100 protein-coding genes and 6 pseudogenes (1 of these 106 running past the window's edge) are annotated in these 115343 nt (G+C 69.6%); 48 read left to right on the forward strand and 58 right to left on the reverse strand.

Features of this window, described 5'->3' with window-relative positions:
* Positions 1 to 460, forward strand: a 460-nt coding sequence (locus ACWD6N_RS14100; protein WP_450004821.1) for an imine reductase family protein, incomplete at its 5' end; no start/stop codon positions are given.
* Here the strand turns inward: ACWD6N_RS14100 and ACWD6N_RS14105 are convergent.
* The 7 genes and pseudogenes from ACWD6N_RS14105 to ACWD6N_RS14135 form a co-directional block, all read right to left on the reverse strand.
* Positions 425 to 1324, reverse strand: a complete 900-nt coding sequence (locus ACWD6N_RS14105; RefSeq protein ID WP_450004822.1) for an NAD-dependent epimerase/dehydratase family protein — start codon at positions 1322 to 1324, stop codon at positions 425 to 427. The genes ACWD6N_RS14100 and ACWD6N_RS14105 overlap by 36 nt on opposite strands.
* Positions 1325 to 1409: 85 nt before the next feature.
* Positions 1410 to 2639 carry a TIGR02679 family protein gene (locus tag ACWD6N_RS14110; RefSeq protein WP_450004823.1) on the reverse strand — a complete coding sequence of 410 codons (1230 nt, stop codon included), beginning with the start codon at positions 2637 to 2639 and terminating at the stop codon, positions 1410 to 1412.
* Positions 2636 to 6685, reverse strand: coding sequence for a TIGR02680 family protein (locus ACWD6N_RS14115; RefSeq protein ID WP_450004824.1), 4050 nt, complete (start codon positions 6683 to 6685; stop codon positions 2636 to 2638). Before ACWD6N_RS14115 ends, ACWD6N_RS14110 begins: the two co-directional genes overlap by 4 nt.
* On the reverse strand, positions 6682 to 7905 hold the full coding sequence (locus ACWD6N_RS14120; RefSeq protein ID WP_450004825.1) for a TIGR02678 family protein: 1224 nt from the start codon (positions 7903 to 7905) through the stop codon (positions 6682 to 6684). Before ACWD6N_RS14120 ends, ACWD6N_RS14115 begins: the two co-directional genes overlap by 4 nt.
* Positions 7902 to 9482 (reverse strand): TIGR02677 family protein, encoded by a 1581-nt coding sequence (locus ACWD6N_RS14125; protein ID WP_450004826.1) that lies wholly within the window; start codon positions 9480 to 9482, stop codon positions 7902 to 7904. The genes ACWD6N_RS14120 and ACWD6N_RS14125 overlap by 4 nt, the downstream gene beginning before the upstream one ends.
* 121 nt (positions 9483 to 9603) lie before the next feature.
* A complete protein-coding gene (locus tag ACWD6N_RS14130; protein ID WP_450004827.1) occupies positions 9604 to 9855 on the reverse strand; it encodes a hypothetical protein in 252 nt (83 codons plus the stop codon).
* Positions 9852 to 10132 (reverse strand): annotated as a pseudogene (locus ACWD6N_RS14135) (DivIVA domain-containing protein). The gene ACWD6N_RS14130 and the pseudogene ACWD6N_RS14135 overlap by 4 nt, the downstream one beginning before the upstream one ends.
* 94 nt (positions 10133 to 10226) lie before the next feature.
* Here ACWD6N_RS14135 and ACWD6N_RS14140 point away from each other — a divergent pair.
* A complete protein-coding gene (locus ACWD6N_RS14140) occupies positions 10227 to 10550 on the forward strand; it encodes a hypothetical protein (RefSeq protein WP_450004914.1) in 324 nt (107 codons plus the stop codon).
* Positions 10466 to 10747 (forward strand): Scr1 family TA system antitoxin-like transcriptional regulator, encoded by a 282-nt coding sequence (locus tag ACWD6N_RS14145; RefSeq protein WP_450004911.1) that lies wholly within the window; start codon positions 10466 to 10468, stop codon positions 10745 to 10747. Before ACWD6N_RS14140 ends, ACWD6N_RS14145 begins: the two co-directional genes overlap by 85 nt.
* Here ACWD6N_RS14145 and ACWD6N_RS14150 read toward each other — a convergent pair.
* The 14 genes and pseudogenes from ACWD6N_RS14150 to ACWD6N_RS14215 all read right to left on the reverse strand — a co-directional run.
* Positions 10647 to 11144, reverse strand: a pseudogene (locus ACWD6N_RS14150) (IS6 family transposase); the annotation flags it as partial. The gene ACWD6N_RS14145 and the pseudogene ACWD6N_RS14150 sit on opposite strands and share 101 nt — an antisense overlap.
* 277 nt (positions 11145 to 11421) lie before the next feature.
* Positions 11422 to 12315, reverse strand: a complete 894-nt coding sequence (locus ACWD6N_RS14155; protein ID WP_450004828.1) for a triose-phosphate isomerase — start codon at positions 12313 to 12315, stop codon at positions 11422 to 11424.
* 28 nt (positions 12316 to 12343) lie between these two features.
* Positions 12344 to 13270 (reverse strand): ribokinase, encoded by a 927-nt coding sequence (gene rbsK / locus ACWD6N_RS14160; protein ID WP_450004829.1) that lies wholly within the window; start codon positions 13268 to 13270, stop codon positions 12344 to 12346.
* A gap of 12 nt (positions 13271 to 13282) precedes the next feature.
* Complete coding sequence (locus ACWD6N_RS14165; RefSeq protein ID WP_328414918.1) at positions 13283 to 13753, reverse strand: ribose-5-phosphate isomerase; 471 nt, start codon at positions 13751 to 13753, stop codon at positions 13283 to 13285.
* 59 nt (positions 13754 to 13812) lie between these two features.
* Entirely contained in the window at positions 13813 to 15570 is a 1758-nt protein-coding gene (locus ACWD6N_RS14170) for a dihydroxyacetone kinase family protein (RefSeq protein ID WP_450004830.1), read from the reverse strand.
* 53 nt (positions 15571 to 15623) lie between these two features.
* Complete coding sequence (gene eltD / locus ACWD6N_RS14175; protein WP_450004831.1) at positions 15624 to 16724, reverse strand: erythritol/L-threitol dehyrogenase; 1101 nt, start codon at positions 16722 to 16724, stop codon at positions 15624 to 15626.
* Positions 16721 to 18547, reverse strand: a complete 1827-nt coding sequence (locus ACWD6N_RS14180) for a dihydroxyacetone kinase family protein (protein WP_450004832.1) — start codon at positions 18545 to 18547, stop codon at positions 16721 to 16723. The genes eltD and ACWD6N_RS14180 overlap by 4 nt, the downstream gene beginning before the upstream one ends.
* A gap of 52 nt (positions 18548 to 18599) precedes the next feature.
* Entirely contained in the window at positions 18600 to 19451 is an 852-nt protein-coding gene (locus ACWD6N_RS14185) for a DeoR/GlpR family DNA-binding transcription regulator (RefSeq protein ID WP_450004833.1), read from the reverse strand.
* A 129-nt stretch (positions 19452 to 19580) separates the two neighbouring features.
* On the reverse strand, positions 19581 to 20555 hold the full coding sequence (locus ACWD6N_RS14190; protein WP_450004834.1) for a substrate-binding domain-containing protein: 975 nt from the start codon (positions 20553 to 20555) through the stop codon (positions 19581 to 19583).
* 65 nt (positions 20556 to 20620) lie between these two features.
* Complete coding sequence (locus ACWD6N_RS14195) at positions 20621 to 21742, reverse strand: ABC transporter permease (RefSeq protein WP_450004835.1); 1122 nt, start codon at positions 21740 to 21742, stop codon at positions 20621 to 20623.
* Positions 21739 to 23283, reverse strand: a complete 1545-nt coding sequence (locus ACWD6N_RS14200; RefSeq protein ID WP_450004836.1) for a sugar ABC transporter ATP-binding protein — start codon at positions 23281 to 23283, stop codon at positions 21739 to 21741. Before ACWD6N_RS14200 ends, ACWD6N_RS14195 begins: the two co-directional genes overlap by 4 nt.
* A gap of 44 nt (positions 23284 to 23327) precedes the next feature.
* Entirely contained in the window at positions 23328 to 23978 is a 651-nt protein-coding gene (locus ACWD6N_RS14205) for a DUF2291 family protein (protein WP_450004837.1), read from the reverse strand.
* A 749-nt stretch (positions 23979 to 24727) separates the two neighbouring features.
* Positions 24728 to 25421, reverse strand: a pseudogene (locus tag ACWD6N_RS14210) (IS6 family transposase).
* Positions 25422 to 25447: 26 nt separating this feature from the next.
* Entirely contained in the window at positions 25448 to 26257 is an 810-nt protein-coding gene (locus tag ACWD6N_RS14215) for a low temperature requirement protein A (protein WP_450004838.1), read from the reverse strand.
* A gap of 133 nt (positions 26258 to 26390) precedes the next feature.
* Here ACWD6N_RS14215 and ACWD6N_RS14220 point away from each other — a divergent pair, with 133 nt between their 5' ends.
* Together ACWD6N_RS14220 and ACWD6N_RS14225 are read left to right on the forward strand one after the other, a co-directional pair.
* Positions 26391 to 26705, forward strand: coding sequence for a Scr1 family TA system antitoxin-like transcriptional regulator (locus ACWD6N_RS14220; RefSeq protein WP_450004839.1), 315 nt, complete (start codon positions 26391 to 26393; stop codon positions 26703 to 26705).
* A pseudogene (locus tag ACWD6N_RS14225) lies at positions 26698 to 26902 on the forward strand (DUF397 domain-containing protein). Before ACWD6N_RS14220 ends, ACWD6N_RS14225 begins: the two are co-directional and overlap by 8 nt.
* 39 nt (positions 26903 to 26941) lie before the next feature.
* On the opposite strand, the gene ACWD6N_RS14230 reads toward ACWD6N_RS14225, so the two are convergent.
* The gene (locus ACWD6N_RS14230) at positions 26942 to 27484 is read right to left on the reverse strand and encodes a Fic family protein (protein ID WP_450004840.1); all 543 of its coding nucleotides are present in this window, start codon (positions 27482 to 27484) and stop codon (positions 26942 to 26944) included.
* Between the two features lie 1048 nt (positions 27485 to 28532).
* Here ACWD6N_RS14230 and ACWD6N_RS14235 point away from each other — a divergent pair.
* The gene (locus ACWD6N_RS14235) at positions 28533 to 29027 is read left to right on the forward strand and encodes a hypothetical protein (protein ID WP_387322016.1); all 495 of its coding nucleotides are present in this window, start codon (positions 28533 to 28535) and stop codon (positions 29025 to 29027) included.
* 167 nt (positions 29028 to 29194) lie between these two features.
* Positions 29195 to 30064 carry an NAD(P)-dependent oxidoreductase gene (locus tag ACWD6N_RS14240; RefSeq protein WP_450004841.1) on the forward strand — a complete coding sequence of 290 codons (870 nt, stop codon included), beginning with the start codon at positions 29195 to 29197 and terminating at the stop codon, positions 30062 to 30064.
* Positions 30065 to 30142: 78 nt separating this feature from the next.
* On the opposite strand, the gene ACWD6N_RS14245 is transcribed toward ACWD6N_RS14240, so the two are convergent.
* Positions 30143 to 30493: a hypothetical protein gene (locus ACWD6N_RS14245; RefSeq protein WP_354967410.1), complete on the reverse strand. Its 351-nt coding sequence runs from the start codon at positions 30491 to 30493 to the stop codon at positions 30143 to 30145.
* A gap of 99 nt (positions 30494 to 30592) precedes the next feature.
* On the reverse strand, positions 30593 to 32545 hold the full coding sequence (locus ACWD6N_RS14250) for a beta-propeller domain-containing protein (protein WP_450004842.1): 1953 nt from the start codon (positions 32543 to 32545) through the stop codon (positions 30593 to 30595).
* Positions 32546 to 32774: 229 nt separating this feature from the next.
* Between ACWD6N_RS14250 and ACWD6N_RS14255 the strand changes: the two genes are divergently transcribed.
* Together ACWD6N_RS14255 and ACWD6N_RS14260 are read left to right on the forward strand one after the other, a co-directional pair.
* Positions 32775 to 33374 carry a TetR/AcrR family transcriptional regulator gene (locus ACWD6N_RS14255; protein WP_450004843.1) on the forward strand — a complete coding sequence of 200 codons (600 nt, stop codon included), beginning with the start codon at positions 32775 to 32777 and terminating at the stop codon, positions 33372 to 33374.
* The gene (locus ACWD6N_RS14260; protein WP_450004844.1) at positions 33371 to 34999 is read left to right on the forward strand and encodes an isovaleryl-CoA dehydrogenase; all 1629 of its coding nucleotides are present in this window, start codon (positions 33371 to 33373) and stop codon (positions 34997 to 34999) included. The genes ACWD6N_RS14255 and ACWD6N_RS14260 overlap by 4 nt, the downstream gene beginning before the upstream one ends.
* Before the next feature lie 111 nt (positions 35000 to 35110).
* Here ACWD6N_RS14260 and ACWD6N_RS14265 read toward each other — a convergent pair whose 3' ends face one another.
* From ACWD6N_RS14265 to ACWD6N_RS14275, 3 genes and pseudogenes are all read right to left on the reverse strand, one after another.
* A complete protein-coding gene (locus ACWD6N_RS14265; protein WP_387322006.1) occupies positions 35111 to 36301 on the reverse strand; it encodes an MFS transporter in 1191 nt (396 codons plus the stop codon).
* Between the two features lie 100 nt (positions 36302 to 36401).
* Complete coding sequence (locus tag ACWD6N_RS14270) at positions 36402 to 37577, reverse strand: RNA-guided endonuclease InsQ/TnpB family protein (protein ID WP_450004845.1); 1176 nt, start codon at positions 37575 to 37577, stop codon at positions 36402 to 36404.
* 19 nt (positions 37578 to 37596) lie between these two features.
* Positions 37597 to 38061, reverse strand: a pseudogene (locus ACWD6N_RS14275) (aldehyde dehydrogenase family protein); the annotation flags it as partial.
* A 4-nt stretch (positions 38062 to 38065) separates the two neighbouring features.
* Here ACWD6N_RS14275 and ACWD6N_RS14280 point away from each other — a divergent pair.
* Complete coding sequence (locus tag ACWD6N_RS14280; protein ID WP_387322002.1) at positions 38066 to 38572, forward strand: hypothetical protein; 507 nt, start codon at positions 38066 to 38068, stop codon at positions 38570 to 38572.
* Positions 38573 to 38662: 90 nt separating this feature from the next.
* Here ACWD6N_RS14280 and qcrB read toward each other — a convergent pair whose 3' ends face one another.
* The 9 genes from qcrB to coxB are packed head-to-tail and all read right to left on the reverse strand — an operon-like array spanning position 38663 to position 47388.
* Positions 38663 to 40426 (reverse strand): cytochrome bc1 complex cytochrome b subunit, encoded by a 1764-nt coding sequence (gene qcrB, locus ACWD6N_RS14285; RefSeq protein ID WP_450004846.1) that lies wholly within the window; start codon positions 40424 to 40426, stop codon positions 38663 to 38665.
* Positions 40423 to 41286: a QcrA and Rieske domain-containing protein gene (locus ACWD6N_RS14290; protein ID WP_450004847.1), complete on the reverse strand. Its 864-nt coding sequence runs from the start codon at positions 41284 to 41286 to the stop codon at positions 40423 to 40425. The genes qcrB and ACWD6N_RS14290 overlap by 4 nt, the downstream gene beginning before the upstream one ends.
* Complete coding sequence (qcrC, locus tag ACWD6N_RS14295) at positions 41283 to 42083, reverse strand: cytochrome bc1 complex diheme cytochrome c subunit (protein ID WP_450004848.1); 801 nt, start codon at positions 42081 to 42083, stop codon at positions 41283 to 41285. Before qcrC ends, ACWD6N_RS14290 begins: the two co-directional genes overlap by 4 nt.
* A gap of 3 nt (positions 42084 to 42086) precedes the next feature.
* Positions 42087 to 42479 carry a c-type cytochrome gene (locus tag ACWD6N_RS14300; RefSeq protein ID WP_450004849.1) on the reverse strand — a complete coding sequence of 131 codons (393 nt, stop codon included), beginning with the start codon at positions 42477 to 42479 and terminating at the stop codon, positions 42087 to 42089.
* Entirely contained in the window at positions 42476 to 43390 is a 915-nt protein-coding gene (locus ACWD6N_RS14305) for a cytochrome c oxidase assembly protein (RefSeq protein ID WP_450004850.1), read from the reverse strand. Before ACWD6N_RS14305 ends, ACWD6N_RS14300 begins: the two co-directional genes overlap by 4 nt.
* Positions 43378 to 43782 (reverse strand): hypothetical protein, encoded by a 405-nt coding sequence (locus ACWD6N_RS14310; protein WP_354967398.1) that lies wholly within the window; start codon positions 43780 to 43782, stop codon positions 43378 to 43380. Before ACWD6N_RS14310 ends, ACWD6N_RS14305 begins: the two co-directional genes overlap by 13 nt.
* Positions 43779 to 44405, reverse strand: coding sequence for a cytochrome c oxidase subunit 3 (locus ACWD6N_RS14315; protein ID WP_354967397.1), 627 nt, complete (start codon positions 44403 to 44405; stop codon positions 43779 to 43781). The genes ACWD6N_RS14310 and ACWD6N_RS14315 overlap by 4 nt, the downstream gene beginning before the upstream one ends.
* Positions 44402 to 46327 carry a cytochrome c oxidase subunit I gene (ctaD, locus tag ACWD6N_RS14320; protein WP_450004851.1) on the reverse strand — a complete coding sequence of 642 codons (1926 nt, stop codon included), beginning with the start codon at positions 46325 to 46327 and terminating at the stop codon, positions 44402 to 44404. Before ctaD ends, ACWD6N_RS14315 begins: the two co-directional genes overlap by 4 nt.
* A gap of 17 nt (positions 46328 to 46344) precedes the next feature.
* Positions 46345 to 47388, reverse strand: a complete 1044-nt coding sequence (gene coxB, locus ACWD6N_RS14325) for a cytochrome c oxidase subunit II (protein ID WP_450004852.1) — start codon at positions 47386 to 47388, stop codon at positions 46345 to 46347.
* 136 nt (positions 47389 to 47524) lie between these two features.
* On the opposite strand from coxB, the gene ccsA reads away from it, so the two are divergent.
* From ccsA to ACWD6N_RS14355, 6 genes are read left to right on the forward strand one after another with little or no spacing between them, the layout of a single operon-like run.
* On the forward strand, positions 47525 to 48277 hold the full coding sequence (ccsA, locus tag ACWD6N_RS14330) for a cytochrome c biogenesis protein CcsA (protein ID WP_450004853.1): 753 nt from the start codon (positions 47525 to 47527) through the stop codon (positions 48275 to 48277).
* Positions 48274 to 48684, forward strand: a complete 411-nt coding sequence (locus ACWD6N_RS14335) for a cytochrome c maturation protein CcmE (protein ID WP_450004854.1) — start codon at positions 48274 to 48276, stop codon at positions 48682 to 48684. The genes ccsA and ACWD6N_RS14335 overlap by 4 nt, the downstream gene beginning before the upstream one ends.
* Positions 48674 to 50605, forward strand: coding sequence for a heme lyase CcmF/NrfE family subunit (locus ACWD6N_RS14340; protein ID WP_450004855.1), 1932 nt, complete (start codon positions 48674 to 48676; stop codon positions 50603 to 50605). Before ACWD6N_RS14335 ends, ACWD6N_RS14340 begins: the two co-directional genes overlap by 11 nt.
* A complete protein-coding gene (locus tag ACWD6N_RS14345) occupies positions 50605 to 51156 on the forward strand; it encodes a TlpA family protein disulfide reductase (protein ID WP_354967391.1) in 552 nt (183 codons plus the stop codon). The genes ACWD6N_RS14340 and ACWD6N_RS14345 overlap by 1 nt, the downstream gene beginning before the upstream one ends.
* On the forward strand, positions 51153 to 52049 hold the full coding sequence (locus tag ACWD6N_RS14350; protein WP_354967390.1) for a cytochrome c-type biogenesis protein CcmH: 897 nt from the start codon (positions 51153 to 51155) through the stop codon (positions 52047 to 52049). Before ACWD6N_RS14345 ends, ACWD6N_RS14350 begins: the two co-directional genes overlap by 4 nt.
* Positions 52050 to 52076: 27 nt before the next feature.
* The gene (locus tag ACWD6N_RS14355) at positions 52077 to 52442 is read left to right on the forward strand and encodes a hypothetical protein (RefSeq protein WP_450004856.1); all 366 of its coding nucleotides are present in this window, start codon (positions 52077 to 52079) and stop codon (positions 52440 to 52442) included.
* On the opposite strand, the gene ACWD6N_RS14360 is transcribed toward ACWD6N_RS14355, so the two are convergent.
* The gene (locus tag ACWD6N_RS14360; RefSeq protein WP_450004857.1) at positions 52328 to 53818 is read right to left on the reverse strand and encodes a CoA-acylating methylmalonate-semialdehyde dehydrogenase; all 1491 of its coding nucleotides are present in this window, start codon (positions 53816 to 53818) and stop codon (positions 52328 to 52330) included. The two genes, ACWD6N_RS14355 and ACWD6N_RS14360, sit on opposite strands and share 115 nt — an antisense overlap.
* Positions 53815 to 55119, reverse strand: a complete 1305-nt coding sequence (locus ACWD6N_RS14365; RefSeq protein WP_450004858.1) for an aspartate aminotransferase family protein — start codon at positions 55117 to 55119, stop codon at positions 53815 to 53817. The genes ACWD6N_RS14360 and ACWD6N_RS14365 overlap by 4 nt, the downstream gene beginning before the upstream one ends.
* A 128-nt stretch (positions 55120 to 55247) precedes the next feature.
* On the opposite strand from ACWD6N_RS14365, the gene ACWD6N_RS14370 reads away from it, so the two are divergent.
* The 4 genes from ACWD6N_RS14370 (at position 55248) to hydA (ending at position 60903) form a co-directional block, all read left to right on the forward strand.
* On the forward strand, positions 55248 to 56852 hold the full coding sequence (locus ACWD6N_RS14370) for a PucR family transcriptional regulator (protein WP_450004859.1): 1605 nt from the start codon (positions 55248 to 55250) through the stop codon (positions 56850 to 56852).
* Positions 56853 to 57092: 240 nt separating this feature from the next.
* Entirely contained in the window at positions 57093 to 58649 is a 1557-nt protein-coding gene (locus tag ACWD6N_RS14375) for an NCS1 family nucleobase:cation symporter-1 (protein WP_450004860.1), read from the forward strand.
* Positions 58646 to 59488 (forward strand): nitrilase-related carbon-nitrogen hydrolase, encoded by an 843-nt coding sequence (locus ACWD6N_RS14380; protein WP_450004861.1) that lies wholly within the window; start codon positions 58646 to 58648, stop codon positions 59486 to 59488. Before ACWD6N_RS14375 ends, ACWD6N_RS14380 begins: the two co-directional genes overlap by 4 nt.
* Positions 59485 to 60903 (forward strand): dihydropyrimidinase, encoded by a 1419-nt coding sequence (hydA, locus tag ACWD6N_RS14385; RefSeq protein WP_450004862.1) that lies wholly within the window; start codon positions 59485 to 59487, stop codon positions 60901 to 60903. Before ACWD6N_RS14380 ends, hydA begins: the two co-directional genes overlap by 4 nt.
* A 26-nt stretch (positions 60904 to 60929) precedes the next feature.
* Here hydA and ACWD6N_RS14390 read toward each other — a convergent pair whose 3' ends face one another.
* Together ACWD6N_RS14390 and ACWD6N_RS14395 are read right to left on the reverse strand one after the other, a co-directional pair.
* A complete protein-coding gene (locus ACWD6N_RS14390) occupies positions 60930 to 61913 on the reverse strand; it encodes an RNA-guided endonuclease InsQ/TnpB family protein (protein WP_450004912.1) in 984 nt (327 codons plus the stop codon).
* A 3-nt stretch (positions 61914 to 61916) separates the two neighbouring features.
* Entirely contained in the window at positions 61917 to 62096 is a 180-nt protein-coding gene (locus ACWD6N_RS14395) for a hypothetical protein (protein WP_450004863.1), read from the reverse strand.
* Between the two features lie 22 nt (positions 62097 to 62118).
* Here ACWD6N_RS14395 and tnpA point away from each other — a divergent pair.
* The 4 genes and pseudogenes from tnpA to ACWD6N_RS14415 form a co-directional block, all read left to right on the forward strand.
* Positions 62119 to 62542 (forward strand): annotated as a pseudogene (gene tnpA, locus ACWD6N_RS14400) (IS200/IS605 family transposase); the annotation flags it as partial.
* Positions 62543 to 62615: 73 nt separating this feature from the next.
* Complete coding sequence (locus ACWD6N_RS14405) at positions 62616 to 63608, forward strand: TIGR03842 family LLM class F420-dependent oxidoreductase (RefSeq protein WP_450004864.1); 993 nt, start codon at positions 62616 to 62618, stop codon at positions 63606 to 63608.
* A 132-nt stretch (positions 63609 to 63740) separates the two neighbouring features.
* On the forward strand, positions 63741 to 63986 hold the full coding sequence (locus tag ACWD6N_RS14410; protein WP_354967380.1) for a hypothetical protein: 246 nt from the start codon (positions 63741 to 63743) through the stop codon (positions 63984 to 63986).
* A 154-nt stretch (positions 63987 to 64140) separates the two neighbouring features.
* Positions 64141 to 65286 (forward strand): hypothetical protein, encoded by a 1146-nt coding sequence (locus tag ACWD6N_RS14415; RefSeq protein ID WP_450004865.1) that lies wholly within the window; start codon positions 64141 to 64143, stop codon positions 65284 to 65286.
* Positions 65287 to 65396: 110 nt separating this feature from the next.
* On the opposite strand, the gene ACWD6N_RS14420 is transcribed toward ACWD6N_RS14415, so the two are convergent.
* On the reverse strand, positions 65397 to 65846 hold the full coding sequence (locus tag ACWD6N_RS14420; protein ID WP_450004866.1) for a VOC family protein: 450 nt from the start codon (positions 65844 to 65846) through the stop codon (positions 65397 to 65399).
* Between the two features lie 126 nt (positions 65847 to 65972).
* On the opposite strand from ACWD6N_RS14420, the gene ACWD6N_RS14425 reads away from it, so the two are divergent.
* On the forward strand, positions 65973 to 66407 hold the full coding sequence (locus ACWD6N_RS14425) for a TIGR03668 family PPOX class F420-dependent oxidoreductase (protein ID WP_450004867.1): 435 nt from the start codon (positions 65973 to 65975) through the stop codon (positions 66405 to 66407).
* A gap of 15 nt (positions 66408 to 66422) precedes the next feature.
* On the opposite strand, the gene ACWD6N_RS14430 is transcribed toward ACWD6N_RS14425, so the two are convergent.
* From ACWD6N_RS14430 to ACWD6N_RS14440, 3 genes are read right to left on the reverse strand one after another with little or no spacing between them, the layout of a single operon-like run.
* Positions 66423 to 67334, reverse strand: coding sequence for a TIGR03619 family F420-dependent LLM class oxidoreductase (locus tag ACWD6N_RS14430; protein ID WP_450004868.1), 912 nt, complete (start codon positions 67332 to 67334; stop codon positions 66423 to 66425).
* A gap of 41 nt (positions 67335 to 67375) precedes the next feature.
* Complete coding sequence (locus tag ACWD6N_RS14435) at positions 67376 to 67768, reverse strand: DUF2267 domain-containing protein (protein WP_450004869.1); 393 nt, start codon at positions 67766 to 67768, stop codon at positions 67376 to 67378.
* Between the two features lie 48 nt (positions 67769 to 67816).
* Entirely contained in the window at positions 67817 to 68233 is a 417-nt protein-coding gene (locus ACWD6N_RS14440) for a DUF2267 domain-containing protein (protein WP_450004870.1), read from the reverse strand.
* 200 nt (positions 68234 to 68433) lie between these two features.
* On the opposite strand from ACWD6N_RS14440, the gene ACWD6N_RS14445 reads away from it, so the two are divergent.
* The gene (locus ACWD6N_RS14445; RefSeq protein ID WP_450004871.1) at positions 68434 to 68613 is read left to right on the forward strand and encodes a hypothetical protein; all 180 of its coding nucleotides are present in this window, start codon (positions 68434 to 68436) and stop codon (positions 68611 to 68613) included.
* Between the two features lie 6 nt (positions 68614 to 68619).
* On the opposite strand, the gene ACWD6N_RS14450 is transcribed toward ACWD6N_RS14445, so the two are convergent.
* Complete coding sequence (locus tag ACWD6N_RS14450) at positions 68620 to 68952, reverse strand: hypothetical protein (protein ID WP_450004872.1); 333 nt, start codon at positions 68950 to 68952, stop codon at positions 68620 to 68622.
* 254 nt (positions 68953 to 69206) lie between these two features.
* Between ACWD6N_RS14450 and ACWD6N_RS14455 the strand changes: the two genes are divergently transcribed.
* Entirely contained in the window at positions 69207 to 69686 is a 480-nt protein-coding gene (locus ACWD6N_RS14455) for a hypothetical protein (protein ID WP_450004873.1), read from the forward strand.
* A gap of 87 nt (positions 69687 to 69773) precedes the next feature.
* Here ACWD6N_RS14455 and ACWD6N_RS14460 read toward each other — a convergent pair whose 3' ends face one another.
* The 3 genes from ACWD6N_RS14460 to ACWD6N_RS14470 all read right to left on the reverse strand — a co-directional run bounded on the left by ACWD6N_RS14460 (position 69774) and on the right by ACWD6N_RS14470 (position 71262).
* Positions 69774 to 70616, reverse strand: coding sequence for a hypothetical protein (locus ACWD6N_RS14460; RefSeq protein ID WP_450004874.1), 843 nt, complete (start codon positions 70614 to 70616; stop codon positions 69774 to 69776).
* A 95-nt stretch (positions 70617 to 70711) separates the two neighbouring features.
* Positions 70712 to 70963 carry a hypothetical protein gene (locus ACWD6N_RS14465; RefSeq protein WP_450004875.1) on the reverse strand — a complete coding sequence of 84 codons (252 nt, stop codon included), beginning with the start codon at positions 70961 to 70963 and terminating at the stop codon, positions 70712 to 70714.
* Positions 70960 to 71262, reverse strand: a complete 303-nt coding sequence (locus tag ACWD6N_RS14470) for a DivIVA domain-containing protein (RefSeq protein ID WP_450004876.1) — start codon at positions 71260 to 71262, stop codon at positions 70960 to 70962. Before ACWD6N_RS14470 ends, ACWD6N_RS14465 begins: the two co-directional genes overlap by 4 nt.
* Positions 71263 to 71561: 299 nt before the next feature.
* Here ACWD6N_RS14470 and ACWD6N_RS14475 point away from each other — a divergent pair, with 299 nt between their 5' ends.
* A complete protein-coding gene (locus tag ACWD6N_RS14475; RefSeq protein ID WP_450004878.1) occupies positions 71562 to 72452 on the forward strand; it encodes a helix-turn-helix domain-containing protein in 891 nt (296 codons plus the stop codon).
* Entirely contained in the window at positions 72445 to 72642 is a 198-nt protein-coding gene (locus ACWD6N_RS14480) for a DUF397 domain-containing protein (RefSeq protein ID WP_450004879.1), read from the forward strand. Before ACWD6N_RS14475 ends, ACWD6N_RS14480 begins: the two co-directional genes overlap by 8 nt.
* A 127-nt stretch (positions 72643 to 72769) precedes the next feature.
* On the opposite strand, the gene ACWD6N_RS14485 is transcribed toward ACWD6N_RS14480, so the two are convergent.
* Genes ACWD6N_RS14485 through ACWD6N_RS14495 form a run of 3 tightly spaced genes read right to left on the reverse strand, consistent with a single transcriptional unit; the run spans position 72770 to position 82707 of the window.
* Positions 72770 to 74044 carry a protein kinase domain-containing protein gene (locus ACWD6N_RS14485; RefSeq protein ID WP_450004880.1) on the reverse strand — a complete coding sequence of 425 codons (1275 nt, stop codon included), beginning with the start codon at positions 74042 to 74044 and terminating at the stop codon, positions 72770 to 72772.
* Between the two features lie 51 nt (positions 74045 to 74095).
* Complete coding sequence (locus tag ACWD6N_RS14490; RefSeq protein WP_450004881.1) at positions 74096 to 76279, reverse strand: UvrD-helicase domain-containing protein; 2184 nt, start codon at positions 76277 to 76279, stop codon at positions 74096 to 74098.
* The gene (locus tag ACWD6N_RS14495) at positions 76276 to 82707 is read right to left on the reverse strand and encodes a DEAD/DEAH box helicase (RefSeq protein ID WP_450004882.1); all 6432 of its coding nucleotides are present in this window, start codon (positions 82705 to 82707) and stop codon (positions 76276 to 76278) included. The genes ACWD6N_RS14490 and ACWD6N_RS14495 overlap by 4 nt, the downstream gene beginning before the upstream one ends.
* Before the next feature lie 223 nt (positions 82708 to 82930).
* On the opposite strand from ACWD6N_RS14495, the gene ACWD6N_RS14500 reads away from it, so the two are divergent.
* Positions 82931 to 86752, forward strand: a complete 3822-nt coding sequence (locus ACWD6N_RS14500; RefSeq protein WP_450004883.1) for a GTPase — start codon at positions 82931 to 82933, stop codon at positions 86750 to 86752.
* A gap of 2 nt (positions 86753 to 86754) precedes the next feature.
* A complete protein-coding gene (locus tag ACWD6N_RS14505) occupies positions 86755 to 88365 on the forward strand; it encodes a hypothetical protein (RefSeq protein WP_450004884.1) in 1611 nt (536 codons plus the stop codon).
* A 150-nt stretch (positions 88366 to 88515) separates the two neighbouring features.
* On the opposite strand, the gene ACWD6N_RS14510 is transcribed toward ACWD6N_RS14505, so the two are convergent.
* Positions 88516 to 88914: a hypothetical protein gene (locus tag ACWD6N_RS14510; RefSeq protein ID WP_450004885.1), complete on the reverse strand. Its 399-nt coding sequence runs from the start codon at positions 88912 to 88914 to the stop codon at positions 88516 to 88518.
* A 116-nt stretch (positions 88915 to 89030) separates the two neighbouring features.
* Here ACWD6N_RS14510 and ACWD6N_RS14515 point away from each other — a divergent pair, with 116 nt between their 5' ends.
* The 9 genes from ACWD6N_RS14515 to ACWD6N_RS14555 all read left to right on the forward strand — a co-directional run bounded on the left by ACWD6N_RS14515 (position 89031) and on the right by ACWD6N_RS14555 (position 96191).
* Complete coding sequence (locus tag ACWD6N_RS14515) at positions 89031 to 89303, forward strand: hypothetical protein (RefSeq protein WP_450004886.1); 273 nt, start codon at positions 89031 to 89033, stop codon at positions 89301 to 89303.
* Positions 89296 to 89907 carry a DUF6879 family protein gene (locus ACWD6N_RS14520; RefSeq protein ID WP_450004887.1) on the forward strand — a complete coding sequence of 204 codons (612 nt, stop codon included), beginning with the start codon at positions 89296 to 89298 and terminating at the stop codon, positions 89905 to 89907. Before ACWD6N_RS14515 ends, ACWD6N_RS14520 begins: the two co-directional genes overlap by 8 nt.
* Before the next feature lie 48 nt (positions 89908 to 89955).
* Entirely contained in the window at positions 89956 to 91677 is a 1722-nt protein-coding gene (locus ACWD6N_RS14525) for an ATP-binding protein (RefSeq protein ID WP_450004888.1), read from the forward strand.
* A 35-nt stretch (positions 91678 to 91712) separates the two neighbouring features.
* Complete coding sequence (locus ACWD6N_RS14530) at positions 91713 to 92309, forward strand: tetratricopeptide repeat protein (RefSeq protein WP_450004913.1); 597 nt, start codon at positions 91713 to 91715, stop codon at positions 92307 to 92309.
* Positions 92310 to 92415: 106 nt separating this feature from the next.
* A complete protein-coding gene (locus tag ACWD6N_RS14535) occupies positions 92416 to 93822 on the forward strand; it encodes a hypothetical protein (protein ID WP_450004889.1) in 1407 nt (468 codons plus the stop codon).
* A gap of 194 nt (positions 93823 to 94016) precedes the next feature.
* Positions 94017 to 94598, forward strand: coding sequence for a hypothetical protein (locus ACWD6N_RS14540; protein ID WP_450004890.1), 582 nt, complete (start codon positions 94017 to 94019; stop codon positions 94596 to 94598).
* Positions 94599 to 94677: 79 nt separating this feature from the next.
* On the forward strand, positions 94678 to 94902 hold the full coding sequence (locus ACWD6N_RS14545) for a hypothetical protein (RefSeq protein WP_450004891.1): 225 nt from the start codon (positions 94678 to 94680) through the stop codon (positions 94900 to 94902).
* A gap of 217 nt (positions 94903 to 95119) precedes the next feature.
* On the forward strand, positions 95120 to 96001 hold the full coding sequence (locus ACWD6N_RS14550) for a helix-turn-helix domain-containing protein (protein WP_450004892.1): 882 nt from the start codon (positions 95120 to 95122) through the stop codon (positions 95999 to 96001).
* A complete protein-coding gene (locus ACWD6N_RS14555; protein ID WP_450004893.1) occupies positions 95994 to 96191 on the forward strand; it encodes a DUF397 domain-containing protein in 198 nt (65 codons plus the stop codon). The genes ACWD6N_RS14550 and ACWD6N_RS14555 overlap by 8 nt, the downstream gene beginning before the upstream one ends.
* Before the next feature lie 63 nt (positions 96192 to 96254).
* Here the strand turns inward: ACWD6N_RS14555 and ACWD6N_RS14560 are convergent, their stop codons facing one another.
* The 5 genes from ACWD6N_RS14560 to ACWD6N_RS14580 all read right to left on the reverse strand — a co-directional run bounded on the left by ACWD6N_RS14560 (position 96255) and on the right by ACWD6N_RS14580 (position 107630).
* A complete protein-coding gene (locus ACWD6N_RS14560) occupies positions 96255 to 96650 on the reverse strand; it encodes a hypothetical protein (RefSeq protein ID WP_450004894.1) in 396 nt (131 codons plus the stop codon).
* Between the two features lie 83 nt (positions 96651 to 96733).
* On the reverse strand, positions 96734 to 101647 hold the full coding sequence (locus ACWD6N_RS14565) for a class I SAM-dependent DNA methyltransferase (protein WP_450004895.1): 4914 nt from the start codon (positions 101645 to 101647) through the stop codon (positions 96734 to 96736).
* The gene (locus ACWD6N_RS14570; RefSeq protein ID WP_450004896.1) at positions 101644 to 104445 is read right to left on the reverse strand and encodes a helicase-related protein; all 2802 of its coding nucleotides are present in this window, start codon (positions 104443 to 104445) and stop codon (positions 101644 to 101646) included. Before ACWD6N_RS14570 ends, ACWD6N_RS14565 begins: the two co-directional genes overlap by 4 nt.
* A gap of 13 nt (positions 104446 to 104458) precedes the next feature.
* Entirely contained in the window at positions 104459 to 105523 is a 1065-nt protein-coding gene (locus ACWD6N_RS14575; protein ID WP_450004897.1) for a serine/threonine-protein kinase, read from the reverse strand.
* 184 nt (positions 105524 to 105707) lie between these two features.
* Positions 105708 to 107630: an N-6 DNA methylase gene (locus ACWD6N_RS14580; protein ID WP_450004898.1), complete on the reverse strand. Its 1923-nt coding sequence runs from the start codon at positions 107628 to 107630 to the stop codon at positions 105708 to 105710.
* An 84-nt stretch (positions 107631 to 107714) separates the two neighbouring features.
* Between ACWD6N_RS14580 and ACWD6N_RS14585 the strand changes: the two genes are divergently transcribed.
* The 7 genes from ACWD6N_RS14585 to ACWD6N_RS14615 all read left to right on the forward strand — a co-directional run bounded on the left by ACWD6N_RS14585 (position 107715) and on the right by ACWD6N_RS14615 (position 113838).
* The gene (locus ACWD6N_RS14585) at positions 107715 to 108239 is read left to right on the forward strand and encodes a DUF4352 domain-containing protein (RefSeq protein ID WP_450004899.1); all 525 of its coding nucleotides are present in this window, start codon (positions 107715 to 107717) and stop codon (positions 108237 to 108239) included.
* Between the two features lie 83 nt (positions 108240 to 108322).
* Positions 108323 to 109066: a hypothetical protein gene (locus ACWD6N_RS14590; RefSeq protein WP_450004900.1), complete on the forward strand. Its 744-nt coding sequence runs from the start codon at positions 108323 to 108325 to the stop codon at positions 109064 to 109066.
* Between the two features lie 27 nt (positions 109067 to 109093).
* The gene (locus ACWD6N_RS14595; protein ID WP_450004901.1) at positions 109094 to 109912 is read left to right on the forward strand and encodes an RNase H family protein; all 819 of its coding nucleotides are present in this window, start codon (positions 109094 to 109096) and stop codon (positions 109910 to 109912) included.
* 94 nt (positions 109913 to 110006) lie between these two features.
* Entirely contained in the window at positions 110007 to 112460 is a 2454-nt protein-coding gene (locus tag ACWD6N_RS14600) for an AAA family ATPase (RefSeq protein WP_450004902.1), read from the forward strand.
* Entirely contained in the window at positions 112457 to 112846 is a 390-nt protein-coding gene (locus ACWD6N_RS14605) for a hypothetical protein (protein WP_450004903.1), read from the forward strand. Before ACWD6N_RS14600 ends, ACWD6N_RS14605 begins: the two co-directional genes overlap by 4 nt.
* 31 nt (positions 112847 to 112877) lie before the next feature.
* Positions 112878 to 113276: a DUF4190 domain-containing protein gene (locus tag ACWD6N_RS14610; RefSeq protein WP_450004904.1), complete on the forward strand. Its 399-nt coding sequence runs from the start codon at positions 112878 to 112880 to the stop codon at positions 113274 to 113276.
* A gap of 142 nt (positions 113277 to 113418) precedes the next feature.
* The gene (locus tag ACWD6N_RS14615) at positions 113419 to 113838 is read left to right on the forward strand and encodes a PPOX class F420-dependent oxidoreductase (RefSeq protein ID WP_450004905.1); all 420 of its coding nucleotides are present in this window, start codon (positions 113419 to 113421) and stop codon (positions 113836 to 113838) included.
* A gap of 50 nt (positions 113839 to 113888) precedes the next feature.
* Here the strand turns inward: ACWD6N_RS14615 and ACWD6N_RS14620 are convergent, their stop codons facing one another.
* Entirely contained in the window at positions 113889 to 114773 is an 885-nt protein-coding gene (locus tag ACWD6N_RS14620) for a bile acid:sodium symporter family protein (RefSeq protein WP_450004906.1), read from the reverse strand.
* A gap of 146 nt (positions 114774 to 114919) precedes the next feature.
* On the opposite strand from ACWD6N_RS14620, the gene ACWD6N_RS14625 reads away from it, so the two are divergent.
* Positions 114920 to 115343 carry the beginning of a glycoside hydrolase family 18 protein gene (locus ACWD6N_RS14625; protein ID WP_450004907.1) on the forward strand. 920 nt of this gene lie beyond the right edge of the window, so 424 of the gene's 1344 nt are visible here — the first part of the coding sequence; its start codon is at positions 114920 to 114922; its stop codon lies beyond the right edge, outside the window.

Consider the following 115343-nt stretch of genomic DNA (forward strand, 5'->3'; position numbering starts at 1 on the left):
CTATCCACCCATCATGCAAGACGAGCATCGAGGGGAGGGAGCGGCGTTACCTCCCGGCCCTAAACGGCCGGGTTTCCACGCCGCGATCCTGATGAGCGGCGTCGCCCACGCCTTCGCACTGGCCCGGGCCGAACAGATCAGCCCGACCGCGCTCGCCCCGTACGCCAAGGGCATCGGGGGCCTGCTGCCGGACCTCATCGACGACATGGCCCGCCGGCTGGGCGCCGACGACCATGCCGCCGACGTCTCCGCCATCGCCTCCACCGCCGCCAGCATGGCCCACATCATCGACGCCGCCGAGGAGCACCGAATCGACGCGGACGTGCTACGGGCGGCCCGCGCGGCGGCCCTGCGGGCGATCAGCGCCGGGCACGGCGCCGACGACTTCTCCCGGATGACCCAGGCCTACGCCGAGGTAGAGGCGTCAGCGGCCCGCGGTGTCCACGTGGTCTCGCCATGAGTGCCGCGGCTCGTAGCCCAGCACCCGTCGCGCCTTGTCGATGCTGAGCAGCGTCTCGTGCTCGCCGAGCTCCTTGCGGATCTCGACACCCGGGTAGACCTCGGCCATCAGGCTGGCGCTGGACCTGCTCATGACCGTGTCGGCGTTGGCGATGATGAAGACCTCGGCGCCCGGCTGGTCGTGGGCGAGGGCCCGCTCGACCGCCTGGGCGCCGTCGCGGGCGTCGATGTAGCCCCACAGGTTCCACCGGCGCAGCGCCGGGTCCGCGTCGAACGAGGGGAACGGCGCGTAGTCCTCGACGTCCATGACGTTGGAGAACCGCAGGCCCACCATAACCAGCTCGGGGTCCCACCGGCATAAGTGCCGGGCCATCTCCTCCTCGAGCGCCTTGTTCAGCGAGTACGTGGACTCCGGTCGCGGCGCGTACTCCTCGTCGACCGGCGCGTACGGCGGCGGGGTGTCGAACGGCAGCCCCAGCACCGTCTCGCTCGACGCCCACACCACCCGCTTGATCCCTGCAGCCCTGGCTGCGGCGAACACGTTGTACGTCGCCGCCGAGTTGTTCGCGAAGGTGGTCGCGTTCGACATCAGGCCGGGGGCCGGGACCGCTGCCAGGTGCACGATCGCGTCGACGCCGCCGGCGTGCTCGTCGGCGCCGCCGGTGAACGCCTCCACCACCTGCCCGTAGTCGGTGAGGTCGACGAGGAGGAACTCGCCGTTGACGTCGCGGGGGTCGCGTCCGCCCGCGCGGTCGACGGCGAGCACGTCGACGCCTATGGCGCGCAGGTGCGCGACCACGGCGCGACCGAGTTTGCCGGTGGCCCCGGTGACGACGACGCGCCTGGGAAGTGTGGGATCGCTCATGCTGACATCTTCTCCGGCGGCGCGACGCGCCCCACCGGCGGGTGCGACCCTGGGTGTCAGCGGCCACGCACTCACCTGACCGCAGTCACACGGCCCGTTCGACACCAGCCCGTGCGGCCATGTCGACGAGCAGGGACTCGAGCACGACCTCCTCGAGCAGTGCGACGTCGTGTCCGCGGACGACCTCAGCCAGCCGTGGGTCCCACGGCGTGTCGTCGATCCGGCCAGCGACCGGGCCGACACCCGGTGCGGCATCGAGATAGTCCTCAGCCTGTAACAGCCACGGCCGCGCGCCCGTCTTGGTCATCACGTGCGCGGCGATCCGCAGACCCTCACCGTCGATGTCTCCGTGATAGTGCAGCTCCGCCCCGGTCGCGGCGATACCGCGCAACAGCACCACGGCCGCCGTGCTCGGCCACCCGGCGCCGCAGACCAGCGGCGGACACGCAGCACCGAAGTGCCGCAGAGCGACCGTCAACACTGCCGGGTTCTCGACGACGAACACCGGCCCGTCCAGCCGACTGACGGGGTAATGCTTCAGCTGCGCCAGGGTGACCACTGTGGCCTGACCGGCGTCAGCCCATGCCCGCAGTCCGCTGGCGAGCGGATCGTCGCCGGGTGGTCGCAGCCCGGCGACCAAGACGGTGGTGGAAAGCTCGTCGCAGGCGACGCCCGCATGTTCCCAGAGCCGTCGGCGGTGCTCGGCGTCGGCTGGCGGTTCTTCGTCGTGCAGGGCTGCCAGGGCACGGAGCACCAGCTTGCCGAGTCGACCATCGTCGTCGAGGGCATGCGAGTCGCCGATGAGCCGTGCGGCCAGCACCGGCAGCGGTTCCCCCAACACCGGCAATGCCGCGAGGACATGAAACACCTGATCCAGCAGGGCGCGGGTGACGAGCGCGTCGCCGGAAACGAGGCCGCCGGCGCGTACGCCGTCGAGCCAGGGCTGCAGTGCCGGTTCGGCGGCGACGACGGGGTGCTCACGCGCCCAGCGCCACAACTCGGCCCGGTCGGCTGCCTGCCGGCGCCGGTCACCCGCCCGGTCGGCGATCGGCCCACCGATCGCCTCCACCACACCTCGGGTGTCCAGCCCGCCGGTGGCGGCACGCAGGATCGCGTCCAGTCCCCGCAGCGCGACCGTGACCTCCGGATCGGGGGTGTACGCGAGGCCGAGCAGATCTGCCAGGGCGGCTCGCTCGGCCGGACGCAGCCCGCGCAGGTGCACGCGACTCACCGTTCCGTCGGTGGCCGCCAGTCGACGGCGTGCCTCCGCCCACAGCGGCGCGAGTTCCGGGCGGTCGAATCGAGCAGCCGTCATGTCACGTCTGCCGCCACGACGTCGCGGCCGGTCCAGACGAAACGGGCGGTGGTGACGGCGTCATCGCCGTCCTCCGCGCCGGCGATCAGTTGGTGGATGGCGATGCCGTCCACCTCGGCGTAGGTGCACCACTCCTGATCGGAGGTCAGCAGCAGGTCGAGGTCGAGGGCGCTCAACACGGCCATCAACTGTCCACGGTTGGTTTGGTCGACGCCGACGAAGACCTCGTCGAGCAGGATGAGCCGGGGCGCCGAGGGTGCGGCCCGGTAGTGCGCGCCGGCCGCGGCGAACAGCGGCAGGTGCAGCACGATGGCCTTCTCGCCACCCGATTTGGCGCCGTGCTGGCGTCGAGTAACCGCAGACCAGTCGCCAGCGGCGGAACGGACCTGCACCACGAACCGGTGCCACCGTCGGTAGTCGAGAACCTCGCCGAGCTGCTGTTCCCACCCGTCGGTCGAACCGGCGCCGCGGACGTCATCGATGCGGGCGCGAAAGAAGTCGTGCAACGCGGTGCGCTGGGCCTCGGTCAGCCGCGCCGGATCCTGCAACAACAGCTCCCGGGCCTGCCTCAACCGCGGATCGAGCTCGCTGTTGACCTCCCAGATCAGCCGGACGCCGAGGCCGGAGACGGTACGCACCTGCTCCAGCTGAGCACTAACCTGCCGCACCAGGTCAGCGGCCTGCCGGGTGCGGTGGGCCACGTGGCGACGGGTGTCGCCGGTGAGGGTGCGGTCGAACAACTGCCGCTCCTCCTCGGTCAGGTGGGCCCGCATCTCGTCGCGCTCCGTCGTCAGCCGGTGCACCAGAGCCGTTGGGGTGGTCCGCAGTCCGTCCACCGTGGCGGTGACGACCTGCACGTCGCACTCCTCATCGGCGTTCATCGCCAGATCGGCGTACCCGGCCAGCGAGGCGCTGATGACGTGCAGCACGTTGCTCAGCTCGCCCTCGTCCTGACGTAGGTGCCGGGGGCCGTGCGGAAGGCTGCCGAGCTCCTCCGCGAGCTGACGCGCGGCCTGCAGGGTCGCGGTGAGGGGACCGACGCCGGACAGGTCGGTGGCGAGCGCCGCGTCCGGGCCGAGGAGGTCGACGAGCCGGGCCAGCCGGGACACCGCAGCGTCGCGGGTGCCGGCGGCGGCGTCCCGGTCCTGTTCCGCCCGCTCGGCGCGGGCGTTGAGCTCGTGCAGGCGCCCGATGAGCGTGTCGTGGCGGGGCCGCAGCCGGCGCAGTTCCTGTTTCAGGGCTTCCGCATGGGTACGCAGCCGTTGCACCTCGTCGAGGACCGCGCGGTACTCGACGCCAACGGTGCGCTCGACGGCGTCGAGGCGGGCTTCGAGGCCGGCTGCGGCCTCCTCGGCGGTCTCTGCCCGCAGCGCCTCCTCCTCGGCCAGTGTCACGGCATGACCGGCGGTCTCGCGGGCGTCGTCGAGCCGGGCGGCGGCGTGGGCCTGCCGGCCCCGGTCGGTCAGCCATCCGTCCGCCGCCTGGCCGAGGGTGCGCAGCGCGGCGGTCAGCAGATCGAGGTCCGCCGCGGTGGTTGGCAGGCCGTACCGGGAGCCGACGAGGGTCAGCTCGCGCAGCGCGGCTCGGGCGTCCTCGTCGCCGGCGAGCGCCTCGCGGGCTGCCTCATCGAGCAGGTCCTGGAGCCCGGCGAGCTTCAGCTCGGCCCGCCCGACCCGTTCTGCGGCGCGCACCACCTCGCGATGATCCGGCCGGGCGGCCAACTCGGCGCGCAGCAGGGACCGCCGCTCAGCCAACTGCCGCAGCCGGTCGGCCACCACGCTGCGCTCCGCGTCGATTTCCGCGAGCTGTGCCGCAAGTTCGGCCAACCGGCGCTGCCGAGCCCGGTCCCGGGCCGCCGCGCCCAGGAACTCCACGTCCGGCTTGCTCCAGCTGCCGTACAACGGACCGAGCCGCCACGTGCCGTCCGCGCCGATCGCCGCGCTGTGGTGGGGTGCGGCGGGCCCGAAGGCCACCCCGGCGAGGACGGCGGTCACCAGCGGCGCCGGCACCGTCGCCCGGTCGTCGACGTCGAGTACGTCGAGTACGTCGAGTAGGGACCGGTGCGGCGCGGGCAGCGCGGCAGTCGCCGCCAGGTAGGTGTCATGGCCACGCCGGTCCGACGTCACCGAACCGTCCGGCCAGACCCAGGCGTCGAGCAGGCCGGAGACCTCGAGCGCGGCCTCCACGGCGGCCTGGACATGCGGCGGTACGTCGGCACGCCAGTCGACCAGCCGCCACAGCGGGCCGCCCGGCCGGTCCGCCCGGGGCGCCGTGCGATGCCGTGGTGCGGCTGGCTCCCGGGTCACGGCCGCCGCCAGCGCCTCGCGTTCCGCCGCCGGCGCGACCCGACGCCGCTGCAGGTCGGCGCCGCGGGCCTGCTCACTGGCGTCCGTTGTGGCGAGCTGTTCGCGTACCGCGGCGGCGAGGTCACTGACCACGGCGCCGAGGGAGACCTCGTCGCCGGCCAGGTCGGCCAGGTCCGTGCCACGGTCGCCGACGGGCAGGACGCGGCAGCCCGACGCCCATCCCACGATGTCGTCGCGGAATCTGGCCAGCTCGTCCTCGTACCCCCGGGTGGTCTGTCGCAGTGCGGCGTCGGCTGCGTCGCGCTCGGCCGCCCGCCGCTCCCGGCGGCCCTGCGCCCGCTCCCGCTCGGCCACCGCCCGCTCGTGGCCGGTCAGCGCGGCCCGGACCGCGGTGACCTCGTCTTCCCGGCCGCGCACGAGGCCGCGCAGCAGCTGCCGGGCCCGCTCCACGGATTCGGCGGCGAGCGGCTCGACGAGCGTCGCCAGACCGGCCTCCAGCGCCGCGGCCGTCGTGTCCCGCCAGGATCGGGCGGTCTGCGCGACGGTCGCCGCCTCGTCAGCGGCGAGACGTTCCGCCCGCTCAGCGGTGCCCGCTGCCTCCGCGCGTCGACTCTCCGCCGTGGCGGCCACGTCCTGGGCACTCCCCCGGGCCGCGCGCGTCTGCGAGCGCAGCTGGTCGAGCTGCTGCCCCTCGCGGTAGGCGTCACTGTCGCGCAGACCACCGATCGCCTCTTCGGTGACGCCCTGGTCGCGCTCGTTGCCGGTGATGGCCGTCCGCACCTGCGCCAGCTCGTCGGCGGCCGTAGCGTGCTCCTGCCGGCGCTGCCGCGCGTCCCGGGTGACGTTGTCCAGCCCGGTGGTGGCGGCGATGACCTCACCGGCGCCCCGACGCAGGGCACGCCGGGCGTAGCGCCGCTGCCGCTCGGTCAGCCGCTGCGCGGCGAGCACCTCCTCATCGAGTCGGGCGAGCCGCTCACGGCGCCGGTCCAGCTGCTCGAAACCCTCGGCGATCTCGGCCAGGTCGGCCGCGTCCAGCGGGGGGAGCGCCTTGGACAGCACCTCCGAGAGCGCGTCGGGATTCAGGTGCTCGGACAGCTTCGGGGTACGCAGTTGCAGCAGCGTCGCGATCAACGCCTCGTACTGCGTCTCGCTCAACCCCCGGAACAGCGTCTCGCGCACCATGCGCCGGTAGGACTCGGCTGCCGGATGCACGACGCCCCGGTCGCCGAGCGCCTGGACCAGATCCTGACGGGTCAAGGGCACATTGCCGTCCTTGACCAGCGACAGGCCATCGGCGCCGCCCACACGCAGCTCGGTGGTGAAGTAGGTGGCGTCGACGGTGCGGGTGTTGGTGGACGCGGCCAGTCGGGCACCGCAGGTGAACCAGCGCGGCGCATCGTCGCCGCCGTGGCCGAACTCCAGCCACACATAGCCCACCCGGGTGGTGTGCGGGTAGCCGTCGCCCATCAGGTTCCAGTGCATGGTGCGCTCGGAGCCGCCGAAAGTGGACAGCCGCGACGGGCGCAGGTTGGCGTCGAGCAGGTACGGCAGCAGCAGCTCCAGGGCCTTGGACTTGCCGGTGCCGTTGGGCCCGCGCAGCAGCAGCCGACCTCGGTGGAAGCCGAACTCCTCGTCGTAGTAACGCCAGACGTTGAGCACGCCGGCTCGGGTGGGCTGCCACCGGTCGACGCGCAGCGCGTCGGCGCCGGTGGCCGCGCCGGGTAGAGACAGGACGGTCACCGGTTGCTCCTGGCTGCTCGTGGGGTGGCGACGGTGGCCGCGCCGACGGTGTACCGGGCCGCGGCGGGCAGCGCGCGCACGCTGCCGCCCGCGCGCTCGATCAGACCGAAGCGGCCGAGCAGCGCCAGCGCCTCGCCGGTAAGCCGCTCCGGCCCGCCGTCGGAGCGGTAAGTACGCGCCCACGCCGGCACCGCCGCGAACCGGTCGGCGAGCTGCCGGATGAGCTGCTCATCGGCGACCGGGGCGGGATGGGCCGCGAGGATGGTGTCGAGCAGCAGCAGCGCCGTCTGCCCGGCGACGCTGCCACCGGCCGGGAACCTCTCGTCCGTCGCTGCGGCGTCCGGGTCGACCGCGAGCAGGCCCTCGGCCCGCTCCTCCAGCAGCATCCCGGCCTCGGCCACCGCGGTGCGCAGCATCCGCCGGCCGGTGATGCTGGCGGCGTAGCCCCGCTGCGCCTCCGACAGGTCGGCGAGGTAGACGACCGGATCGTCGAGGAGCCGACGCACGATGGAGTGCCGCAGCCAGCGGTTGCGCTGCTCGTCGGAGACGTCGGCGCCCGGGTCGTCGGCGCCGCCGTAGCGCGGCTCGTACACCAGGGCACCCAGGTCGAAGGCCGGCAGCCGCGACGGCGCCTGCCGCGCGGCGAGCAACCGGACCAAACGACCGCTGTCGACCCGGTAGAGCACCTTGGCATCGGTCTGCTGCAGGAAGGCGTCGGTGCTGCCGTCCACGGCGGTGAGCACGCCCAACTCCTCGAGGACGAGCAGGGCGTCGACGTAGGCACGGCGGTCGTCGTGCCGGGTGCTGTCGAACCCGGCAATGTCGGGCTCGACCGCGGACGCCTGCGCCAGCCGCTCGGCGATGATGCCGATGGTGGTCACCGGCCCGGCGAGCAGCTCGGCGGCGACCAGGCAGAACAGGGCGTAACGGCGGCGGTCGAACGGGACCCGCGCCCCGCGCGGGCGGCGGGCGGGGCGGTCGGCTGGCGGCTGCGGCGAGGACTTCAGCAGCCGGGCGTACCCGGCGCGGGGTTCGATGACCAACCGCCAGCCGGTGTGCGTGTCGAACCAGGTGATCAGCTCACCGCGGTGTCGCACCACGAGGGCGAAGTCGTCCGGCCCGGCGTCCCGGGTGAGCAGAGGACGCACGAGCAGCGCCCGGATCGCCTGGGCACGCTCGGTGGCCCGCTGACGGTCGAGTTCGCTACGCAGGTCACTCATGCGCTGGCCTCCCGGGCATCGGCCGCTCGGGCCTCGAGGTCGTGCGGTCGGGCCTCGGTGATCGACACCAGGAAGTCCGGTGCCGAGAGAACGCCGTGCGGTGTCCGCAACCAGGCCCGGCCGGCACCCTGCGGGCCGGTGAGCGCCACGATCAGGCGGCCGTCAGCCGTCGCCGCCCGCCGTACTCCATCCTGCGGCACGGCGGACAGTGCCCGCGACAGCAGCTCCAGCAGCCGACCGAAGCTGCCCGGGTCCAGGGTGCCGAAGGCCGACAGCCGCACCGGGCCGGGGGTGGCCAGCCGGCGCCACGCCCGCTCCAGCTCGGCCCGCTCGGCGAGCACCCGTTCGCGCCGCAACCGCCGCACCTCGCCGGTGTCCCGCACCCGGGCGGTGCGGGCGACCTTGTCCACCTGGCCACTGGTCCGCAGCAGCGGTGACACGGGCACCGCCGGCGCCTGCCACCAGGAGGTGGTGGCCGGCACCGCGGTCGGGTCGTCCAGCGCGAGGTGGGTGTGCCGGGCCGGCCACAGCCCGAACGCCCCCGACCACAACTCGTGCGCCGCGTCGTCCGATTCGCAGGCGGAGAACCAACGGGCGAGGACGCGGAAGTCGGCCGCCGTGCTGGTGCCCCGGCGCCGGCTGTCGCTGAGCCGCTCCAGCGCCCGCATCAGGGCGATGATGGCCCGCCGCGCCACGTCGGCGAGCTGGTCGATGCGCGGACGGCCGCCATCGGCGGGCCGGAACCAGGCGCACAGACCGTCCCACCGGGCGGCACGCTGCTGCAGCCAGCGCGGGGCCGGGTCAGCCTCACCCGGCAGCGCCGGCAGGTCGGCGCCACGCAGCGCCCGATGGTGCAGGACGATGACCCCCCGCGCCTCGACCCGGGCCACGCCCTGCGCGATCCTCTGCCGGCGGGCGTCGAGGTTCGTCACAAACTCCGACAAATAGGCGATCGTCGCCTGCTTGACCTCGGCGAACGTCGCGGGATCGGCGCCCTCCGCGCGCAACAGCCGCTGCAACTGGCCGTTGAACTGCTTGGTGCTGGCGCGCAGCCCGGCGAGGTGACCCTCCAGCTCCATCAGGGCTGCGTAGACCCGCCGGTCGGCGCTGTCGTCGGCGACGAGCAGATCGTGCAGCTCGCCGAGGCGGTCGAGGATCGCGTCGAGCACCGCGGTCTGCAGCGCCCCGGTCGACGACAACAGCTGAACGGCGTGCAGCACACCCTCGTAGGCCGCCTCACCCTTGCGGCTCAACGAGTAGTGCAGGTTGCGTCGCTCGTACTCCTCCGCCGAGGCGTAGTGGGCGGTGTGGTTCTGGGTGCGCTCGACCAGCCCGTACTTGTGCAGCGCACCGAGCGTGTAGTCCAGCGAGCTGTCGGTGACCGGCTCGTACCAACCGACGCCAGGCAGCGCGGCGAGGACCTCGTCGAAGGTCAGCGCGGCGACCAGCCGCTCGTGGGCGTCACCGAAGACCTGCATGACCGCCGTGTGCAGCTCGGCCCGGTCGGTGGTGGTGAAGGCGAACATGTCCGCCGGCACCTGGCGGAAGATCGGCCGTGGGCGCGGATTGTCGACCACTTACCCCTCCCGTGCTCACGCTTGCGGACGCCCCTCGCAGGCTACCCGGCGCCGCCGACAGGCCACCGCACGTCACCGGCGCCATGGGCCGGGGCGCGTGGCGACGCTCACCGCCTACGACTCAGCGGCGGAGGCGGCGGGCGCAGGCGCCGTCGTGATCGGCGCGGAGCAGGCAGCGCCGGCCGCCGGGCATCAGCAGGTCGCAGAAGACCCGATGGCGTACGCATTGCAGGTCCTCCTCCGACACGGTGGTCTCCCCCGGGTCGGTCTGCGGCAGCACCAGCAGCCAGCGGCCGATCACCCGGGCCAGACGCTGCGCGGCGGGCAGGTCGGCGGCGGCCACGGGGACGTGGATGACGTGGCGCTGGGTCATCGGGCCGGGCCCCGCTCGGTGCTGGCGCGGGCGTGGTCGCTCTGCCAGCGGCGCAGCACGTCCTTGATACGGCAGTCTCCCGCCAGCTCGCGGCAAGGGCCGCGTAGACGGCGGCCAGGTCGCCGGCGACCCGGTCGAGGAAGGCATACACGTCGTCCGGCTCAAGTCCGCGACGTCCGAGCCCGACCAGCTTGAAGCGGCGCTCACGCACCTGCCACGGCAATAGACTGGTGTACGCGGATGCTGTGCCCCGGTAGGTCGAGCGCTCGTCTCTCATCTGCAGCCTGCCTCTCTCATGGAATGGAAGGGGCGGGCCCACCCGCCCTCCCCGCACGGGCGGACCCACCCCGCCCTGCCACCGCATGGGGCCGGTGCGGGTGCTCGACGTCAAGGCGATGTGCGAGCTGTACCACGTGTCGGCGGAGATGACCGACGCGATGCGAGGGTTGGCCGCCGAGACAAAGTCGAAGGGCTGGTGGCACGCGTCCGGGGACGCGGTGCCGAGCTGGTTCGAGCTGTACGTCGGCCTGGAGTCCGCCGCCGCCAAGCTTCGCCGATACGACGAATCCCTGGTTCCCGGCTACTCCAGACTCAGAAATACGCGCAGGCCATCTATCGGCTCGACCGACCTACGTCCAGCGAGGAGGACCGAGATCGAGCCGTTGAAGTGCGGTTGCAAAAACAGTCCCTCCTGACGCGCCGACTGCCTGCGGCTCCTCAGGTGGACCAGATCCTCTCCGAGGCAGTGCTGCGTCGGATCGTCAGCGGGTCGACAGTCATGACGTCTCAGCCTCGGCCGCGATCGGATTGTTGGCGTACTGCTCGACGTGGTGCCACGCGGACGGGATCAACTCGTCGAGCACGGCGGGATAGACCGCGGCGGCGTCAGTGACCACCTCACTCGGTGTCACCTTCAACGTTGATAACACTCGGCGGAAGAACCGGCGGGCCGCGCCGGCGTCCCGTCGGGTCGAGACGAGTACGTCGATGACCTGTCCGTACTGGTCGATCGCCCGGTACACGTACCGCCATACCCCGTTGACGTACGTCTCGTCGACGAACCACCTGTTACCCGGCGAGTGCCGACAGAACCGCGCGGCGTCGGCCAACACCGGGGTGAACCGCTGCACCCACCAGTAGACCGTAACGTGATCGACCTCGACCCCACGCTCTACCAGGAGCTCTTCAACGTCCCGGTAGGACAGATTGAACCGCAGCTACCAGCGGACCGCGAGGACGATCACCTCTGGTGGGAACCGGAACCCTACGAACGCAGACTCCGGAGGCATCCACGGGGCACACAGGGCAGGACGGGTCGAAGCGTTCACCGCTCAAGTCTGCCTCGAGCTTGCCAACGGCGAATGCAACAGAGCCCGATATGCCCTTAGGACTCGAAAGTCCAGGCGGCGGAAGTGCTCACCGGCCGGCGGCTACCGGAACAGAGCGAGTGTCGTACGACAACGCGGTACGACCCATTAGGCAGCTTGTTCGTCCCAGGGCTGATCGTTGGTCAGGCACCACCAGAGCCCGCCGAGGAGTTTGTCGGCCAGGTTGCGCAGGGCGGCGTTATGGCTGTTGCCAGCGGCTCTGCGCCGGTCGTAGTGGTCGCGCGGGCGCTAGCGGATTTTGCGATCGCGGCGAGGGGCCACCGGTGGCCGGCGAGTGGCGGCCGCGAAGCGCCTTCGCGGCAGCGACCTCGACGTGCCGACTTCCGATCGCGAGCAGTTGCAGCAATCCGTCGACACCCCAGGCGGCCCGGCCGACGAAGAGCCCGTCCGCGGGCGTGTCACGCAGCAGGAGGGCGGCATTGTCGAGGTCGACGCCACCCCCATACAGCAGGGCGTGGCATCCGCCTCCGTCGCTGAGACGGCGGACCTCTTCGGCGATCAGGTCCATGACAGGCGAGACCTGTTCGGGGGTCGCAGGTGTTCCGCGAGCGCCGATGGCCCACACCGGCTCGTACGCGATCAGCGCTCCTCCGATCTCGTCGGGACGCAGCAGGGACAGGGCCACCCGTACCTGCTCGGTGACGAACCGCTCCGCGCGACCGGCCGCGCGGACCGACCGCGGCTCACCGACGCAGATCAGCGGCAGCAGGCCCAGGTCGACGGCCGCGCGGGCCCTGCGCGCCACGGTCTCATCGGTTTCCCCGAACTGCTCCCGCCGTTCGGAGTGGCCCATTTCGACGACTTGGGCGCCCGCGTCGGCGACCATGCGCATGGAGATCTCGCCCGTGCAAGCCCCCTCCGCTGCCCAGTGCGCGTTCTGTGCGCCGAGCATCACGGGCGCGCCGGCGAGCTGGTCGCGGACGGCCGCGAGACTGGTGTGCGGCGGCAGGATGAAGGGTTGCACTCCCTGGGGCAGCGGCGCCTCGGCCAGTGCCGTGGCCAGCCGCCGGGCGTAGTCGCGGCTCTCGCCGATGGTCTTGTTCATCTTCCAGCTCGTACCGATCCAGAGCATGGTCGACAGACCCCTTCCTCGTCAGTGCTCAGGCGAGCGGGTGGCTGGCGAGGAACGCCTGCACCTCGTCGCGGCTCGGCATAGCGGACTGCGTGCCCTGGCGGGTCACCGCCACCGCGGCGGCGGCGTTGGCAAAGTGGAGGGCATCCGCTGGGGGGCGACGTGCGGCGAGGGCCATCGTGAGCGCGGCGACGAAGCAGTCACCCGCTCCGGTGGTGTCGACCGGACGCACCGGGAAGCCCGCGGCGGTGACGCGTTCGTCGCCGCGCAGCATCAGGGCGCCGTCGGCACCGAGCGTGACCACGACTGCGGCGGCGCCGCGGCCGCAAAGGTGGACGGCCGCCGCCTCCACATCGGTACGGTCGGACAGCTCCCGCGCCTCGTGCTCATTGACGACGAGTACGTCCACGAGTGCCAGCAGTTCGTCGGGCAGGGGCCGCGCCGGCGCCGCATTGAGCACGACGAGTGCCCCGCACGCCGCTCCGCGGCTTAGAGCCGCCTCCACTGCCGACATCGGAATCTCGAGCTGCGCGAGCAGCACGTCGCACCCGTCGATCGCCCCGCCGCCAGCCGACACGGCTGCCTCGTCCACGCTGTCGTTCGCGCCGGGCACGACCACGATGGCGTTGTCACCGTCGGCATCCACCATGACCAGGGCGAGTCCCGTCGGCTCGTGGGCGTCGACGGCGACATGGCGGGCCGACACGCCGGCTGCGGCCAGCTCATCCAGCATCCTCCGGCCGTCGGCATCGTTCCCGACGGCGCCGACCATGTCGACCGTTGCGCCCAGCCGGGCGAGCGCTACAGCCTGGTTCGCGCCCTTGCCGCCGGCCGACCGACGCACCGCGGTGGCCTGCAGCGTCTGCCCGACCGGCGGGATTCGGGGCACCTCGGTGACGAGATAGGCGTTCAGGCTGCCCACCACGACAGCGCGGACACCGGCCCGGTCACCCACGATCGCCGTCCTTCACGCCTCGGTTCCGGACTCGTACTCGCTGATGGCGGCGACCTTTTCTGCCGAGGCGGATCCGGGGTCGAAGCGGTAGCCCAGCCACTCCTTCGCCAGCCGGCGGGCGACCTCCAAGCCGACCACCCGCTCGCCCATGCAAAGCACCTGCGCGTTGTTGCTCAGCACCGCCCGCTCCACGGAGTAGCTGTCGTGGGCGGTCACTGCTCGGATTCCGGGGATCTTGTTCGCGGTGATCGCCACTCCGAGGCCGGTGCCGCAGATGAGCAGGGCCCGGTCGGCCCTTCCCTCGGCGATGAGCCGGGCCGCCGCCGCGGCAACGTGCGGGTAGTGGGTGTCCTCGTCCTGGTCGACGCCGAGGTCGATGACCTCGCTCACCCGGTCGTCGGCCCGCAGGTCCGCCGTCAGTTGCGTCTTGTAGCGCGCACCAGCGTCATCGCTGCCGAGCACAATACGTAGCTTGTCAGACATTGCCTTCTCCTTGCTTGTCACTGCTGCGCCGCAGCCGACGGCAGCCGTCCCGCCCTGCTTCAGTGCTCGTCTCCAAGTACGTCTGCGACCGCACGCAGGCACAGCGCCATCGACACCGCGCCGGGGTCCGGCGTGCCGAGGCTGCGCTCGGCCAGCGGGCGGGCCCTGCCCACCTGCGGCCACAGCGAGGCCGTCGCCTCGGCGGCACGCTCCGCCTCCCGGGCGGCCTCCGCCCATGCCGTGGCCAGTGGTTCACCCGCAGCCACCGCGGTGGAAAGCCACTCGGTGAAGGGCAGCAACGCGTCGAGCATCGTCTTGTCGCCGGGCTTGGCGCCGCCGGTGCTGATAAGGCTGACGTACCCGTCACGCACGCCGGCCGCCACGGTCGCCTCGTCAGGTCGTCCGGCATCGCCGACGCGTCGGCCCATCGCCGCGATCGCCGCGCCCCACAGCACCCCCGACGTCCCGCCCGCCTTGGACGCCCACGCGTCGCCTGCGGCGATGAGAAGGGAACCCGGGCCGGCTCCAGCGTCGAGGGTATGGCGTGCGGCCTGTACGGCGGCCGCGCTCCCCCGGACCATTCCCCGGCCGTGGTCCCCGTCTCCGGCGACGGCGTCGAGGCGGCCAAGTTCCTCCTCGGCCTCGCCCACGGCGTGCGCCATCGCCTCCAGGGCGGTGAGGGCGGTGGCCGCACATCTAAGGGCCGCCTCGTCGGCGGGCCGCTCCGAACGGTCCGGCACGATAGCCGGATCCCGCTCGCCGGCTATGGCGGTCGTCGCATCGGACGCGCGGCGGCGCTCGCCGGTCGCCCCGGCCACCGTTCCGGCCCCTTTCCGGTACGCCGGGGTGTCGGCCGGAGCGGACCATAGCCGCTCCAGTTCGTCGTCGAGCCACATCAGGGTTAGCGAGCAGCCCGCCATGTCAAGGCTGGTGACGAGCTCCCCCACCTCGGGTTCGACAACGTCGAATCCGGCCTCGCGCAGCAGCCGGCTCACCGTGGCCCAGAGGATGAAGAGCTCCTCGTACTTTGTGCGGCCCAGCCCGTTCAGGATCGCCGTGACTCTCGTGCCGGCACCGTCCGGCTGCTCGGCGAGCACCCCGTTGACAAGCGTCCGGGCGAGGTCCGCCGCCCGGGGCAGTGCCTCGTCGGCGATGCCGGGCTCGCCGTGGATGCCGAGACCGAGCCCCATCCGGCCGGGCTCCACCATGAACAGCGGCTCCCGCGCGCCCGGCATCGTGCACCCGTCGAACGCGACGCCGAGGGTACGCGTGCGGCCGTTGGCGTGTTCCGCCACGCGTACGACGCCGTCAAGGTCGTAGCCCTCCTCGGCTGCCGCGGAGGCCACCTTGAACACCGTGAAGTCGCCCGCGATGCCCCGCCGCCGGGACCGTTCCGCCGCCGGGGCGCTGGCCACGTCGTCGGTGACGAGCACGTACCGCGCTTCGATCCCCTCGGCGGCGAGCCGCTGCACCGCCTGGTTGAAGTTCATCACGTCACCGGCGTAGTTGCCGGTGCTGAACACCACGCCGGCACCGCCGTCGGCGCCACGCCCAACCGACGCCGCATCGGCCGCCGATGGGGAGGTGAAGACGTTGCCGACGACAGCGCCATCGGCGAAGCCTGGCCCGACGATGCCGCAGAACGCGGGATAGTGGCCGGAGCCGCCGCCCACCACGACCGCCACCTTGCCGGGCCGGGTGGTGGTGGCCCGAACCACCCCGCCCGGCACCCCCGTCACGTACCGGGCGTTGGCGTCGAGGAAGCCCACCAGCATGTCGTCGGTGAAGTTCGCGGGGTCGTCGAAGATGCGGGTCATCTGCACTCCTTGAGGGGCGTGGGTCAGCGGGTCGTCTCCGGCGGCCGGCGACGTCAGCCGGGGATCAGGGAAACCTTGATCGACTTGGTGCCTTCGGCGACCAGGTCGAGCCCCTCCTGGAACTTGCTCAAAGGGAGCTGGTGGGTGCAGATCTTGTCCATCGGCAGCTTCCCGGACTCGAGCATCCGGATGGCCGCCGGCCAGCAGTGCGGACCCAGGTGGGCGCCCAACACGTCCAGCTCCTTGTCGTCGCTGATGATGCTCCAGTCGACGGTGACGTCGGAGCCGAAGACGCTGTACTCGACGTAGCGGCCGAGCTTGCGGAGCAGGTTCAGACCCTGTGCCACCGCCGAGGGATGCCCGGTGCCCTCCAGGTAGACGTCCGCGCCGTAGCCATCGGTGAGTTCCTTGATCAGCGCCACGGCGTCCTGCTCGGAGATGTTGATGGTCCGAGTGGCGCCGCACTGCTTGGCCAGTTCGAGCTTGGCCGGCGACATGTCCAGGGCGATCACCTCGGCCGGGAACTTCGCGGCCGCGCCGGCGATCATGCCGAGGCCGATCGGGCCGCAGCCGGCGACGACCACGACGTCCTCGAACTTGATGTTGGCCCGCTCGACGGCGTGCAGCGCGCACGACAGCGGCTCGGTGAAGGCGGCGTGGGCCGGGGGCAGGTCCTTGCTGATCTTGTGGACGAGCGCCTCCGCCGGGAAGACCATGTAGGACGCCATCCCGCCCGGGTTGCGGCGCTTGAACCCGTACATGTCGTGCGGCGCGCACATCCAGTACTCGCCACGGACGCAGTACCGGCACTTCCAACACGGCACGATCTGCTCGGACACGACGCGGTCGCCGACAGCCACACCCCAGCGCCGGGCGGCCTCATCGTCGAGCTGCACGATCTCGCCGACGAACTCGTGGCCCGGGATGACCTCGGTCTCGGCCCAGGCGGGCCGGTTGGCGTCGCCCCAGAATTTCGCAGCGCCGTGGTAGCACTTCAGGTCGCTGGCGCAGATGCCCACGGCCTCGACGCGGACGAGCGCTTCGCCCAGGCCCGGCTTCGGTACCGGCACCTCCTCCAAGCGGTAATCCTCCGGGCCGTGGCAGACGACTGCCTGCATGGTCTCGGGCACGGGTTGGATGCTTGTCGCGGTCATCGTGCTTCTCCTTCACCGAGGGGTGGGCGCGCACCGCCGTGGGGGTGGTTGCTGCAAGCTGAAGAGGCAAGGGATCGGGAGTGCGGTTGCTCATCGGCCGCAGTCGGCCTGCGCGCGAGCACCTCCCCGACGGCGGTGAGGATCAGTCCCATGGAGACAGCGCCGGCGTCAGGGGTGCCGACGCTTCGCTCGGCCAGCGGTCGCGCCCGGCCGACCCGCGCGCGCTGGGATGCGGTGGCGGCGCCGGTCTCGACAGCGACGGCGGCTGCCCCCCGCCACGCGTCGGTCAGGGCGGAGCCGGCATCGAGCCGCTCCTCAAGCTCGTCGACGAAGGGCAACAGCGCGTCGAGCATGGTCTTGTCGCCCCGCTCCGCTTTGCCGACCCGCTGGATCGTCGCCGCGCCGGCACACACGGCATCCCGCAGGCGTTCCGGCGTTACCTGGTCGGTGTTTCCGAGGGCGGCACCGACGGCGGCGAGGCTGACTCCCCACAGCAAGCCACTGGTGCCGCCGGCCTTGTCGCTGAACGCGTCCCCGGCTGCGGTCAGCACATCGCCGACCCCGCCGTCGGTCGCCTCGGCTGCCACCTGCGCCGCACGCAGGCCACGTACCATGCCGATGCCGTGGTCGCCGTCGCCCGCTACGGCGTCGATGCGGCCGAGGGCCTCCTCGTTCTCCACGACGACATCCGCCATCGCTGCGATGGCCCGCCGAGCGACGTCGGCGGCCGCCCGGGACGCGGCGCTTGCCTCGGCCGAACCACAGTCGCCGCGCTCGTGCTCTATCGCGCTGGCCCACCGTTCGTAGGCCGGCAGCACCGACGTTTCACCGCGACGGAAGGCGGCGGTGTCGGCCGGTGCAACCCAGTACCGTTCCAGCTCCTCGTCCAGCCACGTGACCGACAGCGAACAGCCGGCCATGTCGAGGCTGGTCACCAGCTCGCCGATCTCGGGCAGCACGGGTTCGATCCCGGCGGTGGCGAGCCGCCGCTGGACGTGTCGGTAGAGCACGAAGAGTTCCTCGTACTTGGTACTTCCCAGTCCGTTGAGGATCACCGCCGCCCGGCCACCGGCGCCAGCGGGACGCTCGGCGAGAACGGCTTCGACCAGGACCTTCGCCAACTCCTCGGCGGGCACCCAGGAGGCCGCCCGGATGCCGGGTTCGCCGTGGATGCCCAGGCCGAATTCCATCTGGTTCTTGTCGACGGAGAACAGCGGCTCGGCCCGCCCGGGCAGCGTGCAGCCGCCGAACGCGACCCCGAACGAGAAGGTGGCGGCGTTGGCCGAACGCATCACCCGCTCCACGGTGTCGAGGTCGCATCCGGTGTCGGCGGCGGCACCGCCGATCTTGTAGACGAGGAAGGTGCCGGCAATGCCACGACGCCGGTCGGCCTCGTCGGGTCCGGCAGAGGCGATGTCGTCGGTTACGTACACGTTGCGGCAGTCCACACCGGCCGCCCGCAGCCGCTCCTGTGCGGCGCCGAAGTTGAGCCGGTCCCCGGCGTAGTTGCCGTAGGACAGCACCACGCCGGCGCCACCGTCGGCTGCGCGGGCGACGCGGACGATCTGCTCGGCTGACGGGGACGCGAAGACGTCGCCCAACACGCAGCCGTCGGCGAACCCGGGACCAACCGTGCCGGAGTACGACGGGTAGTGGCCGGAGCCGCCGCCCACCACGAGGCTGACCTTTCCCGCTCGAGGTCCGCCCCGCCGGAGGAAGCCCGACGCCCCGGGCACCCGCTCGACATAGCGACCGTACGCCGCAGCGAAACCAGCGATCACATGGTCCTTGAAATCCGCCGGGTTGTCGTAGATGTGTGTCATCGCCAGGTCTCCTGCCCGCGTGTGCTCAAGGTGCGGCGGTACTGGTGGACCGTCATGAGGCCACCTCGTACCGGATGCCCGCCGCGTCCCACGCGGCCAGCACCTTCGGATCCGCTCCCGCGTCGGTGATGACGAGGTCGAACACGTCGAGCGGCACGATTTTGTGCAGGGCGACCCGGCCGAGCTTGCTGTGGTCGACCAGGAGGTACCGCCGGGTCGCGGCCTGCACCATGGCCCGTTTGAGGGCCACGATGCGCTCCTCCTGGTGGAAGGCGTCGGTCAGCGAGATCGCCGAGGTCGACAGGAACAGAGCGTCGGCCTGCAGGCCGGCGATCTGTTCGATGGTCTGCAGTCCCACAAAGGAGTCGTGCGGTACGTCGTAGACCCCACCCAGGCCGATGACGGTCAGGTCCGTCTCGGTGGCGAGCTGGCTGAGCCGGCGCAGGCCTTCCAGGAAGGTCGTCGCAACGTGCAGGGGCGCCCGCTCGCCCAAGCCTTCGATCATGTGCATGACCGTGGTCGAGTCGTCGAGAAGCACCGACATGCCTGCGTCGACGTGGCGCATCGCCGCTGCGGCGATGGCACTCTTCTCCTCGGTCCTGGACATCATCCGGTACGACATCTGGGACTCGAAGACCCCGGACGGCTGTGCGGTCACCCCGCCGTGGAAGCGGCGCACGACCCCACGTCGTTCCAGTTGTTCGAGGTCGCGGTGGATGGTCATGATGCTCACGTTGAACGCGCTGGCGAGTTCCTGTGGAGAGCAGGAACCCTCCGCGGCCACGCGCTCGGCAATCTGCCGTTGCCGCGTCTCCGTCTTGCGCTCGCGCTGACGGACTGTTCCCTGGGCGTTGGACCGGGCATTGTTCATGTGGTGTCCCTTGCAGGGCCGGGGGTCGGTCATGGGCTGGCAGCGTGCACCGGCAATTCGCCGTGTGCCGCTTCGACAAGCTCCATCTTGATGGAGGTCATCTGCCGGGGCCCACGACCGACCCGTCGACGCGTCGTCGGAAGGGCCCGTCGGACCGCCGGATCAGCCGGCGACGACGAAGTTGTTCAGCTTGTCCGCGTTGTCCTTGATGACAAGCACGCAGTCCAGTGCCTGCTTCTCCTGGGCCGCACCGGTCTTGCCGTTCTTGAGGAACTGGTCGGCCTGCTGCACCGCGAGCGTGGTGCCCTGGACGATGGGCTGCAGCACGGTGGCCACCATCTCCCCCGCCTTGACGGCGTTGACCGCGTCCTGGTTGCCGTCGAACCCGAGAACCTTGATCTTCGACAGCTTGCCGGCATCCTTGAGTGCCTGGATCGCGCCGAGGGCCATCTCATCATTGCCGGCCACCACGCCGGTGATGTCGGGGTGCGCCCGGAGCATGACCTCCATCTTCTGCTTGCCCTCCGCCCGGTCCCAGTTCGCGGTCTCCCGCTGCACCGACTTCAGGTCCGGGTACTGGGCCAGCACCTCGGCGTAACCGTCGGAGCGGACCTTGGCGTTGTTGTCGGTCGGGTTGCCGAAGAGCTCGACGTACTTGCCCTTGCCGCCCATGGCCTTGGCCCACTCCTGAGCACCTACGGTGGCGCCCTGAGCGTTGTTGGACACGATCTGGGACTTCGCGATGCCCTGCTCGGCGATCTCGGCGTTGACCAGGAACACCGGGATACCGGCGTCAGTGGCCTTCCGCACCGCCCCGACGCTCTCCTTGGCGCCGGCCGGGTCGAGGATGATCGCCTTGACCTTCTTCGAGATGGCCCCGTCGATGAACTGGTTCTGCTTGTCGGGGTCGTTGTTGTGGGCGTCGACCGTGGTGTCGTACCCGAGCTTCTTGGCCTCGGCGACCGCAGTGTCGACCTCGGCCTTCCAGTACGGGTTGGAGGGGTCGACCGTGATGACGGCGATAGTTCCGCCTGCCTTGTCGCCGCTGGAGCCGGAGCCGGAGCCGGAGCCGCCACAAGCGGCGACGCCGAAAACCACCGCCATCGGCAGGGCGAGCAGGGCGAGTCTGCGCTTCATCGAACACCTTCTTTTTCGAGGGACGGGGGATGGGGGATGGACGACTGTGAACGGGTGGAACGACGTCACCGGGCACCGGCCAGTGCCGGGTCGCCGGCAGTGGACGTAGGGTCGGCCGGCGGGTTCGGGGCGGCGGCGCGCTTGAGGTCGCGGCGCTTCTGCAGCATCTGCTGGATCTGGTCGACAGCGACGGCGAGGATGATGACCGCCCCCTTGATCACCTGCTGCCAGAAGACGGACACCCCGACCAGGACGAGACCGTCGACGAGGAAGCCGATGACGAAAGCGCCGATGAGTGTTCCCCGGATCGTGCCTCGGCCACCGGAGAGGGCGGCGCCGCCGATGACCACCGCTGCGATTGCATTGAGCTCGTAGAATTCGCCGCCCCGCGGGGTGGCTGCCGGCAGGTCGGCGGCGAGCAGCAGACCGACGGTGCCGGCGCAGAAGCCGGAGATGACGTAGATGAGGACCTTGACCCGCCGCACCGGTACGCCGGACAGTTCCGCCGCTCGCTCGTTGCCACCGGTGGCGTAGAGCCACCGGCCGAACGCGGTGCGGTTGAGCACCAGGGAGAACACGATGGCGAAGACGACCATCAGCCACACCGGCATGGGAATGCCGAGCGGGGTGCCGGCGAGGACCGGGATGAAGCCTCTGTTTCCCAGGGTCTCCTCACCGCGCAGCTTGGTGAAGGTCTCCCCGTTGGTGATCAGCAGCGCGATGCCACGGGCGACATAGAGCATGCCGAGGGTGGCGATGAACGGCGCGACGTTCAGCCGGGCGACCAGCAGCCCGTTGACATAGCCGACCAGGGCCCCCACCGCCAGCGAGACCAGGATCACCACCCACACCGACGGGTAGGCGACCAGGTCCGAGAAGGGAACGTTGGAGCCCTGCAGCAGATAGCCGGCCATCACGCCGGACAGGCCGACGGTGGAGCCGACCGAGAGGTCGATGCCGCCGTTGAGGATCACCATCAGCATGCCGATGGCCAAGATCGCGTTCATGGCGACGTGCCGGGTCATCAGGATGAGGTTGTCCGGCTGCAGGAAGTTTGACGACAGCGACGAGAAGACGATGATGATGATCGCCAGCGCTACCAGGGCCCGTCCCTCGACGAGCAGCTTGTTGAGGTTCACCCGACGGCCGAGGATCCGAGGGCCGGTGGCGGCCTGTGTGTCGCTCATTCCGATGCTCCGATGTGTAGGGCCTCAGGCTCGGGCTCGCCGGAGGCGGCCATGACTTCCTCTCGAGTGGCGGTGCCCGGGTCGAACTCCCGCACGATGCGGCCCTTCGACATGACGACCAGCCGATGCGAGGCGGTCAGCGCCTCGCTGATCTCGGACGTCGCGTACAGCACGGCGAGACCCTTGCGCGCCTCGTGGAACAGCAGGGCGAAGATCTCGCCCTTCGCTCCGACGTCGATGCCGCGGGTGGGCTCGTCGAGCAGCAGGACCTTGGGCCGGGTCATCAGCATCTTGCCGATGACGACCTTCTGCTGGTTGCCGCCGCTGAGGGAGGTGAGCGGGGCACCCGGTCCGGCGGTCTTCACCCGCACCTCCTTGATCATGGTCTGGACGTCGGCGTTCTCCCTGCCGCGGGAGACGAACGTGCGTTTGACCATGGACAGCAGGCTGGACAGCGACATGTTCGCCCCGACGGACATGAGCTGGACGAGACCGTCGCGCTGGCGATCCTCGGGGACGAGCCCAATGCCGCTGGAGATCCGCTCCTCGATCGAGAGTCGACGCAGATCCCGGCCTTCCAGGAGCGCCCGGCCGGCCGCGATGGGCTGCCGCCCGGCAAGCGCTTCCAACAATTCGGTACGGCCTGCGCCCATCAGACCGTAGAGGCACACGATCTCTCCGGCGCGCACCTGCAACGAGACGTCGTTGACTGCCAGCCGACCGCTGGCGTCCGGATCGGGTACCCGGACGTTCTCGATGGAAAGGGCGACCTCCCCGTGGCCGCGCGGCTCGCCGGTGAAGTCGTACTCGGCGGCGCGCCCGACCATCTTGGACACCACCCAGGGCAGGTCGATGTCGGCCGCGTCCTTCTTGGCGACCAGCGCCCCGTCGCGGAAGACCACCGCGTGGTCGGCGATCTCGATCGCCTCCTCAAGGTGGTGGGAGATGTAGACGATCGCCACGCCCTGGGACTTCAGCTCGCGAATGACCTTGAACAGGACCATGACCTCGGCCGCGCTCAACGCTGATGTCGGCTCATCCATGATCAGGATTCGAGCGTTGGTGGCGAGGGCCCGTGCGATCTCCACCACCTGTTGCTGACCGAGGCGCAAGTCAGCCACCAGGGTGGTGGGTGCGATGTCCTCCTCCAGCCTCGCCATGAGCTCTCGGGTGATCTCCCCCTCGCGCGCGTAGGCCACGCCACCACCGCGCGAGCGCAGCTCGCGCCCGACGAAGATGTTGTCCCGGACGTTCAGGTTCGGACAGAGGTTGAGCTCCTGGTGGATGATCGAGATGCCGCGGTCGACCGCCTGGGTGGTCGACCGCAGGTCGACAACCTTGCCGTCGAGTTCGAGGTGGCCGCTCGTCGGCCGCTCGACGCCGGAGAGAATCTTCATCAGCGTGGACTTGCCGGCGCCGTTTTCACCAAACAGAACGGTGACTTTCCCACGTCGCACCTCGAAGTTGACGCCCTTCAGCGCTCGGGTGACACCGTATGTCTTGGTGATGTCGACCGCGCGCAGCACCACGTCGTCGTCCATGCCGGGAGACGCGTCACCGGGTACCGAGGACGCGCTGGGCGCGATCACGACCGCGCCTCGATTTCGACCGGCTGGATGACGAAGGATTTCGGCGGTCCCCCCGTCGACCAGGCTCCGTAGACCGTCACTCGCTTGCCCTTCAGCGACGCCGGGTCGATCTTGGCGAGCACGTCCTGCTGCATCCGGAGCTTGAACTGGTTGGCCACCGACTGGTAATCACTCTGGCCTGCGAAATCACCAAACTTGATGGTTCCAGTGGCGTCCCGGACCGGCGTTCCACTGAGGGCCGGCCCCACCGGGACGCGAACCGCGGTACTGTCCGGCACGCCGGAGGCCTTCAGCTGCATGAAGTTCTCATCGACCTGGTCCACCGTGCCGGTCACCTTGACCGGAATGGCGTAGGAACCACTGCCCAGGTCCTGGCCGTACTGCTTGCCTGCGGCCGCAGGGTCCGCTTCGACGGCCGGCGCCAGCACCTCGAGGTCCGTTGCCTTCTCCTTGATTGCGCCCGCGACCTCGGGAAATGCTTTCGCAGCGTAGCTTTCCACATTGAACGGTGCCGGGTTCAGCTCCGCCGCCTGCTGGGGCGAGAGGAACTTGGTGTCGAGCGCCGCCGCAACCAGGAGGGCAGCAATGACGGCGAGACCCACGAGCCTTTTCATCGATCTCGACCGATGTCCGTTCTCGGAACTCATACAGTCACCTCAAATCGGGGGTCGCCACAGGGGCGGCGAGCGTGTGGGGAAACGCCCAAGAAGATCTGTGATGTTCGCAGCCTAGGATGTGAACTCTTGGAGCACAAGTGTTAAGCCAGGATTTCTCGGGGACACCTGCCGGACGCCTGCCCGGTCTTTCGGCGGTAGATTTTGCCCGTTTGATACGGAACCTGACCTCGCCCCAATCCTGACGGGGTGGCCGGGTCCGGCAGCCGCCTCAGGGAGACCTGTGACTCGACCAGGCCAAGTTGCACAGGGGGCGGGTTGCCGGCTGGGCGGAAGCGCCGACTGCGTTCGGGGTATCGCGGGTTGCCCGTCGCCTCGCGGCACCCTCCCCTAGACGGCGACGGCAAGACGGTCAACGACGGCGCCTACCCTCGTCTGGGCCGCCTCCCCTACGAGCGCACCAACGACCTTGTGAGCTTGGTGTGGCACTGTTCCCGCGCTGAGCGGCGCGGACTGCCGCCACCAGACCCACCAAATTCGCTGCCGTCGCTGCCAGATGTCGGTGAGGACGAAGATCCGCTGCGGTCCTGGCCAAGGCAGTGGCGGCCATCCGTACGCGTCGCGCGACGCTGCTGGTCGAGGTCCCACGAGTGCACGACATAAGCGGGGGTGTGACCCCTGCCAGCCGGACACCCCGGATTCCTGTCAGTCGCGCAGTACCGCTGACGGCGCCGTTGCGTTATCGGATGGGCGGACGTGTTGAACCCGGGTCGGGTCCGCGGTCAGATCGCTTGGGCGAGTTCGGTGAACGCAGCGGCGACCTGCGTGGTCGGCGGCGTGTCGATGGCGAGTTCGTAGTGGCCGCGTCGGAGGTTCTGCATGAATGCGTGTCCAGCGATGATCACCTGCGCCGTCTTGTCCGTTCGTAGCCCGCGCATCGGTCTCAAACGGTGTTTCAACCGGCTGTGATCGGCTTCGATCGGATTGTTCGCGTACCGTTGAACGCGGTGCCACGCGGACGGGATTAGCTCGTCGAGCACGCTGGGGTAGACCGGCGCGGCATCCGTGACCACCTCGTTGGGCGTCACCTTCAGCGTCGACAGCGCTCGTCGGAAGAACCGCCGGGCTGCACCGGCGTCCCGGCGGGTCGAGACGAGCACGTCGATGACCTGCCCGTCCTGGTCGACCGCCCGGTACACGTACCGCCACATCCCGTTGACCTTGACGTACGTCTCATCAACGAACCACCTGTCGCCCGGCGAGTGGCGGCAGAATCGGGCGGCGTCGGCCAGCAGCGGCGTGAACCGCTGCACCCACCAATAGACGGTGACGTGATCGATCGACCTCCACGCCACGTTCAACCAGCAACTCCTCAACATCCCGATAGGACAGGTTGAACCGCAGATACCAGCGCACCGCGACCACGATCACCTCCGGCGGGAACCGAAACCCGGCGAACGCCGACTTCGGAGGCAGCCACGAGCCAGGCCGGGTCGATGACTTCACTGCTCAAGTTTGCCTCGATCTTGGCGACGCTCAACGCAACGGAGCCCCATGAGCACATGGGCCGCGCCAACCGTCCGGCCGGCAACCACCCGGTTCGACGACACTGCGACGGCCTCGGCCAACACCTGGCCGGCGCGATAGAAGTAGATCCGCCACATCAGCACGGACGAGAAGAATGTGATCACCAGGGCCGCCGTTGCAGCGACCGTGGCGGGGTGGTTGGCGTAGGTGAGGCCTATCGACACCACCGTCTCGCCGAGCGCGATCAGCAACAGTTGCCCGTAGCGCTCGGGGAGGTGTCGGCTGCTGGCCATCGCCCACGCGCTGATCGTTGTTCGGCGCAAGCCGGGTATCGGCCAGTTGAACCGCGCCACGATCATGTCGACGGTGATGGCGATCAACCACAGCACGATTCGATTGGATCCCTGCATCACCGCTCCGGCGAGCCAGATCACGCCGGTGACGCTCGCCCAGATGGCCAGGCGGGTGTAGAGCGCCCGCACGTTCTCGTGCTCCCGTAACAGCGGCCGGAGCAGCAAGGGGCGTCGGATGTGCAGCAACACGTACACAACGGCGAAGGAGGCGCCGCGTGCCTCGAACTGGTACGGCAGGGACGTCGACATGATCAGCAGGCCGAACGCGCTGACCAGGACCAGTAGCTGAATCCAGCGGTTGCATATGTCGAACCGGCTGGTTATGTACGCGGTAGTCGTCCACAGCCAGAGCAGCGGCAGGGCCAGAAGGACCGGGTACAGCAGCGACAGCCAGCGCGAGCCCACGTTGTCGGAGAGAAGGTCCGGCACCATCCGGCTGACGACCCAGGGCGAAGACCAGCACCAGGTCGAAGAACAGCTCCAGGAAGCTGGCCTGGCGGGCATCCTCCTCGCCGCGCAGGATGCCCCCGGCCTGCGCCGGCTCCGATGATCGCCCCACCCGCCCATGGGGCGCCTACTCGAAGTGGGCGATCTGGCAAACGTGTCCGTCCGAGTCCTTCCGCTGTCTGCCGGACCGCAGCCGGGGGGCGGTCGCCGGATCCTTCGTGGTCTCGACTTCCCCGCCACTAAGGGCGGTCGCGCGGCACCCGAACCTTCCGTCGTCTACCGCGAGTCGCTCATCGGAGCGCTGTACCTCGACAAGCCCGACGAGCTGCGCGCCTACGAGGACGCCTGGAAGGGCATAGCAGCCTTGGCGCTCAGCGACGGAGAATCCAGAGACATGATCAAGAGGATCGTCGGGGAGCTGCAGCATGACTGACCTGACCGGCGCCATCTGGCGCAAGAGCACCCGCCGCGGCGGCAACGGCGGCGACTGCGTCGAGGTCGCCGAACAACCTCCCCGGCCTTGTCGCCGTACGCGACTCCAAGGACACCACCGGGCCCGCCCTGACCTTCGCCCCACAGACCTGGTCTGCATTTCTTGCCGCTGTCCGCGGAGGAGGACTTGTTGACTGATCCCGGCGGTCGCTGTCGGAGCGACGCGAGGCAACTGGGTCAGGTTCCCTCGGAGCGGTGCCGCTTCTGATTCCTCGTCGCCCGGTACGCCTCGACCGCCTTGCGGGAACTTCGCCAGATGCCGTCCGACCCCTGTACTGCGTCCAGACGCCCGCGCTGCGCAGCCTGTCGCAACGCCGGAAGGCTGAACTTCGTTGTCACCAGGGCCGCGAGCGGCACGAGGCGGGCAGGGCCGGCGACGTTCGGCACGATGAAGCGGTTCAGGTTGTCATACATGGCACGAGCGATGAGTTCTCCCAGCGCACCGTAGTCTCCGACGTCTGCCCTCTGCATCGCGGCGAGGTAGGCGTCACGCTGGCGCTTGAAGATGATCACGGGCGGGTAGCCGAGGCGTACGAGGATCAGGTTGAGCAGCAGCCGCCCCGCACGCCCGTTTCCGTCGATGAAGGGGTGCGCCCGCTCGAAGTCGTTGTGCAGCCGGGCGAGTTCCTCCGGCAACGGCCGATGCAGCGGACCGCCGGCCGCGAGACGCTCCCCGGTCGTGCAGGCGTCCTCGACCCATTGGTCGACCTGCGCCGGCACCAGGGGCCATGCTGGCGGGAGGCCATCCCGGCGGAGAACGGATGGATATCGTGCTGCCTGAAGCTTCCCGGCCCTTCGCTGCCGGTAGCCTCGGGGTGAGGTTCAACGTCCCAGACGGGAGTCATGGCGGTGTGATGGACCTGGCGGACCTTTGTGACGCTGACCAGGCGACCATCGTGCCATCCGTCGGGTTCGAGCGCCTGGCTGTAGACCCAACGGGCGGCGTCCGCATAGCCGCGGACCTCGTTGTACTCCCTCAGCGGCTTCGACCCGACGGCCCGGCCCCGTTCGAGCAGCGCCTGCACCTCACGCAGCACGAGCGTGTTGCCCTCCAGTGCGGTGGAGTGGTGGGCCTCCTGGTGCCAGATGTCTTCCCAGATCGTCTGGGCCTCCTTCGGGCTCGGGAGGCCACCGAGACGCTGGTTCAGTTCGCCCAACGCCTGATCGAGACGCAGGTAGACGGTGGACCGGCTTGGACGCCCTCTACCGACCACGCACACCTCTTCTCAGCTATCCGCCGTTCCGATATCGATGAACGAAACTTGTCATAGGATTTCGGCGGCTAATTAAACTTATCAAGTTCTGCGAGTCGGTGAGCGAAGGCGCGCAGCAGGAGTGGACCTTGCCCCCACCCACTTCGCCAAGGTCATCGATTCAAGTTCTCGCAGACTGACCCAGCTCTGCCTTGCAGACAGCAATCTGCCGGCGGCAGTGTCGTGCCAGCTCGCGGTCGCCGCCCGGTTGCTCAAGGTCTCGGGTCAACGCGATGAACTCGGCCAGGGCCTCGCGGTAGGCGCCGGCCATCTCGTGGAGGTTGGCCAGGTCCAGCCGGAGCCCGATGATCTGAGGATCCAGTGGGCTCGCTCCACGACTGAGACTTTAGACGGGGTGACGGGACCACCTGGATCCGCTTCGGAGGGGAACGGGCACCGGTCAAGCGGCGGAATCGTCACCTGCGCAGGCGCCGACGCTCTACCCATTCGATCTTCAGGCTGGGCCCTGACCCCCTTGATCTTGAATGTCGTACCCCTGCGGCACGATGTGCGCCATGACGACGCACCACCCGAACCCCCGGCGCCTGGTGTACGGCCACGCACAGATGCACGACTGCCTCGCCTTCGCCGACGCCGACACTGCCCCCGCGGAGGCCGAGGAGATCAAGGCGCTGGCCTCCGCCCGCACCTGGGGCGAAGCCCGGCAGGTTCAGACCACCCACCTGTGGAACCCCGCGGGCCCGGAGTACCACGACCCCGAGGACGGGTTCGCCGACGACAAGCCCTTCAGCATCAACGAAGTTGGTGCGGTTGCGGAGGGAGACTGGCCCCCGATGGTCACGGAGCGGGCGTTCGAGCTGCTACCGCAGGACCTGCAGGCCCGGTTCGGAGGACGCGAGTTCACGGCCCTCAACGGCGACATCCTCGAGATCCCGCTCGACCACGAAGCCGAGCTGGTGGCCGACTTGCGCCAGCGCGGCTACGAGGTGACCCGCGACGACGATCTCATCAACGTCCTCGACGGCCGCAGCTTCAGCCCCCTCGGCTGAAGCGGCCCAGGCAGGGACACCGCAGCGGCCAGGCACCCTGCGCCCGGTCGAGGCAGTTTCGACCTCGGCCGGGCTGCGGCGCCTCAGCGCCACGGAGCTGATGATCGAATGTAGACGAGTCGGCGCTTTGTGCGGCATTGCCCTGGGGGAATTGGCAGGATGGCGCCATGGCCACGGTCGCTGTGATCGGTCTGGGTGAGATGGGTAGCCGGATGGCGGGCCGGCTGCTCGATGCCGGCCATGACCTCGTTGTCTGGAACCGCACGCCGCAGAGGACCAGCGATCTTGTGGCGCGTGGCGCGGTCGCTGCCGACAGTCCGGAACAAGCTGCCCGCCGGGCCGATTTGGTCATCACCATGCTGTCCGACCCGGCCGCGCTGCAAGAGGTGGCCGAGGGCCCGCAGGGCATCCTCGCCGGTGCTACCGCGTCGACGACGCTCGCTGAGATGTCCACGGTCGGGCCGCCCGCGGTGCGACGGTTGGCCGCGATGCTGCCGGATGGTGTTGGCCTGCTCGATGCGCCGGTGCTGGGCAGCGTCTCGGAGGCCGAGTCGGGTTCGCTGCGGATCTTCGTCGGTGGGCCGGAGCCGCTCGCCCAACGGTGGATGCCGGTGTTGGGCGCGCTTGGCTCGCCGATACATGTCGGGCCGCTCGGTGCCGGCGCTGCGGCCAAACTGGTCGCCAATTCGACGCTCTTCGGAGTGCTCGCTGTTCTCGGTGAGGCGCTCGCCCTCGCGGATGGGCTTGGACTGCCGCGTGACACAGCGTTTGAGGTCTTGTCCGCGACTCCCGTCGGCGCGCAAGCGGATCGGCGACGACCAGCGGTCGAGTCCGGTCAGTTCCCGCTCCGGTTCGCGCTGTCACTCGCCCTCAAGGACGCCAATCTGGTCGTGTCGGCCGCCGAGTCGGCAGGCGTCGACCTGCCGGTCGCGGCGGCCGCACGGCAGTGGGTCGCGTCAGCCCGGGAGGCCGGCCTTGGCGACCAGGACTACTCGGCCGTGATCGCGCATATCACCGACACTGCCCTATCAGCCTGAGACCTGGCCATGCGGCAGGCCCGTCAGTGACCGTTGAACTCGCAGGGCAGCAGGCAATGCCAAATCGACCCGCCAGGTTCAGCGTGGTCGACTCAGCCATTCCCAGGCTCGGCGGAGGCCCACCTGCACCGGGTCGTCACCCGCGCCCTCGACCTCTCTGGCCGGCGTGTCCTCGCCCGGCTCGTGCATCTCGCCACCAGGCACCGACAGCACGACCCCCCGCTCGTACAGGTCGGCGATCTGCTCCCGGTGGGCGAAGCGGTGGGAACCGTACGGCTTCGGCGGGGCCACGATCACGCCGTGGAAGATGTCGGAGCGTTCGTCGGTGAGCACGTGCTCGACCACGCCGACGGGTGCCGAGTCGACGTCGTAGACCCGGGTGCCGACGGCGAGCGCAAGGTACGAGACCTTCGCGCCGAGATCCTCCACGGCGTTCACGGTACCCGCCGCCTGATCACCACGGGCCTGATCACTCGTAGTCGAGCGGACGCCAGGGCAATGCGCGGCCGGCCCACACCACCGTCCCGTTCACGCCGTACGCAGCCACCCGACGGTCTTCATCGTGGAGAGGCTGGTCGCCTTGAGGCCAGCGTCGGACACGGTCCAGAGCACTCCGTCGACCACCAGTGACCGGCGGATCGGTGCGAACCCCTCGGTACGCCCGGTGCCCACCGTGTGGTCGACCGTGCCGACCTCGGTGAAGCCGCCGTCGCCGACCCGCAGAGCCACGGCGACGTTGCTCGGCATGCCCTTGCCGTAGACGGTCAGTGCGACCACCACCAGGCGTTCGGCCGGCCAGTAGAGGAACGCATGCGGGTCGAACTCCGCCTCGGAGTGCCCCTGCTTGACGTGATACTGGGCGATCCGGGTCGGCCTGGCCGGATCGGCGACGTCGAAGAGCGAGAGCTGGGTGCCCTGGACACGGCCCTGGTCGGACGCCTCCTGCCCGACGCCGAGCAGCCGTCCTTCGCCGGCCGGGTGCAGGTACGCCGAATACCCGTTGATCTTCAGCTCGCCGGTCACCTTCGGCGCCCCCGGATCACGCAGATCGACGGTGTAGAGCGGGTCGGTCTGCCGGAAGGTGACGACGTACCCGGTGCCGCCGACGAACCGTACCGCGTGTATCCGTTCCCCCTTGCCCAGCCCGGTGACCTTGCCGACCTGGGTCAGCGCCGTGCCGTCGGCGCGCAGGACGTACACGCTGGACGTCGAGTTCGGCTTGTTGCCCCAGGTACGGCCACTGGTGGTGGCCACTCGCAGGTGACCGTCCCACTCGGACATGGCGTACTGGTTGATGAGCCAGCCCGGTACGGACGCGTCGGCGACGTACCGCGGGGCACCCGCGCCCGAGATGTCGAACTGATAGATCTCGGTGGTCTCGTCCCTGGGATCGGGTGCGACGTTCCGCGCGGTCAGCATCGGCAGCACCCGCCAGCGCTGGTCGTTGGCGACGTACAGCCGGGGTCCGTTGCTGTAGACGGTGTCGCCGTCGGCGATCACGGTGACCGGGTCGCCGGCGCCGAGCGTGGCCACACCGAGGTCAAAGCTGAGCACGGTCACCAGCGACGTGCCGGAGTAGGTGGTCGGCCGGCTCACCCGTTCGCAGCCGACCCGTCCGGCGCTGGTTCGCCCGCCGGAGGTGACCTCGTACCGGGGCAGCCAGTCGTCGACGGTGGCGTTGTCGATGATCTCGCGGTTGGCGGCGGTGCGCTGCTCATCGGTGGCCCGTTGCCGGTACGGGAAGTTCAGCCGGGGCGCGGATCGGACCACGACCCGGACCGTCGTGCCGACCTGGCGGGCGTCCACCAGATTGCCGTCGATCCGGTACTCGCCGAGGATCTTCGGCTCGCCGGAGAGATCGACCATGATCAGCCGGGGGCCGACGATGCCGTCCGGCGTCGGGGCGTCCGCGACGCGCCCGTCTCCCCCGCTGACGGCCGGTTTCGCCATCCCGGCCCACCCGTCGCGGAGCAGCACCAGCGCCCGTTCACCGTGCAGCAGCAGGCCGTCTTCGGCCCCGCGGAACCCATCGGCACCCGGTGCCAGTTCCAGCTCTCCGGTCAGCCGGCGGGTGGCCGGGTCGACCACGTACAGCTTGCCGTGCTGCACGGTGACAATCCGCTTGCCGTCGGTCTTGACCAGGTCCGGTTCATCAGCCCCGGCCTCGTGCGTGTTGGTGCCCGAGTAGCTCTTGGGCGCCGCATCCGCCCGCCCCGCAGTGGCGGGCCCAGCAGCCTGTTCGGCGCTGCCGAGGGCACGAATGTCCCCGTTCGGCCCGAGCCCCCAGGGCCCGACGTACGCCCTGGCAGCCGTCTTCAGCTGCCGCAGCGCCTCCGGGCAGGAATCGAACGCGACGAGCCGGAACCCGCCGGCCGGCGCCGGCCGGTCACGTGGCGGCACGGGGACCGGCTCCGCCGTACAGCCGGTGACCAGCGCCAGGCCGGCGACCAGGGCCAGCCCCATGACGCGAGCTGGAGTCATGACTCGGGGGACGCCGGTGGCGGCCGTTGGCTGGGGTACGTGGGCGCTGCTACGCGTCATGCCCCCTACGACGTGGCCGCCCCCGGCTCGGTTCCCGGCATGCAGACCTCACGCCGAGCAAGCGACCGGGGGTTCGAGCGTCGGTGGCACCACCGCGACGGTCCGGCGAGGCCGGCCGGACCGGCACGACACCTTGTCGCGAAGGATTGAATGATGGTTCAATCCTTGCGTGGCGTACCGAAGCACCGAGCGGGTGAAGGCTCGGCTGAGCGCCTCCCGGGAACGGATCATCGCCGCGGCATTGGGAATCATGGCCGAGCACGGGTACGCCGGCTGCTCGGTCGCCGCCGTCGCCGAGCGGGCCGGCATGGCGACCGGCAGCGTCTACCGCCACTTCCCGACCAAGGCCGACCTGTTCGCCGAGGTGTTCCGCACGGCCTCCCAGCGCGAGGTGGACGCGGTCGCGCGCGCCGCAGCGCTGGAGACCTCCGCCGCCGAGCAGATGGCCGCCGTCGTCGAGACGTTCTCCGGCCGCGCCCTGCAGTCCCCACGGTTGGCGTATGCCCTGCTCGCCGAGCCGGTCGACCCGGCGGTCGACGCCGAGCGGCTCGTCTTCCGCCGCGCGTACGCCGAACTGATCGCCGGGTACGTCGCGGCCGGTGTGGCGAGCGGCGAACTACCTCCACAAGATCCAGAGCTGACCGCGACCGCGCTGGTCGGCGCCCTGGCCGAGGCCATGGTCGGTCCGCTGGCCGCCGGGGTCGCCGGCCCGGAGACCATCCCCGCCCTGATCGCCTTCATCCACCGCGCGCTGGGAGTATCGCCGTGACGACACACGAGGTCTTCAACCAGGTTCCCCCGCTCGCCGGCTACGACGCGGCGGACGACCCGGCACTGCTCGACGGGCTCGAGCGGGAGGGCGCCGGCTGGGCCACCGCCGAGCTGCACGAGCTCGGCCGCCTGGGCGGCGCCGAGCAGGCCAGCGAGTACGGGCGGCTGGCCAACGAGCATCCGCCGGTCCTACGCACCCACGACCGCTACGGCCATCGCATCGACGAGGTGGAGTTCCATCCCGCCTGGCACGAGCTGATGCGCACCGCAGTCACGCACGGCCTGCACGCCGCACCGTGGGCGGATGCCCGACCGGGCGCACACGTGGCCCGGGCCGCCAAGTTCTACACATGGCGGCCCGACGCCGGCCACGGCTGCCCGATCTCGATGACCTACGCGGCAGTGCCGGCGCTGCGGCACAACCCGGAGCTGGCCGCGCGGTACGAGCCGCTGCTCACCGCCACGACGTACGACTTCGGGCTGCGTCCACCGCTGGCCAAGCAGGGGCTGCTGGCGGGCATGTCGATGACGGAGAAGCAGGGCGGCTCGGACGTGCGCGCCAACACCACCACCGCCCGCCCTGAGCCGGACGGAACCTACCGGCTCGTCGGGCACAAGTGGTTCACGTCGGCGCCGATGTGCGACATCTTCCTCACCCTCGCCCAGGCACCGGACGGAATCACCTGCTTCCTCGTCCCGCGTGTCCTTCCCGACGGCACCCGCAACCCGATGCGGCTGATGCGCCTGAAGGACAAGCTCGGCAACCGGTCCAACGCCTCGGCGGAGGTCGAATACGAGCAGGCGGTCGCCTGGCGCCTCGGAGACGAGGGCCGTGGCGTGCGCACGATCATCGACATGGTCAACCTGACCCGCCTCGACTGCGTGATCGGCGCGGCGGCCGGGATGCGCCAAGGCGTGATCACCGCCGCCCACCACGCCACCCACCGGCAGACCTTCGGCCGGTACCTCATCGACCAGCCACTGATGCGCAACGTGCTCGCCGACCTCGCGGTCGAGTCCGAGGCCGCCACCGTCCTCATGATGCGCCTCGCCGGAGCGACCGACCGATCCGCGCGCGGCGACGCCAGCGAGACCGCGTTCAAACGGCTCGCCCTCGCCGTCGGCAAGTACTGGGTCTGCAAGCGCTGGCCGGCACACGCCGCAGAGGCCCTCGAATGCCTGGGCGGCAACGGCTACATCGAGGAGTCCGGCATGCCGCGGCTGTTCCGCGAGTCGCCGCTGAACTCGATCTGGGAGGGCTCCGGCAACGTCGCCGCACTGGACGTCCTGCGCGTTCTCGTCAAGGAACCCCAGGTCATGGAGGCGTTCCAGGCCGAGCTGAGCGCCGCTGCCGGCACCGACGCACGGCTCGACGCCGCAGTCCGCCAGGTGCGGGCCGACCTGTCCGACCTCGACGACCTCGAACTGCGGGCGCGGCGCGTCGTCGAACGGCTCGCCCTGGTGCTGCAGGGCTCCCTGCTGGTGCGGCACGGCCACCCCGCCGTCGCCGACGCCTTCTGCGCGTCCCGGCTCGGCGGCGACCACGGCCAGGCGTACGGCACCCTGCCGACCGGCGTCGACTTCGCCGCGATCATCTCCCGCGCCACCCCGAAGGTGAGCTGACAGAAACCTCCCCGGTGGCCACCACCGTCCGGACCGGTGTCGGCCACACCAGACGCGGCGGGGTGCCGGCTGGTCAGCCGGACGTCCGCCGCCGGCTCTCGGTACCCAACGTCAGGTCGCCGGTCGAACGATGGCAAGGAACAGGGCCAGGGCGACGGCCTGGATGCCGGCCACGGTGATGATCAACGCGGTGATCGAGTAGTCGTAGAGGGCGCCGGTGAGCAGCCCACCGACCAGGGTCGCCCCGCCCAACCCGGCGGCGAAGATGCCGTAGGCGGTGCCCCGCCGAGCGGCGGGGACGATGTCGGCGATGGTCGCACGCATGGTCGATTCCTGAATGCCGAGCACGGCGCCCCAGGCCAGGACCCCGGCGACCGCGGTCGCCGGGGTGGTCGTGAAGGCAGCCAGCGGGATCAGGGCGGTCAGCACAGGTACGGCGGCCAGTACCCGGACGCCGGCCCGGTCGTACAGCCACCCCGAGGCCAGCGCGGCGAGCGCGTCGACGCCCATCGCGGCGGCGTACACGACCGGGACCACCGCCACGGGTACGACGTGCCGGGTGGCGAGGTGGAAGCTGAGCACCCCGAAGGTGGCGTAGCCGGCCGTGGTCACCGCCGTGAACGCCAGATAGGTCCAGAACACGCGGGGTAGCCGGCCGCCCGGCGGGGCGGGCGGCGCGCCGGGTCGAGGTTCCGGTTCGAAGCGACGCGGATCGGGCACGCCGGCGCGTAGCCACAGCAGCACGAGCATCGCCGCCACAGCGGGTACGGCCAAGGCGAGGAACGCGGGCCGGTAGTTGTGAGCGGTCGCGGCCAGTACGGCGGCGACCAGCAGCGGCCCCGCCACGCCGCCGGCCTGGTCGAGCGCCTCATGGACGGCGAAGCCCTTGCCGCGGCCGACTGCCGCAGCGGCGTGCGAGAGCATGACATCTCTCGCCGGGCCGCGGATCGCCTTGCCGGCGCGCTCCGCGACGAACAGCGCCGCAGCCAGCCACAGTGCGGTGGTCAGCCCGAGAGCGGGCACGGCGACCATGGTCACGGCATAGCCGACCAGGACGAGCGGCCAGTAGGCGCGGGTCCGGTCCGCGAGGGGTCCGGTGGCCAGCCGCCCGGTCAGGGCGGTCGCCTCGCCAGCGCCGGTGACCAGCCCGACGACGGTCGCGGATGCGCCGACGGTGGCCAGGTAGGGGCCGATGACCGACCGGGCGCCCTCGTACACCACGTCCGACAGCAGGCTGACAACACCGAAGGCGGTCACGAACCGCCACGGCGTCCACCTGATGGTGAGCGCGGTGACTCTCACCCGTGCAGTCTGGCCTACCGGCAAGCTGGCCGGGCGTGGATCTGCAACGCCGACCCGCGCCATAGTCAACTACCCGCCCATGAATGGGCGGGCTTGTAGATCAAGCCTCTCGCTGGCTGCGAGGTGATGCCACGTGCGGGCGGTTGACTGCGCCCCAGCCCTCGACACCGCGCTCGGCGATGTTGAGAGCCGCATTGTGATCGGCGTGGGCAACGACCCCGCACGACCGACAGGTGAAGGTTTCCTGGTTAGGCCGGTTCCGCTTGTCGCGGTGCTTGCAGCCGTGGCAGGTCTGGGAGGTGTACCGCGGGTCGACCTGGACCAGCGGTACACCAGCTCGGCGGGCCTTGTAGGTAAGGAACCCGCCGAGCTGGTGAAACGACCACGAGTGGAGTGTGACCCGTTGGGGCTTTCTCAGCCGGACCCGCTCACGGATCCCCGTCAGTTCTTCGACGGCGATACCGCGACCGGTGCGTGCAGCCTCGGTCACAATGGTCTTGGCGATGCGGTGGTTGACGTTCGCGGCGTGCCGCGCTTCCTTCTTGTTACGTCGGGCCAGAAGCCGCTTGGCCGACGTGGTGCCCTTCTGTTGCAGCCGAGCCCGCAGCCGCATCTGGCGGCGGCGGTAGCCGTTGAGCCGGGTGCCGGCGTAGCGGGTGCCGTCGGAGTTGTAGGCGATGTTGGCGATGCCCATGTCCACGCCGAGGAAGCCGTCCGGTTCGTACGGCGGCGCCTCGGGCACCTCGATCGAGGCGTACAGGAACCACATCCCGTCGCGGTGCACCAGGTCGGACTCGCCGATCACGCTGGTGGCGACGGCCTTGAGCTGGGCCGGCGAGCCGGTGTATGCCATGCCTTTGAGCCGGCCGGTGGTGGTCCAGATGGACACCGTCCGAGCGTCGTGCTGCCAGGACAGCATCCGGGCGTCGTAAGGCTGGGCGGCGTCCCACCGAAACCGGATCGGGTTGGCCTCGACCCGCCTGCGCCGATTCGAGCCGGGCTTGCCGTACCGCCCGGCTTTGAGGTTCGCCGTCAGGGTGGTGTAGGCGTCGGCGACCTTCTTGATGACGTGCTGTGCCGCCTGGGCACCCAACCCGTAGTCGGCCTTGATCCCGGCGTAGACGTGCTTGCGCAGGTCGTAGTTGCGGTGCACGGAGGACTCGCGGGCCACGATCGCCACGTCGCGGGCCGCCTGGTTACACGCGCGCAGGGTCGCCCCCAGCGCTGCCGCATGCCCGGGCGTCGGCAGGAGTTTCACCTGCACAACCAGCTTCATGCGATCACAGTAGCAACTGGTCCATGTCACCTCGATGGACCATGTGGTTCTTCGCGCCGCCGAGCGCCTGCACCCGCTTGCCGTTGTGCGTTCCGGTTTCGTAGACGTACCGGGCGATCGGCGTCGACCCGACGAACGAGACCGCCTTGACCTCCGGATGCTCGAGGATCCGGTCGACCGCCTCCTTGTCGCCGTGCACGACGTTGAACACGCCATCCGGTAGCCCGGCCTCGGCGAGGAGCTCCGCCAGGAAGTTCGCCGCGGAGGGGTCCTTCTCGCTCGGCTTCAGCACCACGGTGTTGCCGCAGGCGATGGCGTTGGGCACGAACCACAGCGGCACCATCGCCGGGAAATTGAATGGGGAGATCACCCCGACCACGCCGAGCGGCTGCTGGATCGAGTGCACGTCCACCTTGGTCGAGGCGTTCTCGCTGAACCCGCCCTTGAGCAACTGCGGGATGCCGCCCACCGGTTCGGATACTTCCCGCGTGACATCATCGAAGCCGCGCCGGGCCTGGTCGGAGGTCTTTCGCCGCAGCCGCATCTCGCCCTACGTGTTCGTCGTCGCCGAGGACGCCGCGAAGGAGGTCGACCGGGTCGTCGCCGGGCTCGGGCTGCCTGAGGCGTCCTCGAACAGCCTGTTCGACAACGCCCACTGGGCCACGCCGCTGCTCGACGGCGCCGTGGCGCGGCTGCTCACCTACGGTTGGTCCACCCTGCCGAGCGGCACCCGGGTATACGGTCACCGGCCGTTGCGGCTGCTCTGCCACTTCATGGACCTCCAGCCGCCCACCCGCGCGCTGTCCGGAGAGCGGTCGGTGCCGGAGGTGGACCAGTTGCTGGCCGACCTCGACCGGCAGCGGCAGGCCGATACCGCGGCGCTGCTCGCCCAGGCGGGTATGGCGATGGCCAACGATCCGCAGGAGGTCCTGGCGGCGGTTCGGGCGCTCCTCGGCGACGAGGCGATCGGCACCGTCGCCGAGGCTAGCGTCTAGCTTTATCGGTGATACATCACCGGTCGCGCCACCCTCGGCGACGGCGGAGCCTTCATCGGCCCTTTCCCTCCACGCGCCCCACCAGGTGTGTCATGTCCGCCGATCCCCGGTCGGCGCCTCTTCCGCCGGCTCCGGCGGCGTCGGGCCGTCCACCCGTTCCCGCTCCCGGCGGTCCCGCCGTTTCTCGACGAGGGCTGCGAGCAGCAGCGACCCGACGGCCGCCGCCCGGCCCCAACGGCGCAGGGCGGCGCGGATCGGCCCGGGCGGTGGCGCCGGCGGCGGTCCGGGCACCACCACCCGGTCGACCCCCGGGTACGCGAGCCGGGAGGCCGAGATCGCTTCCTCCTCCGAGCGCAGGGCCCGGTTCCCGCCGATGACGAGGTGCCGGGCCTCGTCGCGGTAACGCCAATGCCACAGGTCGCCCTCCGGCCACAGCTCGATTCGCTCCCCCGGCCTGTCCAGGGCGGGTGTTTCCGGTTCACCCTCGCCTTCGGGCGGGTGAGGCGAGCGGTGGGCGGCCCGCCGCAGGTCCGCGCGGGTGAGTTCGCCGACGCCGGCTGCTCCGCCGCGGTGCAGCGCCCGCGCGGTCAGGAAGGCGAGCGCCCCGGCCAGGATCGGCAGGACGAGCACCAGCACCTGGAACACCGACAGCAGGTCGTAGATCGGCACCCGCAGCAGGCGGGCGATGATGTCGTCGCCGGCCGCCACCGTGAGTACCGCGTAGAAGGTCAGCGCGGCCACGCCGATGCCCATCCGGAAGGGATGGTCGCGGGGCCGGTCGAGCAGGTGGTGCTGCCGGCGATCGCCGGTACGCAGCCGTTCGACGAACGGCCACGCGTAGAGGACGAGGAAGGTCAACCCGCCGAGCACCACGCCGGGGAAGAACGGCGCGGGCACCAGATGCCCGGCGACGCGGAACTCGAGCGGCGGGAACAGCCGCAGGGCCCCATCACCCCAGGCGACGTACCAGTCGGGCTGGGCCGGCGCGGTGGACTGGGCCGGTTCGAAGGGCCCGTAGAGCCAGACCGGGTTGATCTGGATCAGGCCGCCGAGGGCGAACAGTACCGCCAGCACCCAGGCGAACAGGGCGAGCGTGCGCAGGGTGTAGCTCGGCCACAGCCGGGAGCCGACGACGTTGTGCTCGGTCCGCCCCGGACCGGGGAACTGGGTGTGCTTCTGCCGCACCAGGATGCCCATGTGCAGCGACACGAGGGCGACGAGGACGGCCGGCACCAGCAGCACGTGGGCGACGAACATCCGGGGGATCATCTCGTCGGAGGGGAACTCCCCGCCCAGGGCCAGGGAAACCAGCCACGCCCCGACCAGGGGGATCGACTCCACCACCGAGGTGATGATCCGCAGGCCCAGCCCGGAGAGCAGGTCGTCCGGCAGGGAGTAGCCGGTGAAGCCGTTGGCGAGGGCGAGGGTCAGCATGGTCACGCCGATCAGCCAGTTGGCCTCACGGGGTTTGCGGAACGCTCCGGTGAAGAAGATCCGCGCCAGGTGCAGCACGATGGCCGCGACGAAGACCAGCGCGGCCCAGTGGTGGGTCTGCCGGATCAGCAGGCCGGCCCGGACGTCCCAGCTGAGCCGCACCGTCGAGGCGTACGCCGAGGAGGTGGTGGCGCCGTCCAGCGGGGCGTACGCACCGCGGTAGACCCGGTCGGCGGAGCTGGCGTCGAAGAAGAAGGTCAGGTACACGCCGGTGAGGATCAGCGCGATGAACGAGTAGAGCGCGATCTCGCCGAGCATGAACGACCAGTGGTCGGGAAAGACCTTCACCAGCGCCCGGCGGGTGATCGGCGAGAGCCGTAGCCGGTCGTCCAGGGCCCGGGCCAGCCGGTCGGTGATCATGGTGAGCTCCAGAAGCCCGCGCCGGGCGGCACGGTGAAGTCACCGGTCGCGCGGAGGAAGCCGTCCGGTCCGACCTCGATCGGCAGCCCTGGTAGCGCCCGGGCCGCCGGACCGGCCACCGGCCGGGCATCTGCCAGCAGGTCGAAGGAGGACTGATGGCAGGGACAGAGCACCTGCCCGGTGCCCTTGAGGTAGATCCGGACCGGGCACCCTGCGTGCGTGCAGAGCAGCGAGTGGACGACCAGCCCGTTCAGGTGACCGGCGGAGGGCGGGCGGGAGAAGCGTTCCGGGTCAAGGCGGACCGCGAAAGCGGGGCCGTCCCCGGTGTCGAGGTGGCCCTCGGGAAAGATCCCGACCGCGGTGTCGGTGGGCACGTCCTGCAGCCGCAGTGGCCGTCCGTCCGCGGTGACCAGCCGCACGCCGGGTCCCCATGGGGTGTCTCTGCGTGCTTGGAGCGGGTGGGCCCGTCCGGAGGGCAGCAGGGAGCGCAGCGGGAACAGCGCGGCGGCGCCGAGCGCGCTCAGCGCGAGCCCGAGCGCGGCGAGCAGGCCCCGCCGCCGCACCGGGCTGTCCGGCGCGGCGAGCACCGCGGCGGTCATCGCCTGCTCGGTCGGAGGCGGCGCGAAGCCCTCGTGCTCCTCGACGTACCCGTCGACCGGCACGAGCCGCCGGCCCCAGATGGCGAGGCCCACGGCCAGCCCGGCGAAGGCCACCGCGAGACAGACCCCCTCCCAGCGGGTGTCGCCGCCCACCGCGTACGTCACCGCGAAGCCCACCGCCCCGGCGGCGCTGACCAGAAACGCGACGACGGTCCGGCGACTGGCCGCCCGCTCGCTCGCCGAGGGACGCCGCGCGCTCACTCCTCCGCCCTCCTGCCCAGCCACCGCGCGGCTGCCACCAGCAGACCCAGGACGGCCACCCAGGCGACCAGTCCCTCGGCCAGCGGGCCGAGCCGACCGAGGGGGTTGCCGCCCCGGTCCAGCCGCTCGCCGCGGAGCCGCTGCACGTACGCGGTGAGGTCGTTGACCTGCTGGTCGTCGAGCACCTGGCTGGGAAAGACCGGCATCAGCCCGGGGCCGACCCGGACCGCCTCGGCGACCTGCGTCGCTGTGGCGTCGTACAGCGGCGGGGCGGTCAAGCCGTCGGTCAGCGCGGTGCCCGCGCCGGTGGCCCCATGGCAGGGTGCGCAGTTGGCGGCGAAGATCTCCTGACCGGAGGCCAGGTTGCCCGGGGCGACCCGGGGTATCTGCGGACCACCCCCGCCGAAGCTGCCGACGTGGCCCACCAGTGCGCGGATGTCGTCGGCCGAGAACACCGGTTCCGCGCGCCGGGCCTGCTGCTCCTCCCGCGACAGCGGCATCCGTCCGGTGGAGACCTGGAAGTCGACCGAGGCGGGGCCGACGCCGATCAGCGACGGGCCCCGCTGCGTGCCCCGCCCCTGCTCACCGTGGCAACTCGCGCACTCCTGCAGGTAGAGCTCGGTGCCCCGGTCCGCCGGGTTGGACGACGGCGCGGACGCCGCCGGGGTCGTCGCCCCGGGCGTCGGCTCGGCGGCGAGCGCCACCGGACCGGCGGCGAGCACCAGCACGGCTCCGACCGCGAGCATCCGGCGGGGATGCAGGGTGAGCCGCCGGGCCGCGGCTCGTGAGTGCCGCATCGGTCAGTCCAGCGTGTAGAGGTAGGCGGCGATGTCCTGGGCGTCAATGGCACTGATACCGAGGTTCGGCATGGCGGTCCCGGGCTCCACGGCCTGGGGATCGACGATCCAGCGCCGGAGGTTCTCGGCGTTGTTGGGCAGTTGACCGGCGATGTAGGAGCGGGCGCCGAACCGGGTCAGGGGCGGGCCGACCAGGCCGTCGGCGCGGTTGATGCCGGGGATGGTGTGGCACGACCCGCAGCCGTACTGGGCGATCAGCTCCGCGCCGCGGTCGGGCCGTCCGTTGCGCGACTCCGGTGGTGGCGATGGGGCCGTCGAGGCGCAGGCGGTGACCGCGACCATCGGCAGGATCATGAGGGCCGCACCGAGTGCCCAGAGCCGGCGGGGCAGCATCATGGCACCATCCCTTCCGCTTCAGCTGTGGTCACCATCGGGCGGGTCCCTCCGGGTGGCGGCCCCCCGCGCAGGCCGTCGGGCCGGTCGCGGTCCATCCGCAGCAGCCAGCCCAGGAACACGGTCAGCGTCACGACCAGCACGGCCAGGTCCATCGGCGCCCACATCAACAGGCCGGCGAGTTGCTGGTCGGCCAGCGGGTCGGCGCCGAACACCCGCCGCGGATAGATCGGTTGCGGGGCGAAGGTGAGCACGGCGCCGAGGGCCGAGGCGGGCAGCATGGTGCCGGCCAGCAGCAGCACCGTCACCGGGGCGGGGGCGCGGTTCCGTGGCGAGCCGAGCACCGGGGCCCAGAACAGCCAGGCCGTGGCCAGGAAGCACAGATGCTCGGTGGCGTGCACGACGGGACGGTCGACCGCGGCCGCGTACGGCCCTGGCAGGTGCCAGAACCAGAGCACGACGGTCTGCCCGCCGCCGGCCAGCAGGGCGTACGTGCCCGGGTGGCGCAGCCGGCGCATCGGCGGCGCCACCCGGCAGCGGGCGAGCAGCCGGCGCAGCGGGTGCGGCACGGCCATGCTCAGCGGCAGCCCCGCCGCGCCGGCCGCGAGCAACGGCCCGGCCACCAGCAGGAGCAGCATGTGCTGAGCCATGTGCCCGGCCAAGGAGGACTCCGCCATCTCGTGCGCCGGCCCGTGCTCAGTGCCGAGCACCACCAGCAGTCCGGCGCCGAACGCGGCCACCCGCCAGCGGGGGACCACGTGCCCCGCGCCGCGGCGCGACCACAGCTCCTGGACGCCCCGCCCGTAGCCGGCTGCCAGCAGGCAGACCGTGACGACGGCGAGCATCGCCAGCAGGCTCTCGGCCAGCGGGCTCTGGCCGGGCCCGTGTGCCTGGTGGACGCTTAGAGCTGACATGGCGGCAGCACCAGCACGGCGACCCCGCCGAGCACGATGATCGTCAGGAACAGCAGGTTGACCCAGACGCCCACCACGGCGAGCATCCGGGACCGGCCGTACGCCCGGTCCTGGGTGCCCGTGGCCTGCGCGCGGGCGGTGCGTCGCCACGCCAGGGCGGCGACCGCCAGCGAGCCCGCGGTGACCAGGGCCGGGACGATCACCGCGAGCCCGACGACCCGCCCGAGCGGCATGGCGAGGACGCGGTCGGAGCCGGCGGCGCAGGCGAGTTCGTCGAGGCCCCAGGCGGCGAGCACGTGTACGGCCCAAGCGACGCCGCCGCCGAGGACGCCGTACCAGAGCAGCACTCCGCCGGTCAGACGGGCCCGTGGCCCGGGTGGTGTGGTGGTCATAGTCGTGGGGAGAGGTAGATGGTGAACAGGATGGCGGCCCACACCGCGTCGACGAAGTGCCAGTAGATGGCGGTGTTGCGGACCCGCTCGCGCCGGTGGGCGTCGATGGTGCCGCCGCTCAGGGCGGCGGCGAGCAGCCAGCCGATCATGGTCAGGCCGACCAGGACGTGCAGCCCGTGGAAACCGGTGATCAGGTAGAACAGCGACCCGTACACGTCGGTGGTCAGGGTGAAGTGCCGGAGCTTCTCGGCGTACTCGGTGGCCTGCAGGGTCAGGAAGGTCAGCCCGAGCACCATGGTGGCGCCCAGGCCGCACCGCAGCTGCCACCGCCGGCCGTGCCGGCTGCCGCGTTCGGCCCACACCATGGGCAGACTGCTGGGCAGCAGCACGGCGGTCATGATCAACGGCTTGAGCAGCTCCGGGGCCCCGATGGCGCCCGGCGGCCACTGGGGGCCGTACTGGAAGCGGAGGTAGAAGTAGCTGCCGAGCAGGCAGGCGAAGAGGGTGGCCTCGGTGGCCACGAACATCACCATGCCCCACCAGCCGGTCGATCGACCGGCTGGCAGCTCGGTGCTCAGCGCCTCGGCGCCGGTGGCCGCCATGATCCCGCCCCGATCCGTCATGGTGTCGCCACCCCGCTCGTCCGGCTCGGTCCAGCTGGCCAGAGCCAGACCGCGATCGTCGCGGCCACCACCACCGCGGCGACGGCCGCCACCGGGTACCAGGCGACGAGCAGAGCGGCGAAGAAGACCAGCAACGCGGCGGCGAGCACGAGGGGCTTGAGCGTTGACTCCGGCATCGGCACCGGGCGTTCGACGCGGGCGTCCAGTTCGCTGGTGAGCAGTGTGTCGCGTCCCTCGCTGAGGATGCGGTCCGCGGTCGCCCCCTCGCCAATCGAGTCGGCGGTCCGTTCGTCCCACACCGGGTGCAGGCTGTGCACGCGAGGCAGGACGGGGAAGTTGTATGGCTCGGGCGGTGACGTGGTGGCCCATTCCAGGGTGTCGGCGCCCCAGGGGTCCGGCGGGGCGGGCCGACCCCGGCGGACGGCGTGCACCACGCCGACGAGCACGAGCAGCAGTCCGAGAGCGAGCACGTAGGAGCCGATGGTGCTGACCAGGTTCCATCCGCCCCAGCCCGGCTCGCTGGCATAGGTGTAGACCCGGCGGGGCATCCCGAACAGACCGTAGAGGTGCATGGGGAAGAAGGTGACGTGCATGCCCACGAAGACCAGCCAGAACGCCCAGCGCCCCAGCCCTTCGTGGTACATCCGCCCGGTGATTTTGGGCAGCCAGTAGTAGATGCCGGCGAGCATCGGGAAGACCGCGCCGCCGATCAGCACGTAGTGGAAGTGCGCCACCACGAAGTAGGTGTCGGTGACCTGCTGGTCGAACGCGGTCAGGGCGAACATCGTGCCGGTGACGCCGCCGAGCACGAAGGTCACGATGAAGCCGACGACGAACAGTAGCGGCACCCGGATGACCAGCCGGCCGAGCAGCATGGTGGCCAGCCAGGCGAAGATCTGCAGCCCGGACGGAATGGTGATGATCGTGCTGGCCGCGCTGAAGAAGCTGTACGACAGTTGCGGCAGCCCGGTGGCGAACATGTGGTGCACCCAGACCCCGAACGAGATGATCGCGATCGCCACGATGGACAGCACGATCAGCGGGTAGCCGACCACGCCTCGCCGGGTGAATGCGGGTAGCACCGCCGAAACGATGCCCAGCCCCGGCATGACGATGATGTACACGTCGGGGTGTCCGAAGATCCAGAACAGGTGCTGCCAGAGCAGGACGTTTCCGCCGGCCGACGGGTCGAAGAAGTGGGTGTCGAACCGGCGGTCGAAGAACAGCATCGCGTTGTCGAGGTTCAGCGCCGGCAGCGCGAAGATCACCATGAACGCGGTAGCGACGATCGCCCAGACGAACAGCGGTACCCGGTTGAGCGACATTCCCGGTGCGCGCAGCTTGAGCGCGGTGACGATGAAGTTGATCGAGGCGGCGGTCGTGGATATGCCGAGGAAGAGCAGCCCGAGGGCGTAGACGTCCATGTGCAGGCCGGGGTTGTGCTGCTCCGAGCTCAGCGGCGCGTACGCGAACCAGCCGTTGTTGGGGGCGGCGCCGAAGGGCAGGCTCGCCCACATGAACAGGCCGGCGAACAGGAAGACCCAGTAGCCGAAGGCGTTGAGTCTCGGGAACGCCATGTCCCGGGCGCCGATCATCAGGGGTACGAGGTAGTTCCCGAAGCCGAAGAGCATCGGTGTGGCGAACAGGAAGATCATCGCCGTGCCGTGCATGGTGAAGAGCTGGTTGTACTCCTCGGGCGACAGCAGTCCCGCCTCGGGTCGGGCGAGCTGGGTGCGCATGGCCAGGGCGCTGAGTCCGGCGAGGACGAAGAAGACCCCGGCGGTGACCAGGTAGCGCCGGCCGATCCTCTTGTGGTCGACCGTGCTGAACCAGCCCCGTAGCGAGGGCGACTCCGCCCAGTGTTCCGTCAGCCGGGCCAGGTCCACCCGGCTGACTCCGGGCGGCGTGCTGGTCGTGGACATAGTTCCCCCTCCCCGACCTACTCGAGCGACCGCAGGTACGTGATCAGGTCGGGCAGCGCGGCCGCGCCGACCGGCTGTGGGGGCATCGCGTTGCCGGGCTTGACCGTCTGGGAGTTGACGATCCAGCCGCCGAGGTGTCCGGCGTCATTCGGTACCGCCCCGGCGCCGAGGCTCCATCGGGAGCCCACGTTCGACAGGTCGGGCCCCACCTGGCCCTGGGCGTCGGTGCCCCGCACGGCGTGGCAGGCGGCGCAGGTGCCCTGCACGAACGCCTGCTGGCCGCGGCGCTCGGCCTCCGTGCGCGGCTGACGGGCTGGGGCGTTCAGGCGGGTCAGCCACGCGTCGAAGTCGGCGCGGGGTTCCGCCACGACCAGGAAGGCCATGTGAGCGTGCTGGGTGCCGCAGTACTCGGCGCACTGGCCGCGGTAGCGGCCGGCCCGCTCCGCCCGCAACCAGGTCTCGCGGGTCTCACCGGCGATCAGGTCCGTCTTCGGCATGAGCTGCGGCACCCAGAAGCTGTGCAGCACGTCGTCCGTGCGCAGCCGGACCTTCACCCGCTCGCCCACTGGAATGTGGATCTCGTTCGCGGTCGCGCCGGACGCCCCCGGATAGCGCACCTCCCACCACCACTTGTGGCCGGTCACCTCCACCGTCGGGGCGTCGGGGTCGGGATCGGCGGCGAGCGCGGCGAGGTCCCGCAGCCCCACCCCGTAGACGGCGACGAGAATGACGAACGGCAGCCCGGCTCCGGCGATCGCGACGAAGCGGAGCGGCTGCCCGTGGCGCACCCGGACGTTGCCCCGCCGGAACACCAGCGCCCAGATCAGCAGCGCCATGACCTCGGCGACCACCGCCAGCGAGATCCAGAAGAGCAGCCACCACAGGTTGGCGACCCGGGCGGCGCCCGTGCCGGCGGGGTTGAGGGTGGACGGCGGGTCACCACCGCATCCGGCGAGCAGGGCCAGGCCGCACAGGGCCGTCAGCACCGGGAGCGGGCGCGGTTGCCGGCGCCGCCCGGCGGGTCGGGCGGCGCTCATGGTCATCCCTGCTGTCGTGTCCACCGAGAGCGACACTAGGCCCTTCCGGACCCCGTTCGTCCCTGTTTGCGGCTGATAACCCGACGAATGCGACCGGACCGATTTATGGTGATGTCGCAACTCGATCCGCAAGCGCCCCGGGGGCGCGGACAGGGAGATCATGCGAGCCTCCACCGTGGACGTTGTCGCGGACACCGGCAGAGCGGCCGCCGGCCGCCGGACCATGGCCTGGCTCGCCGGCGGGCTCACCGCGGCGGCGACGGTGGCCGGCGGATGGCTGGCACCCCCCGACGAGGTGCAGGGCCAGGCGCAGCGACTGATGTACCTCCACGTCCCCGCGGCCTGGGTTGCCTACGCTGCGTTCGCCGTCGTGCTGACCGCCAGCGGCGCGTACCTGATCGGGGGCGACCTTCGCTGGGACCGGTTCGCGCGGGCGGGCGCCGAGATCGGCGCGGCCCTGACCGCCGTCGCGATCGCCACCGGGTCACTGTGGGGGAAGCTGGTCTGGGGTGCCTGGTGGGCGTGGGACCCCCGGCTGGTCAGCACCGTCCTGCTGCTGCTGGCGTACGCCGGCTACCTGGCCCTGCGCCGCTCGCTGGCAGAGCGGACCGGCGCGCGAGACGGAGGCGACCACCGGGTGGCGCGGCCCGCCGCGGTCGTCGGGATGGCCAGCTTCCTGCTCGTCCCGGTGGTGCACTTCTCCGTCGTCTGGTGGCGGTCGCTGCACCAGCAGGCGACCGTGCTCGCCCCGCAGCGCCCGCCCATCGACCCCAGGATGGGCGCCGCCCTGCTGCTCGCCGTCGCCGCCGCGACGCTCGCCGCGCTCTGCGTCCTGCTGCACCGGGTGGTCCGGCTGGAACGCCGGCTGACCCCCGACACGGCCCCCGACCGCGTCCCGGTCCGGGTCGGATGATCCGTCGCCGGGCGGGCCGGACCGCCGTCGTCGCCGTGCTCCTCGCCACCGGCGCGCTGCTGGTCACCAGCGCGCTCCGGGAGACCCTGACCTATTACCGCACTCCGGGCGAGGTGCTCGGCGATCCGGACGCGACCTGGGAACGGGTACGCCTTGGCGGCGACGTGGTGCCCGGGTCGCTGCGGCGCACCGGCGACCTCGTGGTGTTCCGCCTCACCGAAGACGGTCGCGAGATCACCGTCGAGCAGCGGGGCGTGCCGCCGGAGACCTTCCGGGAGGGCGAGGGAGCGGTCGTCGAGGGCACGCTCTCGGCGGACGGGGTGTTCCGCTCCGACCACGTCGTGGTCCGGCACGGCAACGAATACCGCCCGTCCACCGCCCCGCCGGGGTCGGTCGATGCTCGCTGACCTCGGCACCGCCAGCCTCACGGTCGGTCTGCTCTGCGCCACCCTGACCGCCCTGCTCTGGCTGCGGGTGGCCCTGTTCGCCACGCCCACCCGAGCGGCCCGCCTCGGGACCGCCGCGACCCTGACGACCGCCGCCGTCGCCTGCGCGCTGCTGGAGGCGGCCCTGCTCCGGCACGACTTCAGCGTCCGATTCGTGGCGGAGAACGGCGGACGCCAGGTGCCGTTGTACTACACACTGACGAGCCTCTGGTCCGCCCTGGACGGGTCGCTGCTGCTCTGGCTGCTGATCCTCGCCGGGTACGCGGCACTGCTGGCCCACCGCCGGCACCCGCCTCGGCTGCACGCCTACGCGATGGTGGTCGTCAGCACGGTGACCATGTTCTTCTTCGCGCTGTCCGCCTTCGCCGCGAACCCGTTCCGCGAGGTGAACCCGGTACCCGCCGACGGCCCGGGGCCGAACCCGCTGCTGCAGCAGCACCCGGCGATGGGCGTGCACCCTCCCCTGCTCTACGCCGGCTACATCGGCCTGGTCGTGCCGTTCGCCTTCGCGATCGCCGCACCACTGGCCGGCCAGCAGGGGCGGGGCTGGGTACGGTCCGCCCGACCCTGGGCCCTGGCGGCGTGGGCGGCGCTGACCGCCGGCATCGGGCTCGGGGCCTGGTGGTCGTACGCGGTGCTGGGCTGGGGCGGCTACTGGGCGTGGGACCCGGTGGAGAACGCGTCGCTGCTGCCCTGGCTGACCGCCACCGCCTTCCTGCACGCCACCCTGGGCCGCGCCGCCGGCCGGGCCGGCTGGAACCTGGCCCTGGCATGCGCGAGCTTCGTGCTGGTGCTGCTCGGCACGTTCCTTACCCGGTCCGGCGCGGTGGCCAGCGTGCACGCCTTCACCGACTCACCGTTGGGGCCGATGCTGCTCGGCTTCGTGCTGCTGACGGTCGTCGTGTCGACGGTCCTGACCGGATGGCGCGATCGAGAACCCGCCCATGGCAGGAGCACACCGCTGCTGTCCCGGATGACGGCCGTGCTGGTCAACGGCGTGCTTCTGGTGACGATCGCGGCGGTGGTGCTGATCGGCACGATCTTCCCGCTGCTCTCCGAACCGCTCGGCGGGGTGCGCACCTCGGTCGGACCCGGCTACTACCAGCGGACGGCGGTACCGCTGGCGATCGCGGTGCTGCTGATGATGGGCGTGACGCCGGCCCTGCGGGTCCGCGACCGGACGCAGGCGCTGCGGCGACTCGCCCTACCCGGCGCCGTGGCGCTCGCCACCGTCGCCGTGGTGGGGCTGCTCAGCCGGCCCGGCCTGCCCGCGCTCACCGCGTTCGGAGCGGCGGCGTTCGTGCTCACCGGCGTGGCCGGAGAGCTGGCCGACCGGCGGCCGCGCTCGGGCCGGAACCGGAGACCGGGCAGGGCTGCCGGACTGGTCGCGCACGCCGGGATCGCCCTGGTTGCGGTGGGCGTCGCGGGATCCTCCGCGTACGGCCGCGACACGGAGCGAACCATCCACACCGGGGAGGCGCTGCGGGTGGGCGACGTGTCCGTGCGCCTGGTCGGCGTGGACCGCAGCGGCGCCAGCGGGGGTATGACCGTACGGGCGCGGCTCCGGCTCACCGAGGCGGGCGGCGGGGAACGAACGGTCCGGCCCGCCCTACGCTACAACCCCGCCCGGGACACCGCTGTCACGGTGCCGGCGATCCAGACCGGACTGCTGCGGGACACGTACGTCACCCTGATCGCGGTCGCCCCGGACAGCGGCAGCGCGACCGTACGGCTCGCGGTGAACCCGCTCGTCGGGCTGCTCTGGGCCGGCGGCACGCTGACGGCCGCGGGGGGACTCCTGGCGGCGATCCGCACCGCCCGTCCGCGACGCCCGGACGTCGTCGCGGCGTCGCCTGACCCGGTCGCCGCCGGGGCCCGGTGATGACCGCCCGCCGCCTGCTGCGACCTGGCCCGGCGCTGGTGCTGGTGCTCATCGTCGCCGTTGGCACCGTGGTCGCCCTCGGCCTGCGGTCACCGTCGACGCCGCTCGACGCCGGCGCCGCCAACGGCGTCACCCCCGCGCCGGCCCCGGCGCTCACGGGCGCCACCCTGGATGGTGGCCGGTTCGACCTGACCGAAGCCCGTGGCCACGTGCTGCTGGTCAACGTGTTCGCCTCCTGGTGCGGCCCGTGCCGGGACGAGCTGCCGCTACTGGTCGAGACGGAACGGCAGTGGTCGCCCCGTGGGCTGCGGCTGGTGGGGCTGAACGTCCGGGACGGCGCCGAGGCGGTCCGGGCGCTACTTGACGAGACCGGCGCACGGGAGTTGACCGTGCTGCCAGACCCGGAGGGCACCCGGGCGGTCGACTGGGGCGTCCGGGCAGTGCCGGAGACGTTCGTGGTGGACCGGGACGGCCGGATCGTCGACCGGCAGCCGGGTGTGGTCACCCGGCAGTGGCTTGAGCAGCGGGTGGCGCCGTTGCTGGCCCGATGAGGTGGCGCGCGGCCGTTGGGGCACTCGTCCTCACGGCGCTGATCGCCGCAGCGGGCGCGGGGTTGGTCCGGTCGACCGGCGGCACCGGTCGGGAGGACCCCGTACGCGCCGTGGCAGTGGGTCTACGCTGCCCGGCCTGCCAGGGTGAGTCGGTGGCGGACTCCCGGTCGCCGATCGCGGCGGCCATGCGGCAGGTGGTGGCGGACCAGCTGGCCCAGGGGCGGGACCGCGACGAGATCCGCCGCTGGTTCGTCCAGCGCTACGGCCCGGAGGTGCTGACCGACCCGCCGACCCGCCGGGCGGAGCTGCTGCTCTGGGCCGTACCCGCGCTGACCTTGCTGGCCGGCGGCTACGCGGCCCTGCGCACGCTGCGTCCCCGCCCGACCCCGTCCGCGCGGGCCACGGCGGTGCGTGCGGCGCCCACCGGTCGGGCCGCGCGCCGGGCGTGGCGCGCGGTGTCGGTGGGAATGGTGAGCCTCGTCGCGTCGGTCACGGTGGCCGCCAGCCGCCTGGACCGGCCGGGCCAGGATCCGGAACCGGCCGATCCCGTGACGGTCGCCGTGCAGCTGGCCCGCGACCTCGAGGGGCAGGCCCGCTACGACGCCGCAGCGCGGATGTACCGGGAGGCCCTGCGGGACCGCCCCGACGATGCGATCCAGCTGCGGCTCGCCTTCGCGCTGCTGCGGGCCGGCGACAACGCCGGCGCGGAGCAGTCGGCGCGGGAGGTGCTGACCCGCTCCCCAGACTCCCCGGACGGCCTGCTCGTGCTCGGGCTGGCGCAACGCGACAGCCGGTCCGCCGAGGCGGCGCGCACCCTGCGACGCTTCCTGACCATCGCTCCGGAGCATCCGGCCGCCGGAGAGATCAGCCGGCTGTTGGCCACCGGCCCGTGACACCCACCCGAACCCCATGGATCCACGTTGAGCCGGGTCGCGCACGCATGGGTGCTGGCCCGCACCGAGCGCGGCCGATCCTTCGAGATGCTGCTGACCGCACTCGGCACCGACCTCGCGGACCCGGAGCACAGCTCGACGCGGAACGGCATACACCTCAACGCCACTGCCGGAACGCTGGACATCCTGCAACGCTGCTACACCGGCCTGGAGGTCAGCAGGGCGCCCCGATGCCGGCGAGATGGCCGTCCCCGGGCGCAGTTGATTCAGGCCGGTGCTCAGCTGTTCTGTGGGAAGCCGAGGTTCACGCCACCGTGGGACGGGTCGAGCCACCGGCTGGTGACGACCTTGGATCTGACGAAGAAGTTCGCTCCCTCTGGCCCGTACGCGTGAGCGTCACCGAACAGTGAGTCCTTCCAACCCCCGAAGGAGTAGTACGAGACCGGGACCGGGATCGGGACGTTCACCCCGATCATGCCGATCTCGACCTCATTCTGGAACCGGCGAGCTGCGCCACCGTCGTTGGTGAAGATCGCCGTACCGTTGCCGTACCGGTTGGCGTTGACGAGTTCGACGGCGGCGTCGTAGCTGGGCAGCCGGAGCACCGAGAGGACCGGTCCGAAGATCTCGTCGGTGTATATGGACATGTCGCTGTCGACATGGTCGAAGAGAGTCGGTCCGAGCCAGAAGCCGGCTTGCTCACCGTCGATCGGGTGGCTCCGCCCGTCGACCACCAGCTGCGCCCCCGCGGACCGACCAGCGTCCAGGTACGACACCACCCGGTCGCGGTGAGCGCCGGTGACCAGCGGCCCCATCTCGCAGCCCGGGCGACGGCCGTCGCCGACGTGGAGTGCCGCGATCCGTTCGCTGATCTTGCCGACGAGCTCGTCACCGACCGGGTCGACGGCCACGACGACGGAGATGGCCATGCAGCGCTCGCCGGCCGAGCCGAAGCCGGCCGAGACGGCGGCGTCGGCGGCGAGGTCGAGGTCGGCGTCGGGCAGTACGACCATGTGGTTCTTCGCGCCGCCGAGCGCCTGCACCCGCTTGCCGTTACGGGTGCCCGTTTCATAGACGTAGCGGGCGACCGGAGTGGAGCCGACAAACGAGATGGCCTTGACCGTCGGGTGTTCCAGAATCCGGTCGACCGCCTCCTTGTCGCCGTGCACGACGTTGAGAACGCCGTCGGGCAGCCCGGCCTCCGCGAACAGCTCCGCCAGGAAGTTCGACGCGGACGGGTCCTTCTCGCTCGGCTTGAGCACCACCGTGTTGCCGCACGCGATGGCGTTCGGCACGAACCACAGCGGGACCATGGCCGGGAAGTTGAAGGGGGTGATCACCCCGACCACGCCGAGCGGCTGCCGGATGGAGTACACGTCCACCTGGGCCGAGGCGTTCTCGCTGAACCCGCCCTTCAGCAATTGCGGGATCCCGCAGGCGAACTCGACCGCCTCCAGCGCACGCTGGATCTCCCCCGCGGCGTCGGAGAGCACCTTGCCATGCTCGGCGGTGATGATCTGGGCGAGGTCGGACTTTCGGGCGTTGAGCAGTTCCCGGAAGGAGAACATGACGCTCATCCGCCGAGCGAGGGATGCGCTACGCCATCGGGTGAACGCCTCGTCGGCGGCGGCGACCGCCTCATCGACGACCGAGGCGGTTGCGAAGTCGACCTGTCCGGAGACCTGGCCGGTGGCGGGATCGTAGATGTCACCGGTGCGCTCGGCGACACCGTTCCATGGCTTGCCGCCGATCCAATGCGTGGTCGTCATCGCTGCTGCACCTCTTTGGCCACGGCCTCGATCGACGAGGTGAGGATCTCGAGGGCTTCCTCGGCCTCGGCCTGGGTCAGGGTCATCGGCGGCGCCAGGCGGATGACGTTGCCGTACAGGCCGCCCTTGCCGACGAGCAACCCACGTTCCCGCGTTTCCTCGAGCAGGGCGGCAGCGGCCGCCGGGTCGGGTGCGCCGTCGGGTCCGACGAGTTCCAGCGCGATCATCAGGCCCTTGCCGCGGACGTCGCCGACCACGGGGTGCGCCGCGGCGACGGCGCGCAGGCCGTCGAGCAGGCGGCTGCCCAGCTTCGCGGCGTTGGCCTGGAGGTCGTGCTCCAGCAGATAGTTCAGCGAGGCGAGAGCGCCGGCGGTGGCGAGCGGGTTGCCACCGAAAGTGGAGATCGAGTTGGCCCGCAGGCAGTCCATGAGGTCAGGACGGGCGACCACGCCCCCGATCGCCAGGCCGTTGCCCAGACCCTTGGCGAAGGTGATCGCATCGGGCACGACGTCGTGCGCCTGGATGCCCCAGAAGTGCTCGCCGGTGCGGCCCCAGCCGGTCTGCACCTCGTCGGAGACGAGGAGGATGCCGTACTCGTCGAGCACCTTCTTGAACTCGCCGAACAGCCCGTTGGGTGGGGTGGTGAAGCCGCCGACGCCTTGGATCGGCTCAACGATCATGCATGCGACGTCCCCCGCCGTCGTCGTTTCAATGATCTCGCGCAGGTCGGCGACGCAGGCCTTGATGTAGTCCGGGTCGGACAGATCCCGGAACGGGCTGCGGTAGCGGTAGCCGCCGTGCACCCAGCTCACCTTGATCGGGCTGAGGGCGCTGGCCGACCAGCCGCGGATGCCGGTGATCGCGACGGTGGCGAATGCGCGGCCGTGGTAGGAGTTGCGCAGGGCGAGCACCTGCTCGCTGCGGCGGTACTGGGTGGCGAGCATCAGGGCGGTCTCGTTCGCCTCGGTGCCCGAGTTGGTGAAGAACACCCGGGCGTCCGGGATGCCGGACAGTTGCGCGATCTTCTCGGCGAGCTCGACCTGCGACTTGATCAGGTACAGCGTGGAGGAGTGCAGCACGCCGGTGTCGAGCTGCGAGCGGATGGCGTCGCTGATCTCGGCCACGTCGTAGCCGATCGCGTTCGTGAGGATGCCGGCGAAGAAGTCGAGGTAGGTCCGTCCCTCGCGATCGGTCACCCGGCGGCCCTGCGCGGTGGCGATCTCGATCGGCTGCTCGTAGTACAGCGCCAGCCATCTCGGCATCACGGACCGGTGCCTGGCCAGCAGCTCGCGGTGCGCCATCTCGTCCCCCTATCTCGTCCCTACGGCGAGTGTGGACGCTTTCGTTGTCCAACCGCTATGCACAACCTGTACCGCCCTGGTCGCTAGGGCATTACGTTGTGTGCATTCCCGCCCGAGGAGAGGCTGCGATGTATCCCTCCGTCGCAGAAGCCATCGCGCTACCGGTGATCCGGCGCGCGAAGCCGCACGTCGTGGCCGGATCGGCCGGCCTGCAGGGCCGAGTCCGCTGGGTCCACGTGGCGGAGGTCGCCGACATCGCGCACCTGCTGCGCGGCGGAGAACTGGTGCTGACCACCGGAATCGCGCTGCCGGACGACGCGGCGGCGCTCGCCCGGTACGTCGACGACCTGGCGGCGGTCCGCGCGGCGGGACTGGTGATCGAGTTGGTCCGGCGCTGGAGTGACGGGATACCAGAGGCGCTCGTGACGGCGGCCGACCGGCACCGACTCCCCCTGATCACGCTGGCGGAGGAGACGCGGTTCGTGTCCGTCACCGAGGCGGTGGTGGCGTTGATCGTCGACGCGCAGCTCGCCGAGCTGCGGGCTGCCGAGCAGGTGCACGAGACGTTCACCTCGCTCACCGTGGCCGGAGCGGAGCCGGCGGAAGTGCTGCGCGAGGTGGCCAGGATCTCCGGACTGCCGGTCGTGCTGGAGACGCTGGGGCACGAGGTGCTCGCCTACGACGCGGCCGGGCAGGATCCCGCCGAGCTGCTGGCCGACTGGGGTCAGCGGTCCCGGTCCGTGGTGGCGCCCGAGCGGACCGCCCACGACGAGGAGGCCGGCTGGTTGGTCACGATGGTCGGCGCGCAGGGCGCCGACTGGGGGCGCCTGGTCCTGCTCTCGCCGGATCCTCCACCGCATCGGCACGTCGTGGTTGCCGAGCGGGCCGCGTCGGCGCTGGCGGTGCATCGGCTCGTGGCGCGCGATCGGGAGAGTCTGGAGCGGCAGACGCACCGCATGTTGCTCGCGCAACTGCTCGGTCAGGCAGTACCGCCCCCGGATCTCGCCGCCCGGGCGGCCGCGCTGGGCGTCGGCCTCGATCGGCGGCAGCTGATCGGGGTCGCGATCCGGCCCGCGACCGTGACGCCACGCGCCCCTGCACTGGCCACGCAGGAGGTGTTGCGCGACCTCGCGGAGGCGACCGCGTTGGCCGCGCGGCGGCTGGCCGTGCCCGCCCTGGTGGGCATCGTGGACGACACGAGCGTTCGCGCGTTGTTGTCGCTGCCCGCGCAGACTGGAGTGGACGGGGTACTGCGCCGGTTGGCTAGAGAGGTGCACCGCTCCGCGTCCGGTCCGGTGCTTGTGGCGGTCGGCACCACAGTTTCACACGTCGCCGAGGTGCGCCGCAGCCTGAGCGAGGCCGCCCACGTGGCGGGGGCGGCCCTACGCTCCCCCGGCACGCAGCTCTACCACAAGCTGGACAACGTGCGCCTGCGCGGCCTCCTACATCTGTTGCGGGAGGACGAGCGGGTCCGGGCATTCGCGGACCGCGAGTTGGGTCCGCTGTTGGCGCGGGACGCCAACCAGCGCACCCGGCTCGTGGAGCTGCTGCGCTGCTTCTGCGAGCAGGGCGGGAACAAGTCGGCGGCGGCCGCCGCCGCGCATCTGTCGCGTACGGCCTACTACCAGCAGCTGTCGCGGATCGCGCAGGTGCTCGGGGTGTCGCTGGAAGACCCGGAGTCGATGCTGTCGCTGTACGTCGCGCTGCTGGTGCACGAACTCGACGACGCCTGACGGGTCAAGGGGCCAGCAGGAGGCCCCAATCCATCCGCCGCGCCGATTGACAGCCCGGCGTGGGCATGCCGTGGACAGAGTGTGCCCCGATCATGCCAAGCGTGGACACTTTGCCGCTGCCCGTGGCGGGTCCGGGACACCCACCATTCCGAGATAAAGATCGAGCTGATCCGCCCCCACCCGCAGCACCCGCGCCGGTTGGCCGGCCACTGTTGCGGCAGCGTAACAGCGAGGTGAGCGATGGCCGTTGAACCCCTGCCCCCCGCCGAAACCACCGCGGTCGAGCCGGGCACACAGATCACGCATCCGGATGGCCGAGTCGAGCTGCGTGACTTCTCCACGATCGCCGACAGCCCGTACTTCAACGAAGAGCTCGCCCCGGTGCCCATCGAGAAGCGCACCTGGACCACGTACAACTTCGCGGCGCTGTGGATCGGCATGGCGCACAACATCCCCACCTACCTGCTCGCCGCCGGGCTCATCCAGCTCGGCATGAACTGGGTGCAGGCGTTCCTCACGATCACGCTGGGCAATCTGCTCGTCCTGATCCCGATGCTGTTGAACAGCCACGCGGGCACGAAGTACGGGATCCCGTTCCCGGTCTTCGCCCGCGCGTTCTACGGAGTCCGCGGCGCGAACCTCCCGGCCCTGCTGCGCGCCTTCATCGCGTGCGGCTGGTTCGGCATCCAGACCTGGATCGGCGGCGAGGCGATCTACGCGATCGCCGGCAAGCTGCTCGGCTCCTGGTGGGTCGACGCGGCGACGGTGATGGACTACCCGTGGACGCTGTGGGCCTCGTTCTTCCTGTTCTGGGCGATCGAGATGGCGATCATCTGGCGGGGCATGGACACCCTGCGGCGCTTCGAGAACTGGGCCGCACCGTTCGTCATCGTGGTCGCCGTCGCCCTGCTGATCTGGGTGCTGGTCGAGGCGGGCGGGCTCGGCCCGATCCTGTCCCAGCCGTCGAAGCTGGGCTGGGGCGCCGACTTCTGGAAGCTGTTCGCGCCGTCACTGATGGGGATGATCGCCTTCTGGGCGACGCTGTCGCTGAACATCCCCGACTTCACCCGGTTCGGCGGCAGCCAGCGGCAGCAGGCGACCGGCCAGATCCTCGGCCTGCCGACCACGATGTCGTTCTTCGCCATCCTGTCCATCCTGATCACCTCGGGCACGGCCGTGATCTACGGCGAGGCCATCTGGGACCCCATCCAGCTCGCGGCCAAGTTCGAGAACCCGCTGGTCGTCGCGCTCGGCCTGTTCACCGTCGTGGTCGCCACGCTGTCGGTGAACGTCGCCGCGAACACGGTCAGTCCGGCGTACGACTTCTCCAACGCCGCGCCCCGACTGGTCAACTTCCGGACCGGAGGGCTGATCACCGGCGTGCTCGGCATCCTGATCCAGCCGTGGCGGCTGGTGCAGGACCCCAACATCTACATCTTCGTCTGGCTCGGGTTCTACGGCGGCCTGCTCGGCGCGGTCGCCGGCGTACTCGTCGCCGGGTACTGGGTTCGCAACCGCACCAGGCTCCAACTGCCGGCCCTCTACCGCCCCGAGGGCAGGTACTGGTTCTCCGGCGGCTGGAACTGGGCAGCGGTCCTCGCCACCGTCGTCGGCGCGGTCCTCGCGGTGGGTGGCGCCTACTCCGCACCCGGCAAGGGGCCGTTCCCGGAGGACGGGCTCATCCCGTTCCTCAAGCCGCTCTACGACTACAGCTGGTTGGTCGGGCTGGTCGCCGGGTTCCTCGTCTACCTGGCGCTGTCGATGCCGCGCACCGCGCACGCGAAGGGGGAGAAGTGAGCAACATCATCCGAGCCGGGCTGGTGCAGCAGAAGTGGACCGGCGACAAGGAGTCGATGATCGCGAACGCGGTGGAAGCGATCCGCAGCGCCGCCTCGCAGGGCGCACAGGTGGTGTGCCTGCAGGAGTTGTTCTACGGCCCGTACTTCTGCCAGATCCAGGACGCGGACTACTACTCGTACACGGAGGCCATCCCGGACGGGCCGACGACCGCGCTGATGCGCGAGGTCGCCGAGCAGCACGGCGTGGTGCTGATCGTGCCGATGTACGAGCAGGAGCAGCCCGGTGTCTACTACAACACCGCCGCGGTGATCGACGCCGACGGCACCTACCTCGGTAAGCACCGGAAGAACCACATTCCGCAGGTGAAGGGGTTCTGGGAAAAGTTTTACTTCCGGCCGGGGAACCTCGGCTATCCGGTGTTCGACACCGCCGTGGGGCGCATCGGCGTCTACATCTGCTACGAGCGGCACTTCCCCGAGGGCTGGCGGGCGCTCGGCCTGGCCGGCGCGAAGATCGTTTTCAACCCGTCGGCGACGAGCCGCGGCCTGTCGGAGTACCTGTGGCGGCTGGAGCAGCCCGCGGCCGCGGTCGCCAACGAGTACTACGTCGGCGCGATCAACCGGGTCGGCGTGGAGCCGTTGGGCGACAACGACTTCTACGGGCAGTCGTACTTCGTGGACCCGCGCGGGCAGCTGGTCGGCGACGCGGCGTCGGACACCGAGGAGGAGGTCGTCGTCCGCGACCTGGACATGGACAAGCTGGCCGAGGTCCGTGACCTGTGGGCCTTCTACCGCGACCGGCGTCCCGAGACGTACGAATCGCTGGTGACGCCGTGAGCATCGTCATCCGCAACGGAACAGTCGTCAACGCCACCGGGGCGTACCCGGCGGACGTGCTGGTCGAGGGCGAGCGGATAGCGGCGCTCGCCGCGCCCGACTCGGGTCTGGCCGAGCAGTGGGCGTCCGGTGCCGAGCGCGTGATCGACGCCGCCGGGAAGTACGTGGTGCCGGGCGGCATCGACGGCCACACCCACATGGAGATGCCGTTCGGTGGCACGTTCTCGGCGGACAATTTCGAGACCGGGACAATCGCGGCAGCCTGGGGCGGCACGACGACCATCGTCGACTTCGCCGTACAGGGCAAGGGCACGTCCGTGCTGTCCGCGCTGGACAAGTGGCACAGCAAGGCCGACGGCAACTGCGCGATCGACTACGGGTTCCACATGATCATTTCAGACGTCAACGACACGTCTCTGAAGGAGATGGAGGCCTGCATCGACGCGGGCGTCAACACGTTCAAGATGTTCATGGCCTATCCGGGAGTCTTCTACGCCACCGACGGGGAGATCCTGCGGGCGATGCAGAAGGCCCGGGACACCGGGTCGATGATCATGATGCACGCGGAGAACGGCATCGCCATCGACCAGCTCGTCCTCCAGGCGCTGGCCAACGGTCAGACGGACCCGGTGCAGCACGGCCTGACCCGGCCGCCCGAGCTGGAGGGCGAGGCGACCTCGCGGGCGATCGCGCTGGCCAAGGTCACCGGCTCGCCGCTGTACATCGTGCACCTCTCCGCCGCGCACGCCCTGGACGCGGTCACCCAGGCGCGTGACACCGGGCAGAACGTGTTCGCCGAGACCTGCCCGCAGTACCTGTTCCTGTCGCTGGAGGATCTGGCCAAGCCCGACTTCGAGGGCGCGAAGTACGTCGCCTCTCCCCCGCTGCGCACCAAGGAGCACCAGGCGGAACTGTGGCGGGGCCTGCGCACCAACGACCTGTCGCTGGTGTCCACCGACCACTGCCCCTTCTGCTTCAAGGACCAGAAGGAGCTGGGCCGGGGAGACTTCTCCAAGATCCCGAACGGGATGCCCGGCGTCGAGCACCGGATGGACCTGCTCTATCAGGGCGTCGTGAAAGGCGAGATCACCCTGGCGCGCTGGGTGGAGATCAGCTCGACCACGCCCGCCAAGATGTTCGGGCTCTACCCGCGTAAGGGCGTCATCGCGCCGGGCGCCGACGCGGACATCACGGTGTACGACCCGACGGCCCAGCAGACCATCTCGGCCAGCACCCACCACATGAACGTGGACTATTCCGCGTACGAGGGCATGGAGTTGACCGGAAAGGTCTCCACCGTGCTGTCCCGTGGTCGGGTCGTGGTCGACGGCAACGCTTTCCACGGCGCGGCCGGGCACGGCAGGTTCCTGAAGCGCGATCTCAGCCAGTACCTGGTGTCAACTACCCGCCTATGAATGGGCAGGCTTGCAGGTCAGTCCCCCTACTGGATGCAGGGTGATGCCGCGTGCGGACGGTTGACTGCGCCCCAGCCCTCGACGCCGCGCTGGGCGATGTTGAGCGCCGCATTGTGGTCGGCGTGGGCAACGACCCCGCACGACCGACAGTGGAAGGTTTCCTGGTCCGGCCGGTTCCGCTTGTCGCGGTGCCCGCAGCCGTTGCAGGTCTGGGAGGTGTACCGCGGGTCGACCCGGACCAGCGGTACACCTGCTCGGCGGGCCTTGTAGTCCAGGAAGCTGCCGAGCTGGTGAAACGACCACGAGTGCAGTGTGACCCGTTGGGGCTTGCGGAGCCGGACCCGTTCGCGGATCCCCGTCAGTTCTTCGACGGCGATGCCGCGACCGGTGCGTACAGCCTCGGTCACGATGGTCTTGGCGATGCAGTGGTTGACGTTCCCGGCGTGCCGCGCTTCCTTCTTGTTGCGCCGCGCCAGCAGCCGTCGGGCCGACTTGGTGCCCTTCTTCTGCAACCGCTTGCGCAACCGCAGCTGCCGCCGGCGGTAGCCGTTGAGCCGGTCGCCCGCGTAGCGAGTGCCGTCGGAGTCGTAGGCGATGTTAGCGATGCCCATGTCCACGCCAAGGAAGCCGGACGGGTCGATCAGTTCAGGTTCGCACACCTCGACGGTGGCGTACAGGAACCACATGCCGTCCCGGAAGATCAGGTCCGACTCGCCGGTCTTGCTGGTGGCGATCGCCTTGAGCTGGTCGGCAGACCCGGTATAGGCGACGCCCTTGAGCCGGCCGTGCGTGGTCCAGATGGACACGGTCCGGGCATCGGCCTGCCAGGACAGCATCCGGGCGTCATAGGGCTGGGCCGCGTTCCAGCGGAACCCGATCGGATTGGTCTCCACCTTCCGGCGCCGCTTCGAGCCGGGCTTGCCGTAGGTGCCAGCCCGCAGGTTCGCCTTCAAGGTGGCGTAGGCGTCGGAGACCTTCTTGATCACATGCTGGGCCGCTTGGGCACCCAGGGCTTAGTCAGCCTTGATCCCGGCGTAGACCTGCTTACGCAGGTCGTAGTTCCGGTACACCCCGGTCTCCCGGGCCACGGCCGCCACGTCGGACGCCGCCGTGTTGCACGCGCGCAGGGTCGCCTCCAACGCCGACGCCTGCCCGGGCGTCGGCAGCAGCTTCACCTGCACGACCAGCTTCACACGACCACCGTAGCTTCGGCCTATGTCACCCAGATGGACCCCACACCCGGATGTTCGCCGAGGTCGCTCAGTCGTCCACAACCTGCATGCCCACTTGGTCCTCACCACGAAGTACCGGCGGGGACGCGCTCACCTCAACCCCATCCTCACTCGCTGCCAGCAGATCATGACCGACGTCTGCACCGACTTCCGCAGAGCTGCGCGAGTTCAACTGCGAGGACGACCACGTCCACCTGCTCGTGCATTACCCGCCGGCCCTCGCACTGTCGAAACTGGTCAACAGCCTCAAAGGCGTATCGGCCCGCCGACTGCGCCAGGAGCGCGAACCGCACCTGCACCGGTACCCGTGGGGCGCGCACCTGTGGTCCCCGTCGTACTTCGCCGGGTCCTGCGGCGGCGCACCACTCGCCGTGGTCAAGGAGTACATCGAAAACCAGAAGCATCCCGGTCCGCAACAGCGTTCCTCCGGCCCTGAAGGACCGGGGTTCCCGCCTAAGCAACTGTTGAAAAGGAGAAGCGATGGACTTCGGTGTCGTACTCCAGACCGACCCGCCGGCCCGCGACGTCGTGGCCGGCCTCACCGCCGCCGAGGACAACGGGTTTCGCTACGGGTGGACGTTCGACTCCTGCGTGCTGTGGCAGGAGCCGTTCGTCATCTACTCGCAGGTCCTCGCCGCAACCAAGCACCTGATCGTCGGGCCGATGGTGACCAACCCGAGCACCCGCGACTGGTCGGTCACCGCGTCGCTCTTCGCCACGCTCAACGACATGTTCGGCAACCGCACGGTGTGTGGGATCGGCCGCGGCGACTCGGCCCGGCGGGTCATCGGCCAGCCGCCGGCGAGTCTGGCCACGCTGAAGGAAGCGATGCACGTCATCAAAGAGCTGGCCGAAGGCAACGAGGTCGAACACCACGGCACGCCGGTGCGCATCCCGTGGGTGCGTGATGGCAGGCTGGAGATCTGGATGGCCGCCTACGGCCCGAAAGCGCTGCGGCTGGTCGGCGAGCAGGCCGACGGCTTCATCCTGCAGACGGCCGATCCCGACATCGCCCGCTGGACGATCGGCTCGGTACGCGATGCGGCCACCGCGGCAGGTCGAGATCCCGACTCGATCACGATGTGCGTGGCCGCGCCGGCTTACGTGGGCACCAACCTCGCGCACCAGCGGGATCAGCTGCGCTGGTTCGGCGGCATGGTCGGCAACCACGTGGCCGACCTGGTCGCCCGCTACGGTGACTCCGGGGTCGTGCCGAAGGCGCTCACCGACTACATCAGGGGGCGCGAGGGCTACGACTACGCGCACCACGGCCGCGCCGGCAATCCGTCCACCGACTTCGTGCCCGATGAGATCGTCGACCGGTTCTGCCTCGTCGGCCCGGAGTCAGCCCATGTCGACCGGCTGCTGGAGCTCAAGGAGATCGGGGTGCACAACTTCGCCCTCTACCTCATGCACGACGACAAGGAGAAGACCCTCTCCTCGTACGGCAAGAACGTCATCACGCAGGTCTGATCCGGGCCAGTCGACGTACGCCTCGCACGTTCCCTGAGAACGAGCTGGCTGCGGCGGTCCTCGTGGCCGCCGGAGCGGTCTCGGGACGTTCCTGTAGGGACGGCGGTGCGGAGGACACGAAGGGGCCGTGCCATGATCCCGACCCTGGTCCTCGTTGGCCTGCTCCTCGGGCGCTGGTGGTGGCTGCCGCTCCTGATCGCCGCCGTTGGTTGGCCGATACTGCTCGTCGCCACGGGCACGATGACCATCGAGCCGGGCTCGATCGCTGCCGCGTCCGGGCTGGCCGTGCTGAACGCCGGCGCCGGTGTCGTGGTCTGCCAAGGCATCCTCTGGGCGGTTCGACGGGCGCGTCGCGCGGATCCCTCGTCGCGCAGGTGACGCGAGGCCAGCGGCGACGCAGGGCCCTGAGGGGCAATAGACCGATTAATGCCAACTGACGGCATATGCGGCGTTGCATACATAGCAGAACCCGTATGGCCAGCCGGACAAATGTGAAGCAGCATGTAGGCAACGTTTTAGTGGGGTGGTTCACGTGGTCAGTACCTATAAAATAGTTCGCAATTTTCGCCAGTTTCCCGTGGAAGCCCAGCGATCGGCGGACGGGGCAACGCAGGAGCGTGAGCAGCGCCTCCAGACGATCACCAAAAAGCGCAGTAGCAAGGCCGCGAAACTGTCGGCTCAGGCAAGCCAGCGGCTGCAGCGCCTGCTCGGAGACGACAACTGGGCGGACTTGAGGCAACTGATGCGGCAGGAACGGTTGACTTTTCGTGACCTGCTTCAGCCGCCCCAAGGGTTGAGGTCGCCCTACGCGAAACTCAACAAAGCCAGGAAACACAAGGCCGACGCATTCCTGCGAAGTCGAGACGTCAGGCGCGAGGCCATTGCCGCAATAGCGACGGAATACCACGATTCACTAACCGACGCCTTCACGGTCGACGACAACATCGACAACGGATTCCACCTCTCGAACAACCTCGACAAATGGTTGAGTCTGTCTCCGTTCCACGATCGCGCGCTCCCCTGGGGAGTCTTCGAACCGGACGACAGCCAGGACCCGCACCGGTGGGAAGTGTTCCGGCCGCCGTTCTTCGGGTTCAACTTCGGCTTCGTCCCGGTGCACAACGACAACTTCGTCGTTGATCGGATTCACACGCTGAACCCGTCGGTCGGAGACGTGGGCATCTCGATCACGATGGAAAACAGCGACGCCGGCGACTTCGACTACGCGTCCGGCGACGCGTTCAGCTCGATAGCGTTCGCCTTCGTGCCGCCCACCACCGGTCTGGTCGAGGTCCTCATCGACGCGCAGTGCGTCGAGGCGACGCACCGCCTGGAGACAGAGGACGAATGGGGATGGTCGAACTCCAGCACAGGCCAGCGGAACTTCCTGATGCTCGACGTCCTGCATCCCAACGTGGCCGAGCCCTCGTACGCCGAGATGTCGGTCTTCGACGAGGAGACCGACGACGACGAGAGCTTCCTGCAGGAGAAGTTGACCCGTGGCGCCCACTACTTCGCGCAGCTGTTCAGCGCGGGACCGGTGCCGGCAGGTCAGTCCGTCATCGTGTGCGCCGGGACGCGTTCGTTCGACATCAGCGGCACAAACGACGTGTCCATTGACAGCACGTCCGACTTCCGGTGGTTCATCAGCTCGGTAGAGGTACGAGTCTCGCCGTAGGACACATGGGACGCAGACCGACCACAGGGTACCGCCATGATCACCAGGGGCCCGATCACGATGGTTGATCTGGCCGTGACCAGGGGTGCCGGAGGCGCCTGTCGTCAGGCTCAGGCAGTGGCTGCGCGACCCATCTCGGCGAGGATCCCGGTGCCCTGGCCGAGCTCGATCAGGTAGCCGTCCGGATCACGCAGGTAGCACCGGATCTCGACGCCGTGGTCCTTCGGCTCGGTCAGGAACTCCCCACCTCGTGACCGCCACTGCTCATAGACCGCCCGGACGTCGGTGACCCGGATGTTCATCGCGCTGCTGAGCGTCCGCGAATCCGGCGGCGCCTGCGCCTGCACATCCGGCTTGTCGTCGGTCGGACCACCCTCGTCGTTGATCACGATGTAGCTGTTGTGGAACCGCAGGATCGCCGGCTGGCGTTCACGCACCACCGTCGCCCCCAGCACCCGCTGGTAGAAATCCCGTGAACGGTCCACATCCCGCACGATCAGCAGGTGCGTCAGCACCAGCCCAGCCTCGGGCTGGAAGTAGTCGGGCGCCTCGCTCGCCATCACGCCTCCCCCGGGTCCGATCGGCAGGGCGTACCCGCGTGCGGCGCCGGCACACCCACCGGCTTGACGACGCCCGGCGGCGACAACGAGTCATCACGAACGGTGTCGGCTGTTACCGTCGGGCCTGTGCCCGCCGACGAGATCCGGCATCGGGTCCGGTCGGCCAGGGTGGCCCGGCTGGCCACCGTCGCAGCGGATGGGCGTCCGCACCTGGTGCCTGTGTGCTTCGTGCTGCTCGACGAGGTCGTCTACCACGCGGTGGACGAGAAGCCCAAGCGCCACCGGCGGCTACGCCGGCTGGAGAACATCCAGGCGACCGGGCATGCCTGCCTGCTGGTCGACGAGTACGACGAGGACTGGTCGCGGCTGTGGTGGGTCCGCCTGGACGGGCACGGCCGGCTGGTGCAGGACCGCGCGGAGGAGGCCACGGCCCGCGCGGCGCTGGCCGACAAGTACCCGCAGTACGTCCAGCGGCCACCAGCCGGGCCGGTGATCGCGGTAGCGGTGAGCGCCTGGTCGGCGTGGACCGCGGCGGACGCGGCAGCCGACCCGGCCGGGTGAGCGCCGATCAGGGTGTCAGCGGGTCGGAGCGAGGGCGTCGAGCACCTCGTCGGCCCGACGCAGCGACGCCTGCGCGTCGGCACGGGGTGAGCCGATCTCCGGATCGAAGTTGAGGTCGACGAACACTTCGGTGATGCCGGCTTCGGCAAGCCTGCCGAAATCCGAGCGGATCTGCTCGAGCGTGCCGGTGAGGGGCTCGCGCCCGGGCGGGCCACTCGGGCGTACGCGGACCGCACCGCGGCAGACGAATCGCAGTGAGCCGGGATCGCGGCCGGCCTCCGCAGCGGCGGCCTTGACGGTCGCGACCGCCTCGCCGATGCCCGTCAGGTCCGCCTGGCTGCCACTGACCCAGCCGTCGGCGAGCCGGCCGGCCCGGCGCAACGCGGCGGGCGCCTGGCCACCGAGCAGAATCGGCGGGTGCGGCCGCTGCACGGGTTTCGGCTCCAGGCGCGTCGGCGGGACCTGGTAGAACTCGCCGCGATGCTCGACGACGTCGTTCTGCCACAGGGTACGAAGAACGGCGAGGAACTCCTCGGCGCGCTGGCCCCGCCGATGCTTGCTCACACCCGTCGCCTGATACTCCTCGTCCGCCCAGCCGAGGCCCAGTCCCACGTCGAGCCGTCCGCCGGCGAGGATGTCGACGGTCGCGGTCTGCTTGGCCAGCAGCACCGGAGAGATGAACGGCATGTTGAGCACCGCCACGCCGAGCCGGATCCGCGTGGTGTGGGCCGCCAGGAACGCCAGCGTGGTCAGCGGATCCTGGACGCTGTGGTAGGTCTCGCTCCAACCAAGGTCGGCGGGCACCAGGAGCCGCTGGAACGTCCAAAGCGAGTGGTATCCGAGCTGCTCGGCGCGGCGGGCGACGTGGATCATGCAATCGGGTGTGGCCCACGAGCCGGAGACGGGCGGGGCGAATCCAACCTCCACCCGCGCACCGTACCCGGATCGGGCCAGGACGTGGGCTCGGTTCAGGCCCCGACGCTGCGGTCCACCGGACGGAGCAGCCGCCGGAAGTCCTTTGGCAGCTCGGATTCCAGGTTCTCCAGGTCTTCCGCGCTCACCGCCTCGCGCAGCGTCGTCAACACGGCGCGGGCAACCTCAATGGTCCGGTCGCCATCCGTTCCCGCGCGCGCCCCCACCTCATTGAGGAACTCCACGAGGTCGATCCGTTCGGCGAAGTTCACTTCCTTGTGCAGGTACCCTCGCAACTCCCCGGGTAGCTGCGTGGCCAGCCGCCGCGCCTCGCCGCCACTGACCCCTTCCGCCAAGGTCGTCAGCGTGGCTCCGACGACGTTCGCCGCCTCCGTCGCCGGCATTCGCGCCCGCTTCCCCACCGCTTCGAGAAACTCGGCGTAGTTCACCAGTTCTCCTTCCCGACTCGTTGGGGCGCGTCGCGGCGTCCGTGCGTGCTACCCGCGGCGCTGCCCGCCACCGGCACCCACCGGTTCGATCACCTGCTGGAACTCCTTCGGAAGCTGGGCCACCGCGTCCTCGAACTGGTCACGGGAAACAGCCTCACGGAGCGTGGTGAGCACCGCGCCGACCCCGGCAGCGGCGAGCGCACGGTCGACGGCCGGGCGGTCCGCCACCCGCCGCACGAACTCGTCGAGCCCGAACGACTGGGCAGGTTCCTGCCTTCTATGCGGTGGCGGTTTGCGCAGTTGATCGTCAAGCCCATCGGGAAGCTGATAGGCAAGGTTCTCAGCCTGGCCGGCGCTGATCCGATCTGCCAATGTCTGCAACGTGGCGCTGGTGAGTGTCGCCGCCTGATCGGTCGACACCTTCGCCCGCGTGGCCACTGCGTTGATGAAATCCTCGTATTCCACCTGAATTCTCCTCTCCGGCCCGATCGCCGTCGAACCGCCGGTTACGAGCCCATGACCTCAATGCGCCGCGATCGCACACTTCACGTCTCGAGTGCCGAGCGAACTGGTACCTCGACAGCCTCCCGGGACAGGGGGTGAGGCTGCCTCATCCCCATCGGGCGAATCACCAAGGGCGCTCCGGCGACATCCTCGACATTCCGATGGACGGCACGAGCGGGCGCGGCAGCGCCGGCCCCGCCTGTCGGGCTTGGGCGGGCGAGCAACAGCAGGCCATTACCGCCCTCGCCCACGGCGCGGGCACGCTGGCCGCGATCACCGAGGGAGCCGCGGGTCTGGTGGCCGCCGTCAGGCTGCTGGTCCGCGACGCCATCGCCTGGTGATGCTCATCAGCCGAGGGTCCGGCGTCCCTCCTGGTCGAAGCGAAGGCGACCGCTGGTCACGGCGACGTGCAGCCCGTACCGGAGCAGCTTGTCGATCTTGTCGGTGCGCCGACGGTAGCCGAGCCGCTCCAGGCCGGCGCGCAGCAGCCGCTCCTCGTCCATGCTCGACATGCTCTCGAGCACGTGTACGAAGGCGTTGGCCACCTCCTCGGGTGGCACCTCCTCGAACGCCCGGTCGTTGCTTGCCTGAGTGACCCGGTACGGCCGCGTCTGCGGGTCGACGCCATCGGGCCAGGCGTACCCGGCCCAGGGTCGGGTGCTGTTCCACAGGTCCCTCAACGTCGATGATCGTCGCGGAGCGCGTTTCGCATCAGGCCACGTATCCGCTGGTCGGTTCCCAGTAGGTCGTACGAGCAACGCGACGGCGAGTTGGTCGTCGGCGGCGGTGAACTGCGCGAAGACGCTGTCGGACATGGGCGTTTCTCCAGGCGGGGAGACCAGGGAGGGCCAGCCTAGCGGTCACCCGACCGGCGGAGAGGGCCCCGGCCGTAAGACGATCTTGGTTGTCGTACGCCTGAGGCAGGATGTGGGCCATGACAACGCACCACCAGCACCTGGTCTACGGCCACGCCACCAATCACGACTGCCTCGCCTTCATCGACGCCCCTACCGCCGCCGGGGAGGCCGCGGAGATCAGGGCGCTTGCCTCAGCGCGGACCTGGGGCGAGGCCCGGCAGGTTCAGATGACCCACCTGTGGAACCCGGCCGGCCCTGACTACTACGAGCCTAAGGACGACCACGCCGACGACAAGCCCTTCGACATCACCGAGCTGGGTGCGATCGTTGACGGGGACTGGCCCAAGATGGTCACGGTGCGGGCGCTCGACGTACTGCCGCAGGACCTGCAGGACAGGTACGGCGAAGTCGTGCTCACGGTTCACGACGGTGAGTACCTGAAGGTTCCGCTCGACGGCGAGGCTGAACTGGTCGCGGAGCTGCGCGAGCGTGGTTACGAGGTAACCCGCGACGACGAACTCATCAACCTGCTCGACGGCATCGGCGTCGGCTGGTGACCGCCTGAGGAACGACGGAGACGCAGGCATCGCTTCCGAGGACCGGCTCCGCTATCCATGTGCGGCCGGCGTCCCCTTGGCTCAGGCTCATCGGCGGCGCTTGTTCAGAGTCGGAAGGCCGCCGGACACGGTCCGCACGCTGCCGTCCGGGTTGCTCCGGCCCGGTTTTTGCAGCGCCTCCGTGACCCGCCGCCCCGCGAGGTCGGAGGCACTCAGGTTGACGACGACCCGGTCTGACCGCTGCCAGCTCCGTAGGTGAGCCAGAGCTTGCTGGCTGTCGGCTGCGCCGGTCAACGCACGGATGGCCGGCATAGCCCTGGATGGGTCAGCGAGCAGGAGATGGGCGACATCGGCGGGGCCCAGCCGGTGTTGCGAGGCGTTGGCTACCGGCACGAGGGAGGCGTGGATCTTTCCGTTCTGGGACCACAGCCACACAGGCCGCTTGCCATCGCCGGCTCGCATCACAGGAGTTGTCGACGGGGTAGCTGGTCTGGACGACGGCGTGAACGAGGCCGGCTTGGCAGAGAGATGGCTTTGCAGAGCGGCCGGCGGCTGCACTCGTCGCCGCGACTGTGCCGGCACGTCGACAGTCGGGCGGGGCGAGGTCGCCCCTCCCGACGACATCCCCGCGCCGGGTTGCGGCGGCTCGGCCGGGACCGCTTGCCGTTCCCCCACGAACCAGCCGGCGAATGCCCACTGCTCCGACGTGAACCGGACCGGGATGGCCTCGGTCAGGTGTGGTGCCGACGTGTCCTGAACGGTGAGTTGCGCGCGTCGCTTCGCATAGTCGGCCGCGGTGAGTGACCCGATATCGAGGATCGCGGCCAGCGGTATCCGCCTGACGTAGGTCCTCGGCCACGGCAGCAACCGCCATCGCCGGAGGACAAGGTGCTCCTCCTCGAACCAGGCGTCCCAACGCTGAACGACCATCCCCGTCACCTCCCGTGCTGCGGACGTTAGCGGCCTGATGATCACGACCGCACTCGGCTCAACGGGCAGTTGAGATGACGGATCATCTGGCTCTGTCAGCGGTGCAGGCGGCGGGCGCAGGGGCCGTCGTGGCCGTCGCGGAGCAGGCAGCGCCGGCCGCCAGGCAGCCGCAGGTCACAGAAGACCCGGTACCGGAGAAACTGCTGGTCCTCTTCGGAGACGGTGGTCTCCCCCGGGTCAACCATCGGGAGCACCAGCATCCAACGGCCGATGACCCGGGCGAGGCGTTGTGCGGAAGACAGGTCACTGGCAACGACGGGCAGGTGGATGACGTACCGCTGGCTCATCGGGTGTTGTCGCGTTCGTTGCGGGCATGGGCCTGGTCGGTCTGCCAATGGCGCAGCGCGCTCTTGATCCGGGCAGTCTCGAGGCGACTCTCGGCGAGAGCGGCGTAGACGGCGGCCATGTCGACGGCGACCCGGTCGAGGAAGGCGTACACGTCGTCAGGGTTCAGACCGCGACGCCCGAGCCCGGTCGGTGAGAAGCGGCGCTCGCGGACCTGCCACGGCAGCAGACTGGTGTACGTGGTGGAGCGGTAGGTAGCGCCACCGCCAACTGGGGTTGGTCGCTGATTGCGAGCGTTCATGTCCGTCAGCCTTCCTGATCGTGGACGGGCCGGGCTTGCCCGCCCATCCCGTGGCGCCTTGGCACCGCAGCTCCAATCAGCGGTATGGCATCGGGGCTGCTGTGTTCGAGAGAGCACGGCGGCCGCTCGGAGGGACCGGCCGGCCCCCGCGTTGTGATCAGCCTGCGACAGTGCGCAGTGGAAGCGCAACGTTCCAGACCGCAATTTCGCCGTTGTGCATTGACTTTCTTTATTGAAACCCGTAGGAGTTGCAGGAGCGGGTCACGCAGTGTTGCGTGATGGAACCAGGGAGTGTGCGGATGCCCGAAGACATCGGATCGACCGTGCCGCGCCGGCAACTCGGCCGGCTGCTGCGACAGTTCCGCAACGAGGCCGGGGTGACGCTCGACGCCGCCGCCGAGGCCCTCGAATACAGCCGACAGAAGATCTGGCGCCTCGAATGCGGCCAAGGCTCGGTCCGGGTGCTCGACGTCAAGGCGATGTGCGAGCTGTACGGGGTGTCGCCCGAGATGACCGAGGCGATGCGCGGGCTGGCCGCGGAGACGAAGTCGAAGGGTTGGTGGCACGCATACGGGGACGCGGTGCCGAAATGGTTCGAACTGTACGTGGGGTTGGAGTCTGCCGCCGCCCACCTCCGGGAGTACGAGGAAACGCTGATCCCCGGCCTGCTGCAGACACGGGAGTATGCGCTCAACCTCGCTCGACTGGACCAACCGTCTGTTGGGGAAGAGGATCGCGAGAGGTCGGTGGAGGTGCGGCTGCAACGACAGGGCTTGCTGAGTCGGCGGCTGCCGCAGCCACCCCGGTTGGATGCCGTGCTCTCAGAGGCGGTGCTGCGTCGGGCCGTCGGCAGCCGGAACGTCATGGTCGAGCAGCTCACTCGGCTCCTGGACGCCGGAGAGACGCCGAACGTGTCCGTGCGGGTGCTGCCCTTCGCCGCCGGACCACACTCCGGCGCGGTCGCGGGCTCGTTCGTGATCCTCGACTTCCCGGCGACCAACGGCGGACGAACTGCGCCAGAGCCGTCGGTGGCGTACAGCGAATCGTTGACTGGCGCGCTCTACCTCGACAAGCCTGACGAACTGGCTGCTTACCGGGACGTATGGCGTGGTCTGGAGCGGCTGGCTCTCGATGAGGCACAATCGACGGACATGATCAAAAGCGTCATAGCGGAGATGCGGGATGACTGACCTGACCGGCGCCGTCTGGCGCAAAAGCACCCGCAGCGGCGGCAACGGCGGCAACTGCGTCGAGGTTGCCACCAACATCCCCGGCGTCGTTGCCGTCCGCGATTCCGAGGACGCCACGGGACCGCTACTTACCTTCACCGCTCAGGAATGGACCGACTTTATCGGGGCTGCCAAGCGCGAGGGACGTTGAGGCTCCCCCCGGTTTGGTTTGGGTTGGGCGTGCATCCGGTCAACACCGACACCACCGATGCGGGCGAGCTGGTAAGCAGCAGGTGGCGGAGGATTTCAGGCTAGGGGCATAGCCTGTCTCGGATGAATTAGCGGATCGAGAGCGGATCGATGGCGTCGGTGGCCTCGCCCATCTCAAGCTGGCAGGCGATCGCCTGATGTCGGCACTCCTCGACAAGATCCTGCTCCCCGCCTGGCTGGTCCAGGTCTCGGGCCAATGCCTCGAAGGCGTGACGGGCCTGCCGGAAGTCACCTGCGAGCATCAAGAGGTTCGCGAGATCCACTCGTAGCGCCACAATCTCGGTGGTGAGCCGCTCACGGCCTTGCGGCACCACGTGGAGAGCCCGCTCCAACATCTCGGCAGCCTGCACGAAACGCTCGCTCTCGGCGAGTTCCCTTGCCAGCGCCCGCACCTCCACCAGGTTCTGCGGGGATCTCTGCGGCGGCACCGAGACGGGAGCGGTGAGCGGTGCAACGCTGGAGAACCTGATGTCCGTTCGGGCGGCCACCAGCCCTGGAGATTCGCCGCTATCGAGGAAGGGCGTGACGAGCTGGCGAACCTCGTCAGCCGACGCTGGCCGTTCCGCTGGGTCCTTGGCTAGCAGGCAGTAGATGAGGTGCGCCAGGTCGTCGGGCACGTCCGATCGATACTCAGTGATGATGGGAATTGGCGAATCGATATGGCGGCGCATCAGGTCTGGGGCGTTCGCCGCCTCATAGGGAGGGTTACCGCCGAGCATCTCGAAGAAGATGCAGCCCAAGGCGTAGAGATCGGCCGCCGGCCCTACCGGGCCACCCTGAGCTTGCTCGGGTGCGATGTAGGCGGGGGTGCCGAGCGTTCGACCGGTCGCGGTGAGGCGTGACGCTTCGGCCGGCCCGAGCAGCGCGGCAACGCCGAAGTCGAGCACCTTGATTACCCCGGACGGGGTGATCATGAGGTTCTGGGGTTTCAGGTCACGGTGCACGAGGGAGGCTGCGTGGGCGGCCATGAGCACCGAACAGACCTGCATGGCGATGGAGGCCGCCTCGCCGACAGGCAGTTGTTCCTGCTCGGCGATGTGATCGGCGAGGACGATCCCTGGCACGAGCTGCATGACAAGGTATAGATCCTCACCGTGTACGCCCAGGTCGTGTACGGCCGGCACGCCGGGATGGTCGAGCCTGGCGGTCGCTCTCGCCTCCCGCCGGAAACGCTTGCCCGCCGTCTCGCGCTCCTCCTCCGGCACGTCCAACTGCCGGAGAAACTTGATCGCCACCGGCCGGTCGAGTCGCTCGTCGAAGCCGGCCCAGACCTGACCCATTCCTCCGCGACCGACCGGATACGTCAACTCGTACCGGTCACCGATACGCTCCCCCGCCTGCACCCACAGCCTCCCCGAATCGCGCGTCGACCCCGCCTGAGCAGGGGCCGGCCATCAGGTTAGCTGTCGCTGTACGAGTCGCCCGGTCAGGAACGGGCTGGGCGTGCCGTGCCAGAACACCGCAAGCTCGTCGCGCGAACGAGTGGCGGCGACGAAGAGCAGCGACCGGTCGCGCTGACGTTCACGCTGGTAGCGTTTCGGGTCAGTGTCCCGGTACCTGTTGATCATTTGTCGAGGCATCAAGCCGTCGCTGACCCCAGCGATGATCATGCGCTGGTACTCGAGCCCCTTGAACCGGTGCATCGTGCCGATGTGCACGCCGTCAGGCCGCTTCGGGCCGTCAGGGCCAATCTCGACCACCGACAACCCGTCAGCCTCCAACCGGCTGATGACGTCCGCCGCCAAGTCCTTGGTCGGTACGCAGATGGCCACCGAGCCGTCGGTCGGGTTGCCCCAACTGCGGAGCTGCTCGACGATCAGGTCCCGTTCCTGCGCCCAGGTCGGGGCACCATGGAAGACCGGGCGGCCGCCACGTAGCAGCGACCGGTAGCCCGCCAGGTCCTCCTCACCGCCGTCGAGGTCGTCGTACACCTCGCCGGTCATGATCTGCAGGGCATCGGCGAGGATCTGCCGGGTGGTGCGATAGCTCAGCGTGAGCCGGGACGATCGACCGCGGATGTTGACGCCGAGGCTGCTCAACGTGACGTGGTTGTCGTAGATGCGCTGGTGGGTGTCGCCGGTGAGGAACATGTCGTCCGGGCCTGGCGCGACCATGGCACGCAGCATCTTCCAGTGCGCGGCGCTGAGGTCCTGCGCCTCGTCGACCACCACGTGGCGGTAGCGCGGGCGGTAGAACCCGCCGGACGACTCGCCGGCGACGCCAGTGTTCTGGGCCGTGCGGTCCATCTCGAGGCGGGCGGCCCGTTGTGCCACCTGGCGCCAGGTCCAGACGCCGCGGTTCTCCAGCCAGGTGGTGAAGCGCTCGGTCAGCTGCCAGATCTGGTCCCGCTCGATCCGGGAGAGACTGCGGCCGCGGTTGGGGCGGCGGGCCTTGAAGTAGTCGGTCCGCGAGTTGAGCACCTGACCGAGGATCACCTGGGTCCACTCAGCAGCGAGGAACTCCGCCTCCCAGGCGGTCTCCCCGGTCTCGATGAGGAACTCGTCCCACAGCTCGAGGACGCGATTGTCGTCCACCACGCGCCGGCTGCCGCCTGCCTTGGCTTCGGCCACGACCCGGCTGGCCAACCGGTCGATGTTGACGATGTCGACGCGCGACACCAGCTCCTGCCCGCCCAACGCCATCAGTCGGGTACGCAGGTCGGCTGCCAGGTTCCGGTTGAAGGTGGTGAGCAGGATCGGCTTGTCCACCCCCGGCGGTAGCTGCCGGGCGAGGTGCGCCACCCGATGCAAGGCGACGATCGTCTTGCCGGTGCCCGGACCACCTCCGACCCGCGCAGGGCCGTTGTAACGGCGTTCGACCAGCTTCCGCTGGGTGGGGTGCAGGAAGATCTGCCACCGCTCGAAAGCCTCGCCGAGCATCGCTTGCAACGCCTCGTCGTCAGAGGTCACCTGCGTGGCGGGGCGTTCCACCGCCGCCTCGAAGTCCTCGGGATCGACCGGCTCATCGGCGCGGACCGGGTCGGTGACCTGTTGGAGTACTTCGTCGTAGGGGGTGCCGTCGAAGAGCGCGAAGAGCACATCGGTGGTGAGCTGCGGCGCCCGGTCGAGCAGTTCCAGAAGCTGCGCCTCGGTCGTCAACTCCCGGATCTGCGGCAGCAACGGCTCGGAGACGCCGAGCTCCAACAGTTGGGCGTCGGTGTACGCCTGAAAGAGCGGCTTCTGCGCGGGCTCCGGTTCGACATCCGGCGGAATGACCCGGCCGATGATGCTGTCACCGACGGGTGCCATGTCGATGACCTCGATGCCGCCGGTGACCCGGTTGATGCGGTACGCGTAGCGGGTCAGGTCGTCGTACACCTCACCGCGGTGCTTGACCGCGACTAGCAGGTAGTCGCGCTCGGCGATGTGCAGCAGCAGGGCGCGATAGTCCTTGTTGACCCGAGCGGACATCAGCCGGGAGTCGCTGTTGAGCGCCTTCAGATTGAGCCCAGGATTCTCCGGATTGTTCCGGAACTTGTGCATGAACTCGTAGACCGCTCCGATGTCGGCGCGGGTGAGCTTCATGACCTCCTTGTCGGCGCGGTCCAGCATCCGCAGGGTTGTTGCTCCGGTGCTCATCGACGTTCTCCCCCGCTCGTCGCCCTGATCTCCGCCACCAACGTGTCAACCGACCATTCCCGAGCGGTACGGGCGTGCCAGCCCGCCTCCGCGTACGCCCGATCGCGGTCTTCCGTCTCCGGGTCGTCGGACCGGCCGGTGAGCACAATGGCGATTCGTCGATCGGGCCAGGCGAGTTCGGCCTGCCAGCCCTGATCACCCAGCTCGTAGCCGACGACCGGTGCGGGCAGATTCTGCCGGGCAAGTTGCTGGACGAGCTGGTCCAGGGTGTTCTCGTCCGGGTCCAGGTAGCGCAGAATGTCCCGCCACGGGGATTCCTTGTCGAGCGTTTCGGGCTCGGCGGCTGCCGGCTGCGCCACGACGCCGAGCCACGTTGCCGTCTCCTCATCGAGCGGCAGCGCGCGTTGAGCCAGCACGAGTCCGGTGCCCTCGGTGACCGCCATCGAGGCCGGCTCGAATTCGTCGAGGGCGGAGACCGTGAGCTGGCCCGCGTCACCACCACCGTTGGTGAGGAACTGCACGACATTGCCCCACGCCAGCCAGGCGGCCCATCGTTCCTTGTGTCCCTCGCTGGCGACGGCGGCGGGCAGATCGTCGAGCACGGTGAGCGCGGACCATGTCGGCAACGGCTTGCTCCGCCCGTCAACGACGACCGTCACCGGGCAGTCGGCGTTGTCTCGGGCGCGGGCGAGCATGATGTGGCGCGACGTTGTGGGTCCGGGGAGGGGCTCTCCGCGCAGCGCGGGAACCAGCCTTTCACCGACGCCACCGGAGTCGGTAGCGGTGTTGTCCCGAGCCTGCTTGAGCATGCCCGCCAAGGTCGCTTCCGCCCGGCGCTGCCATCGAATGAGATCGGGATCGGCGAGGAAGCGCATCAGCTGCTCGATCGGGTTGACCCAGATGGTCTCTTCGAGTTCGTCCGGGTCCGCACCCGGAAGGAACTGCCGGTATTTCTCCCGCGCTGCCTGCTTGCTGACTCCGCCGTACGGGGTCCACCGCCCCTGCCCGTCGGTGCTGCCCCAGGTCTTGACGTCGTCCCAGGTGGCGGCGAAGACCAGGTAGCCGTGCGCACGTAAGCGGGCCCGCTTCTCCGCGTCGTCGGCGAGCCGGTTGTACTGGGACGAGGCGTGGTACTTGAAGCCGTCGAGATAGACCGCTACCTCGGGGGACGGCGCGTCGAGGCGTTTGAAGTGGACGTCGGGCCGGGTGCCTCGAACGGTGTTCTGCAGTTTCATCTGCCAGTGGGTGACGCTCTGGCCGTTGTCGCGGACGAACCGCAGGTCGGCGATGCGGGCGCCGTCATGGTCGGTCCGCCGGTCGATCCGCAGGCCCGAGTTGGGTGTCTCGCCGAGCGCCAGCAGCTTGGTGAGGAAGCGCAGCTCCAGCTCGCTCTCCACCTGGTGGATCAGCGAGATCTCGTCCGTGCGGGTGCCCTCCTGGACGTCCCAACTGTCGAGGAGCTTGTCCAGCATGCCCAGCGCCTCATCGCGACTCATCAGGGCGAAGTGCTCGTTGCGCGCGTGACGCAGTAGGCAGCGGTGACACACCGCCCTGCCCTCGTGTCGGCAGACGCAGTCGGCGATCCGCTGCCGAGCCAGCTCGAGGATTGCGCGGAACTCCTCCGGTTTGGCGAGGCGATGCAGGTAGCCGGTGCCTTGCGGCTGGGTGTCGTAGACGACCACGAAGTTGCGCGTCCCGTCGCTCTGCCCGTCCGGCATGGTGGCCGGCACGGCCTGAAGGTGCGCGGGGTCGCCGCCGTACTGCGCGGCGATGCCGAGGCGGATAGCGGCGGCGAAGGACACGATGCGCTCCTGCACGACAGCGGTCGCCGCGGGGATCAGGATGCGCAACGCCTCGGTTTCCAACTCGTGGGCCAGGATCAGATCCACGTGGGTGTCCGGGGCAGCCGGTGAACGTCGGTACGGGCACCAGGGGCGGTGGTGCTCGGCACCCTGTACGACGGTCGATCCGGAGGTCTGCGCGGCGAGTTGTTGGCTCACCGCAGGCGCACCGTCGACTGTTGTGCCCCCGCAGGAATTGCAGGTGTGGAACCGGTTGATGCGCACCTCATCGCCAGCGAAGAGTTCAGCTGCACGGTCGTAGCGCTGGGCACCGAGGTTGAAGTGGCGGATCATCGCGTGCCGGCTGTAGTCGACACCGAAGGTGTCGTGAGCGTGGCGCCAGGACGAATCGACCTTCGCCGGGTCGACGTCGACGGCGACGGCGGTCGCGTAGAAGCGCCGGTCCCGGTCGTCGCTGTCGTCGCGGATGCGGGCGTCGTCGCGCTTGTCGCGGCTGAGCACCCGGGTCGGTTGAAGGACCTGGAACAGTCGTCCATGATCGGCGATGCCCGGGTCCGCACAGCGCGGGCAGGCGCTGGTGTCCTCCTTGGCCAGGTGGGTGCGGACGTAGCCACACTGGGCGCAGACCCGCCACTGTTCGTACGCCGGCCGGTCCGCCGGGCCCACGTCGAGCCCCGAGATCTCGTGCTTGTAACCCCGCACGTAGTAGCTGTTTCCAGGGGCGATCTCGATCAGCGCCTGGCGGGCGGGGCGTCCGTACTCGCGGAGCTCGCTGTGGAACCGGCGGTCGCCGTCGGTTTTGTCCTCCCAGGTCAGGGTGGCTTCCAGGTCGGTCCGGGTGTCGATGAGCGCGTAGTTCGGCAGCAGACCGAACTCGACCAGAGTGCCGTGAGCGGCAGCCGCGCTGACCTCCCGCAGACGGCGACGGACCGCACCCTCCTCCGCCTTCAACATCTTGATCTCGCGGGCGTGGTCCGGGTCGCTGGGCACCAGCGTGCCCCGGGCCGTGGCGAGTTCCTGCATCCGGCGACGCAGGTCGGCCAGCCGAGACTCCCAGACCTCGTCGGCTTCCTTGACCCGGTGGACGATGCCGTCCACCGCGAACTCACGCAACTGGTCGGCGGCAGCCCGCAGGACCTTGTCCCCGAAGAGCGTCAGGAACTCCTCCACCAGCCGGCCACCGTCGCGTCGGCCAGCCTCAGCGAGGCCGGTCAGCCACCCGGTCGGACCGAACAGCACGTGCGCCCGCCGTGGCATCGGCAGCACCCCGGTCAGGCGGCCGCGGGCAGCCATATCGATCAGGTGGGCGAGGTACTGGCGACGCAGGATCTCCACGGCGGAGAGGAAACAACCGGGCGGGACAATCTGACCAGCGATCATGTCCCGCGGGTCGGTGAGGTAGTAGCGGTCCCGCTCGGACCGCCCGACCAGGGTCAGCACCAACGCGTTGCCGCTCTTACGGCCGGCGCGGCCCGCCCGCTGGACGTAGTTGGCCGGGCCGTGCGGGAGCGACGCGAGCACGACCGCCGAGAGGGCGCCGATGTCGATGCCCATTTCGAGGGTGGGCGTGCAGGAGAGCACGTTCGGGTCGGTGTAGCGCTCGCCGTCGCGGAACTGCTTCTCCACCGTTTCCCGCTGCGCGCGGGTGAGCATGCCGGTGTGTTCGCCGGTGACCACGCGGAACACCGGGCTGTCCAGGTAGAGCCGCCGGTAGTAGTCGTCGGCAGCGGTGTCGTCGTGGGCGGCCTGGAGCTGACCGCGGCAGCGGTACTGCCGGCAGGGCTGGCCGATCCAGTCCGCCACCCGGTCGGGGTGCTCCGTCTGCTGCCAGTGGCAGGTGTCGCAGCCGACTCCGGCCGCCGCGGCGGACGCGTCGTCGAGCCGGGTCACCCGCAGGTGGCCGGGCATCAGCCCGTACACCGTGTTGCCGTCCTCGGTGTCGCCGACGGCGACCACGTCGGCAGCGGCGAGTGCCGGCAGCAGGCGGGTGAGGAAGCCGGCGGCGTCGCCGGAGTCGAGGCCGAGGCAGCGGGACGTCCAGTCCTGGTACCAGTTGCCGCGCGCGGTGATCACGTCGAACTCCGAGCGGGACTTGGGCGTCGCGAGCAGGAACGTGGGCGCGGACAGGCCCTTCGGGAACGCGGGCATGCCGGCGGGGCGGCCGCCCCAGACCTGCCAACGGGTGCCCCCGCGCTTCAGGTACGGCACCAACCATTCGTGGTAAACCGCACCGCGGGTACGCAGCCGTTCCAGCAAACCACGGAGGAAGGCGAGGTAGCGGGCGTCGTCCGGGGGCGACCCGGCGATGTTGCCGGGGCCGGTCAGGTGGACGTCCCGGCAGATCGCGGCGGCTCGCGCCGGGTCGTCGAGGGCAACCTCGACGGCGACACTGCGGGTCAACTCCAGGGTGCGGCCCTGGCGGGAACGCAGCCCGGTCTCCATCACGGTGGCGAAGACGAGCCGCTCGCTGATCAGCTCCCAGGTCTCCCGGCTGCCGGTGTGCTCACCGGCGAGCAGGCTGTCGACACCGGGCTGGTCGTGCAGGTCCGGCGGCACGACGGTGGAGAGGATCTCCGGCTGCGCAGCCGCCTCGATCATCTTGGCGAAGAGGTCGTCGAGCCCGATCGACTCCCCGGCCTCCAGCCGGCTGGCGAGCAGGGAGCGCAGCGAGAACGAGTAGGACCGGTTGGCGACGAAACCGGCGCGGTGCGCCGCGTCCTGAACCGAGTCGTTGAAGAGCAGCGTCTTCTTTTCGGCCTCGTCGAGTTCCCCACCGGTGAAGAGCTGCGTGATCGCCACCGAGGCGAGGGTGGCCAGGCCGGCGCCGAGGAAGCGGATGCCGTGGTCCAACTCGCAGGACGGGCAGCGGTCCTTCTCGGCGCCGTCGATGTCGAGAACGTCACCGAGCACCACGATCGCGTCGTCGGTGGGCTCCCGGTCCCGCTGTTCGTCGAAGGGGCGCACCCGACGGCCGTACTCCAGAACCAGCAGACCACGGGAGCGCTGGCGTACCTCGTCCTGGGTCGCGGCGATCAGCGCGCGGACCCGGCGCTTGTCCCGACCGACGCTGGCTCGGTAGATCTTGTCCGGGTCGGTCTCCAGCTCCTGCGGGTCCTTCTCCGGCGACAACGCCATCCAGCCGGAGCGGCCGCAGTGCCGGCAGTAGATGGCCGGTAGCCGGGGGTAGCGGTTGTCGGCCACGACCACGTCGGCGTCGGTGGCGTACGGGTCCAGCTCGCGCGGCGCTTCGCCGTACCAGCCGAAGGCGGCCTGGTGGGAGGTGCCGCGCAGCAGGCGGGAGACGGCGCGTACCCACAGGTGGGTTTCGATGTTCAGTAGCGGGCGGCCAGGAGCCTCCGGGTTCTGCGCCACGGAGAGCAGGCCGACGAACCGGGCGAGAGCCTTCGCCGTGATCTCGGGCGGGGTCTTCATCACGCTGCCCCAGCCGGTGGCGTTCTTGCGAGGCAGCACATCGATGATCTCGTCGAGGGTGCACGGCCTCGCCTGGAGCGAGTCGAGCACCGCCTTCGTCAACGGATGCTGACGGAGCAGATCACCGAGGCGCGTCGGGTCGTCGAGACAGCGCTCGCCGACCACCAGCTCAGCGACTTCGGCCATCATCTCCTCGGGATCGCGGTCGTCGACGGCCGCGAGCTGTTCCGGGCTGGGCAGCGGCAGGTTGAAGTCCTGGCGGGCGATGAACTCGCCGGCCTCGTACCGGTCCTCCCCCACCAGCGACCCGGCGTCGAAGGCGACGCCGAAGACCTGCTCGGCGACCTCACGGATCGCGGTACGACCGTCCCGGCCGCCGCCCTCACCGAGCGTGGCGGAGGTGGCCACGGGACAGATCGGCCCGAGCGGCCGCTCCGGCTCGTCGAGGTCGAGCGCGGCGGCGAGCCGGCGCAGCAGCATCGCCACGTCGGTGCCCTGCGCACCGTCGTAGGTGTGGAACTCGTCCAGCACCACGTACGCCGGCTCGGCGCCTTCCCAGAGCGGCAGGTCGTCGGCGCGCTGGAGCAGCAGGTCCAACATCTTGTAGTTGGTGATCAGGATGTCGGGCGGCGTGCGGCGCATCTCGGACCGCTTGGTGAACACGTGCGGGTACTCGATCGCCGCGACGTCGCCGATGTAGAGACCGGCGGTCACCTGACTGAGCGCCGGGTCGGAGAGCAGCTCGTTGATGCGCTGCGTCTGGTCCGTGGCCAGGGCGTTCATCGGGTAGAGCAGGATCGCCTTGATCCCGGCTCGGCCCTGCTGCTTCTGCCGCCGGCAGTGGTCGAGCACCGGGATCAGGAACGACTCCGTCTTACCCGAGCCGGTGCCGGTGGTGATCAGGGTCGGTTCGGCCGCCTTGCCCTTCGTCGACAGCCGGACGAACGCGTTCGCCTGGTGCAGGTAAGGGGTGAAGTCGGCCGGCGCCCAGTCCAGGTGCGCCCGCCAGTCGCCCTCCGCCGGGCGGAAGGGGGTGCGGATCCGCAGGTACGGGCCGCGGAAGATGCCCTGCTCCGCGTGGGAGAGGAAACCTTCCAGGCCCTGGCGTACGCCGTCCTCGGTCAGGCCGAAGGTGGTGGTCAGGTACTGGGTGAGGGTCCGACGCAGGGTGTCGGCGGCGATGGTCGGCCTCATGAGCGGATCACTGCCGCATGCTACTTCACCCCTTACCTGGGCTGACCTGCCCGACAGCCCTGGCGGCAGGGTTGAGTCGGATTCAAGACACCCCTTGCCGTCGATCACCGCCTAGGCTCCGCACCCATGTCCCCCACGCCCCGAGTCCAGCTTCACGCTCATTCAGATCGACCGACACCCCGTAGACAAACTTCTCGGCAAGCGTTGCGCCGGGGAGTTGGCGGTGCGTTCGCGCCGTGGCCGGCCTGCCAGCGAATTTGATGACGAGTTGATGACAGAGGTGGTGTCGCTCGAGGAGGCCGTTCGATTGGCCGTCGAGCAGGGACACGCGGAACTGACGCGCCTGGATGACATCACGGACGACTTGGTCGGCGCGTTTGCGCAAGGGCAGCGCGTCGCGCCGTCCTCGTCTGGCTTGATCACCCGACTGGACGACTTCACTCGTGGGTTTCCGGGGGAAATGCGACGTCACCTCGATCGTGAGCGCGAGTCGCTCGGGTCGTTCAACATCGCGTTCTTCGGGCGTACCGGCGTCGGAAAGAGCACCCTGCTGTCGGCGTTCGGCCAGCTCGACGGGGAGTATGTCTCACCGGGTGTCAGCGATTGGACCACCGAGGTGCGTCCAATCGAGTGGCGGGATTGCCGGCTGTTCGACACACCCGGGATTAACGGCTGGGGACGCACCGAGAGCCGCGACGATCTCGAGGCTAAGGCCCGCGAGGCAGTCGAGATCGCCGACATCGTGCTTCTGTGCTTCGACAACCAGTCTCAGCAGGAGATGGAGTTCGAGAAGATCGCCGCCTGGATCCGCGACCACGGAAAGCCGGTGGTGGCTGTCCTCAACGTCCGCAACCCGCGCTGGCGCCACCCCGCGAAAGTTCCCGAGGCTCGCCGCAGGAATTTGTCTGAATCGGTTCGCCAGCACACCGACAACATTCGGACCCAGCTCGTACAGATTGGCCTGCCGGACACTCCGATCGTGGCAATCCACAGCCGGCGGGCGTTGTTCGCGCGCGCCACGACCCCCTTCCAAGGTCCGGCCCAGAAGGACTTCCACCACGAGCGGGAGGAGTTCGGGAAGGACTACCTCGATCGCTGGTCGAACTTCGGAACGCTCGAGCGCCTGATAGCCACCTCAATCGCGGAAGGCGGCGCCGATCTCCGGCTGACCGCGCTGCGCGAGGACATCCGACCACGGTGCCGCCGAGGGGTCGGCGAACTCGAAGACCTGGCGGTCGAGATCGAGCAGGAAGCGGAATCCCTCGAACGCGAGGTCGAGTCGCTGTTCGCCGTGTTGGGCTATCCGGACGACGCCGAACGCGCCCAGTGGTTGCACGATGCGGCTCTCAGCGCGGATCTGGTTGAAGTGTCCGAACTGGCGCGAGGTCGCCCGTACACGTCGCCGGCCAAGGGTGCATTGGACCGCTTCGTCCGGCACCTCGCTGCCTCGCACCTTGCGGGATGCGGCCGACAGGCGAAGGCCAATGCGGATGATCTGATCCGGAGGGCATTCGACGAGCACACAGCGATCGACGAGTCGAAGTTCACGAAGGTTGTGTTCGATCAAGGTGCCATTTCCGCTGCGGCGGAAGCCGTTTGGGCGGATCGCCGGGCGTTCCTGCAGCGTGAGCTTGAAGTCGCGGTGGACCATAAGCTCATCGACAGCGGGCCGGCGGTATCGCACGCCGCGATGATCCTCGGCGACGAGGGCGGCGGTGTGGCGGGTGATGTCGTCAGGGGGGCGGGCATCGCGGTGGGTGTGGGCGCCCTTGCGGTACCTGCGTTGGCCCTCTTCTGGAACCCCGTAGGTTGGGTCCTCGGCGCAACTGCCGTGGGCGTCGGGATCGCAGGACAGCTCCAGCAACACTTCGGCAAGAAGATGAGCCGGCAAGCGTCGGAGCGAGCACGAGAAGCGAAGGCTCAGGCAATTGCAGACTGCCATCGCGCTGTGGATCAGACGTTCGTCGATTACGAGGATGCCTTCGTCCGGGACAGCCGGGAAGCGGCGTGGACGTTGTTGGCTTCTGCGGTCGGCGAGTCGCTCCGCGCTGCGATCGAGCTTCGCATGGCGCGCAGCCGGATCGTGCCGTTGATCGACAGCCTGCAGACCTACGCCGGTTCGATCAAGCCCGCACCCGCTGTGGCCGACGTCCTGCTGCGGGCGCAGCGTCGGATGGGGGAATCCCCGGCCGAGGTGACCCGGGCGTTGTTGGGCGAGGACTGGCTCGAGTCTGTCGTCGACCACCAATCGGCGCAGATCGACCGTGCCGTCCAGGAGACGTACTCGAGTCGCCGGGAGGAGGACCGCAGCCGGCTGACGCGCGCAATAGCTGCGGCATGGAGCGCGCCGTCGACGGCGAACATCCACTCGTGGCGAGACGACCTCGAGGACGCGGCCCGACGCGACCCGGCGCTGTTTGATATCGCACGAACCTTCTGGCGCGTCGACGGAGCCAGGCCAACTCTTGCCGTTCTCGGTGACTACAACTCGGGAAAGTCGTCGTTGATCCGTCGGATCGTGGTGGACAGCGGCCGGCAACCACACGCAGCGTTCGACATCCGGGCGTTGCCCGCGACCGCAGCCGCGAACCGCTACCAGTTCCCCCGGTTCGATCTCGTGGACACGCCGGGCTTGCAGAGCGGACACGACGAGCACGAGACCGACGCGCTCGAGGCGATCGCCGAGGCCGCTCTCGTGTTCGTCGTCGTCCACATCAATCTGCTGGTCGGCAACACCTCGATACTGGAAGAGCTCTCGCGCGGCTCGGAGTCGATTGCCGCAAAAGGCGGGCAGATGGTGTTCCTCGTCAATCGGTGCGACGAACTGGGCGTGGATCCGCTGACTGCACCCGAGGCGTTTCTCAACCTCCAGAACCGCAAACGCGAGGAACTGCATGCAGCCTTCGCCGCTCGTTCCATCGACGTCGAGATCGACAGGATCCACTGCTTGTCCGGCGATCCGTTCGGCCTGGTGGGAGGCGATGCAACGGCAGAACCTGGTGATTTCGACGAGAATCGGCTGTGGGACGGCGTGACCGCATTGACGAGCGCCATATCAGGTCTCTCCGACGAGCAGCTGTCCGCTGCGGCGTCGTCCGCCGCCTTCGATGCGGCGGTCACCGACCTCAAGCGTCACCAGCACACGCTTCACCAGGTGCAGGTCGACTGCACGAAAGACCTGCGTCGCTCGGGACCGGTGATCGCTACCCTCCGGGCTGCAGTGAACGACGCCGTGGTCCTCGAAGGTTCACTGCGAGAGGACGCCCGCCGTATGGTGGACCGCCACCTGGTAGCGACGAAATCCGCAGTCGCGAAAGTCGACCGGAAGGACGGCCAGAAGCTGGAGAACCTCGTCGACTCCTGGTGGAAGGCTCCGCAGTTCGAAGCTGATCTCGAACGGCACCTTGCCGACGCGGCCCGCAAACTGGACGAGTGGCACAGTGACCACATATCAGCGATCGGACGCGAGATGCGCGCTGCTGAGTTCCAGGTGAAACCCGAGCTCGCGGCAGAATTCAAAACCCAGGGAAACGCTTGGCACGAGGATCTGACCGAGGGTGCCGGTAACGTCGCAGGAGCTGCGGCGCGGCTTGCGAAAGCCCTTGGAAATCGGGACGCGGTCTACGCGATCGGCAAGCAGTTCGGCCACAAGTTCAAGCCGTGGGGTGCGGTGAAGGGCGGCGCCAAGGTTGCCAAGGTCGGGGTCGTCCTCGGGGTCGTCGCTGCCGCCGTGGATGTCGCGGCGATGGCCAATGACATCAAGAAGGCTGGGGAACACGAACACCAGCAGGAGTCGGCGTTGCAGGCGATCGACGAGAGGGCTGCGGGGATCGTCGAACAGATCGTGCACGGTGCGCAGGGGGAAGGTCCTGTCGGATACCTCGAACAGCGGACCAACGAGCTCGAAGCAATGCTCGACGAGCACCTCGATCTCGAATCGTCGATCAAGGAACGGATGGACTCGGCGAAAGCGCAGGCCGAGGTGGTCGTGGCCTTGATCGCGGCCGCGGACGAATTGATCGGCACACCGGGGAGGAACGAATAACAGTGGTCGACATCGATGCAGTGCGAGACTGGCTGGGGCGACTTCCAGGCGGATCGTTGGCCGGGCAGTACGTCGACGACTGGGACGCGTTCGAGAAGCTGGACAAACCGGTCGTGACCCTCTTCGGGTCCTACGACACCGGCAAGAGCTCCCTACTCCGCCGGTTGCTCGTCGACTCGGGCGGCGATGTACCCGGCTGGCTCACGATCAGCGCACGCCACGAAACCTTCGAGGTCAACGACGTCGAGGTCGGTGGGTGCATAATCCGCGATACTCCCGGATTCGCGGTCGGTGCGTCCGACATTCGCGCACAGAACAATTCGCGCCGAGCAATGGCGGCGGTCGGGCTCACGGACGTCGGCATCGCGGTACTGACTCCACAGTTGGCGACCGCCGAGCGTGACATGCTTCAAAAGCTGTTCACGCAGGGGTGGCCGGTGGGAACGATGTGGTTCGTCATCTCGCGGTTCGACGAGGCAGGTGTGGACCCAGAGTACGGTCTCGCGGAGTACCGGGAACTGAGTGAGTGCAAGGTTCGCGAGTTGCGAGAACTGTTCGACTTGGACGACAGGACACCGGTTCTCGTTGTCTCGCAGGACCCGTTCCAGACGGCAGGGCCGGACACCGATCTCAGCCGAGAGATCTGGGATGACTTCCGTGGCTGGGACGGCATGAGGGACCTTGCGAATGCTGTCGAGGCGGTGTCCCCTTCGGCACTGCCCGGATGGCGACATGCGGCCGGGCAACGGTACTGGACAGCGATCCTGGACGAAACCGTGACCGAACTGCGGAGGCAACTGGCGGACTACACGGCACGTGCCGAAGTAGCTGCCAGTGGCGTCGCTCGCCGCGACGGATGGGAGAGCGAACTCGACGCTCTTGATCGGGCCGCCCACGCCAGCCTCGACGGTCTCGTCGAGGAGGTGATGCGGCGGTCGTGGGAGCCGAGTTCCGGCACCGATGAACTTCAGGCCGAGATTCAGCGCACGCTCGACGAGTGGTTCACCAAACACGAGGTCCGCCTCCAGCGGTTGCAGCAGTCGATCCGCAAGACCAAGGAGCGAGAGCGCGCCCGACCCTCCTGGGCCGGCTTCGCTTCGCTGGCCGCGACACTCGGGTCCGGGGAGGATGCCTCCACGACCTCGGCAGGGCCCCGCGGTGTCGCAGAACATGTCGAGACGGTCGGGACCATGTTGATCGGTATGTTGAAGGCCGCGAACGCACCCAGGCCGATCCCCGGCGGGAAGGCCATTGCGGCGAAGGCGGCCGGGGACCTGAGTCGGCACATCGGCATCGCCGAAGCCGCTCTTCCCCTTGCCGCCTACCTGGCGAAAGTCGTCGACGAGCAGGGAGCGGATCGCGTGCGCCTGAATCAGGACAAGGCGGCAGCCGAGAAGCGACAACGCGTCGTCACTGAGTGCACGCAGCGCGCTCGCGACACCTGGCAGCCGTTCGTCGACGACGTGCGTGAAGCGATCATCGCCGAGACGAGAGACCAGGTCGACCTCGACGCGATCCTGCGCCAACTCGTTGAGCAACTGCGAGAAGCTGTGACGGAAGGCGAGGGTCTCGTTCGAGCGGGTACCGTGCCACTACTCGAGACAAAAGCGTAAGCGAGTGGGCCACTGTGGCTCGACTTCAGGGAGCAGGTCATGAGCGAAGTTGGGTAGCCGGCCCGTCCGGAGACGAGTGCAAATGCTTCGCATATCATTTGGGTACTGCTCTTCCGCTCGCTGCTCATGAGGCTGCCGGGTGCCATGTGGTCAGTGTCGGGGCGGACCGTCGCCGAGGTAGATACCGCCGTGGATGTCCCGCGCCTGCACCACTGGCCCGTGCACGTCACCGGCGACTGAGTTCGCGACACCGCCGGCGCCTTCGGCAACGGTGACCTCGACCTGCGACCACCGCGCACGCAGCTCAGCGGCGAAGGCCACGTCGCGGTGCGACTCCCGATCGAGCAGCTCGGCGAGGCGGCCCACCGCCTCCGGCGAAGGCTGCTGCAAGGCGCCCTCGATGGCGGCACGCGATGCCGGCTCGTGCTGGAACCGGGTGCGCAGGAATCCGATCAGGGAGGACACCGCCGCCCGTCCGCTCTGGGCCAGCTCGGTGGTCGCCCACGCGACAAGCGTCGTCGCCGCGGTGACCATGATCGGGTCGGTCATAGTTCCGCCTCCCGCCATCGCCGCGTGCTCGATGAGACAAGACACGGGCGGCACCCATCAAGCGGCCTCGATGTTACCTTGGGTGCTCGCGCGAATACCCGACTTCGGAGGTCTCCATGAGCGGACAGCGTTGGGAAGCGGACCCTGCCGCCGAGCTCACACGACGTTGGGGTAAGTCCTCACACGAGTTGGGCAACACCTCCGGCGACGGCAGTTGCCCCGACGTCTGGGAGTTGAGCAACGGTGACATCGCGGTGATCGGGCAGGACCTCACCGAGACCTACCGTGAACGACTTCCGGCCGGAGCCTCGGTGGACCCGGGCGAGCGGCTTATCATCATTCCCCGATCGACCATGATCGCGGCGAAGGTGGACATACCTGATGCATGACCTGTTCGGTGGGGATCCCGGTGAGCGAATCCGCCTGGAGAACTACTGGGCCGACTTCGAGGATCGGTTCTGGAGGACCACCGATCCGGGCTTCTGGAAGCTGGAACGGCAGCAGACCTTCAAGGAGCCCGGCGACGGGGGGTGGCAGGCGTTCGCCGACGGGCGGTGGGACGATTCGCTGCGGATCCTCAAGGCCCGCCGTCCAGAGTTTCAGCGCTACCACCGGCGGATCGCCGAGAACGGGTTCGCTACCCGGCGGGTCCGGGTCGTCGAAGAGCCTCTCACGCCTTACCTTCAGTGGGAGCTGCACGTGCTGCGACTGCGGCATGAATACGGTGGGTTGACCCGGGTGGTCGGCGCCGACGCGGTGAGGGCGGCCGAGTCGGGTGGTCCGCTGCCGGAGATCTACACCCTCGGCACCGAGGTGATGTACGAGGCCGTCTACGACGCCGATGGTGTGCTGGCGTCCGCCCGCCGCTGGCGTGACCCCGAGTTGGTGACGCGCTGCCAGGCCTTCATCGAGTCCCTCTACCAGGACGGTGAACCGCTGGATGGGTTCTTCGGCCGCGTAGTGGCGCCGTTGGAGCCTCCCCGCGCGGGGTGAGACGTGGAAGGCGTCGGGTCGGGCGGAGCCGGGCAAGGGCCAGCGCAGGTGAACCGGTCCGAGCTGTCCGGCCCGGCGGAGCTGGTCCAGGCCCGCGACGTGTACGGCGGCGTGCACTTCCACGGGGAGGCGGCTCCTCAGGAGCTACCACAGCAGCTCCCCGGTGACGTACGTGGTTTCGTCAACCGAGTCGAGGAGCTACGGGCACTCAACCGGCTGCTCACCGACGGGCACCAAAGCAACGACGTCACCCTGTCGGTGATCACCGGGACGGCCGGCGTCGGCAAGACCTCCCTCGCCGTGCGCTGGGCGCACAGCATCCGGAACCGGTTTCCCGACGGGCAGCTCTACGCCAACCTGCGCGGCTACGACCCGGGCGAGCCGGCTGAGCCGGAGCAGATTCTCGACCGCTTCCTGCGGGCCCTCGGCGTACCGCCCTCGGCGGTGCCCGCCGACCCGGACGACCGGGCGGCGCTGTACCGCTCCCGACTGGCCGGTCGGCGCGTACTGGTGGTGTTGGACAACGCCGCCACCGCGCGGCAGGTGCGCCCGCTGCTGCCGGGCACAGACCACTGCCTGGTCGTGGTCACCAGTCGGAACATGCTCTCCGGGCTGGCCACCCGCGACGGTGGTCGACGGCTGACGCTGCGCATGTTGACCGAGGAGGACGCGGTCACCCTCCTGCGCGACATCACCTCGCCCTACCGCAGCGGCGACGACCCCGACGAGCTGACCGAACTGGCGCGACTCTGCGCCCGGCTGCCGCTGGCGCTGCGCATCGCCGCCGAGCGTGCGGCGAGCCGGCCGTTCATGCCGCTCGGCGAGCTCATCCAGGATCTGCGCGACGAGTCGGCCCTGTGGGACGCGCTCACCGCCGTGGAAGATGAGGAGTCCGACGCGGTACGCGCGGTCTTCGCCTGGTCCTACCGGGCACTGAACCCGACGGCGGCCCGGCTGTTCCGACTGCTCGGGCTGCACCCCGGCCCGGACCTCAGCGCCCCGGCCGCCGCCGCCTTGACCGGCGGGCCGGTGTCCCGGGTACGGCAGCCGCTCGATGCCCTGGTCCGCGCGCACCTGCTAGAGCAGAGCGCGCCGGGACGCTACCAGCTCCACGACCTGCTGCGCGCCTACGCGGTCGACCAGGTCCGGCACCTGGAAAGCGCCGAGGATCGGCAGGCGGCACTGCGCCGCGGGCTGGACTGGTATCTGCACACCGCCGACGCCGCGCTGGCCCGTACCCTGCCCTTCTACCGGACCGTACCGTTGGATCCGCCGACCGACGTCACGCCGCTCGCCTTCGCGACCAGCGCCGAAGCGGACGCCTGGTTCGACGCCGAGCGGGACAACTTGGTGGCGGCCACGCGAGTGGCCGCCGAGGCCGGCGTACCGCAGATCGCCTGGCGCCTGACGGCGCTGCTGCGCAGCGTCTTCATGCATCAGAACGCCTTCGAAAGCTGGTTCGCCACGACCCGGATCGGGCTGGCGGCGGCCCGCACGCTCGGCGACCGGCGCGGCGAGGCGGAGGCGCTGGAGAGCCTCGGCAAGGCCCACTTCCAGGCCCGCCAGCTCACCGAGGCCGCCGAACACCATCGGGCCGCACTGGTCATCCGACGGGAGATCGGCGACGAGTACGGCACAGCCGTGTCGATCAACGCGCTCGGGTTGCTGGGCCTGCGCCACCGTCGTCTCACCGACTCGCTCACCCTTTCGGCGAGAGCCTGGCGATCTTCGAGCGGCTCGGCAACCAGCGGTGGCAGGCCCTGCTGCTGAGCAATCTCGCCGAGACCCGCTACGAGCTGGGTGACCTGCCCGAGGCTGCCGACCTGCTAGGACGGGCGCTCGTGGTGCAGCGGGCGATTGACGACCGCGGGCAGGAGGGAAACTCGCTCTTCTTCCTGAGCATGACCCTGCGGGAGCTCGACCGCACCGGGGAGGCGCTCGCCGCGATCGAGGCGGCCATCGCCATCGCCGAGGGCGCGAGCCCGCTGTGGCTGGGGCACTGGCTGGTGGAGTACGCGCGGGTGCTGCGCGCCTTCGGCCGGCCGGCCGAGGCGTTGGAGGCAGTGCACCGGGCCGCGACGATTCAGCGCCGGCTCGGTGACCGCAGCCGGGAGGCGATGGCCCTCGACGGCGCCGGTGAGGCATACCGGGAGCTTGGGCAGGCGAACGAGGCAACTGCCTTCCACCTGCGCGCGGCGGTGGTCCACCGGCAACTCGGGGACGATTGGCAACTCGCCCTGACGCTGGACCACCTGGCCGCCGCGCTGGCGGCCGCGGGCCGCTCCGAGGAGGCCGGACAGCACCGGCGGGAGGCTCACTCCCTGCTGTCCGGGCTTAACGACGCGCGCGCTGCCACAATTCGCGAACGCATCGCGGCATTGATGCGGGGCGGCACCGACTGAGACCGAACGATCCTCGCATTGACACGCTGAAGTTTCTCGATCACTGTGGGTGTCTGGCTCATGCAGTGCGTCAGCACCGGGGGTGGGCGTGGAGATTGATTCGCTCGTGCAATCCCTGAGCTACCAGTCGCTACTGGCGCTCAATTCCTCCGATCAGCTGGTCAACGACGTGCTCCGGTACGCCGAGACACACGCCAAGACGCGAGAGGCGTACTGGCACCACAAGACGTTGACCGCGGTGGACGTCGGCACCGGTGGGATGCGGACCAGTCCAGCGCAGGTGCTGCACGAGCTGGGGGTGGCCACCACCCTGCTGACCGCGTCCCCGTTGTCACAGGTGGCTCGGCACTGGGCCGCAGTCCGCTACTGCGCCACGCTAACCAAGAGCGGTGGGCGTCTCGCGCTGACGCCGGATGCCAACGAGGTCGTCTACCACCACAAGGTGACCCAGTCCGAGCAGTTGGGCATCGGCCTGGCCCTCGTCGTCGCCAAGAATCTGCTTCGCCGACAGTATCGGGGGTGGACGTTCCATGCGGTCGACGCAGAGGTGGCGTTGAAGGCCGGCTTCGTGGACGGGGCCGGCGCGGTGGAGTCGGTCTCCCGCACCAAGAAGCGGCCGGACTACATCCTGCTCGGGCACCACGCTACGAAGACCCGCCGGCGGATGAAGATCGTGATCCTGGAGTGCAAGGGCACCCACCAGCCGCCCAGCTTTATCCACGGGCAGCTCGCCCGAGCCGCCGTACAGGTGGAGGCGCTGTCGGTGGGCGGGCACCACCCGCCGTCACTGATGGTCGCCTCGCACCTCACCCAGGCCGGGATCACCGCCTACGTGCTCGATCCGCCTGGGGATGACGAGTTGTGGTCCGGTGATGACGAGGAACTTGACGGCCTGTTGAGCACGAGCCCTAGGGACCAATTCTGGCGACCGCGCACGGTCGCCCCTGACCAGACGGAAGCGAGACAGGCGCCTACCGGCGTACCAGTCCCGGCGGACGAGACCATCGCCGAGCCGGACCTGACCGAAGAGCTGCCACCCGGCGCACCCCAGGTCTTCGACATACCCGAGCAGCAGCGTGGCTGGTTCACCCAGATCCTGACCCGCGCCGTGGCGGCCACCGCCCTGCTCTTCGCCGGAAACAGCGAAGCCGCCAGCAGCTACGCCACCCCCCGCCAGCGCGGAACGGAGGATCCGGCATTCCAACCGGGGCTGTTCGACCTGGATCCAGCGTGGGCGACGAGTAGCGCGGCGACGTTCGAGCTGCCCAACGGGCTCTTCGCGGAGGGCACCCAGCACCGCGCACCCCTGGGCCGTGGCAGGGTCCTGGAGGTCTTCCGGGGCGTGGAGAGCCACCTCTACCGCGAGCTGTCCGACGGCCGGATCGGCGCCTACCTGAGGGATGCGCCGACCTTCTTCGCCAGGCGAGCGGCGCTGCCGGCCGACGGCAGCGTGTACTCGTTCGGCCGCGATGGCACCGTCCTGGTCGTCCGGGTCCTCGATGGCAGCGGTTGACGCGGACCCCAACGCAAAACCGGCGCCGCTGCAGACGCCATGAAGACCGGTGATGAGATGGCAGGCGGATTCCAGAGACCGGCTCGTTGACCGGGAGCGGCCTCGACCCTGCATGACCTGGCCCGCCAACTGCGGACGGGACAGGTCGACCTGTTCGCGCCCGACTGGGCCGACACCCCGGCCAGCGCACTGTGATGTGGACCATCGGCGAGTCGCCTGACGTCAGCGGCGGGACTGCCCCCGAGCGGCAAGCCCCCGGCGAGGACCGGACGGATGGACGTTCCGACGGTGACCTTCGCATCGGGCTTCTGCCGACGGTGCTCGTCCTGGCCCTCACCGCATGCTCCGACAGCGTTTCCGACGATGCGCCGACAGAGGGGACCGTCAGCGTGAGCCCGGCACCGGTACGGACCGACCGGAACCCGATCGCCACACGGTTTCCGCGCCTCGGTGACTTCGCAGAGGTCCACTGGCAAGCAGCAACGGACGGGGCTGACACCCTCGGGGTCCCCGGGCCGACCGACACGCGCATCGAGGCCGTGGTCGTGCTGCGACCCGACACCCTGGCCACAACCATCAAAGGGTACGAATGGCAGCCCGCGCCGCCCAACTGGGACGCGCCGCTGAGCGCCGAGCTACGCCCATTCCTGCCCACTGACGGCACCTGGCAGGTCAGCGAGCAGTACGCCGAGGACGTGCGGACGTCACAGTACAACGGCACCGTCTACCTCGACGCCCGCAGCGGCACGGTCTTTCTGCGGGTCATCGACAGTTGACCCGCAGGCATCGCACCCGGCCGGGAGCGCTCTGCTGCGGTGGAAGCTCGCTGCGCCGCTGATCGGGCTGAGCCTGCTGATGGTTGTCCCGGCCGTGTTCGGCACGGTGACCTGGTGGTCCTTCTACGGGGTCGGATACCGGGTGCTGAGCGTCCTCATCTGCCTCGTCCTCACCGCGCAACTGGCGGTGGCGGTCTCCATCGGCGTCCGGCCGGGCATGGACGTGCCCTGGACGAGGACCGGGCTGGTCATTCTCGGCATCCTGCTCACCTGCGGCCTGGCCCGGATTCGCCACGAACTGTAAACCTCGCTCGACACCATTCCACCCCCGACAGTACGCCATTAACCGCGCGTGGGAATTGCGCGTTCGTGACTCCTGTCGGGGGTGTCTTGTATGGTCAGAAGGCGTAATCGACCTGCGAGGCAACACCCAGTAGAATTGGTTATCGGGGGCAACGACCGCGCGTTTCAGCGATGGCGTCTGGATGTAACAAAATGCAACGTGGAGAGGGCGGGAGCCGATGGCCGAGGACATGGGATCGACAGTGCCTCGACGGCAGCTCGGGCGGGCGCTGCGCGAGCTGCGCACCGAGGCCCCGATGACGCTGGACGGGGCAGCGGAGGTGCTGCAGTGCAGCCGGCAGAAAATGTGGCGCATCGAGACCGGCCTCGGCCCGGTCCGCGCCCTCGACGTCAAGGCCATGTGCGAGCTGTACGCGGCGACGCCCGACCTGGCCGGCGCCCTCACTGCCCTGGCCAACGAAACCAAAGCCAAGGGCTGGTGGCACTCGTACGGCGACGCCGTCCCCGACTGGTTCGAGCTCTACGTCGGCCTGGAATCCGCCGCCTCGCGGCTGCGGGAGCACGACGACACTCTGGTCCCCGGGCTGCTTCAAACTCCGGGTTACACGCGTGGTGTCTACCAGAACCGTCCCAACATGCCGGCTGACGAGTTGGAAGAGGTCTTGGAAGTCCGCCGCCGCCGACAGTCGATCCTTGTTCGCCGGCTCCCAAAGGCACCCAAGCTGGAGTGGGTCCTATCGGAGGCCGTCTTGCTTCGACGCGTTGGCGGCCCCACGGTCATGGCCGAGCAGCTGGAACGCCTTCTTGAGCGTGCCGAGCTACCCAACGTGTCGATCCGCGTGCTGCCACTATCGGCCGGTGCGCACTACGGTGCACTGGCTGGGGCGTTCGTCATGCTCGATTTCCCGCTCGTCAACCGGGTCGTGCCTGATCAGTCCGTTGTCTACAGCGAGTCGGTGACCGGTGCGCTCTACCTCGACAGGCCGGACGAGTTCGCGGTCTACGAGAAGGTCTGGGCGAGCCTCCTCGACCTCGCGCTTGATGAGGAACAATCAAGAAGGATGATCGGCAAGATCAAGGAAGAGGTCCATCATGGCTGACGACCTGCTCGGTGCCCAGTGGCGGAAGAGCACCCGCAGCGGCGATAACAACGGCAACTGTTTAGAGGTAGCCGACAACCTGCCCGGCCTCGTCGCGGTGCGCGACAGCAAGGACCCGGCCGGACCCGCTCTCATCTTCTCCCCTGCCGCCTGGACCAGCTTCGTCCGGGTCACCAAGTCTGGGCACTGAGCCGTACATCAGACGGAAGCGCAGCCGGCGGACGCGCCGGACGCGCTCCCGTCACGCAATCGGTCAGGAGGTCGCGTCCCCCAATGGCGGGCTGGCCACATCCTCGAACAGCGACCACCGGTTCCGCCACGCCTCCACATTCGCCGGGTAGATCGCGGCATGCCGACTATCCGGGTTGCGCGGGCGAACGCCGCCAACACTCGCCATGAACTCGTCGTGCCGCTCGCGCACCCCGGCACGCAGGTCGTCTCCGGGCACAACGTAGAAGTCCCGGCGTCCGTCGGTCACATCGACGAGGACGTAGAGGTCGACCGACATCGCCGTCATCTTGTCGATGTCCGCGATCATCCAGCCGCCCTGCGCGGCGACCTGCACAGCCGCCGTCCTACCGTTGATCGTCACGAAGGTCTGCGCACCGTGCAGGCTCGCCGAATGGCCGTGCAGCAGAGCCTCAGCCACCGCAAGGTGCCGTCCAGCTTGGTGCTTCTAGTGGTTACTCGGAGCCATCTGCTCTCCTTCGGGGGTGAAAGAGGGGTAACGGACTACGACGGCTGCCAGCCCGCGTCGATCGCATCCTGAAGCCGCTTGCTGAACACGGCATGCGCCTGCCGGTACTCATTCTCCCGATCCGCCTTATACAACGGCGCGGCATAGCCAACCGGCATTGGGTTCGTTTCCGGTTGCTCAAGGTGCTTGATGAGATCGAGATAGTCGGCTGCAGTTTGGCCGACCCCGAAAGCGTTGTGGTTTGCTGAGATCTTCCTGCCTCGAGCATCGAACCACATGCTGGATTCATAATCCGCCATAACAGGATAGCGGGACCGATATACTGATATCAGCTCGTCACACTTCAGCCCTAACCAGACTGCGACCAGGGAGTCAATTTCCACTAATGCGGCGCGACGTGAACGCTCGCTCCGCAAAGCGCTCTCCCACTCCCACTGCGACCGAACTCGCTCCAACGGGCCCAACCCCGGCCAAGACACGGCCCAACCCTCAGCAGACAACCGGAATTGCTCGCACACTTCTTGCCAAAGCCCTCCGTAGGCGTTAGTGATGCAGTTCAGCCGCAGGGTGCGCAAGGCCAACGCTGGCGCCAGCGGATGACTCGGATCTGGCGCCGGAAGATTCCGCGCCTCAGTCATACGAACGTCACTCTTGCCCCAGACCCTAAGAAGGTAATCGAGCGGTAGCGCAGCCCAGAATCCGGCAACGAGAACTGTCGCCAGAGCGCTCTCTAACCTCATGGTATTGACACCATCGACATGCGTGGGCCCCGGCGGAACGAGGGCGGCGTAAAAGCTACGCTCAGTGTCGAAGGGGATCATCTTTCGCCATGCAACGCGGTAAAACTCAGAGTATCTCTTACCAAACCACACGTCTTGCGCCGCCACGAATTTGTCGTCCGTTGCGAGTTGACGGTAATTAGCGGAAGGAACAGCATCGGGAGAGATCGTCGAATGTTCAGGTGTCCGCCAGTCTCGATTCGACCGGCAGGGCTCGAGTGGCTCCTTAGCCATCGGCGTTGCGATTCCGATATGAGGACCTTGAAGGACAACCTCAGACCAGGAGCGACGGCGGCCGGTGTCCCATACAATCAGTCCATCCTTTTTTGCCTTTCCTTCATCGAACCCGAGGCTAGTAACCGGATTCAAGTCGCGTAACCTGAACCGAGCGCGCGCAAGGGCATTCATCGCGCTTTCTTCGGTGGAGGTCACAGGAAAAAGCAGGCGAGTTTGCTCTAGAGGGCGGTCCTGTTCACCGACCAGACGCCGCCACTCAGCGAGCGTTTCCCGATCTACGTGGATCAGCCGACTGCGGTGCGGCCGCACGTCCCACTTTCCTAGATGTTTAATTCCCGGAACCTCCCCGCTTCCATCGTGGTCGAAAGAGGAAACGAGAGAGCCGGGTGAGAATAACCAGCTCACGTGGGTGAAGCGTACGGGTCGGACCGACCCATAGATGTGAATGCCGAACTGACGAGTTCCCTCTACCTCATCAAATAGTTGGAGACGATTCGAGAAGTGGGCATGAAACCTGAGACGGGTGTAGGCCGCAGTTCGGAGGGCCCCCTCCCGGGCACCGGCGAAGTGTGTGTCAGGATGTATTAGTCCAGCAAGGCCAGTACGACCCGAATTACCCCAAGTTCTACACATAAATGCGCGGTAGAGATCGGGACGGGTACCTGCAAGGTCCGGATAGATCGTTGCACTACCGAGCATCTGGACGACGCCCACGTTTGCGGCCAACTCGTTGAGATAGTCAAGCTTGCGCCTGGATGTGTCAAGGCTCGAATTCTTTTGCGACCGCCATCGATCGATGCTCGGCTTTTCCGCTAGCCGGAACCACGGGTCCAGCTCCGCCAGGACAATTTCTTCCAGCCAGTCCGGGCGGACCCACGGCGGGTTGCCGACTTGGAGGTCGAAGCCGCCCTTGGCGAAGGCTTGGGCAAAGGTCAGTTCCCAGTGGAAGAAGCCGTGCTGGTCGGCAATATGGTCGACAGCGAGCAGCCAGGGGAACCGGTCGGAGAGAGTCCAAGGCGAGTCCACGCCGATGACACCATCGAGCTTGCGCTCGAACTCACTCATCTCGCCCAGACTCGTTAGCGTCCGGCCGTAGAACCTCCCGGTGTTCTCGTCCACATCACTGCGGCCGATGAGCGCTTCGGCGAACGTCAACCAGTCATCCAGGTTGGACAGCGGCACCTGCCGGCGGAGCTGTTCGGCCACCGACATCCGTCGGGTGCCCGTCGACTTCGTCGGCAGCTTCATCTGCTGCGGCTGCACGCTCCCAAAGATGTCCGCGACCTCGTAGACCACCGGTTCCTCGTACGCCGGCTCGTCTTTGATGTGTGAGACCTGGACGGGCGCGGCCGGGTATACCGGGTCGGAACCGTCGAGCAGCCCAACCTTGTCCAGCGGCCAGAACCACAGCGCGCACCAGACGTCCATCAGCGTCTTGAGCCGCCAGTACGGTGTGCCCGGCGCGGTCAGGTCGGCGAGGATCTCTTCCCGGGGCACCGCCTCGGTGACCGCCGGCAGGTCGTCGGCACCCCAGACTGCGATGTCGCGGCGGATCTCCCGCTCGGAGATGTCGAGGCGCTGCTGCACCAGCCCCCACAGGAACTCGACCCGTCGGGCGAGGGCCTGCAAACGCTGGACCTGCGAGTTCTTGCCCTTGGCCGACGGCGTGCGCTTCATCGCCGTACGCCATGCTTTTAGTCGTGCGGTTTCGGCTGGCGCCAGCTCGCGGGCCTCCTTCTCGCCCGCGACCGCGCCCCAGCCGTCGGCCGGGAGCAGGAAGTGGTGGATGCTGCCCTCGTCGATCGGCCCGTCCCGGTACGGCTGCTCCTTGGGCGCGGTGGTGAGCCAAGACTTGTCGGCGAGCTGCTTCGGGGTGTAGGTCTTACGCCCGCCGCCGATGAGGGAGTTGCCGCGCTGGAGGTGCAGGCCGAACCAGGGCGCCTGGAGGCCGGCGTGCATGACGTTGAGCCAGAGCGACACCTCGGCCAACTCGACGGCGGTGCGGTTGAGGTCTACGCCGTAGCTGTTGTGCAGGGCGATGTACGCCTTCACCCGCTGGAGTTCGAGGTGGTAGTCCTCGGGATCGAGGGTGGTGTCGAGTTCCTTCTGGCGGCGGCGCAAGTATTCGGCGGCGACCTGGTTGATGGCCTCGTTGAGGAATGCGCCGGAGCCGAGCGCTGGTTCGCAGATCGTCCAGTCCAGCAGCTCGCGGGCCGGCGTGACCGTGTCGTCCTGGTCGAGCCGGTACTTGAGGGCGAGCTGGACGGTGACCTCGGTCAACGACTGCGGCGTGTAGTAGGAGGCGCTGGTCTGCCGGTCCCGGCCGGCGAGCCGGTAGACAAACTGGCCGGGCTGGTAGCTGACCCGGCTTCGGACACCGGTGTACGGGTCCTCCTTGTAGACGAAGACGCCGTCGTCGTACTCATCGACCTTGGAGGCGGGGATCATCCACGAGCCGTCCTTCGGGTCGCCGTTCTTGGCGACCTCGTAGAGCTGCTCGGTGGCGACGAAACCGGTGTACGACATCAGGCCCTCGTAGACGGCGCCGAGCTGGTTGATGCCGAGCTGCGCGTACGAGATGAAGCCGCCGCGGCGCTTCTTGCCGCCCTTGGTGAGCATCAGCCGGCGCAGCACCTCGTAGAGGACCTTGTTGCGCAGCCGAGTGTCGATCTTCGGAGCGTCCGGATCATCGGGGTCGCTGCCTGGTTCGGCGATCAGCCGTCCGATGAGCTTGGTCTTCTCCGGCAGGAACAGGTCGGAGCGCATCGGTTCGAAGCGCAGCCCCTCCCCCTCGCTGGCCTTGTCGTCGACCTCGGCGCCGCCGCGCGGCCGGTGCCCCTCGTTGACCATGCGGAAGAGCAGGTCGAGGGACTCGTACAGGTGATAGCGGCCCTCGGCGGACGGGGCCATCCGCCGCGAGACGAGGTCACCGAGGCGGGCGAGGCTGTAGCCCTCGACGTACTGGGGGTCGTTGACCGGCAGGACGCCGAGTTCGGGGCGGGCCTCGGCGTAGAGCAGGAACAGGATCCGGTACAGGTATCGCAGCGACTCCCGGCCGAGTTCCTTGGCCAGCTCGTCGAGGTCCATCACCTGCTGCGGGTGGTAGCCCGCCTGCCGGATCTGGTCGAGGACCTCGTTGGCGATGAGTTCGACGGAGACCTTCAGGCCTTCGCGGAGTTCGCTGGAGACGCCCACGGCGTGCTGGCGGGATCCGGCGACCAGGTCGGCGAGGGGTTCGGTGCCGCCCTCGGCGGGTGGGCGCAGCGAGTCGGCGCCGAAGAGGGCGGCGACGACGTCGAGTTCCTTGTCGTCGTTGCGGGCGTAGGCGGTGTCGAGACTGACGGCCAGGTAGCGGCCCTCACCCCAGACGGTGCGGTCGGCGAGGGTGATCACACCCCCGCTGAGGATCAGCACGTAGCGGGGTTTCGGACTGTCGGCGGCGAAGAGCAGGGAGGCGAGTTTGGCGCCTGTCTCGATGGTCTCGGTGCTCGACAGGGCGAGCGGGTCGAGCAGGCGGCCGGCGTCGTCCTGGTCCTGGGCTGCCTCGGTATCGACCGCCCAACCGCAGTCCAGCGCGATGATCCCGTGTACGGTGCCCAGCTCGGCGTGGGCGACGTGGACCTCGTGCTCCTGGCCGGTCCGCTCGACGGTGATGGTCTGCGGCTGCGGCTCGAAGCCGAGCGCCCGCAGCACGTCCTGGTGCTGCTTGCGCAACCGCTCAGGGTCGAAGAAGTCGGCGTCGGTCAGCTCGGTCTTGGCGTCGAAGTACGGCCGCCGCATGCCGCGCAGCCCGGCGCGTGGCGTGACCCGGTTGGCCTTCTCGTCCTCGGCCCACTGCTTGAGCAGACCGCCCTTGAGGGTGGTGGGCAGGATCTCGGCGAGGTAGTGCGCGGAGAGGTACTCGCCGCGGTTGGTCAGCGACTCGAAACTCATGCGGCACTCTCCGAGGACGGTACGAGGACGGCGAGCACCCGCAGTAGCGGGTCACCGGCGGTTTCCAAACGGTCGAGCAGGTCGTGCTGCTCCTGGACGGTGGCGTCGACGCGTTGGCGTCGCTTCTCCCGATGCGCGCCGGGCAGCTCATCGGTGAGGCTGGCCTGTTTGAAGGTCGTCAGCTGCTGGCGGTGCTTCTGCAACGGCTCGGCGTTGGCCTCGGCCCACTCGGCGCGCTTGCCCTCGAGATACTGGCGGGCAACCTCGACGGCCTCCGGCAACAACTCCTTCAGCGGGTCGATGGCGATGGCCTCGGCGCGGTTCACCATCGTGGGGCCGACGTTGGCCTCGCGCAGCACCTCGTCCATGGGCCGAATCGTCGGCGACACTGACAGGCCGGAGACGGCCATCCACTGGACAACCGTGGGTTGGCCGAGGCGGTTGGCGTAGACGCCCTGGATCAGGAACGTCGGCGCGGCCACATCGGCGGTGAGGACCGGCGCCTGCTGGCGGCCGAGCCGAATCAGGACCTTGTCGACCAGCCAGTCGACCATCGGGTGTACGTCGCTGAGGAAGGCGATGTCCGGCCACATGGGGGTTTTGCTCTGCCGGGCCTGGTCGAGCTTGCGCTGGGCGAGGGCGCGATCAAAGGTGACCTTGAGCCGCAGGTCCTCGCCCTCGCGGTGGGCGCGCAGGTAGGAGCGGGGCAGGTCGGTGAGCCGGTGCACCAGGTCGGCGGGGGCGAGGAAGGTCAGCAACTCGTCCTCGCGGCGCAGGTCGATGTGGTCCTCCGGCCGGTCCTCGTAGATCTCGTAGAGCGCGGCGTCGACGAAGTCCTGCGTGGAGTCGAAGAGCTTCGGCACCCGAGCCAGGGGCACGTCCGCCGCCACGGGCGCGGTGCCGACCTCCCCGAAGAGGTCGGCCATCACGTCAACCTCTTCGTGGGCGGCGTCGTAGGACTCGTCCACCGACTTGCCGGCGAGCAGGTCCCGGACCAGCCGGTCCTCCTCGGCCTTGGCGTCGTACTGGCCCGTCACCGCCTCCACGCTGCCGAGGCTGCGGTGGGCGGTCTCCTCCCGATTGAGCAGCTTCTCGGAGACCGTCCGGTCGTCCTTGGCGTCCTCGCGGTCGGAGGTGAGGATGAGCGCGCGGAACTGCGGCTGATGCTTCTGCCCGTACCGGTCGATGCGGCCGTTGCGCTGCTCGATCCGGATCAGGCTCCACGGGATGTCGTAGTGGATCAGGTGGTGGCACTGCTGGTGCAGGTTGACGCCTTCGGAGGCGACGTCGCCGGTGAAGAGCAACCGGACCTCGCTGCCGGCCAGCTCGAACTCCTGCAGGATCGTCTGCTCGTCCTTGTCGGCCACACCGCCGTGCAGCACCCGGATCGCGTTCGGCTTGAGACCGAGCAGCCCGGGGACTACCTCGGCGAGCCACTTGATGGTCGGCACCCGCTCGGAGAAGACCACCGCCCGGGTGTCGCTGTTCTTGCCGACACCAATCTTCTTCAGCTCGTCGACCAGCCCCTTGAGCTTGCTGGAGTCCTGCTCGGTCATCGCGGAGGTCAGCTCCGCGAGCCGGTCCAGGGCCACCCGCTCGGTGCCGGCAGCCTTCTTGCGCCGGTTGTTCACCGTCTCGTGCAGCGCGCGGTGGGAGGACAGGAAAGACTTCAACAAGGTGTACGGGAAGAGCCGGTGCTGCCCGGTGATCGCCTCGTCGGTCCACTTGCCGGCCAGCCACACATCGGTCAGCTCGTCGAAGATCTGCTCCTCGATCGGCGTCGCTGTGCAGTGCAAGGCCTGGGATGGGCCGCGGTCGGCCCACCGGTCGCCGATCTGGTCGCGTACCTCCGGGCTGATCTTCGTACGGCGCAGGTAGAGGTGGGCGATGTCGCTGGCCTGGTAGTCCTTCTCGTTGGCGATGGCCGCCGGGTCGAGCAGCGAGATCAGCTGCGCGAACGACTCCTTGTCACCGTTGTGCGGAGTAGCGCTGGCCAGCAGCAGCGCGTCGGTCTTCGCGGCCAGGCGGCGGGCCAGTTCGTTGCGCTTCGTGCCCTTGTTGATGAGGTTGTGCGACTCGTCGATGACGACGGCGTCCCAGGTCGTGGCGTCGAGGTGGTGGCCGAACTGGCCCGCGTCCTTGAGGGTGTCGACCGAGATGATGGCCCGTTTGAAGTAGGTGAACGGGTTCCGCCCAGCCGGGATCTCCTGCTGGATGCGTTGGATGCCGGTCGAGTCGAGCCGGACCAGGGGGATCGCGAACCGGGTCCACAGTTCGCGTTGAAACTGTTCGAGGACCTGCTGCGGCGAGACCACCAGGATGCGGTCACCTCGGCCCCGGCGGATCAGCTCGGCGAGGATCAGCCCGATCTCCAGGGTCTTGCCCAGGCCAACCACGTCGGCGAGCAGGATCCGCGGCCGCAGGCCGGACAGCGCCAGCTCGACGGGTCGCTGCTGGTAGGTCAGTGGGTCGAGCAGGAACCGGTCGGCGAGGGCCAACCCACGCTCGGTGCGGGGCAGCGGAGTACGCCGCAGCACCGCTTCCAGGAAAAGGCGGCTCTGCCGGAACCGCGACGACGTGTCCTGGACGAGCTCCGTCTCCTCGGGCACCAGCGGCGTGATGTCCTCAAGCGCGGTGAAGAAGGTGGCCTCGACGTCCTGCACGAACTCGGATACGCCGACCGCCTTCACCATCGTGCCGTCCGCGGTGCCGGTCTTGACGCTGCGGATCAGCCATTCCTCGTCGCGTACGACGATGCGGGAGCCCGGGGCGAAGGTCGCGGCCTGGGAGGTGGTCATCGGTGGTGCCTTCCTACAGGGTCGAGCGGCGGGCGTACTGGCGGCGCATCTTGTCGACCAGCCAGGTGACGTCAGCGCGGGGGTTGGCGGGCCGCTCGGGGTCGACCTTCGTGGGTGCCGGCTCCGGCACCGGGACGGTGTCCGCCTCGATGACCGGTGCGCCCTCCGGGTCCTGTCGCGGATCATCCAGGTCCGGCGGAACCAGCAGCTCGGTGTCCCCGTCGTAGGTGAGCGCCGCCACCTCCTGGCGCAGGGCGTGGACGCTCTTGCCGCTGGCGGCGGTGGCGACCGCGAGCAGCCGAGCGCGAACGTCGGTCAGGCCGGGTCGGGCGGTGGGGTCGAAGGCGAGCATCGTGCCGAGCAACTGCACCAGCTCGGCCGGCACCTCGGAGAGATCAGGAAGGTCGGCCGGCTCGCTGATGCGCAGCAGCAGGTTCCACGAGTTGGTCGGCGGGTAGAGCCCGTGGCCGGTGAGGGCGAAAACCAACGTCGCGGCGAGCGCATAGATGTCGACCGCCGGGGTGAGGTCCCGTTCACCCTTGACCTGCTCGGGTGACATGTACGCGGGAGTGCCCACCAGGGCACCCGGCTCGGTCAGGTAGTCATCTCGTTCGATCAGCACCGCCAAGCCGAAGTCGATCAGCTTGGGTCCGTCAGGGCCGAGGATGATGTTCTGCGGCTTGAGATCGCGGTGCAGCAGCTTGACCTGGTGCACCTTGGCGAGGCCTTCGGCGAGCATCGCGCCGGCCATCGCGGCCAACGGCAGCGGAAGCGGCCCTCGCGCGTCGACATGTTGGCGCAGCGTGGCCCCGGGGACGTACTCGACGGCGAGCCAGGCCGGGTTCGCGTAGGGGTCGGCACCCTCCAGGCGGGCAACCCGGGATCCGAAGACCAGCTTGAGGCTGTCGACCTCGGCGGCGAACCGCTCGCGCACCGTGGGCGCCTCGATGAGGTGCTGCTTGATCACCTTGACGGCGACCCGCTCGGCGGTCGGCGACACCGCGAAGAACACATCGCCCATACCACCTGAGCCCAGCGGCCGGACCAACTCGTAGCCGCCGATTCTGCCCAGCGTCATTCGTCCCCCTCACGATGACACCCACCCAAACTGCTCGTCTGCCTGTCGGCTCGACGCTGGTCGGACGCATGACCGTACAACGTTGAACTTTCAACGAGGAAGCGTCCGAATGGCGGTTAGCACTGGCCCGCCGTCTGATATCCGACGACACGCGGGCCGCTCGGCAGGCGACCGGGCACGGCGGTCATCGCGTCTCGTCCGGCCGGATCGTTCCCCGGGCCAGGCCGTCGGCAGTGAGTTGGGCCAGCTCCGCTCCCAGCGAGGCGGCCTGCCGGATCGCTGACTCGAAGGCGTCGAGGCGCCGGAACGCGTCCCCGTGCGCCCGCTGCTCGTCGAGCGACAGCCGCCGCACCTGCGCCCGTCGAATGTCGAACCGCATCGTTCCCGAGAGACTCGACGCCTGCTTCTCGTTCGCCGACGTGCGCAGCTGCCCGGCCAGGAACCACGGGTCCAGCGCCGCCGGATTGGGTCGCAGCAGGTAGAGGTTGCGCCCCAACAGCGCGCCGTCGGCGGTGACCACCCGCGGGATGAGCTGCCGCGCGATCATCGGCACCACCACATCCCCCACAGCGAGCAGGATCTCCTGCCCGAACCGGTCGTCGACCCGCCCGGACGCCTCCACCCCGGCGAGCACGTCCGGCACGGTGAGCACCGGCGGCCCATCGGGTGCGGGTGTGGACGTGCCAGCGCGGACCGGGCCGATCAGTTGGAGCGCCCCGGTCTTCGCCAACTCCCCCACAGTGAGGAAGAGACCGTCCGGCCCCTCAAGCGCAGGTGTGACCTGCGGCAGCAGCGCCGGCAGCTCGCCGACGATGGCGGCCAGCCGCTCTCTGGTGCGTACCAGATGCTCTCCCGAAGCCTCGCCCCCGACGGCCGGTTGCCGGCGCGCGGGGGTGAGGTCGACCTCCTCGTCGAGTAGCTCGATGACCGGGACCGGGCGGGCGAAGCCGGCTTCCTCGACGTCGGCGTCCGGGGCGGCGGCGAAGGCCCGCCACGCGGCCAGCACGCGCGGAGCGGTGTCGGCCAGGTCGCCTCCGGCGGCGTCGATCAGCAGCGCCCGCGCCGGTGGCGGTGCGTCGGCCGCGGCCCGCCGCAGCACCCACAGATGCAGCGGTACGCCGTGCGGCGCCGCCACCCCCGGCGGGAGCGCGATGACGGCGCGCAGGTGGCCTCGGCGCAGCAGCTCGCCGCGGATCCGTTTGCCGGCGCGCCGGCTGGCCACCGTGGGCGGCATCAGCAGTACGGCGTGCCCGCCGACCCGCAGGTGCGCCAGGGCGTGTTGCGCCCAGGCCAGCTCCGGTTCGGTGCGGGGTGTGGTGCCGACGATCCAGCGGGGATCGTGGCCGAGCTCCTCGTCGCCCCAGTTGGTGGCGCCGAACGGTGGGTGGCAGACGACGGCGTCGACGGTGCGGCCGGCGAAGGCGTCGGCGCGCAGGGAGTCACCGGGGCAGACCTCTCCGGGTACGTCGTGCAGGGCCAGCCACAGGCCGGCGAGCCGGGCCAGGTCCTCGTCGAGTTCCTGCCCGTAGACCGAGGTGCCGCCGGCGCGGACGGCGGCTCGCAGGATGGCGCCGGAGCCAGCGGCCGGGTCGAGCACTGAGCCGCCGCCGACGCTGGCGAGCCCGATCATCAGGTCGGCGAGGTCGTCGGGGGTGGCGAAGGGGCGGCCGGGCCCCGGTGCGGAGAACCGCTGCCACAGCTCGTCGAACGCACCCTGCGGGCTCAGCTCGTCGGCGAGGGCGTCGACGTCGGGCAGCAGTGGCGCGAGCTGTGCGTCGGGGTGGCCGCTTCTGGAACCGCGCTGACGGGCCAACAGCAGCGCGCCGACGGCCGCGAGCCCGGCGGCTGGGGAGTCGCTGGCCGCGGCGAGGTGTCGCCAGAGCCGGTCGGCGGTGGCGAGCTCGGGGAGCTTGCCCTGGGTGCGTAGCCACTGCTCGACCTGGATCAGGTCGAACTCGGGGCTCGCCGTCGTCCCGCCCACCGGGGCGGGGAAGTCGGCGTGCCTCTTGCGCCAGTTGCTGACCGCGGCGCGACCGACCCCGGCGAGCCGGGCGATCTCCGCTGCCGTGATGGTCGGGTTCTCCTGCACGCCGAAAGTCTCGCACATCTGTCAAGCACGAGATTGTCTGTTGACACCGTTGTCGGACGATGCTCTTATTGACGCCGCAACGTTCACATCAGGAGGACAACGATGCGCAAGACCACCACTCTCGCTCTGCTCGCCACCGGCCTCATCGCCCTGGGCTGCGGCTCCGGCGCCGCCGACACGTCCACGAGCTCCGGCGGCAGCGGCAAGGGCGAGGACGCCCCGGCGAAGACCGCCAAGGTGGGCGAGGCGGCCCGCGACGGCAAATTCGAGTTCACGGTGAAGTCCGCCAAGTGCGGCGTCACCAAGGTCGGCAGCGACCTGCTCGGCCAGAAGGCGCAGGGCCAGTTCTGCCTGGTCACCGTCAACGTGAAGAACATCGGCAAGGAAGCGCAGATGTTCGACGGCAGCAGCCAGAAGGCGTACGCGGCCGACGGCACCGAGTACTCCGCCGACACCGGCGCCGCGATCTACGCCAACAAGAACGCCGAGACGTTCCTCAACGACGTCAACCCCGGCAACCAGGTCAGCGGCGTCGTCGTCTTCGACATCCCGAAGAAGGTCAAGATCGCCAAGCTCGAGCTGCACGACTCGCCCTTCTCCGGCGGCGTCGACGTCTCCCTCGGCTGACCACTCCCCCGTAGCACCGGGGCGGATCTGAACGATCCGCCCCGGCTGTTCACAGCCCACCTGTTCACACGAGGAGCCCTGTCATGACTGACCCGACCACCCCGAAACCGCCCGACCAGCCGACCGAACTGCCACAGCCTTCGATGCCCCCCGTCGGCGCTCCGGCGTCCGCCGCGACTGCCGACGCCACGCTCGTCGGCGAGTTCGGCCCTGCCACCCACGAGAAGCGGTCCCACGTGCGGGCATGGGCTGTCGGTGGCATCGCCCTGGCCATCGCCCTCTGCTGCGGCGGCGCTGTCATCGGCACGGTCGCCGGCGACGAGCCGGAGGCGACCGCCGGTGCCAGCAGTTCGCCTGCGATCAGTCCCCCCAGCGCGTCGCCGACGACAGCGGCTCCCACCACTGCCGCCCCGACCAGCGCTGCCCCTACCAGCGCCATCCCCAGCCCGGCCAAGACGGCCCCGCCGCCCAAGCCGAAGCCGCCGTCGTACAAGACGCTCACTGAGCGGCAGTGGAAGCTGATCGCGAAGGACCCGGACAGCCACCTGGGAAAGACCTACGTCGTTTACGGGCGGGTCACCCAGTTCGACGCGGCCACTGGCGTCGACAGCTTCCGGGCGGACATCGCTCACCGCCGAATGGCCGACGACTACGACTACGAGACCAACACCATCCTCAACGGGTCCCAGTCGGACCTCGACAACCTCGTCGAGGACGACATCTTCCGCGCCAACGTCACGGTGCTCGGCTCCTACAGCTACGACACCCAGACCGGCGGCGAGACCACCGTTCCGCTGCTCCAGGTCGACTCCATCAAGGTCCTCTGAAACTCCCCTGAGACGTCAGGAGGCGTCGTGCGGCCCGATGAATTCCTCCGCGCCCTGGCCCAACTCCCCCCACCCCTGCACGGCCGGGCACTCACCCTCCGTCCCTACGCCCGCCCGACCCGCTGCGACGACTGCCAGCGGATCGGTGACGCCGTCCGCCTCGCCCTCACCGCCGCCCACTACGACGAGCTGACCTCCGCCAGCGAACTGCTCGACACCGCGGAGCGGCTCGCTGTCGAGCACACCGAGCACGTCCCGCCGCGCCTGAACCAGCAGCACGGGCGCGGCCGGGTGATCCGCTGGGCGGCGGCGTCCGCGCCGCTGGTGGCGGCGACCGACGCCAGCTGGAAGGGCCGCGCCGGTGGCATCGGGTACGTGGTCAGCGACGGCCGTTACGGCCTGCTCGGTAGGGGTACCGGCCGGCTCGATCCGACCGGCGCCTCCCGGGTGCTCGTCGACGAACTGCGCGCGGTCGACTACCTGCTGACCGGGTACGACGAGGTGCCGACCGGCATGACCGTGCTGCTGGACAGCCTGACGGCTCTGCGATACCTGCACCGCTGGCAGGCCGGCGATACCGATGCGATGCCCGCCGGCTACAGCCTGCGGGAGCGCCGCTGGTCCGACCAGCCGACCCTGGTCCGGCTCGCCGAGCAGGTGGCCCGCCGCCCCGGCCTGACCTTCGCGCACGTCAAGGGGCACAGCGGCCACGCCCTCAACGAGGCCGCCGACGGCCTGTGCCACATGGCCCGCCGCCGGCGAGAGGAGTCCTTCGACCTGCGCCCCCGGGCGTACGCCCTGGTTGACGCGTTCCTGCGCGACTGGCACGCGAACGCCACGGTCTGACCCGCGCGACCGTCACCACCCCCACTTCCACCGCTCACCCCGGGCGGGCCGACGAGTCGTCGGCCCGCGGACACCACACGCCTGGAGACGAACCATGACCCAGCCTCCCCAGCCGACCGCACCGCTGATCGAGCTGATCTTCGACCGACTCGCCGCCGCTGACGACGTACCGACCGAGACCGCCGAGCTGGTCCTCGCCGCGCTGACCAGCGAGGACGACCTGACCGCAGCGCTCGCCGGCACCCCCACCCGGCTCGACCCCCGCTCCCCCACCGGCGACGGACCGGCGGACCGGATCTGGCTGAAGTCGGTGACCGTCGCCGGTTTCCGCGGCGTCGGCCCGGAACGGACCCTTCAGATCGACCCCGGTCCGGGCCTCACCCTGGTCGTCGGCCGCAACGGCTCCGGCAAGTCCAGCTTCGCCGAGGCCGTCGAACTCGCCCTCACCGGCGACAGCGCCCGGTGGGCCGACAAGACGAGCGTCTGGCGTACGGGGTGGCGAAACCTGCACAACCCGGATCCGTGCTGGGTCGGCGTGGAGCTGCGGGTCGACGGGGTGGCGACGCCGACCCGGGTGCACCGCGCCTGGCCGGTCGGAGCCGAGCTGGCCGACGCCGAGGTGACCGTGACCAGCGCCCGGGGCCGCCACAACGGCCTCTCCGAGCTGGGTCTGGCCCGCCCGCTGGAGCTGTACCGGCCGTTCCTCACCGCCGCCGAGCTGGGCAAGCTCGCCGCCGGCACGCAGAGCCAGCTCTTCGACGCGCTGTTCGCGATCCTCGGTCTGGACGCGCTCACCGACGCCGACCAGCGTCTGCTGCGCGCCGCCCGGCCGCACGACACCACCATCAAGGAGGTACGCGCACAGCGGACCGCCCTTGCCGACACGCTCCTCGGGATCACCGACGACCGGGCCCGGCGGACCGTCGCGCTGCTACGTGGCCGGGGCGTGGTCGACCTGGCGGCGGTGACGGCGATCCTCGACGAGCCGGACGAGCCGACCACCGACGGAGTGGTGCTGCTCTGCCGGGAACTCGCCGCTCTCGCTCCGCCGCCGGTCGATGAGGTGACCCGGCTGGCTGGTCAGCTGCGGGAGGCGGCGGTCGAGGCCCTGCGGTACGACGGCGGCCGGTCCCGGGCCGCGCTGCGCAGCGCCGAGCTGCTCCGTCTCGCCCTCGAACATCACGAGGACGAGGGCGACGGATCGTGCCCGGTCTGCGCGACCGGCACCCTCGACGGTGGGTGGCGTACCGCCGCCGCGCAGTCGCTGACCGACCTGCGGCAGCGCAGTGTCGCCGCTCAGACGGCGGCGACCCGGCTCACGACTCTGCTGCGGCAGACGCATCACCTGATCGATGATCTCGCGGTGCCCGAGGGTCCCGGGTCGGAGCCGCCGGGCGGGGCGCTGCGCGATGCCGTGGCCGCGCTGCGGCGCGTACCCGGGCAGCCGGCCGACCTGGCCGACCACCTGGCCGCGCGGTACCCGGCGGTGGTGGCGGCGGCGGACGCGGCGCGTTCGTACGCGGAGGGGTTTCTGCGGCAGCGCGACACCGGCTGGCGGGCGGAGGCGGCCGAGGTGCGCGAGTGGGTGGCCGCGGCCGGCGGGTTGCCGGCGCGTGAGGCGACCCTGGCCCGGTTGAAGGCCGCGCGCGGCTGGCTGAAGGGCGCCGGTACGGAGATCCGCAACGAGCGGGTCGCGCCGTTCGCCGGGCACTCGCAGCGGATCTGGGCTCAGTTGCGGCAGGAGAGCAACGTCGAGTTGGGGGCGATGACGCTCGAAGGCGCGAACACCCGGCGGCGGGTGGTCTTCCCGGTGAGCGTCGACGGCGCCGACAACGGCACCGCGCTGGGGGTGATGAGTCAGGGTGAGATGCAGGCGCTCGGGCTGGCCACCTTCCTGCCGCGCAGTTGCGCGCCGGAGAGCCCGTTCCGGTTCATCGTGGTCGACGACCCGGTGCAGAGCATGGACCCGTCGAAGGTGGACGGTCTCGCGCGGGTGCTCGCCGAGCTGGCCGAGCAGCGGCAGGTGGTGGTCTTCACCCACGACACCCGGCTGCCCGAGGCGGTCACCCGGCTCGGCCTCGGTGACGCCCGCATCGTCGAGGTGCACCGGGCGGAGAAGTCGGTGGTGACGCTGCGGCCGGGCTCGGACCCGGTGACCCGGTATCTGGACGACGCTCACGCGCTGTCGCGCAACGAGGACATCCCCGCCGAGGTGCGCGGGCCGGTGGTGGCGGAGCTGTGCCGTTCGGCGGTGGAGGCGGCCTGCCACCGGGTGGTCTGGCGGGTACGGGTCGCCCGGGGTGTCCCGCACGACGACATCGAGGCGGCCATCGAGGCCGCGTCGCGTCGGCTGGCCACCATCGTCGCGTTGGCGCTGTTCGACGATGCCGATCGGGGCGGTGACGTGCGCAGCCAGCTGGGCCGTCGGCACGGCCGGAGGGCGGTGGACGCGTACGAGGCGTGCCGGGAGGGCGTGCACGGCGCGTACCTGGCGGACCTGCCGGGCCTGGTCGCGGACGCCCGCTTCCTGGCCGGGGCGCTGCGGTGACCGCGCCGACGCCGCAGCGCTGCCTGGCGGCGGCCGACCAGTTGCTACGCGGCTCCGGCCTGCTGGGGGCCGTCGCCGTTCCCGGCGGCTGGTGGCCCCGGGCCTGCGCCTGCCTGATCCGGCTCGCCCTGGAAGGCGGCATCGACGCCTACTGGCGGCGGGTCAAGCCGACCGTCGCGGCCTGCCGGCAGGGCCGAGCCAAGCAGCTGATGCTGCGCGGACGGCTCGGGCCGGGCACGGACGTGGCCCGGCGGGTGGCGTACGTGTGGGCCGCGCTCTCGACCGCCGCGCACCACCACTGCTACGAGCTGGCGCCGACGGCCGCGGAGCTGCGCCGGCTGCACACCGAGGTGAACGCGCTGCTCGTCCGACTCGACCAGCGATGACCGGTCCTACCCCACCCGTACAGGAGTGACCATGAGCTACCACCCCGGCTATGACCCCCACCGGCCCACGTTGCCGGCATCGGCCCCGCCGGCCAGCCCCGGCCCGTACCCGCCGATCGGGTATCCGCCGGCGCACATCGTCGTGCACGGCCCGCCCACCTCCAGCCTGGCCGTGACGTCGCTGGTGTTCGGAATTCTCGGCGTGCTCGGCGGGTGGTGCCTGTTCGGGGTGCCGTGCCTGCTCGCCGTCGTCCTCGGCCACGTCGGCCTGCACGACACTCGCAACAGCATGAAGTCCGGGCGCGGCATGGCGGTCGCCGGCCTGGTCCTCGGGTACGTCTTCGTCGCCCCCATGATCATGCTCACGATGATGGTCTTCTTCGGCGGACTGATCGGCGCAGCGACGCCCTCGACCACCCCCACGCCGTGAGGCGAGACGGCCCTACACCTGGCAGCCGCTGGTCCAGTGGGTTCGTCATCGACCGCTACCCCGCCGCAATCCTCATCCCCCGGCGACCGGGGCGGCACGTGCGTAACGTGCAGGGGTAACCCTGACGCGAAGAGGAGACTTCATGTCCAAGCCACCGCTTCCCGAGGCCGCGGTCGCCATGCTGCAGAAGCCGAACCCCGCCGTCATGACCACGCTCCGCAACGGTGGTCAGCCGGTGTCCGCCGCCACCTGGTACCTGTGGGAGGACGGCCGGATCCTGGTGAACATGGACGAGAGCCGCCGCCGGCTGGAGCACGTCCGGAACGACCCCCGGGTCTCCCTCACCGTGCTGGACGAAGCTGGCTGGTACACCCACGTCAGCATCATCGGGCACGTCGCCGAACTGCGGCCGGACGAGGGCCTCGCCGACATCGACCGGTTGTCCCAGCACTACACGGGAAATACGTACCCACGGCGGGAGCGCGCTCGGGTCAGCGCCCTGATCGAGATCGACCGCTGGCACGGCTGGGGTGCGCTCAAGGACAACAACCAGATCGGCTGACCAACGCGGCCCGGCCGGCGGCACCGGCGGCCGGGCCAGCGACACCACGGTCAGGGCTGCACGGTGGTGACGGCCGGCGCGCCGGCGCGGGTCACCAGGTAGCCGAAGGCCGCCGCGGTGAAGAACATGACGATGCCGTAGACCGCCCCGGGGATCGCCATCTGGGTGTTGTTGAGCAGCGCCGGGCTGAGCGCGATCGTGATGGCCAGGGTGCTGTTGTGGATGCCGATCTCGAACCCGGCCGCGGTGGCGGCGCTCCGGTCGACCCCGGCCATCCGGGGCACGCCGTACCCGATGGCGAGGCTCAGCAGGTTGAAGGCGAGCACGGCCAGGCCGACCGAGACGAAGTAGTCGGCGATGTTCTCCCGCTCGCCGAGCACGGCGCCGGCGATCACCGCGACGAGCACAACGACGGACAGGATCCGAACCGGGCGGTTCAGGCGGTCGGCGACCCGGGGTACCCGGGCCCGGATCAGCATCCCGATCGCGACCGGGACGAGCACGATGGCGAAGACCTGCAACACCTTGTCGAACTGCAGGCCGATGCTTTTCCCGTCGGGCAGGAAGTACGCCGCCGACAGGTTGACCAGGATCGGCAGGGTGAACACGGCGAGCACCGAGTTGATGGCGGTCAGGGTGATGTTCAAGGCCACGTGCCCGCCGAAGAGGTGGCTGTAGAGGTTGGCCGTGGTGCCGCCGGGGGAAGCGGCCAGCAGCATCATCCCGACGGCCAGCTCGGGCGCCAGGTCGAAGGCGAGGACCAGGGCGAAGCAGAGCGCCGGCAGCACCAGCACCTGACACACCAGCGCGATGACGGCGGCCTTCGGGTGCTGGGCGACCCGGCGGAAGTCCGCAATGGTCAGTCCGAGACCCAGGCCGAGCATGATGATGCCGAGGGCGATGGGCAGACCGATCAGAGTCAGGGCTGAGTCCATGACACAACATCGTTACCACCCGGTAACGGCTCCGCCATCCCCCATGTGGCCGGACGGCTCTTGACCGTCGACGGTGATCGGCTTAACTTCATCAATCAGGCAAGACTCTTTACTAATTCCGCTCCATTCCTCGTGGGAGTGTGCCGATGCGACCATTCCGCCACCGCCGCCTGACCGCCGTCGTCGCCCTTGCGGCCATGCTGATCACCGCCGCCCCGCCAACCGCCGCGAGCGCGGGTGACAAACCCGACCGCCGGGCCGGCTACCACCGGGTCGGCTACTTCACCCAGTGGGGCATCTACGGCCGGGCCTTCCCGGTCAAGAAGCTCGACACCTCCGGGGCCGCGAGTCGCCTCACCCACGTCAACTACGCCTTCGGCAACGTCAGCGAGGACGGACGCTGCTATGTCGACGGTGGGCCGGGCGAGGGTGACGCGTGGGCCGACTACCAGCGTCCGGTGCCGGCCGAGGAGAGCGTCGACGGTGTCGCCGACGCCCCGGGCCAGGCGCTCAACGGCAACTTCGGCCAGCTGGCCAAGCTCAAGGCCAAGCACCGCGATCTGAAGGTGC

It is taken from the genome of Micromonospora sp. NPDC005163 (assembly GCF_053599835.1).

Coding starts and splice junctions, on each gene's coding strand:
- ACWD6N_RS14105 (WP_450004822.1), bottom strand. CDS start 1,324: ATGAGCGATCCCACACTTCCCAGGCGCGTCGTCGTCACCGGGGCCACC.
- ACWD6N_RS14110 (WP_450004823.1), bottom strand. CDS start 2,639: ATGACGGCTGCTCGATTCGACCGCCCGGAACTCGCGCCGCTGTGGGCG.
- ACWD6N_RS14120 (WP_450004825.1), bottom strand. CDS start 7,905: ATGAGTGACCTGCGTAGCGAACTCGACCGTCAGCGGGCCACCGAGCGT.
- ACWD6N_RS14130 (WP_450004827.1), bottom strand. CDS start 9,855: ATGACCCAGCGCCACGTCATCCACGTCCCCGTGGCCGCCGCCGACCTG.
- ACWD6N_RS14155 (WP_450004828.1), bottom strand. CDS start 12,315: ATGCTCTGGATCGGTACGAGCTGGAAGATGAACAAGACCATCGGCGAG.
- ACWD6N_RS14165 (WP_328414918.1), bottom strand. CDS start 13,753: ATGTCTGACAAGCTACGTATTGTGCTCGGCAGCGATGACGCTGGTGCG.
- ACWD6N_RS14170 (WP_450004830.1), bottom strand. CDS start 15,570: ATGACCCGCATCTTCGACGACCCCGCGAACTTCACCGACGACATGCTG.
- eltD (WP_450004831.1), bottom strand. CDS start 16,724: ATGACCGCGACAAGCATCCAACCCGTGCCCGAGACCATGCAGGCAGTC.
- ACWD6N_RS14180 (WP_450004832.1), bottom strand. CDS start 18,547: ATGACACACATCTACGACAACCCGGCGGATTTCAAGGACCATGTGATC.
- ACWD6N_RS14185 (WP_450004833.1), bottom strand. CDS start 19,451: ATGACCGACCCCCGGCCCTGCAAGGGACACCACATGAACAATGCCCGG.
- ACWD6N_RS14190 (WP_450004834.1), bottom strand. CDS start 20,555: ATGAAGCGCAGACTCGCCCTGCTCGCCCTGCCGATGGCGGTGGTTTTC.
- ACWD6N_RS14195 (WP_450004835.1), bottom strand. CDS start 21,742: ATGAGCGACACACAGGCCGCCACCGGCCCTCGGATCCTCGGCCGTCGG.
- ACWD6N_RS14200 (WP_450004836.1), bottom strand. CDS start 23,283: ATGGACGACGACGTGGTGCTGCGCGCGGTCGACATCACCAAGACATAC.
- ACWD6N_RS14205 (WP_450004837.1), bottom strand. CDS start 23,978: ATGAGTTCCGAGAACGGACATCGGTCGAGATCGATGAAAAGGCTCGTG.
- ACWD6N_RS14215 (WP_450004838.1), bottom strand. CDS start 26,257: ATGGTGCCGGACCTTCTCTCCGACAACGTGGGCTCGCGCTGGCTGTCG.
- ACWD6N_RS14220 (WP_450004839.1), top strand. CDS start 26,391: ATGGGGCGCCTACTCGAAGTGGGCGATCTGGCAAACGTGTCCGTCCGA.
- ACWD6N_RS14235 (WP_387322016.1), top strand. CDS start 28,533: ATGACGACGCACCACCCGAACCCCCGGCGCCTGGTGTACGGCCACGCA.
- ACWD6N_RS14240 (WP_450004841.1), top strand. CDS start 29,195: ATGGCCACGGTCGCTGTGATCGGTCTGGGTGAGATGGGTAGCCGGATG.
- ACWD6N_RS14250 (WP_450004842.1), bottom strand. CDS start 32,545: ATGACTCCAGCTCGCGTCATGGGGCTGGCCCTGGTCGCCGGCCTGGCG.
- ACWD6N_RS14270 (WP_450004845.1), bottom strand. CDS start 37,577: ATGAAGCTGGTTGTGCAGGTGAAACTCCTGCCGACGCCCGGGCATGCG.
- qcrB (WP_450004846.1), bottom strand. CDS start 40,426: ATGATCACCGACCGGCTGGCCCGGGCCCTGGACGACCGGCTACGGCTC.
- qcrC (WP_450004848.1), bottom strand. CDS start 42,083: ATGCGGCACTCACGAGCCGCGGCCCGGCGGCTCACCCTGCATCCCCGC.
- ACWD6N_RS14300 (WP_450004849.1), bottom strand. CDS start 42,479: ATGATGCTGCCCCGCCGGCTCTGGGCACTCGGTGCGGCCCTCATGATC.
- ACWD6N_RS14305 (WP_450004850.1), bottom strand. CDS start 43,390: ATGTCAGCTCTAAGCGTCCACCAGGCACACGGGCCCGGCCAGAGCCCG.
- ACWD6N_RS14310 (WP_354967398.1), bottom strand. CDS start 43,782: ATGACCACCACACCACCCGGGCCACGGGCCCGTCTGACCGGCGGAGTG.
- ACWD6N_RS14315 (WP_354967397.1), bottom strand. CDS start 44,405: ATGACGGATCGGGGCGGGATCATGGCGGCCACCGGCGCCGAGGCGCTG.
- ctaD (WP_450004851.1), bottom strand. CDS start 46,327: ATGTCCACGACCAGCACGCCGCCCGGAGTCAGCCGGGTGGACCTGGCC.
- ccsA (WP_450004853.1), top strand. CDS start 47,525: ATGCGAGCCTCCACCGTGGACGTTGTCGCGGACACCGGCAGAGCGGCC.
- ACWD6N_RS14335 (WP_450004854.1), top strand. CDS start 48,274: ATGATCCGTCGCCGGGCGGGCCGGACCGCCGTCGTCGCCGTGCTCCTC.
- ACWD6N_RS14340 (WP_450004855.1), top strand. CDS start 48,674: ATGCTCGCTGACCTCGGCACCGCCAGCCTCACGGTCGGTCTGCTCTGC.
- ACWD6N_RS14345 (WP_354967391.1), top strand. CDS start 50,605: ATGACCGCCCGCCGCCTGCTGCGACCTGGCCCGGCGCTGGTGCTGGTG.
- ACWD6N_RS14350 (WP_354967390.1), top strand. CDS start 51,153: ATGAGGTGGCGCGCGGCCGTTGGGGCACTCGTCCTCACGGCGCTGATC.
- ACWD6N_RS14360 (WP_450004857.1), bottom strand. CDS start 53,818: ATGACGACCACGCATTGGATCGGCGGCAAGCCATGGAACGGTGTCGCC.
- ACWD6N_RS14365 (WP_450004858.1), bottom strand. CDS start 55,119: ATGGCGCACCGCGAGCTGCTGGCCAGGCACCGGTCCGTGATGCCGAGA.
- ACWD6N_RS14370 (WP_450004859.1), top strand. CDS start 55,248: ATGTATCCCTCCGTCGCAGAAGCCATCGCGCTACCGGTGATCCGGCGC.
- ACWD6N_RS14375 (WP_450004860.1), top strand. CDS start 57,093: ATGGCCGTTGAACCCCTGCCCCCCGCCGAAACCACCGCGGTCGAGCCG.
- ACWD6N_RS14405 (WP_450004864.1), top strand. CDS start 62,616: ATGGACTTCGGTGTCGTACTCCAGACCGACCCGCCGGCCCGCGACGTC.
- ACWD6N_RS14410 (WP_354967380.1), top strand. CDS start 63,741: ATGATCCCGACCCTGGTCCTCGTTGGCCTGCTCCTCGGGCGCTGGTGG.
- ACWD6N_RS14420 (WP_450004866.1), bottom strand. CDS start 65,846: ATGGCGAGCGAGGCGCCCGACTACTTCCAGCCCGAGGCTGGGCTGGTG.
- ACWD6N_RS14445 (WP_450004871.1), top strand. CDS start 68,434: ATGGACGGCACGAGCGGGCGCGGCAGCGCCGGCCCCGCCTGTCGGGCT.
- ACWD6N_RS14455 (WP_450004873.1), top strand. CDS start 69,207: ATGACAACGCACCACCAGCACCTGGTCTACGGCCACGCCACCAATCAC.
- ACWD6N_RS14460 (WP_450004874.1), bottom strand. CDS start 70,616: ATGGTCGTTCAGCGTTGGGACGCCTGGTTCGAGGAGGAGCACCTTGTC.
- ACWD6N_RS14465 (WP_450004875.1), bottom strand. CDS start 70,963: ATGAGCCAGCGGTACGTCATCCACCTGCCCGTCGTTGCCAGTGACCTG.
- ACWD6N_RS14470 (WP_450004876.1), bottom strand. CDS start 71,262: ATGAACGCTCGCAATCAGCGACCAACCCCAGTTGGCGGTGGCGCTACC.
- ACWD6N_RS14475 (WP_450004878.1), top strand. CDS start 71,562: ATGCCCGAAGACATCGGATCGACCGTGCCGCGCCGGCAACTCGGCCGG.
- ACWD6N_RS14480 (WP_450004879.1), top strand. CDS start 72,445: ATGACTGACCTGACCGGCGCCGTCTGGCGCAAAAGCACCCGCAGCGGC.
- ACWD6N_RS14490 (WP_450004881.1), bottom strand. CDS start 76,279: ATGAGCACCGGAGCAACAACCCTGCGGATGCTGGACCGCGCCGACAAG.
- ACWD6N_RS14495 (WP_450004882.1), bottom strand. CDS start 82,707: ATGAGGCCGACCATCGCCGCCGACACCCTGCGTCGGACCCTCACCCAG.
- ACWD6N_RS14510 (WP_450004885.1), bottom strand. CDS start 88,914: ATGACCGACCCGATCATGGTCACCGCGGCGACGACGCTTGTCGCGTGG.
- ACWD6N_RS14515 (WP_450004886.1), top strand. CDS start 89,031: ATGAGCGGACAGCGTTGGGAAGCGGACCCTGCCGCCGAGCTCACACGA.
- ACWD6N_RS14520 (WP_450004887.1), top strand. CDS start 89,296: ATGCATGACCTGTTCGGTGGGGATCCCGGTGAGCGAATCCGCCTGGAG.
- ACWD6N_RS14540 (WP_450004890.1), top strand. CDS start 94,017: ATGTGGACCATCGGCGAGTCGCCTGACGTCAGCGGCGGGACTGCCCCC.
- ACWD6N_RS14545 (WP_450004891.1), top strand. CDS start 94,678: ATGGTTGTCCCGGCCGTGTTCGGCACGGTGACCTGGTGGTCCTTCTAC.
- ACWD6N_RS14550 (WP_450004892.1), top strand. CDS start 95,120: ATGGCCGAGGACATGGGATCGACAGTGCCTCGACGGCAGCTCGGGCGG.
- ACWD6N_RS14555 (WP_450004893.1), top strand. CDS start 95,994: ATGGCTGACGACCTGCTCGGTGCCCAGTGGCGGAAGAGCACCCGCAGC.
- ACWD6N_RS14565 (WP_450004895.1), bottom strand. CDS start 101,647: ATGAGTTTCGAGTCGCTGACCAACCGCGGCGAGTACCTCTCCGCGCAC.
- ACWD6N_RS14570 (WP_450004896.1), bottom strand. CDS start 104,445: ATGACCACCTCCCAGGCCGCGACCTTCGCCCCGGGCTCCCGCATCGTC.
- ACWD6N_RS14575 (WP_450004897.1), bottom strand. CDS start 105,523: ATGACGCTGGGCAGAATCGGCGGCTACGAGTTGGTCCGGCCGCTGGGC.
- ACWD6N_RS14580 (WP_450004898.1), bottom strand. CDS start 107,630: ATGTGCGAGACTTTCGGCGTGCAGGAGAACCCGACCATCACGGCAGCG.
- ACWD6N_RS14585 (WP_450004899.1), top strand. CDS start 107,715: ATGCGCAAGACCACCACTCTCGCTCTGCTCGCCACCGGCCTCATCGCC.
- ACWD6N_RS14590 (WP_450004900.1), top strand. CDS start 108,323: ATGACTGACCCGACCACCCCGAAACCGCCCGACCAGCCGACCGAACTG.
- ACWD6N_RS14600 (WP_450004902.1), top strand. CDS start 110,007: ATGACCCAGCCTCCCCAGCCGACCGCACCGCTGATCGAGCTGATCTTC.
- ACWD6N_RS14610 (WP_450004904.1), top strand. CDS start 112,878: ATGAGCTACCACCCCGGCTATGACCCCCACCGGCCCACGTTGCCGGCA.
- ACWD6N_RS14615 (WP_450004905.1), top strand. CDS start 113,419: ATGTCCAAGCCACCGCTTCCCGAGGCCGCGGTCGCCATGCTGCAGAAG.
- ACWD6N_RS14620 (WP_450004906.1), bottom strand. CDS start 114,773: ATGGACTCAGCCCTGACTCTGATCGGTCTGCCCATCGCCCTCGGCATC.